This window comes from Streptomyces sp. NPDC096205 (genome assembly GCF_044763135.1).
GTDB lineage: Bacteria > Actinomycetota > Actinomycetes > Streptomycetales > Streptomycetaceae > Streptomyces.
The window spans coordinates 111,907-225,055 of record NZ_JBIWFS010000001.1 but is presented as its reverse complement, the minus strand read 5'-3'; the positions used below and the strand labels follow the sequence as shown (position 1 = coordinate 225,055).

Genomic DNA, 113,149 nt, shown 5'->3' with positions numbered 1-113,149 from the left:
CGAGGTACCGCTGCCGCTCCAGCCGCGCGGAGAGCAGCTCCAGCCGCCGGAACACCGCCGCGCAGGCGGACTCGTACTCCTCCTGCCCGGTGGCGAAACCGGCCCGGTACACACCGTTGTTGACGTCCTCGTAGACGTCCGCCATCACGCTGTCGATCTCGTCCCGCAGCCGCTCGGGGTAGAGCTCCGGCGCCCCCTCCCGGTGCAGGGCCGTCCACTCGGTCGCGAGGTCCAGGGTGAGCTGCTGGTAGTCGTTGGTGGCCAGCTTCCCGCTGGGCACGTCCACGACCGCGGGCACGCTCACCCCGCCCGGGTAGTCCGTCTCCCGGCGGTCGTAGGCCTCGCTGAGGAAACGGATGCCGAGCACCGGGTCGCGTCCGTCCGGGTCCAGCGTGAAGCGCCAGCTGCGGTCGTCCTGGATCGGGTCGGCGATCGCCATCGACAGGGCGTCCTCGAGGCCCAGCAGCCGGCGGACGATCACCGCCCGGCTCGCCCACGGACAGGCGCGGCTCACCACCAGCCGGTAACGGCCCGGCTCCACCGGCCAGCCGTCCCGGCCGTCGGCGGTGATCCGGTCGGTGAAGTGGCTCTTGGACCGCTTGAAGTCCCTCCTGCCGTACGCGCTGTTGCCCTCGCCGGTGTCGCTCATCACGGCCTTCCTCCCCACCACACGGCTTCTGTCGGCCCGGGTACCCCGTTTCGCCGACCGGAACGGTGTGATCCGCACGGGGCGGGGCAGTCGCCGGGGGTGAGCGATACGTCCAGGACCACGCCTACGACCACGAGCACGCCCACAACCCCGAGCCCGCCCACAACCCCGAGCCCGCCCACAACCCCGAGCACGCCCACGGCTCCGACCCCGCCCCCGACCCGGAAAGCCGACCGCCGGACCCGTGTCACCGTGCTGGTGGCCCTCGCCGCGAACCTGGTGATCGCGGCCGCCAAGGTGGTCGGCGGCCTCGCCGCCGCCTCACCGGCGCTGCTGTCCGAGGCCGCCCACTCCGTCGCGGACAGCCTGAACGAGGTCTTCCTGCTCACCGCGCTGCGCCGCAGCCGCCGCCCGGCCGACCGCCGCCACCCCTTCGGCTACGGCAAGGAACGCTTCTTCTGGGCCCTGCTCGCGGCCGTCGGGATCTTCGTGACCGGCGGCTGCTTCTCGTTCTTCCAGGGCATCGAGGCCCTGCGCGGCGGCGCCCAGCAGGACTTCACGGGCTACGCCGCCGGCCTGATCGTCCTTGCCGTGGCGTTCGTCGCCGAGGGCGCCTCCCTGGTGCGGGCCCTGTACCAGCTGCGCGTCCACGGCATGGCCGACGGCCTGCGCGACCCCGCCCTGCGCACGGTCGTCGCCGAGGACGGTACGGCGGTGATCGGCGTGGCCCTGGCCTTCGCCGGGATGGCCCTGCACCGCGCCACCGGTCAGGCAGTCTGGGAGGGCGCGGCCTCGCTCGCCATCGGCGCGCTGCTCGTCCTCGTCGCCGTCCGGCTCGGCCGCGACGCCCGCGACCGGCTGATCGGACAGGCCGCCGACCCGGAGGCGAGCGCCCGTATCCGGGCCCTGCTGGCGGCACAGCCGGAGATCGACAGCGTGGAGGCGCTGTTCACCATGCAGACCGGTCTCGAATCGACGCTGGTCGCCGCGCGGATCGACCTCATGCCGGGTATCGACAGCGAGCGCGTGGAAGAGGTCGCCGTACGCATCAAGCGCTCGATCGCGCGGGCCGTGCCGGAGGCCGACCAGATCTTCCTCGACGTGACCGACCGGCCCGCCCGGGAGGCACAGGAGAGCCCCGCCGCGACGGGGGAACGCGGCGGGGCCTGACATCCGGATGCCCGGCACGGCGGCGATCATGCGCCCCCCGCGCCGAAAATCCTGGTTCCGGCGTGATCAGCGCTGTCCGCCGACCGGATCCGACGTGATCAGTGCTCGATCAGCGCGTGATCAGTGCTGTCCGTCGACCGGTTCCAGCACGAAGACGGGAATCGTCCGGTCGGTGTGCTGCTGGTACTCGGCGTACTGGGGGAAGGCCGCGACGGCCCGCTCCCACCACTCGTCCCGCTCCCGGCCGCTGACCTCGCGTGCCTTCATGTCCTGCTTGACCGTGCCGTCCTGCAGCTCCACGCGCGGGTCGGCCTTGAGGTTGGCGTACCAGACCGGGTTCTTCGGCGCGCCGCCCACCGAGCCGACGGCGGCGTAGCTGCCCTCGTACTCGACCCGCATCAGCGGCGTCTTGCGGAGCTTGCCGCTCTTCGCGCCGATGCTGGTCAGGACGACGACCGGCAGCCCGGTGTCGAACAGGGTCGTTCCCTCGGTGCCGCCGGAGCCCTCGTACAGCTCCACCTGCTCGCGGACCCACTGGGTCGGGCTCGGTTCGTACTCGCCCTCAAGAGGCATGGAAACTCCGTCCGATGGTTTGCGTACACATCACTGGCGCCGTGCGGGAACAACCGCGGGCGCCGGAATCATCCCTACCGCGAACATCTTCGGCCGCGGCCGCTTTCGGCCACCGCTGCAGGCCGGAGCGCGTGCGGGGTGCGGCGTGATTGCCACCGGCGTGATCGCGCCGGGCGTGCCGGTCGGGCACAGTCGTGATCCCCGCGTGCGACACCGGCCGAAGGAGAGCGAACCCCCATGACCGCGACCCCCGAACCGACCACCCGCTCCGTCGTCGAGGAACTGCTGCGTCGCATCGGCCAGGGCGACCCCGACCGTATCGCCGAGCTGTACGCCGAGCGCGTGGACTGGCGGCTGGACTGGCCGGAGGCCGAGCACGGGCGGGCGGCCACGCCATGGATCAGGCACCGCTCCACCCGCGCGGACGCGGCCGCGCACTACCGGGAGCTGGCCGAGCACCATGTCGCCGAGCGGGCCGCGACGCGGGTCGAGCGGATCCTCGTGGACGGGGCCGACGCGGTGGTGCTCGGCGAGATCCGGCAGACCTCCAAGGCGACCGGGCGTGCGTATCGCGCCAGATTCGCGCTGCATCTGAGCGTGGAGAATGGCCTGGTCGTGCGGCATCACGTGTACGAGGACTCGCTGGCCGTGGCCCGCGCGTTCGAGTGAGGTTCGCCCCGTCGTCCGCCTGGTTGCTCGTGACGTGCGGCTGCGGGTCGGTTGTGGTGGGGCGCGCAGTTCCCCGCGCCCCTAGGGTGCCGCCAGGAGCGCCCTCGCGGCGTTCCTGGCTTCGCTCGCCGGTACCGGCGAGCCGGTGATACCCGCCGTCACCATCGCGCCCTCCGCGAGGAGGAAGAGCTGCCCGGCCAGCTCTTCCGGTCGGCCGGCACCCCTCGCCAAGGCCTCGAGGTAGGCGCGGAACGCCCGCTTGTGGGCGCGCACCTGGTCCGCCACCGCGGGGGAGGTCGCGCCCAGTTCGCCGTACGCGTTGATCCAGGCGCAGCCGCGGAAGCCGGGCTCGGCGAACCACAGCTCGAGCCAGTCGAAGACGGCGAGGAGGCGGCGCTCGGGGTCGGGGTGCCGGGCGACGTGATCGGCGAGGCGGCTGCGCCAGCGGGTGTCGCGGCGCTCCAGATAGGCCACGACCAGCTGTTCCTTGGCAGGGAAGAGCTGGTAGAGGCGCTTCAGCGAGACCCCCGAGGCGGCGCGGACGTCGTCCATGCCGACCGACTGCACGCCGCGCCCGTAGAAGAGGGCCTCCGCGGCGTCCAGGGCCTTCTCCCGTGCGGTCGCGCTGTCCATGGGGTCACTCCTTGACGTGAGAACGAGCGTTCTCCTACGGTAGCAGCCAGCGGGAGAACGCTCGTTCTCCCCGACTCGTACCGGAGGACGCCATGACCGCCGCCCGACCGCCCCTGCCGCCCTTCACCCGGGAGACCGCCGCACAGAAGGTGCAGGCCGCCGAGGACGCCTGGAACACCCGCGACCCGCACAAGGTCGCCCTCGCCTACTCCGAGGACTCCGTGTGGCGCAACCGCGACACTTTCCTCACCGGCCGCGCCGAGATCGCCCGGTTCCTCACCGACAAGTGGGCGCGCGAGCGGCAGTACGCGCTGCGCAAGGACCTGTGGGCCTTCGACGGCAACCGCATCGCCGTCCGCTTCCAGTACGAGTCCCAGGACGCCGAGGGCCGCTGGTGGCGGTCGTACGGCAATGAGCTGTGGGAGTTCGACGCGCAGGGCCTGATGAGCCGTCGGGAGGCGTCCATCGACGATGTGCCGATCGAGGAGAGCGAGCGCCGCATCCTCGGGCCGCGCCCGGAGACCGAACGCGGGCTGTCCTTCCCGCTCCAGTAGGGTTTTCGGGTGATCGAACAGGCCGCGAGACCCTTCCTCTACGTCGTCGTGTGCGCCGCCGGCATCGCCTCGGGCGTCGGTGAACTCATCGGTGCGGCCCAGCGGAAGGGCTGGGAGGTCGGTGTGCTCGCCACCCCCACCGCGATGAACGGCTTCTTCGACACGGCCGCCGTCGAGACGCTCACCGGCCGCCCCATCCGCTCGGCCTGGCGCGCACCCGGCGACCCGCGGCCCTTCCCGCCGCCGGACGCCGTGGTGGTGGCGCCCGCCACCTTCAACACCGTCAACAAGTGGGCGGCCGGCATCGCCGACACCCTCGCTCTGGGCACTCTCAACGAGGCCTGCGGCCTGGGCGTCCCCATCGCGGTCCTGCCCTGCGTGGCCGACGCGCTGGCCGCCCACCCCGCCTATGGGGACAGCCTGATACGCCTGCGCGCCATGGGCGTGCGCTTCGGGGAGCCCTACTCCGGCGAACCCGGACCCGACGGCCGCCGCCCCGAGTTCCCCTGGCGAAGGGCGCTGGACCTGCTCGGGCACTGACGACGTAGTCTCCCCTGGGACCTCCACCACCGACGACGGGAGCAGCAACGATGCAGTACGTGAAGCTCGGTTCGACGGGTCTGGACGTGTCGCGGATCTGTCTGGGCTGCATGACCTACGGCGCACCCGACCGGGGCGTGCACGAGTGGACGCTCGACGAGGAGGCGTCCCGGCCGCTGATCCGGCAGGCGCTGGACGCCGGGATCACCTTCTTCGACACCGCGAACGTCTACTCCGACGGCTCCAGCGAGGAGATCGTCGGCAAGGCGCTGCGCGACTTCGTCCGCCGCGACGAGATCGTGCTGGCCACCAAGGTGAACGGGCGGATGCGGCCCGGCCCCAACGGCGCCGGGCTGTCCCGCAAGGCCATCCTCACCGAGATCGACCACAGCCTTGCGCGCCTCGGCACCGACTACGTCGACCTGTACCAGATCCACCGCTTCGACCCGCACACCCCGGTCGAGGAGACCATGGAGGCCCTGCACGACCTGGTGAAGGCGGGCAAGGTGCGCTACATCGGGGCGAGTTCGATGTACGCCTGGCAGTTCGCCAAGATGCAGCACGCCGCGGAGCGGCACGGCTGGACGAGGTTCGTCTCCATGCAGAACCACTACAACCTCCTCTACCGCGAGGAGGAACGCGAGATGCTGCCCCTGTGCGCCGACCAGGGCGTCGGCGTCCTGCCCTGGAGCCCTCTCGCCCGCGGCCGTCTCACCCGCGACTGGGGCACCGTCACCGACCGCAGCAGCACCGACGACTTCGGCAGCACCCTCTACCAGGAGGGCGACCGCGCCATCGTGGAAGCCGTCACCCGCATCGCCGAGTCCCGGGGCGTACCCCGTGCCCAGGTGGCCCTCGCCTGGCTCCTGCACAAGTCCCCGGTCACGTCCCCGATCGTCGGCGCGTCCAAGCCCCACCACATCGAGGACGCCGTCGCGGCGGCCGAACTCCACCTCACCGAGAAGGAGTTGGAGGAGCTGGAGGCCCCGTACACGCCCCATCCGATCGCCGGCCACTAAAGGCGCGGGGAACTGCCGCCCAGCGACCGACGGCCTACGGCGAACCGCGCAGCACAGTCACCGACACGGTCGACTCGTTCCCGCCCACCGGTACGGCACCCGAAGTCCAGTGCACGACAAGCGACTTCCGCTCATCGGGCGGCGTCACCAGCAGCGAGTGGGGCACAGCGGTCCGCGCCCCGCTGATGGCCGGGTTGGCATACGACAACCCGGCCCGCGCGCTGTCACCCGGCGCGAGAGTCACCCGCACCGGCGCCCCGCCCTCCCGCGAGGGGTCCGGGCCCAGCTGCCTGCCGTCCGCGTCGACGAAGGCCGCGCCCGGATAGCCGTACACCGTGCAGGTACGGCCGGACACATTGGTCAGTACGACGGGGAAGTTCCACTGCCCCGCCCCGGGTTCGTTGCGTCCGACGGACGCGGCCAACTCGGCGGTGTGGCACCGGCCTTCGGCGAGGCCCTCCGCGGAGCCGGGCAGAACGACGGCGCATCCGAGGACCGCCGCGCCGACGACGAACGGGATCGTCCTGGTCATGAACCTCAACCTCCCGTGAGTTCAGGGGCGAAGTACCCCCGCTCGCCCGACTCATCCCCCCGGGGGGCCTATCCAGGCTCCTCGAACAGCCCCAGCTCGGCCCAGATCGTCTTGCCGTCGGCCGTGTGCCGGCTGCCCCAGCGCTGCGTCAGCTGGGCCACCAGCAGCAGCCCGCGCCCGCCCTCGTCCCAGGTCTTGGCCCGCCGCAGATGAGGAGCGGTGTGGTTGGTGTCGGACACCTCGCAGATCAGCGTGTCCGTGTCGTGGATGAGGCGCAGCCGGATGGGCCGGGCGCCGTAGCGGATCGCGTTGGTGACGAGCTCGCTCACCACCAGCTCGGCCGTGAAGGACGCCTCGTCGAGGCGCCAGGTGGCCAGTTGCTCGACGACCTGCTTGCGGATCGGCGAGACCAGCGCGGGATCGGCCGGGATGTCCCAGGTGGCCACCCGGTCCGCGGGCAGCCCCCGGGTGGCGGCCAGCAGCAGGGCCACGTCGTCGGCGATGCCGCTCGGCGGCAGCAGCGCGGCCAGGACCCGGTCGCAGGTCTCGTCCAGCGACTGCGCGTGCTGGGCCAGCGCCGCCCGCAGGGTCGTACGCGCGGCCTCCTCGTCCCGGTCCTGGGACCAGATCAGCCCGTCGGTGTAGAAGGCGAGCACGGTGCCCTCGGACAGATACAGCTCGCTGCACTCGAACGGCAGCCCGCCCAGACCGAGCGGCGGCCCCGCGGGCACCTCCATCTCCCGCGGCGGCCCGTCCGGCGGCAGCATCACCGGCGCCGGATGCCCGGCCCGCGCCACCGTGCAGCGCCGGGACACCGGGTCGTACACCGCGTACACGCACGTCGCGCCCAGCTCGCCGGGCCGGCCGGCCTCGCTGCCGTTCTCCTGCGCGAGCCGTACGACGAGATCGTCGAGGTGGGTGAGCAGCTCGTCCGGGGCCAGGTCGATGTCGGCGAGGGTGCGCACCGCCGTGCGCAGCCGGCCCATCGTCGCCGAGGCCTGCACCCCGTGGCCGACGACATCGCCGACCACCATGGCGACCCGCATGCCCGACAGCGGGATCACATCGAACCAGTCGCCGCCCACCCCGGCCCGCGCCGCCGGGAGATACCGGGAGGCCGCCGCCACCGCGGCCGTCCGCGGCAGCCGGCGGGGCAGCAGGCTGCGCTGCAGCGCGAGCGCCGTCTCCCGCTCCCGGGAGAACCGGCGGGCGTTGTCGATGCACACCGCGGCCCGCGCCGTGATCTCCTCGGCCAGCAGGACGTCGTCGTCGGTGAACGGCTCGGGCCGCCGGAAGCGGCTGAACACCACCACGCCGAGCGTGGTGCCACGCGCCCGGATGGGCACCGACATCGTGGAGTGGATGCCGTACTCGCGCACCCGCTCACGGCGCTCCCGGGAGCGGGCCAGCCACTGCTCCAGGTCACCGCCGGACACCGAGACGACGGTGGTGCGGCCCGCGACGAGCGAGTCGGCCTGCGGCGAGGTGGCCGGGTAGAAGTCGAACTCGCCCGGCTTGACCACCGCCTCGGGGCTGCCCGGGTTCACCGACTGGTGGGCGATCCTGCGCAGTCCGACCGGTACGGCGATCCGGGCGGGCGGGTCGCCGCTCTGCTCGTCGGCGTCCAGCAGGTCGACGCTGACGAAGTCGGCCAGCGCGGGCACGCACACCTCGGCCAGCTCCTGGGCCGTGCGGGTGACGTCGAGGGTGCTGCCGATGCGTACGCTCGCCTGGTTGACCAACTGCAGCCGCTCACGCGCGAGATGGCTGTCGCTGATGTCATGGGCGGCCATGCACACGCCCCGCACCTGCCCGGCGGAGTCGGTGACCGCGGTCATCCGGGCGAGCCAGGCGTGGGCGTGTTCCTCGCCGCCGGCGCGCAGATACGTCTGGACATCGCGGGGCCGGCCGCTGGTGAGCACCTGGAGGAGGTTCTCCTCCAGCTCCTCGCTCTGCGGCTTCCCGCCGATCTCGGACAGCCGCAGCCCCTGGATGTGCTCCTGCGGCAGCCCGAGCGTACGGGCCATCGCGTCGTTGACGAAGTGCAGCCGCAGCCGCTCGTCGTAGACGGCCACCGCGCACGGGGCCTGCGCCAGCGCGGACTCCTCCAGCGGGTCGCCGGGCGGGCGTCTGCCGGGGGAGTCCAGCGGGGTGACGACGAGCCAGTGCCCGGCGCCGCCCTCGGGCGGCCACTGGTGGTGGGCGAGCAGCCACACGGAGACCGTACGGCCGTCTTGGTGGCGCAGCGTCAGAGTGCCGTCCCAGCGCGTGCCCCGCAGCTCGGGCGCCGTGCCCTCGACCAGCTCGGCCGCCGGGCGGCCCAGCACGTCCTCCGCGCTCCAGCCCAGCAGCCGGTGGGCGCCCTCGTTCCACGAGGTCAGTGTGCCGTCCTCGGCGATGACAGCCCGGGCCGTCGCGGCCTCGTCGAACGGGTAGCCCAGGCTCATCGTCGCCACTCCATCGCGCACACTCACAGTCAACGGGTGCGTCTGCTGCGTTCCAGCCTAGTGGTTCCGACCGTACCGGCGAACGGGAGGCCGGTCATGTCCGCGCGACCACCGGGGCCCGCCTTCCGGGATCATGCCGACGCCGCGGGGGCCTGCCCCGGCCGAGAGTCCTTTCAGGCCGACCCGACGCCCAGGCCGGTGAGCAGGAGGTGCGGACCGCCTGGCGAAGGGAGGCCCGTCATCTCCGCGCGGCTGCCATGCCCAGGCCGGTCAGCGCGGCCTCGCCTATGGCGGTGTGGGCGCCGCCGGCGAGGAGCAGGGCGCGGGCGGCTGGTGGGGGCTGCCGGCTGCACGGAACGCCGCTGCGGCGACCGTCGGCCGGGACTTGTCACCGTCGGCCCGGCCGACAGGGCCCGTCCTCCGGATCATGCCGCGTCGCGGGGCCCGGCGCGCGCAGTCCTTCAGGCCGACCCGACCCGGAAGCCGTACCCCATGCCCAGGCCGGTCAGCGCGGCCTCGCCCGTGGCGGTGTGGGCGCCGCCGGCGAGGAGCAGGGTCCGGGCCGCCTGGTAGGGGCTGCCGGCCGCCTCGAGCGCTGCTGCGGCGGCCGGGAGCCGGGACGCGTCACCGTCGAGGAGGGCCTCGGCCCGGTCGACCTGGGCGGTGGCGACCGGGTTCCCGGCGACCAGGGCCCGGGCGGCGGCGATACGGTGCCGGGCTGCGGGATGCCCGGCGAGGGCGGCCGTCTCCGCGCGCAGTGCCACGTACCAGTGCAGCCAGACCCAGGACACCCACTTCCACACCTCCTCCGGCTCCGGCTCGACCCGGTCCAGTGCCGCGTCCACGTCTCCCTGGTGGAGCAGGACCAGGGCGTCGAAGACGGCGCCGTAGCCGTGCCGGTGCTCGGGCGCGTTGCCCGCCCGGCCGACGATCGCGAGCCAGTCCGCCCGGGCCTCCCGGTCGCCGCGCAGCCCGTGCACCAGGGCGACGGCCGCGGCGGCGGGACCCAGGGAGAACGACCGCTGCCGCCCGCTGTGCTCCCAGGCGTCACGGAACCGCACACTGCCCGCGAGGACCTCGTCGGCGTGCCCGGCGAACGCGTCGGCGACCAGCAGCCAGGACGTCGCGTGGTGCCCCACCTCGGCCAGCAGCGGGTGCTCAGCGAGCCGCCGCCCCCAGCGCCGCGCCTCCGGCAGGCGGCCCGCCCCGACGGCGGTCCCCGCGGCCATGGCGAGGGCGTCCATCAGCTCGTGCGCCGCGGCCGGGCCCGGCGGCGCCGAGGCCAGGACGTCGACCCGCCGCCGGGCGGCGTCCGCCGCGCCGAACGGGTCCCCGTCCCAGCTGCGGGCCCCGGACAACGCGTCCAGCGCGGCCGACTCGGCCACCGGGTCGCCCGTCGGCCGGGCCAGCCGTACGGCCCGCTCGGCGCTCGCCACGGTCTCCCGCACACTGTTGTCGACGTCGCCCTGCACCGCGCCGAACGCGTCCGTGACCACCGCCGCCTCCGCCAGCGCGACCGCCGCCCGCGCGGCCGGGTCGCTCCCCGACAACTCCCGCGCCCGCGCCAGCAGGCCGGTCACCTCGTCGCGGGGCGGCACCTGCGCGAACGTGCTCGAGAAGCGGTACGCGATGGTCGCGGCCCCGGCGAGGTCCCGGCCCGCGCCCGCGCTGTCCCCGGCTCGCAGGGCGGCCGCGGAGGCGGCGCGGTGCAGGCGCAGCATGTCGTCGCCGAGCCGGCGGCAGCCGGCCACCGCGGCGGCCTGCCGCAACGCCGAGGCCGCCACGTGCGCGTCGGCGAGCCCGGCCGCCTGCTCGTAGCGCTGCTGGGACTCGCCGAGCAGGGTGCGGGTGAAGGCGGCACCCGCCAGGGCCAGGGCGAGCCCGCGGGCCTGCTCGCGCCGCTCAGGGCGTCGGGCGGACCAGGAGAGCGCGGCCCGTACGTCGTCCGCGACGGCGTCGAAGCGGGCCCGCCAGTCGGGCCCTTCGGTGTCCTCCAGGCCGCTCGCGGCGGCCAGGCACCAGTTCGCGTGCCGGGCCAGGACCTCGTCCGCCTCACCGGCGTCGGCGAGGCGCGCCCCGCCGTACTGCCGGATGGTCTCCAGCGCCCGATAACGGGTCCCCGACGCGGTCGGGGTCACCACGAGCAGGCTCTGCTCGGCGAGCCGGCCCAGACCGTCGGCGACCGCGGCCCGGTCCAGCGGGGCGAAACCGGTCACCTCGGCGGCCGCGTCCGCGGTGAACGGCGCCACGAACACCGACACCCTGCGCAACAACGCCTGGTCCTGCGGCCGGAGCAGGTCGTGGCTCCAGTCCAGCACCGCCCGCACCGACCGGTGCCGGTCGTCCGCGCGGGGCCCGCCCGCGAGGATGCGCAACTGGTCGGAGAGGCCGGCCGTGAGGCCGTCGAGGCCGAGGGTGGGCAGCCGGGCCGCCGCGAGCTCGATCGCGAGGGCCATGCCGTCCAGCCGTTCGCACAGGGCCGCCACCCGGTCCCGTACGGCCGGACCGGGGGCGAGGCCGACCGCGGCGGCCCGGTCCAGGAACAGGGCCACCGCCTCCGACTCGGCGCCCCCGTCCCGCGACAGCGGCGGCACCGGGAACACCCGCTCGAACGGCACCATCAGCCGGGCCCGGCTCGTCACCAGCACCCGCACGCCGGGGCAGGCTGCGAGCAGCCGCTCCAGGAACGGCGCCACGCCGTCCCGCACCTGCTCGCAGTTGTCCAGCACCAGCAGCGCCTCGCGGTCCGCCAGCGCGGCCACCACGGCGTCGTCGAGGCCGGCACCGGGCTGCTCGCCCACGCCCACGGCAGCCGCGACCGCTGCCCCGACCCGCCTCGGATCGGTGACCGGCACCAGGTCCACGAACCACACCCCGTCGGCGAAGTCACCCGCCGCCTCGGCCGCGACCGCCAGCGCCAGCCGCGTCTTGCCGACCCCGCCCGGGCCCACCGCCGTCACCTGCCGGTGCGTCTTCACCGCCTCGGCCAACTCCCCGCGCTCCCGCACCCGTCCGACGAACGCCGTCAGCGGAGCGGGTAGGGCGGGCGCTGCCGACCGTGCCCGCTCGGCCGCCCGCCGGGACAGTGCCCGCCGGTCCGGCAGCTCCAACTTCCGCAGCAGCGAGGAGACATGAGACTCGACGGTTCGTACGGAGATGAACAGGCGTGCCGCGATCTCCGCGTTGCTCAGATGCTCCCCGAGCAGGGCGAGAACTTCGGCTTCCCGGGCGGAGATCACTGGAGTGGACACCGGGTCATTATCCGTACCGCGTCCGTACCGCTTTTCCGTGGCCGGCACGGAGGCGGCCGCGGTGCCTCGAGGGAGAACCTGAGCGCACCGAGTACGAGATCTCCGGAGGACCCATGACGCCCCGCACCCCCGCCCAGCGCCGCCGCGACACCGAGCACCGCCTTGCCCACGACGTGGACGTCTGGGTGGCCAGCGCCTCAGCGGACGGCGTGCCGTACCTGGTCCCGCTGTCCTTCGACTGGGACGGCGAGGCCCTGTTGCTCGCCACCCCGGCCGACAGCCCGACCGGCCGCAACCTCGCCTCCGGCCGGGGCGTCCGGGTGAGCCTCGGCCACACCCGGGACGTGACGATGATCGAGGGCGAGGTCGACGTCCTGGAGATGGACGCCCTGCCGAGGGAGCGGGGCGACCGGTTCGCCGCCCGCACCGGCTTCGACCCGCGCACCCTCACCACCCCCTACCGCTGGTTCCGCGTCACCCCGCGGCGGGTGCAGGCCTGGCGGGAAGTGGACGAGATGACGGGCCGCGACCTGATGCGGGACGGCCGTTGGACGGTGTGACCGACGGGACGTGAATCCATGCGCGACGGCCGTCGGACGGTGTGACCGACGGGACGGTGTGTGTCACGACGGTTGACGGGGTGTCTTGCCTGCCACAAGCATGTGCCCCGACCGTAGTTTTGGGAGCGCTCCCACGAGCGCGCTCCCGAGCGCCCTCCCGAGGAGCCGACACGTGTACAGACGCAGAACCGCCCTGCTATCGCTCAGCACGCTTCTGGCGGCCGCCCTGACCGCCCTGCCCACGCCGTCCGCCACGGCCGACGAGGTCGAGCAGCTCAGGAACGGCACCTTCGACACCGGCACCGACCCCTGGTGGGCCTCGAGCAACGTCACGGCCGGCCTCGACACCGGCCGCATGTGCGCGGACGTGCCCGGCGGCACGGCCAACCGCTGGGACGCCTCCGTCGGCCAGAACGACGTCACGCTGGTCAAGGGGGAGTCGTACCGCTTCTCCTTCAGCGCCACCGGCACGCCCGAGGGACATGTCGTCCGCGCGATCGTCGGGCTCTCGACGGCGCCGTACGACACCTGGTTCGAGGTGTCGCCGCAGCTCAGCGTGTCCGGCAACTCCTACACCTACACCTTCACCTCGCCCGTCGACACCAGCCAGGCGCAGGTCGCCTTCCAGGTCGGCGGCGCCGCGGACGCCTGGCGCTTCTGCATGGACGACGTCTCGCTGCTGGGCGGCGTACCGCCCGAGTCGTACGAGCCGGACACCGGGCCGCGGGTGCGGGTCAACCAGGTCGGCTATCTGCCCGCGGGACCCAAGAACGCCACGCTCGTCACCGACGCGACCGCGCGGCTGCCCTGGCAGCTGAAGAACCCCGCCGGAGCCGTGGTCGCACGCGGCTGGACCGTGCCGCGCGGGACGGACGCCTCCTCCGGGCAGAACGTCCACTCGATCGACTTCGGCGCCTACCGCACGGCCGGCGAGGGTTTCACCCTGGTCGCCGACGGCGAGACCAGCCGCCCCTTCGACCTGGGCACGGCCGGCTACGAGCAACTGCGCCTGGACGCGCTGAAGTACTACTACACGCAGCGCAGCGGCACCCCCATCCGTGACGACCTGCGCCCCGGCTACGGCCGCCCCGCCGGCCACGTCGGCACCGCGCCCAACCAGGGCGACACGGCCGTGCCCTGCCAGCCGGGCGTGTGCGACTACACCCTGGACGTCAGCGGGGGCTGGTACGACGCCGGTGACCACGGCAAGTACGTCGTCAACGGCGGCATCTCCACCTGGGAGGTGCTCAGCACCTACGAGCGCGCCAGGATCGCCCGCACCGGCGAGCAGGGCCGGCTGCGCGACGGCACCCTCGCCATCCCTGAGAGCGGCAACAAGGTGCCGGACATCCTCGACGAGGCCCGCTGGGAGCTGGACTTCCTGCTGAAGATGCAGGTGCCCGACGGGCAGCCGCTGGCCGGCATGGCCCACCACAAGATCCACGACGAGCAGTGGACCGGGCTGCCGCTGATGCCGCACGACGACCCGCAGAAGCGCGAGCTGCACCCGCCGACCACCGCGGCCACCCTCAACCTGGCGGCGACCGCGGCCCAGGCCGCGCGGCTGTACGCCCCCTACGACCGGCAGTTCGCGGCGAAGGCCCTGACGGCCGCCCGCAAGGCCTGGTCGGCGGCGCTCGCCCACCCCGAGGTGTACGCCTCCGACAGCGACGGCATAGGCGGCGGCACCTACGCCGACGGCGACGTCGCCGACGAGTTCTACTGGGCGGCGGCCGAGCTGTATCTCACCACCCACGAGAAGCAGTTCGCCGACCGCGTGCTCAACTCCCCGGTGCACACCGCCGACATCTTCGGCCCCGTCGGCTTCGACTGGGCGCGCACCGCCGCGGCGGGCCGCCTGGACCTGGCGCTGGTGCCGAGCGCGCTGCCCGGCCGGGACAAGGTCCGCCAGTCCGTCGTCAAGGGCGCCGACCGCTACCTGGCCACCCTCAAGGCACACCCGTACGGTGTGCCGTACGCCCCGGACGAGAACAAGTACGACTGGGGCTCCAACCACCAGATCCTCAACAACGCGGTCGTCCTGGCCACGGCGTACGACCTCACCGGCGCGGCCAAGTACCGCGACGGCGCGCTCCAGGCCATGGACTACCTGCTCGGCCGCAACGCGCTGAACATCTCCTACGTCACCGGCTACGGCGAGGTCAGCGCCCACAACCAGCACGCCCGCTGGTACGCCCACCAGCTCGACCCGAACCAGCCGAACCCGCCGCGCGGCACCCTGGCCGGCGGAGCGAACTCCGGCATCCAGGACCCGTTCGCGCAGAGCAAGCTCCAGGGCTGTGTCGGGCAGTTCTGCTACATCGACGACATCCAGTCCTGGTCGACCAACGAGCACACGATCAACTGGAACGCGGCTCTGGCCCGGATGGCGTCCTTCGTCGCCGACCAGGGCTGACCGGGCTGACCGGATGACGGCCGGTACCGCCTCGGGACGCTTGTGACCTGGGAGTATTTACGGGTAAGTACCCGAGCGGTACCGTGTCGTCATGCCAGCCCTGAATGTGGAGTTCAGTGAGCGCGAGCTCGAGGACCTCCGGCAGATCGCCAAGGAGCGCGGTACGTCGATGAAGGCTCTCGTGCGGGAGGCGGCCGCCGCCGACATCGCCCGGCACCGCGCGCTCAAGGAAGGCGCCGAGGCCTTCCGCAGGTTCTTCTCGGCCCACGCCGACGAATTCGCCGCGGCGTTCCCCGACGACGAGGCGCCCGCCAAGGGCGCGGGGCGGGTCGCCTGACCGATGACACCCGTCATCCACATCGACGTGCCCTGGCTGCTCCAGCGCCACGAGGAAGTGCTGCCTGAGCAGCCCACGATCAACGACTTCTCCGCGCTGGTCGCCGCCGTCGCCCGGCATCGCGTGGACCCGCCCCGGCTGGGCGTCGACTCCGACCCGGCCTGGCGCGCCGCCGCCCTGCTGCACACCTTGGCGCTGCTCAAGCCGCTGCCGTCGGCCAACGCCCGCTTCGCCTGCGCCACGGCGGTGGCCTACATGTTCGTCAGCGGCGTCGGCATCGACCCGCCGTACGGGGCGCTGGTGGACCTCGCCCGGGATCTCATCGACGGCAGCACGGACGTCTACGGCGCCGCCGACCGGCTGCGCTCCTGGCAGATATAGCCCCTGCCTGGCAGATATGGCTACTGCCCGGCAGATATGGCCCCGCCGGGCAGATGTGGCCCCCGCCGGGCAGTCACAGCCCGGCGCCGGTGGGGCCGCCGGCCCCGCGGAGACCGCTTCCCGCCCCCCGGCCGGACGCTCGGGGCCGCCGGCCGAGGGCGGGAGGAACAGGGCCGGCGGCCGTTTCGCGCAGGAGAGCCTCCCCCAAACTCTCGCCTTCGCTCGAGTCCGGGGGCCCCCACCCCGCGCGCGGCCTGCCGAGTAGGCCGCTGCCCAGTCCACTACGCGCCCCCGTAGGCCGGGAGCGTGCGCGGCGGACCGGTGCGGGCGCGCCTTTCACACGGGGCGCATGGAATGGCGAAAAGCAGTGCGATTCGGCAGGCCGGATCCCTTCCTGACTTTCTTTCAGTGATACGCATGTTTCCCAAGTGCCTTGTTGGCCTTGTGTGCGCTGTGCCAGGGTGAACCGCCCGGAGTCCGGGCTCTTTTCTCAGTCGGCCGAACTCCTGTGTGTCGCACATACGCGTGGGAAGGAATCCGTTCAGTGCCACCCACCCCCCACCCTCCTCGTCCGCCCTACCCGCCGCCCGGCGCGTTTCCCGGAGAATCCGACGAGTCGCTCGCCGGCCGGCTCCGGGGTAACACGGACGCGGAGGTCTCCCGTTCCACCGCCCTGTTGATCGCGCGGCATTGGCGGCCCGCGCACGAGTACGCGGTCATCTGCCTCGCGGACGCGGGGCCCACCGCCGCGATGGTGACCGCCGCCGCCGTCCACCAGCTCCTCGACCGTCTCACCCTCGGCGAAGGTGCTGTCGCCCTGCGCCCACGGCTGCTGACCGCCGTACGGGACACGGTGCGGTTGTGGGCCGCCGAGGAGCGGATATCCGCCGTACTGCCGGACCTGACCAGACCGGCCGGAGGGCGCGGTATGCGGGTCGCGCCCGCGCGAACGCCGGAAAACCGCAGACTCACCGAGCGGGCATTCAAGGAGCTGCGGCGCGTCGATCAGTGCCTGCTGTGGCACACCGAGGTCGAGGCGGAAGCGGTTGCCGTTCCGGCGGAGCTGCTCGGCATGGACGTCGAAGTCGCCACGACGACCGTCGAACAGGCGCGTGAAAAACTCCGGGAAGGCTGCGTCCGCGCCCATCGGGAACTGGCGCCGACAAAAGAATGCCGTTTCTACAACCGCCTTCTCGACGTGCCCATCCGGCGCGGCGGTGGCCTCCTTCCGGAGGTGCGCCGGCATGTCGCCGAGTGCCGTTACTGCCGGGCCGCCGCCGAACAACTGAGTTATTTCGAGAGCGGATTGGGGGAACTCCTCGCCGAGGCGGTACTCGGCTGGGGCGCCCGCAGGTATGTCGAGTCCCGCCCGGGACGCGCCCGCGCGACACCCGGCCCGCGCGCGGGGGCACGCCACCGGCTGCCGTCCCGCACCCCGGCCCCCCGGCGCTCACCGAGGGCCCTGCTCACCGGAGTCGGCCTGGCCTCGGCCGGGATTCTCGCGATCGTCCTCGCGGCGGGGCTGTGGGGCACCGACGACGGGGCCGAGCCGATGGCCTCGACGGGCGCGAGCGGCCGCGACCCGTCACCCGAGCCGGGCCTCCTGAACGCGGGCGCGGGCCTGTGCCTCGACATCGACGGACAGCCACGCCCCGGCGCGGGCACCCGCCTCGCCACCTGCACATCGGCCCGCACCCAACTGTGGTCCTACGCGTCCGACGGCCTGCTCCGCAGCGGTGCCGAGCCGAGCCTGTGCCTGGACTCGCACATGGACGCCGGCGTGGTGATCCTCGCGAGGTGCGCGGCACGCGACGACCCACGAGCCGACGACGTCCGCTACGAGTTCACGGACAAGGGCGAGCTCCTGCCCCGCTGGGACGACAGCCTGGCCCTGGCGGCCACCACCGCCGACACGAGCGCTGACATCGTCGTCAAGGTGAGAGACGGCTCGGAGTCCCAACGCTGGCGTCGAGCCGTGGGGAACTGATCACACCGGCCCGGCCGGAGACGGGGGAGGCGGATCTCCTCCATCACCGGCCGGGACGAAAGTGACCTTGAAGAGGTGGGGCCAGAGCTTGCCGGTGATCAGGAACTGGTCGGTGCCCGGTACGGCGGCGATGCCGTTGAGGACTTCGGCTCTGCCGCGTTCGGACGGCGTCAGCAAGCCGGCGGCGTCGATACGAGCGGTGACGGTACCGGTGTGCGGATCGATGCGCACGATCGTGTCCGTGAGGTAGACGTTGGCGTAGACGGAGCCGTCGGGTGCGCATTCCAACTCGTTGAGCAGCGTCACGGGGCGGCCGTCCTGGCGCACGTCGACACCGCCCGTCGCCTTGAAGGTGACCGGGTCGCGGAAGGTGAGCCGGTCGCTGCCGTCGCTCATCACGAGCTGTTCCCGTCCGGCGACGCGGTGGTGGCACAGGCCCCATCCCTCGCCCCGATAGGTGACCCTGCGGCGTTCCGCGAGGGTCTCGGGATCGCGTTCGACGGCGATGCCGTCGCGCCAGGTGAGTTGCCACAGGCTGGAACCGGACAAAGTGATGCCTTCGCCGAACAGGGGCGTCGGAAGTCCGGCGAACACGGTGGGCGGCTCACCCGGCGGTCCGGAACGCACCGACGACCGGCCCACCAGGCCGGTGCTTTCGTAGAGGGTGCCGCCTTGCAACTCCAGTCCCTGCGTGAAGGCTTGGGGATCGTGGGGAAGGACGTCCTGCACCTCGACCCGCCACCGCTGGGCGCGGGCGGCACCGGGTCCCTCGGGCAGAGCTGTCGTGCGTGCCGCGCTGTGGGTGGAGCCGGGGGAGCAGGCTCCGAGGGCGGCGCCGGAAACCAGCACGCCCAGCACGAAGCGCGCCATCCCCTGTCTCAATCGATGAATGCTCATCACTTCGTTCGTTTCCGGAGAACTCGGCGGTTCGGGTGTCAGACGCTAATGGAACCCCCATGCGTCCATGACGGGACCGAGATCGCTTTCACCCAATTGCTCCGCCGGGCCTTGCTCCGTCGCAGCGAACGGGTGAAACGGCAATGGCTCCCATAAGTCGGATCACGTCGCAAAGCGCCTTGTATGCAAGTCTCATGCCTGCTCGCACTCCCCCCTCCGTAGCGACCGCAATTCCGCGGTCGACGACAGTTCACAGGAGATTCCCGTATGAGCAGATTCGGGTTGAGGTGGCGGATCGCCGCCTTCGCCGTGGTGATGGGGCTGACCTCCGCCTTCCCGTTCACCGTCGGCGCCACGCCCGCAGCCGCCCAGCCGCCGTCGTCGGGCAGCATCGACATCGAGAAGACCCACACCGGAACCTTCGCGCGGGGCGGCCAGGGCACGTACACCATCACTTTGGATGTCGTCGGGGAACAGCCGTCCCTCACGGTGTACGACGAGCTTCCCACAGGTCTCACCATCGACAGTTTCACCCAGAGTTCGGCCGTCTTCGACTGCAACAACAACGCAACGACGGTCGACTGTTTCGGGACCGGTGTGCTCGAGGGGACCTACACGTTCCAGGTCGTGGTCGATGTCGCCGCGAACACCCCCTGTACGGTCACCAACACCGCGCAGGCAATCGGCAGCGGCCTCTCGGACATGGACAGCGACCCCACCACCATCACGGGCGGCGACTGTGACGGCGATGGTGACGGCGACGGCGATGGAGATGGAGATGGAGATGGAGACGGGGACGGCAACGGGTCCCTCCTGCCGATCAACCTCAGCGGACTCCTCTCCTTCTTCAACAACATCTCCACCAACAACAACATCAACAGCCCTGGTGGCACCAACACGAGCGACCAGCGGTTCCGGCTGACCTCCTGAGCCGAGAGAAAGCCCTCTGCCGATGTCTCTCATTCGGCAGAGGGCTCTCGGCGGTGGGGACCTCGGCGATCGCGGGCCGAGGCGGCGGCCGGGCGTCAGTCGGCCTCCGGACCCCGGTCCCGGACCTCGTGCACGTGTTCCAGTGACTCCTGAAGCTCGGTCAGCCAGTCGTCGGTGTGCCGCCGCACCAGCCGCACGCACCAGGCGAGGGCGTCGCTGCGGCTGCGGGCCACGCCCGAGGCGACGAGGGTGTCCAGGACCTGCCGCTCGCTCTGTCGCAGCCGGGTCATCACCGGAGCGGCGACATGTGTGAACAGAGCGCGTTCCGTCCCGCACTCCACGCCCCAGGACACCTTCCTGCGGAAGCGGTGCTCGGCCTCGCGGGCGACCGCCATGCGGTCCTCGCGGGTGCGTTCGCGGAACTCCTCGATCCGGCCCCGTACGGCAGCGTCGCGTTCGGCGGGCGGGGCCTCCTCCGCGAGCCGGGGCTCGGGGATGCGGCCGATGACGGTGATCTCCTCGCGGTCGACCGAGACCTCGGTCAGCTCCTCGAAGAGGCCGTCGGGCAGACGGCCGGCGAACCAGCCGCGTAGTTCCTCCTGCTGCTGCTTCGTAATCATGTAATGACGATTACTCGCGTGCCTCATGAACGCAAGGGGTCGCGCAGGGGCTCTTCGGGGGCTGTCCGGGGGCCGATCCGGAATGTTTCCAGCCGATTACGCAGCGTGAGAAAAGCGGCCATTCGGCCACTGCAGATGATCATGGAGCGGACTAATCGGTGCTTGGAACGCTCGATTCCGTGACTTCACGCCACTGATTCAATACGCAAGGTTACTGAAACCTATGGGTTCGATGTGAATTCCGGCGGCGTTCTCGGCAGACTCGCGGTCGCCGGTCGGGGACCACACCCGGCCCCCGTGCCGGCACCCCCCGAATCGAGCGGAAGGATGCACACAATGCGGAACACCGCGCGCTGGGCAGCGACCCTCGGCCTCACGGCCGGCGCCCTCTGCGGACCCCTGACCGGGGCCGCCCTCGCCGCCCCCGGCAGCGCACCGGCGTCTCTCTACGCCCCGTCCGCCCTGGTGCTCACCACGGGCCACGGTGAGACCGCGGCCGGCGTCACCCCCGAGCGTGCTGTCACGCTCGACTGCTCCACGGTGCCCACGGGCACCCATCCGGCGCCCGCCGCGGCCTGCGCCGAACTGCGCGCGGCCGGAGGCGACTTCGACGCGCTGAACAGCCGGCAGGGCGTGCTGTGCACCCGGGAGTGGGACCCCGTGGTCGTCACCGTCACCGGCGTCTGGCGGGGTCAGCGCGTCTCCTATGAGCGCACCTTCGCCAACGAGTGCGTGAAGAGCTCCGTCGAATCGAGCCTCTTCTCGTTCTAAAGGACCGGGACCGTACGGAACGCGTTGGACAGAGCCGGACCCGTGACTGGGGAGTGCGGGCACGGTCGCTGAGTTCCTGCGGTTTCCCGCGCCGGGGACCGGCCGGGCGGAGTGGGGCCGCCCGGCCGGACCCCGGCATTTTCATGCCCCGCATCATGCGGCACGTCATGCTTCACGTCATGTTCTACGGTCCCGCTGCGGGGGCTGTTCCCGGGTGCGGTGACTGGTGTCGCACCACGGGAAGCGGCGGCTGCGCGCGCAGGTGCACAGCGCCACCCGGAACCGGTCGGACCGCACCACCGACCCGTCCTCCAGCTCCACCTCCACCGGGCCCTCCATCAGCAGGGGGCCCTGCCGCCGGGCGACGACCCGGCGGGGGGTCTCGGTCTCGGGGTCCTTGCGGACCGGCTCAGGGCAGTTCGGCACGGACGACCACCAGCTCCTCCGTCTCGTCGGCGGCGGACAGCAGCCCCCGCTCGCGCAGCCAGTCCCGCCGGGAGCGCAGCACCCGCCCGAAGGGAATGCGGTGGCGCCGCACGACGGCCGCCTTCATCCCCACGTCCCGCAGGCGCAGGACCGTGCTCTCGGGTCCGCTCAGCGCCGAGTGCACCACCAGCAGCACCCCGCCCGGCCGCAGCAGCGCCGGGGCCTCCCGGCAGATCCGGTCCAGGACGAGCCTGCCGTCCGGGCCCGCGTTCCAGGCGCGGGCCGCCCCGCGCGGGCGCCCCGAGTCGGAGGGCGCGGGGACGTACGGGGGGTTGGCGAGGATGAGGTCGAACGACTGGCCGCGCACGGGGGCGAAGAGGTTGCCGCGCCGCACGCGGATCGGCAGGCCGGCCAGCCGGGCGTTGACCCGGGCCGCCCACGCCGCCCGCCAGGACACGTCCACCGCCGTCACCCGTGAGCCCTGCCGCGCCGCGTCCAGCGCCAGCGCGCCGGTCCCCGTGCCGACGTCCAGGACGGATGCTCCGGGCGGCAGCGGCTCCTCGGACAGCGCGTCGGCCAGCAGGGCGGTGTCCTCCTGCGGTGGGTACACACCGGGTGGGGTGAAGGGGATCATGGACCCCAGGTACCCGAGAATGTCATGAAATACCGGAAACAGTCTTCTGGTTTCCGGGGAGCGGTGCGTGCAGCGACGACCTCCCCGCCCGCCAGGCCCCGAGCAGATGCCCGGCGAGGCGGTCCTCCAGCCACTCGGTCGCGTCGATGCCGAAGGCGACGTCGGCGGCGAGATTCGGCTCGGCCTCCAGCAGGCCGCCGACCACCTCGTGCCGTACGACCTGCTCGTGCACCGCGTCGGCCTCGACATGCTCGTCGTAGAAGAACTCGGCGGCCGGGCCCGCGCCCGTGCGGCGCATCGCCTTGGCCAGGCGCCGGGAGGCGGGGGAGGAGGTGACCTCGACGGACGCGAAGTGCCCGACGAGTGCGCCCCGCAGGGAGCGGTGCAGGCCGAGCAGCGACATGAGGTTCACCGTGGCCAGGGCGGGGGCGCAGGCCGCGTCCACGTAGCGGCCGTACGCCGTGTCCAGTCCCAGGTCGTCCATCAGCCGGGCGAACAGGTCGGCGTGCACCCGGTCGGCGCGGCCGCCGCCGAACTCGTCGAACTCCACCGCCGCCATCGCCGCCTTGGCCCGGCCGTACAGCCGGGGCAGCACCCAGGCGTGCGGGTCGGCCTCCTTCAGGTGGTAGACCGAGCGCTGGGCGGCGTACTCGCGCACCTGCCACAACTCGCCCCGGTCGGCCAGGAAGTGGCTGACGCCCTCGGCGTCGGCGGGCTCGACGAGCAGCCGTTCGAGAGCCCCGGCCGCGTCGTCGTGGGCCGGGACGTCCGCGCGCAGCGCGGTGAGGAAGCGGTGCTCCAGCGCGGCCCGGGTGTGCAGCAGCTCAGGGTCCCACTCACGCTCCGCGGGCACCCCGGCCAGACCCCGGTAGTGCAGCTCGTAGCACAGATGCAGGGCCAGCTGGAGGTCGTCACCGTAGGGCTCCGCGGCCGCGACCTCCTCGGGGGGCGGCAACGGCCCCGTGCCGAGCAGATACTCCCGTACGGCAGCGGAGACCGGCCCCCGCGGCGACGGCGGACACGGTTCCGTACGCTCTTGATCCATGCGCCCCGGGTACCCACCCGGCGCCGGTGGTGTCACTCGCCCTGCGACTCCTCCTGGGCCTCGGTGTTCGGGGTGATCGCCTCGCCGGCCTCGCCTCGGTGGCGGCGTTCCTCCTCGTCGTCCTCGCCGACCCGGCGCTCGGCGTCGAGGATCTCGCGGAGCACCTCCTCGCGGGCGGTCTCGGGCTGTTCCTCGGGACGGGTGTCCTCGTCCGACATGGCGGCTCCTTCGTACGTCCGTTGAGCGAGCGGTCAGCGGTGGGCGCCTGCGAGGCGCAGCGGGACCGGCTCGGTGGCCGGGGTGTCGTCGGCGGGCTCGGCGATACGGGCCCACCAGGCGGGGCCGTCCTCGATGTGGCGCAGCAGGACACCCTCGCGGATCGCCCAGGGGCAGATCTCGACCTCGGGGATGCCGGTGAGCTTCATTGCGGTATGGGCCACGACGGCGCCGGCGAGGCTCTGTGCGGCCCGCGGCGCCGAGATGCCGGGCAGCAGGGCGCGCTCGGCGACGGACAGACCGGCCAGCCGGTCCGCGGCGGCGCGCAGGTCGGAGCGGCGCATCAGCCGCTGGGTGAACGGGCCCTGTCTCCCCGGCGGGGCGCCGCACAGCCGGCCGAGCTGCTGGAAGGTGCGGGAGGTGGCCACCGCGCTGCGCGGTCCCTCCCAGCGGATGCGTGCCGCCACGTCCCGCATCTGGTGCCGCACCGCCCGGCGCAGCTCCCTCACCCGGGCCGGGCCCGGCGGGTCCTCGCCCGCGAAGAACTCGCGGGTGAGCCGGCCCGCGCCCAGCGGCAGCGAGGCCACGAAGTCCGGCAGCCGGCCCCGCCCGAAGGCCACCTCCAGCGAGCCGCCGCCGATGTCCAGCACCGCCAGCGGACCGGCCCGCCAGCCCGCCCAGCGCCGGGCCGCCAGGAACGTCAGTTCGGCCTCCAGTTCACCCGGCAGGGTGCACAGGGCGACGCCGGTGCGGGAGGTGACCGCGTCGAGCACCTCGCGCCGGTTCGGCGCGGCTCGGACCACGGCGGTCGCGAAGGCGAGCGGCGGCTCCGCGCCCCACCGGGCCGCGGTCCGTTTCGCCTCGGCCACCGCCCCGACGAGCCGCTCGACGGCCTCCTCGGGCAGGCGTCCGCCCGGCTCCACGCAATCCGTCAGCCGCAGCCGCCACTTGGCGGTGTGCACCGGCAGCGGCACCCCGCTCCCCGCGTCCGCCACGACCAGCCGCACCGTGTGCGATCCGACATCCACCACACTGATCCGCATGGGCAGGCGAGTACCCATCCGGTGGGGTGCGAGAACGGACGTCTTCCGGCCACCCGGGGTGTACGTATGCCGTCGTTGCGGGAGGAATGGGGCATCGCACGGCTCCCGAAGGAGTGATCCACCATGCCCGCCGACCTCACCGGCACCTTTCTCGCCCTGGACGACGGCCGCCCCGCCGTCGTCGTCGGCCGCGTCTACGCCCGCCCCGTCGAGTGGGTCTGGTCCATGCTGACCGAACCCGGGTGGTTCCCCGCCCGGACCGAGTTCGAGCTGCGCCCCGGCGGCACGGTCCGCTTCAGCGGCGACCCGAACCAGCCCGGCTCCACCGGCCTGGTCCTCGCCGTCGACGAGCCCCGCCACCTGGCCTTCGAGTGGGGCGGCGACGAGATCCGCCTCGACGTGGCGCCGGAGCAGCCCGACCGGACCCGGCTGACCCTCACCAACGTCCTCGCCGACGCGGAGGCCGCGGCCCGCAACGCGGCCGGCTGGGAGGTGTGCCTGACCGCCCTTGACGCCATGGCCGACGGCCGCACCCCGACGGGACCTGGTGCCCTGTGGCAGGAGGCCTACGACGGCTACGTCCAGGCCGGATTCCCCTCGGGCGCCCCTGTCCCCGGCCTGGAGTGACTCAGGCCAGCTGCCGCCGCACCAGCTCGTGCAGGCGCCCACCGGTGTCGGCGAGCAGGTGCGCCGGGGGGCCCTGCTGGACGACCCGGCCGTTCTCCATCACGATCACCCGGTCGGCGTCCAGCACCGTGGACAGCCGGTGCGCGATCACGATCCGGGTCGCGTCGAGCGCCTTGGTCGACTCGATCACCCGGCGCTGCGTCTCGTTGTCCAGCGCGCTGGTCGCCTCGTCGAAGAACAGGATGCGCGGGCGCCGGATCAGCGCCTGGGCGATCATCAGCCGCTGCCGCTGCCCACCGGAGACCGCGCCGCCGCCGGAGACGATGGTGTGCAGGCCCATCGGCATGCGCCGGATGTCGTCGGCGAGCCCCGCCAGCTCGGCCGCCGCCATCGCCTCCTCCGGCGTGTACGGCTCGGTGCCGCAGATGACGTCCAGGATCGAACCGGTGAACGGCTGCGCGTGCTGAAGCACGACCCCGCACTGCCGCCGCACCGCCGACTGGTCGAGCGCCGCCAGGTCCTGCCCGTCGTACAGCACGCTCCCGGAGACCGGCCGGTCGAAGCCGATCAGCAGCCGCAGCAGCGTCGACTTGCCGCATCCGCTCGGGCCGACCACCGCCACGAACTCGCCCGGCCGCACCTCGAAGGACACGTCGTCGAGCACCAGCGGTCCGTCGTCGGAGTAGCGGAACGACAGCCGCCGCGCCTCGAGCGCCCCCGACAGCGGACCCGGCCGGGTGCTCGCCGACCGCACCTCGGGCGCCGCCGCCAGCACCGGCTTGATCTCCTCGTACAGCGGCAGCGCCGCCACCATCGACACAAAGGCGCCGGTCAGCTGGGTCACCGAGGTGAGCAGCATGGTGACCGCGGTGTGGAAGGCCAGGAAGTCCGCGGCCGACATCGCGCCCCGCGCGGGGCCCGCCAGCAGCATGAACATCAGCAGCGAGCACACCGGCAGATACACCGTGCCCAGCACCGCCGACAGGTTCTTGATCCGGCCGACCCGCTGCTGCAGCTCCCGGCTGCGCGCGAACTCGCCCGCCCACGCCGCGTACGCGTAGTTCTCCGCCGCCGCGACCCTGAGCTTGGGCAGGCCCCGCAGCGTCTGGAACGCCTGGTTGTTCAGCCGGTTCGACAGCTTCACCAGCCGCCGCTGCCAGCGCACCTGCCACAGCCCCAGGCCCAGGAACACCGCGGCGACCAGCACCAGCATCCCGACCGCGGCCAGCGCCATCGGCACGCTGTACCAGAGCAGCAGCGCCAGGTTCATCGCGCCGACGGTCACCGACTGCGCGACCGTCGGGCCCACCCCCGCGAGCAGCCGCCGGATCGCGCTCACCCCCATCGCCGCGCTCGCCAGCTCGCCGGTGGACCGCCCGGCGAAGAAGCTCGTCGGCAGTCGCAGCAGCCGGTCCCACACGGCCGGCTGGAGCGTCGCCTCGATCCGGCCCTCCAGGCGCAGGATCGTCAGGTTCTGCAGCAGCATGAACGCCGCCGACACCAGCGCACTGACCATCACCGCCAGACACACCTGGCCGATCAGCCCGGCCTGCGCCTTCGGCACGTACTCGCCGAGCACCTTGCCGGTCGCCACCGGCACCAGCGCGCCGATCGCCACCGTCACCAGGCCCGCGCCCAGCAGCGCCGCCACATCGCCGCGGGTGCCGCGCAGCACGAACCGGGCGAGCCCGAGCGGGCCGAGCCGGCGTTCGGGCAGCGGCCGGTAGAGCATCACCGCGCGCGGCTCGAACTCGCCCGCGTTCGCCTTCTCCACCGGCGTCTCCCGCCCGGTGGCCGGCTGCACCGCCACATAGCCGCCGCGCCGCCACAGCAGCGCCACCGGCGCCCCCGACAGGGCCCGCCGGCCCACCAGCGGGCCCACGTCGTCGCGCCACCAGCGTCCGTCGAGCCGTACCGCCCGGGTCCGTACCCGCGAGGCCAGCGCGATCCGCTCGACCGGGTCGAGGCGCTCGCTCTCGGTGCCGCCGTGCGCGGGCTCCGCCAGCGTGATCCCGGCCGCCTCGGCGACCAGCTTGCACGCCGCGTACGTGGCATCGGCGTCCGCCGCCGTCTGGCGCCGTGACGAGGTCTTGCCGATGGACGCCAGCAGCGTCCGGTCGGCCTGCGCGCGCACCGCCTCACCGGCCCGTATGCCCGCCGCCGCACGGGTCTCGTGATGCTGCTCCAACTCCTCGATCCAGCGGTCCAGCGTCGTCAGCAGCCGGTACTGCTGCTCGACCAGGCTCTGCCACAGCGCCGGGTCCATCAGCAGGTCGGGGGCCGCCTCCGCGCCGTACAGGGAGCCGTACTGCACGCTGCCGGGCGGCACCTGCATCCAGAACACGTCGTCGTCGGCCATCGCCGCCGTCGGGTCGGCGGCCATCGGCGCCTCGAACAGCACCGACAGACCGCGGCCCACACCGAGGGCGAGCGCGTGCTCCAGCGGGCTCGGCTGCGGGGGCAGGTACTGCGGATTGCCCCACTCGTCGTACGTCACGGTCTGCGGCTGCTGGTACAGCTCCCGCAGTGCGATCCGGTGCACCACACAGTCCCGCAACGGCCGTGCCACCAGCGTGTGCTGAGGCCCCGTCACGGGACCGAGCAGCAGCGCGCCCGCCTCCAGGCGGCCCACATGATGCCACTGGCCCTGCTGTACGGCGTCCACCGCGAACAGGTCCAGCGCCCCGGCCGCCACCAGCCACAGCACCTGCGGGCCCTCCAGCTCCAGCCGGCTGAAGCCCGTGCAGTCGATCCGGCTGCCCATCGCGCCGAGCGCGGTCCGCACCGCGTCGCCCTCGTACACGTCCCTTACGGCCGTCATCTCACCGCTCCCTGACCAGCGCCGCGTACGTCCCGCCGCGCGCCACCAGCTCCTCGTGCCGGCCACGCTCGACGACCGTGCCGTGCTGCAGCACGACGATCTCGTCGCTGTCGCGTACGGTGCTCAGCCGGTGCGCGATCACCACACAGGCACACCCGCGCCGGCGCAGGTTGTCCATCACCACCTGCTCGGTCTCCGCGTCCAGCGCGCTGGTCACCTCGTCCAGGACGAGGATGCTCGGCCGGCGCACCAACGCCCGTGCGATCTCCAGGCGTTGCCGCTGACCGCCGGAGAAGTTGCGCCCGTCCTGCTCGACCGGGCTGTGGATGCCGCCGGGCCTGCGCATCACCACGTCGTACAGCGCCGCGTCCTTCAGCGCCTCCACCACCGCGTCGTCCGGGATCGACGGGTCCCACAGCGCCACGTTGTCCCGCACGCTGCCCTCGAACAGGAACACCTCCTGGTCGACGAAGGACACCGAGGCCGCCAGCGCGCCGCGCGGGATGTCCTCGAGCCGTCTGCCGTCGATGCGGATCACGCCCTCCCAGGGCGTGTACAGGCCCGAGATCAGCCTGGACACCGTCGACTTGCCACTGCCCGAGCCGCCGACCAGCGCCACCTGCCGCCCGGGTCCGACCGTCAGGTCGAAACCGCTGAGCAGGGGCTTGTCCAGCGGGCTGTAGCCGAAGGTGATGTTCTCCAGCTCCACATGGCCCTGGAGCCGCCGCGTCGACTCGCCCTTACGTGTGTACAGCGGGTCGGCGCGGAAGTTCTCCACGTCCTTCAGCCGGGCCACGTCCGCCGCGAAGTCCTGGATGCGGCCCACCACGCCGTTGAGCCGGGTCAGCGGCGCGGTGAACCGGGTCACCAGCGCCTGGAAGGCGACCAGCAGGCCCACCGACACATGCCCCTCGACGGCCCGCAGCCCGCCGATCCACAGGATCAGCGCGCTGTTCAGCGTCGCCAGCGCCGGCGCGACCACCCCCAGCCACGCCCCGGGCACCCCGAGCCGCTGCTGCTCCTCCAGCGTGGTCGCGTGCTGCCCCGCCCACTTGCGGAAGTAGCCGTCCTCCCCGCCGGTCGCCTTCATCGTCTCGATCAACTGCAGCCCGGTGTACGCCGTGTTCGTCAGCCGCGCGCTGTCCGCCCGCAGCTTCGCCGTACGTGTCGCCCGCAGCCGTACGACGATCCGCAGCGCGACGACGTTCAGCAGGGCCACGCCGATGCCGACGCCCGTCAGCTGAGGGTCGTAGGTGTACAGCAGGACCGCGTACAGCACGACCACCACCGCGTCCACGCCGGCCGCCGCCAGATCGCGGGCCAGCGTCTCGGCGACGGCGTCGTTGGACTGCAGGCGCTGCACCAGGTCGGCCGGGCTGCGCTGGGCGAAGAACGTCACCGGCAGGCGCAGCAGATGGCGCAGGAAGCGCGCGCTCGACAGCGTCGAGGAGATGATCCGGCCGTGATGGAGGTTGGCCTGCTGCAACCAGGTCAGCACCACTGTGAGCAGCACACACGCGCCCATCGCGGTGAACAGCACGCCCAGCAGCGAGGTCTGGCCGCCGATCAGGAACGTGTCGATGTAGGTGCGGCTCAGCGCGGGCACCGCCGCGCCGACCAGCACCAGCAGCAGACTGGCCAGCACCGCCGCGGGCAGCGTGCCCGCCGTGCCGCGCAGCCGGGCCGGCATCGCGCCCCACACGCCGGTGCGCCGCCCGCCCCGGGTGAAGCCCTCGCCCGGCTCCATCACCAGCACCACGCCGGTGAAGCTGCCGTCGAACTCCTCGATGGGCACGAAACGGCGGCCCTTGCCGGGGTCGTTGACGAACACGCCGCGGCGGCCGAAGCGGCGGCCCATGCCGTCGTAGACGACGTAGTGGTTGAAGTTCCAGAACAGGATCGCCGGACCCTGCACCCCGGCGAGCGCCGCCAGGTCCATCTGCATGCCCTTGGCCGTCAGGCCGTAACTGCGGGCGGCCTTCAGCAGGTTGGAGGCGCGCGAGCCGTCGCGGGAGACGCCGCAGGCGATGCGCAGCTCCTCCAGCGGGACGTGCCGGCCGTAGTGGGCCAGCACCATCGCCAGCGAGGCGGCGCCGCACTCGACGGCCTCCATCTGGAGCACGGTCGGGGTGCGCACGGTCTTCGTGCGCGGCTTGGGCGGGGGAGCGGCGGCACGCCGCCTGGTCGCGGTCACGGCAGCAGCCAGTCGACGGGACGCTGGTCGGCCAGATGGATCGAGCCGTCGGCCAGGGTCATGGAGGTCAGGGCATGCGGCGGCCCGTCGGAGGTGGACCAGCGATAGCCGCTCTTGGTGCCCGTCGCGCGCTCCAGCTGCACCAGCACCGCCACCGGGCGGCCGTCACGGCTCAACTGCTCGCCCAGCTGGGCGTCCCCGAGGAACACAGCGATCTGCCGGGCCGACTGCGGGGCGGGGTCCACGGACTTCACCCGGCCGCGCAGCACTCCGTAACTCTGCGCCGGGACCGTCTGCACGGTCAGGTCCACGGCCGCGCCCACGGGGATCGAGGCCGCGCTCTTCGCGGGCACGTACACCGTCGCGTACAGCGGGGCGTCGGCGCGGGTCACCTTCTCCACGGCGGCGAGGTCGGCGCCGGTGGAGACGATCTGTCCGACGGAGGCGGCGAGCGCGGTGACCCGGCCCGCGGCGACCGCCCGGACCACGGTCTCGCCCTCGGCGGTCCGTACCTTCAACACCGGGGCGTTCGCGGCGAGTTGTCCGCCGGGCTCGGCCAGCACGTCGGTGACCTGGCCCGCGACCGGGCTCTGCAGGATGTAGCTGCCCCGGCCATGGGTGAGGACGGCGGGAGCGCTCACGGTGGAGGACACCGAGCCCGTCACCGCCCACACGGACGCGGCCACCATCGCGACCAGTGTCACGGACAGCACGAGCCAGCCCTGCGGGCGGGCCAGCCGCACGGGAAGGTCGAGCTCTTCCGGCGACTGGAGTTTGGCGAGGGCCTGTTGGCGGAACTGCACGGATCTTCCTCACCCGGTGATGCGCGTCGGGACGAAACGAGTCCCGGGGCCCGTCAGGCAGGCCCCGGGACTCAAGAGCACGTCAGGGTGTGCTCGGCTGGGTTCAGAGACCCGCGACGGCGCCCTGGACCGGGGCGACGTTCACGCCGGCCACGCCCTGGACCAGGCCGGTGGCGGTGTTGACCAGGCCGAAGGCGCCCGGGGCCACGTCCTGGACCAGGCCGAGGGTGCTGTCGAGGGCGTTCAGCTGCAGGCCGCCGGAGACGTTGTCGAGGTCGGCGTCGGCGATCTCGGCGGTCTCGACCTGGGGGGTGGAGTTCATGATGGAACTTCCCTTCATTGGATATTCACAAGGGGGAAAGCGGCCCCCTCTGCGGGGACAGAAGAACGGCCGCGGTGCGATGGATAAAAGCACGCGGCCGCCTCGCCCTTCCAATCAACCAGCCCCCTCACCTGGGCGTTTGGGCTCCCCGCGCAACGCATTGGTGCAGGCGCGCGCACGGCTTGGTGGCGACTTCTTCACAACCTGGGCGACAAGGGGGTGAGGGGCCCGCGAGGCGGGTGCGGCGAATTCCGGCACTCCCGCCCCAAAGGCATGACCGGCCACCGGTGCTTGTGCAGATCCGTCGACTGCCGTGCGCCGGTTGGGTATTCGGTGTGCAGATTCCCTGAAGCGGGGATTCCGTTCGGGGTTCGCAACCGACCGCTTCTGTCCGGTCGCTGTGTGTGGGCGATCGCCGATTCTCAGCCGAGCGATCGCTCTTGTCGCAGCCGAGGGGTCGCCGATGTCGCAGCCGAGGGGTCGCCGTCGTCGCGGCCGAGCGGTTGCCGTCGTCGCGGCCGAGCGATCGCCGTCGTCTCAGCCGAGCAGCGCGTACACCGTGCTCGCCTTCGCGGCCAGCTCCCCGCTCGTCGCGTCCGTCATCGCGATCTCGGCGAACGCCATCCGGCGGCCCAGCTTGGTCAGCACCGCCTCGATCAGCACGTCCGACCCGGTCACCGCCCGCTGGAACGACGTCGACTGCTGAACGGTCGTCATGGGCACGAAGCCGCCCCGCGCCCCCGACACCGCGATCACCGTCGCCGTGTCCGCCGCGGCCATCAGCGCCTGCCCCGACAGCGCCCCGCCCTCCCGGGCCAGCGCCGCCGACCAGGGCAGCCGCAGCACGGCCCGCTGCTCGCCCAACGCCTCGACGACCAGGCCGAGGTCGAGCACCCAGGGGGCGAAGTTAGCGGAAAGGATCTTGTCGGCCTCGGCCGTCGTCATCGTCATAAGGGGGATTGTTCCCCCGGCCCGCCCCGCATTGAACGCCCCGCTCGCCCCCTGCGTACCTCTGGCCATCCAGGCGCCCGACAGCCGCCGCCGGCGGTGCGACACCCCGTCAAGACCAGGAGGTCGAGAAGTTTGAGTCACAAGCGAATGCCGAAGCGCAGGGCCGCGATCGCGGCGGGCGGCGTGGCGGCGCTCGGAGCGGCGGCCCTGCTGCTGCCCCACGCCAACGCCTCCCAGGACGGCGCGGCGGACGCGACGGCGCCCCGGACCCTCAAGTCGGCCGACGCCTCCTCGCTCGCCGACCAGCTCGCCGCCGCTCTCGGCGACGCCTACGCCGGTTCCTACTACGACGCCGGCAGGCAACAGCTCGTCGTCAACGTCGTCGGCGACAACAACCAGCTCGTCGTGCAGGCCCAGCGGGCCGGCGCGGCCGTCCGCCAGGTCGACAACAGCACGGCCGAACTGAAGGCCGCCGCGCGGACCCTGAAGACCGAGGCGACCATCCCCGGCACCGCCTGGGCCGTCGACCCGCGCAGCAACAAGATCCTCGTCACCGCCGACCGGACCGTCACCGGCGACAACTGGGACACGCTGGAGTCGACCGTCGAACGCCTCGGCTCCGGCATGGCGACCCTGCGCAAGTCCTCCGGCACCTTCAAGCCGTTCGTCTCCGGCGGCGACGCCATCTTCGGCGGCGGTGCGCGCTGCTCCCTGGGCTTCAACGTCGTCGCGGGCGACGGCAGCCCGGCCTTCCTGACGGCCGGTCACTGCGGGGTCGCGGCCGAGCAGTGGTCCGACTCCCAGAACGGCGCCCCGATCGCCACCGTCGACCAGGCCGTGTTCCCCGGCGCGGGCGACTTCGCCCTCGTCAAGTACGACGACCCGGCGACCCAGGCCCCGAGCGACGTCAACATCGGCAACGGGCAGACGGTGGCCATCGGCCAAGCCGCCGACGCGGCCGTCGGGCTCCAGGTGTTGCGCATGGGCAGCACGACCGGCCTGCACGACGGCCAGGTCACCGGCCTCGACGCCACGGTGAACTACCCCGAGGGCACCGTCACCGGCCTCATCCAGACGAACGTCTGCGCCGAACCCGGCGACAGCGGCGGCTCCCTCTTCACCCAGGACGGCAGCGCCATCGGCCTCACCTCCGGCGGCAGCGGCGACTGCACCTCCGGTGGCGAGACCTTCTTCCAGCCGGTGACCACGGCGCTGGAGGCGGTCGGCGCGACGCTGGGCGCCGACGGCGCGGGTGGCGCCGGTGGCGCGGGCGACGAGGGCGGTGCCGGTGCCGGTGAGGAGGCCGGTGGTGACGCGATCGGCGGAGGCGACGAGGGCGGTGTCGGCGCAGGCGAGGAAGCCGGTGGTGACGCAGGCGAGGAAGCCGGTGGTGACGCGGGCGCAGGCGAAGAGGCAGGTGCCGGTGAGGAAGCCGGTGCGGGGGCCGGCGATGAGTCAGGGGCAGGCGAAGAAGCGGGAGCCGGAGAAGAGGCAGGCGCCGGAGCCGACGACCCCGGCCTGTCGGAGACCCACTGACCCCCTGACCCACTGACCCCCTGACCCCCTGACCCACTGACCCCCTGACCCACTGACCCCCTGACCCACTGACCCCCTGACCCACTGACCCCCTGACCCCCTGACCCCCTGACCCCCTGACCCATGGTCCGGTCCTTCGGCGGGAGGACCGGACCTCACTGCTCGGCACGCAGCAACAACAAGGCCACGTCGTCCAACCGCTCCTCCGCCGCCGCCAGATGACCCACCAGCACATCGGCCAGCCGGTCCAGCGGCAGCTCCCCGGCCTCCGCGAGCCGCTGTCCCAGACCGGCGAGGGCCTCCTCGATGTCGATGCCGGGGGATTCGATGAGGCCGTCGGTGTACAGCACGAGCACCGAGCCGGGAGTCAGGGCGACCTCGGTCGTCGGATAGACGGCCGAGCCGTCGATGCCCAGCAGCGGACCGCCCGCCAGGTCCAGCACCCGGACCCGCCCGTCGGGCCGTAGCAGCAGAGGCGGCGGATGCCCGGCCCGCGCCATCACGGCCCGACCATGGGCGGGATCCAGCCGTAGATACAGGCAGCTGGCGAACAGCTCGGCGCCGAGGTCGATCAGCAGCCGGTTGGTGCTGGCCATCACCTGCTCGGGCGCCTGCCCGACCGTCGTGTACGCCCGTACGGCCGTGCGCAACTGCCCCATCAGCCCGGCCGCGGTCACGTTGTGCCCCTGCACGTCCCCGATGACCGCGGCCGCTCCGCCCGCCGTCGGCACCAGGTCGTAGAAGTCGCCGCCGATGTCCATGCCGCGGGTGGCCGGCAGATAACGCGCTGCCGCCGCCACACCGGGCAGCGGCGGCAGCGAGTGCGGCAGCAGGGCGGCCTGGAGACCGTGCGCGAGCTGGTGTTTGACGTCGTAGAGCAGCGCCCGCTCCAGGGCCAGCGCGATCAGCCCGCCCACGCTGGTGAGCACGGCCCGTTCCTCGGTGGGGAAGGCGTGCGGCTCGGCGTAGGCGAGGACGCAGGTGCCGACCGGGCGGCCGGAGGCGATCAGCGGAAGGTAGGCCCAGGCGGCGAAGCCGTCCGGCGTCGCATGGCGAGCCGGATACAGATGTTCGAGCTGTGCCCGCGAGTCGAAGAACGCGGGCACCCCGCTGTTCAGGGCGTGCACCCCGGGGGTCTGCTCGGTCAGCGGGATGCCGTCGAAGCGCTCGACGACATGCGGGTCGGGATAACCCCGGTGCCCCAGCACGTGAAGCCGCCCGGCCCGGGTCGCGAGCACCACGACCGCCTGCGCGCCGACGGCCGGGGCGATCTCGTCGGCCACCAGCTGCACCACGTCCTGCACGCCCACCGCCTCGGTCAGCGCCCCCGCGAGGCTCAGCACCTGCGAGATCGTCACCAGCCGGGACGGCGTGTCGCCCGCCGCGACCGGGCGCGGCCCGGCCGTCGCCATCTGCGCCACCGCACGCGCCCGGGTGATCCGCACACTGAGCCCGGTCGTGCTCGGGTACAGCCGGAACGACAGCCAGTCGCCCGGCGGGCGCAGTGCCACGAAGGACGCGACCTGCTGGCTCATCAGGGCCGCGCGGTAGCGGTCCTCGTACACCGGGTCGTTCAGCCAGGGCACCGCCGCCCACAGCTGGTGGCCGAGCAGCCGGCTCACCGGCTCGCCGATCAGCTCGGCCGCCGCCGCGTTCGCGAACGCCACCCGGCCGTGCAGGTCCAGCGAGCACAGGCCGTACGGCAGCCGGGCCACCATCCTTGTCGCCTCGACCGTGCCGAGCGTGCCCGCGGCGCCGCCCACCGGCGGGTTGCCGAGCAGATCCGGCTCGGGGGCCAGCGGCAGGCTCGTGTCGGCGGCGCGTTCCAGGCGTACGGCGAGCCGGCGGCAGGCCGCCGTCAGATGGTCGCGCTCGTGGTCGGACAGCTCCGGCGGATGCGAGCCGGGCCAGGTGACGAACACCGCGCCGAAGACGGTGGTGTCCGTGGCCACCGGCAGCGCGGCCAGCGCGAACGGATACGGCAGGACGACGGCGAGCCGCGGATACCGCCGGGCCATCTCCTCCTCGCCGCTCACCCACACCAGCCGCCGTTCGCGGGCCGCGTCGGCGACCGGGATCGCGGCGCTCAGCCCCACCCGCTCCCAGGGCGCGGCGAACGCCCGCGGCAGCCCGGCCATCACCGCCATCTCCAGCACCGGCTGGTCGGGCCAGAGCAGATAGACCGCGCCGGAGTGCGCGCGCACCTCGTCCATCATCGCCGCGAGCGCCAGGGACAGCAGCGGCCGGCCGACCGGCGCCCTGGAAGCCGCCGGCGCCTGCCCGTCGGACACGCCGACCACCTCCTCGCCCGGGCCGCCGCGGAACGGCGTTTTGACCAATCTCCCCCCACCGGCGCGGCGGCGCACGGCGAGAGCGGACGCACGCACCGAGGACTCACCCGCCGAGGCCGCCGGACACCCGATCCGGAGACCCGTGCGGCCGCCGCACACGCATCCCGGGAGACCCACGAGGCCGCCCGACCCGTATCCCGAGAAACCCGTGAGGCTGCTGTGAACTCGCCCGCGTACCCCTTCCGGCGAGGCCCATGCCGCCCCAGTAGTTGCACGCGCCGGAGCGCGAACGCCCCGCGCGCGCCCCCGCGCATCTCGATGGCCGGTTCTTCGCGCTCACGGATGGCTGCGGACGCGAACAATGGGCACGCACTTCAAGAGCGCGACAGGGGACGGCAGCAAGCTGAAGGGACGGCAGTGATCCGGGTACTTCTGGTGCACGACGTGGGTCTGGTCCGATCGGTCCTCGCCGAGTGGCTGGGGCGGTCCCCCGACCTACGGGTGGACGAGACGGCATGGCGCTCGGCGCCCGCCCGGGTGCGTACGCTGCGGCCGGACGTGTGCGCGGCGGACCTCGACTGCGACAGCATGTCCGGCGTCCCGCCGCTCGGCGACCTGCGCCCGCACGGGGCGGGGCAGGGGACCCCCCGATTACTGGTGCTCGCCGGCGCCAACAGACCGGGGCTGCTGCGCCGGGCCCTGGAGGCCGGGGCTACGGGCTATGTCGACAGGGCGGGCTCGCCGCAGCGTCTGGTGGACGGCATACGGCGGGTCGCCGCCGGGGAACGCTTCGTCGACGACTCCCTCGGCTTCGGCTTCCTCAAGGCCGCCGAGATGCCGCTGACCCGGCGGGAGCTGAGCGTGTTATCCCTGGCGGCGGAGGGTGCCTCCGTCGCCGAGATCGCCGGGAGTCTGCATCTGTCCCACGGGACCGTGCGCAACTACATGGCGTCCATCACCCGCAAGACCGGGGCCCGCAACCGCATCGACGCCATCCGCATCTCGCAGGGCGAGGGCTGGCTGTGACGCCGCCGCCCAGCCGCCGACCAGGTCGCGATACTGCGCCGAGCCGCTCAGCAGCCGCTCGTGCGTGCCGTACGCGGTGCGCGGTCCGTCCATCACCAGCACACGGTCGGCCCTGCGGGCGGAGCTGAGCCGGTGCGCGACCACGACCAGCGTGCCGCCGGGCCGCGCGGCGAAGGCCCGTTCGGCGCGTTCCTCCGCCGCCGGGTCGAGATGGCAGGTGGCCTCGTCGAGCAGCGCGAGCGGGGCGTACGACAGGTAGGCCCGGGTCAGCGCGACGAGCTGGCGCTCACCCGCGGACAGCGCCGCCGGATCGAGGACCGCGTCCGGCCCGCCGAGCGCCTCCAGCACCGGCGTCAGCCCGACCGCCTCGGCCGCGGCGAGCAGCTCCGCCTCGGGCACCGGGTCCGGCCGCAGCAGCCCCAGGTTCTCGGCGAGCGTGCCCGTGAACACGTACGCCTCCTGTGGTACGAGCACCCGCCGCCGGGCAGCTTCGGGTCCCGGCACGGGGTGGCCGCACACGCGGACGTCCCCGCTCCCGGGCCGGAGCAGCCCGGCGACGAGCGCGGTGAGCGTCGACTTCCCGACCCCGCTCGGCCCGACGACGGCGAGGTGCCCGCCCTGCGGTACGACCAGGTCGAGCCGGTCGAGGACGGACGTGGCGGCGGCGCCGTAGGCGAAGGTGACGGAGCGCAGCGCAAGCGCGGGGGCGGGCTCGGTGATGGGGGTCGTTCCGGTGGGGGCTCCGGCCGGAGGCTCGGGCGCCGTCGCGGGAGCCAGCCGTCGCAGGACCACCGCCAGCCGGGAGCCGCTGGTGCCCAGGCCGTGGACGAGGTCGCGGAGGGCGGGGAGGAGGGACTGGGTGACGTAGGAGAGGGCGCCGAGGAGGGCGCCCGGGGTGACGTCGTGGGACAGCAGCCAGGGGGCGGTGAGCAGGAGCAGCACCAGCGGGAGCTGTCCGCCGACGGCGAGGGCCGCGACGCGCGGGACGGACCAGCGGGCGAGGGAGCGTGCGGCGTCCCGTTCCCGGTCGACCAGTTCGCCGGTGTCGGCGGCGACCTGGTGTTCCGCCCCGGCCGCCGTGATGTCCCGCAGCCCCGGGCAGACGGTGCCGAGCCGCTCGGCGAGGGCCTCGTCGGCGCGCAGGAACGCCTCCTGGCGGCGGGCGAGCGGCCGCAGCGACGCCGCGAACAGCAGGACCCCGGCGGCCAGCGGCGGCCCGACCACCAGCAGCAGGACCGGGGCGAGCGAGCACAGCCCGGCGAGGGCGCCCGCGGCCGTGAACACGAACGACCGCGACACCAGCACCAGCCCGGCGAAGGTGTCCCGCGCGATCTCCACCTGCTGGGTGAGCCCGGACAGCGCCCCGCGGTCCGCCTCGCGCACCCCGCGTTCCACCACCCGCTCGACGAGCCGGTCCCGCAGCGGCTCCACCAGCTCCGCGACCGCACGGTAGACCCGCCCGGTGCCGTACGCGCCGACCACCACCCCCACCGCGGCCACACCGAGCCACGCCAGCCCGAGGGGCGTGCGCCCGGCCAGGAACCCGTCGTCCAGCGCGCGGGCGGGCGCGTACCCGACGAGGAAGGCCTGCCCGGTCTCCAGTACGGACCACCCGCACAGGCGTCCGACGACCCGCCACCGCGCCCGCAGGAACGCGAGCCCCCGCCGCCGCAGTGCCTGCCCGCTCATGCCGTGGCCTCTCCGTCGCCGAAGACCGCCCGGTACTCCGCGTCCGCCCACAGCTCGGCATGCGGCCCGCTGGCCCGGATCCGCCCGGCGTCCAGCCAGGCGACCGCGTCCGCGCGGGCCGCCGTGGCGGTGCGGTGGGCGATGACGAGGCGGGTGGTGCCGGGCGTGCTGCCGAGGAGGGCTTCGGTGACGCGGGCCTCGGTGACCGTGTCCAGGCTGGACAGGGCGTCGTCGAGGATCAGCAGGCGCCCGCCGTGGGCGAAGGCCCGGGCGAGACCGAGCCGTTGGGCCTCTCCGCCGGACAGCGGCGCGTCGGCGAGGGCGGTGGTGTAGCCGTGCGGGAGGCGCCGCACGAACGCGTCGGCGTGGGCCGTCCGGGCCGCCTCCCTGACCCGGGCGGGGGAGCGGGGCACGGGCCCTAGAGCGATGGTGTCCTCGACGGTCGCCCCGAGCAGCGCGGGCCGGTCGAAGGCGTGCGCGACCGCGTGGCGCAGCTCGTCGTGGGTGAGGTCGCGCAGCGGCACCCCGTCGAGGAGGACGTCCCCGGCGTCCGGGTCGGCCAGCCGCCCGGCGAGCTCGGCGAGCAGCGACTTGCCCGAACCGGAACGGCCCACGACGGCGAGCGTGGTCCCGCCGGGCACGACCAGGTCGACGCCGTCGAGGACGACCCGCTCACCGCGCCGGGCGGTGACCCCGCGCAGCTCCAGCCGGCCGGGCCCGGGCGGCAGCCGGCGCGGCCCGTGGGCGGGGGCGGCCTGAGCCAGCACCTCATCGAGCCGCCCGGCGGAGGCCCGTGCCCGGGCCAGGCCCGACAATTGCCCGACCAGCATGCCGACGCCGGTCGCCAGGACGGCGTACCGCGCGGCGGCGAGCACCTCGCCCACGGACAGCCGGTGGCGGGCGAGCAGTACCCCGGCGGTCGCCACGACCCCGAGGTGCAGCAGCGGCGCCACCGTGACCGCCTGCGCGGAGGCCCGCCCCTGCACCCGCCACATCCGGTGCCCGGCGCGCGACAGCTCCGGCAGCGGACGCAGGACCCGTGCCGTCTCGGCCCGCTCCACGCCCGCCGCGCGGATGGTGCGATGCCCGTCCACCGCCTCGGCGAGCGCGGTCGCGATGCGTCCCTGCACCCGCTGGTAGTCCGTCACACAAGCGGAGGTGTCCCGGGCCAGCACCCGTAGCAGCAGCACCAGCACAGGCACCCCGGCCAGGAAGACGGCCGCGAGCCGCAGGTCCAGCAGGGCGAGCGCCACGACCCCTCCCACGGGCACGGCGAGAGCGGCCGGCAGCGCGGCCCGTGCCGCGGGCGCGGTCCCGGCCTGCGCGGCGTTGCCCACCAGCCGCGCCACGAGATCGCCCGACCCGAACCGGGCCGCCGCGCGGGGGCCGAGGCTGAGCACATGCCCGAGCACCCGGTGCCGCAGCGACGCCGCCGTCCGTGCGTCGACGGTCCCGGTCAGCACACTCTGCCCGGCGTCCAGCACCGCCAGCAGCACGACCAGCCCCGCACAGGCCACGACCCACCTGGTGGCGGGCTCCCGCACGAGCAACGCGTCCAGCGCCCGGCCCAACGCCATGGGCAGCAACAGCCCGGCCCCGGCGGCGAGAAGCCCGAGCGCCCCCAGCAGGAGAGCCCGGCCGCCTCCGTCCGCCCGCGCTGGTGCCGTTCGCCCCTTCATGCGCGTCCGCCTCGCATCCTCGCGGTCGGCACAGGACCCCGGGCGGCCCCTCCCTGAAGGGAGGAGACCGCCCGGAGCCGTGTGTGCGGCGTCGGTCAGAGACAGAGCAGAACGCTCGCCGCGCTGACGCACGACAGCAGGCTGACCGTGCTCGCGCCGCCGCCGCCGGTGAGCTCGTCGGACTCCATCGTCTGCAGGTCGAGAAGTGCCATATCGGGTCCTACCTTCCTTGTCGTGTCCCGTGTGGTGCCCGTGGGGACGGGGGGGGGTTGTGTCACGACTCCGTCGAGCGGAGCCGCGTCTCAGGGGGTCCGCCGCAGCGGGGGGAGGAACGGCAGGTGGGCGTCGGGCGAACCGCCGAGGGCCGCGCCGAGTGCCAGCAGGCACCCTGCCGTTCCGGTGGCCAGGTCCATGGACAGGCGCATCATCTGGTGTCCGGGGAAGGCGAGTTGGCCCTGGTAGGACATCGCCGACCAGCCGAGCCCGGCGACCTGTTCGGCCAGCCGCGCCCCGGTCGCCTCCGGCGCGGTCGTACGGGCCAGGTGCAGGATCATCCCGGCACGGCCCTGGAACAGGCCGGGCTGGGCGTAGAAGCGGCAGGAGGCGGCGGCGACGACACCGGCACGGGCCGCGCCCAACTGCTCGACGGCGTCGGGGACATGGGTGAGGTAGTCGTCGAGGACCAGGCCCACGCCCACGCTGCCGTCACCGAGGTACGGCATGGTCCGCCAGCCCTCGTCGACCTCCAGGGCGCCGCCCTCGCGGACCGTGCAGCACTCCAGGTCCCGGCCGAGCGCGAGCCCGGCGGCCTTCAGCAGCGCCCTCTCGCCCGTCGCCTCGTACCGCCGCAGCAGGAACAGCCCGGGCCCGCTCGACCCGCGCATCAGCCCGGCACGCGGGCGGGGCGAGGCCGGCCGTGGCTCTTCGAGCCGTCGTACGAGGATGTCGGCGGCCTCGTCGGCCCGCTCGGCCAGCTCCCGCTCGCCCGTCGCCTCGGCCAGCCTGCCGAGGACCAGGCCGAGTCCGGCGAGGCCGCCGTGCAGGTCGGAGGCCAGCCGCTGCCAGCGCTCGCGCAGGATGCCCTCGACCAGGTCCAGTGCCCGCTGCCGGTGCCCGAGGCCGTCGAGGAGCAGGGCGACGCCCGCGAGCCCGTCGTACAGGCCGAGCGGTGTGCCCACCGGTGGGGGTGACGTGCGCTCCAGCAGCCAGCGCTCGCCCTCCTCGTATCGCTCGGCGCCGATCCGGTCCAGGGCGTACAGCACTCCGGCCGCGCCGTGCGCGAGGCCGAGGCCGCCGCCGTCGGAGAACTGGGCGACGTCGCCGGGGAAGAGCCGGTCGTCGCGCTCGGGCGTGGCCGAGGCGAGCAGGGCCTTCACCATCGAGTCCCGGCTGTGCGGCCAGTCGGCCGGGTCGACCAGCGGCGCGGGCGTGCGCGCGGCGCCGACCGGCCGCGCCGGGGCCCCGCCGGTGTCGCGGGTGATCTCCGCGACCGCCGCGTCCAGGAACTCCCGCGGCACGTCCGGGAACTGATCCGCGATCACCCCCGCCAGATGGGACGCCTTGCCGCGGTCGATCACGAACAGCGTGGTGACCGGTAAGAACAGCGCCAGCCGCAGACACGCCAGCGCGTACCGGTCGATGTCGGCGCCCCGCCGGTCCGGCGGCGCGAAGAAGCCGGGGTGGGCGACGACCTGCCGCCCGTGCTCGGCCACCGGCGCGGCCGCCTCGAAGTCGACCAGACACACCGACCGCTCGTCGGGAGCCACCAGGATGTTGAACACATGCAGGTCGTTGAAGACGATCCCGCGCGCGTGCACCTTCTCGACCGCGGCCTCCACCAGCGCGTGGATCCGCAGCGCCCACTCGGTGTACGCGGCGACCGCCTTCGGGTCCGGGTCGGCGGTGAGCAGCGGATGCCGCTCGGCGAAGAACGAGTTCAGCGGGCGCCCCTCGACGAAGTCCATGACGAGGAAGCGGTGCTCACCCAGCGCGAAGAAGTCCCGCACCTCAGGCGCCGCGCCGGTGCCCGCCACCCGCTCCAGTGCCGCACGCTCCCGCTCCAGCCGCGCGACCGCGTCCGCCCCGTCCGAGGCGAGCCCCGCGTACGGCCGGGCCTCCTTCAGCACCACCCGCCGTCCGTCGCGCGTGTCGGTGCCCGAGTACACCCCGCCGCCGTTGGAGAAGTGCAGCGCCTTCTCGATGCGGTACGGCAGGTCGCCCACGGTCGTGGTGTTGCGGGCTTCGAGATGCGGCTGGAGGAACTCGGGCAGCGTCACCCACTCCGGCACCCGGAACGACGGGGCCCGCTCGTCCGGCACCAGCCGGCCCGAGCCGTCCCGCACCGCCGGCACCAGCGTCCCGCGCTCGTCCACGGTGAAGCTGCGCGCGAACGCGCCGTAGCGGACGTACAGCGGACCGTCGTGCCAGCGCAGATCCGTCAGGACGTACGGCCCCTCGAAGCCGTCCAGGAGCGCGCCCAGCTCGCGCAGCACGGTGTGCAGCTGCTCCTCGTCCGCCGGGTAGAGGGTGACGAACTTGCCGCTGCCGTCGCGGGGCGCGTACTTGGCGTTGCGCAGGTGCAGCAGGTGCGGGCCCGGGACGAACTTGAACGGGATGCGCCGCGGCACGCAGTAGTCCCACACGATCGCCGCGATCCGCTCGGCGTTCTCCCGGGTGGCCGAGGCATGGATCTTCCAGCCCTGTGCGGGCCCGGTGGCCGGCCGTCCGTCCGCGTCGAGCGGCGTCAGCGTCAGCCAGTCGCCGATCCGCGCGGCCTCCCAGCCGTCCGGCACCTGCCGGCGCGCCGTCTCGTACAGCGGCGCGGGCCCGTCCGCCGACAGCCGGTCGGGCGTGTCGTAGAAGTGGCTGTCCGCCAGCGCGTACACCTCGTACCGCTTGTCCATGCGCCCCCCTCTGGTCGCCGCCGGAACGACCTTCGCAGCCCCGCCACGGCCCCGGACAGTCCCAGCTGTCACCAGACGACCGTGCGGAACGCACGCGTAAAGACTTGTTCGAGCCCTTTCGAGCGCGCCCTTCCCGGCGGCTCCACGGAACGTCCGCAGGGGCTGCGCAGGCGCGTGATCCGCGCTGTAATACCCACGTGGTCAGTGAGGGCGGCGAGGGACGGGGCAGCAGGGCTTCGCGCGCCGAGATCGCCCTGAAGGCGCTCACCACCGACATCGAGGCACCCGAACGACTGCGCCGCGTCCTGGAAGCGGCCCTCGTCTTCGCCGGCGCCACCTTCGCCGCCGTCTACACCCGCTCGGCCGAACACGACCTGCTGCGGCTCGTGGAGTCCGTGGGCGTCCCGCGCACCCTGTACGGCCTGCGCGACGGCTACCCGCTCACCGGCCGCTCCCCGGCGGCCGACGTCCACCGCAGCGGGCGGCCGCTGTGGCTGGGCCCCGCCGACCTGGCCGACGCCCCCGAGGCCCGCCGCACCCCCGCGGGCGGCTTCTGGCTGGCGGCGCTGCCCACCGACCGCGACCGCGACGGCGGCTGCCTCGTCGCGGTCACCGAACACCCCGGCGGCTTCGACACCGAGGACCGCGCCTGTCTGGAGCTGGTCGCCGACGCCGTCTCCTGCCCCGCCCCCGGCGAACAGGCCGAGAGCGGCGAGCTGCGCCCCGGCGGGTTCGTCCTCGCCATGGACAGCGGCCGCGTCGAGGTCGGCGACCAGCTCCTGGAGCTGTTCGGGCTCGACCGGGACGAGTTCGACGGCCGCGTCGAGACCCTGCTCGGCCTGACCGTCCCCGAGGACCTGCCCGCGCTGATGAGCGTCACCGAGGCCGACCACATGACCATCGGCGAGCGCGAGCTGGAGTTCCGGGTGCTCCAGCCCACCGGCCGGCCCCGCTGGCTGCGGCTGCGCGGCCGCCTGCTGCCCGGCGGCGACGGACAGCCGGCCCGGCTCGTCGGCACCGTCGCCGACGCCTCCACCCTGCGCTCGGACGTCACCGACGTCGCCCGCGTGCAGCGGCTCGCCGCGGCCCTCGCCACCGCGGGCACCGTCCGTGACGTCGGCCAGGCCGTCGTCGCCGCGCTGCGCGCCCCGCTGCGCGCCGACCGCATCGCGCTGGCCGAACTGGAGGGCGATCGGCTCGTCGTCACCGTCCTCGACCCGCCCGAGCCCGAGTCCTGGCCCGAGCTGTGGCGCCTGGAGTGGCGCACCGAGTGGCCCGACGCGCCGGTGCGCGCCATGCCCACCCTCGCCGCCGCCCTCGACGAGGGCCGCGCCCGCATCTGGCCCGCCGGGACCGCCCTGGAGCCCGCCCTCGCCGAGGTCGGCCCCGGCGGACTCGCCGTGCTGCCGCTGCCCGCCGGCAACCGCATGGCCGGGGCCTGCCTGATCGGCTGGGACAGCCCGCACGACTTCGGCGCCGACGAACGCGCCCTGCTCACCGCCTCCGCGGGCCTCACCGGACAGGCCCTCATGCGCGCCCGCGCCTTCGACGCCGAGCACGAACTCGTCGGCATGCTCCAGCGCCAGCTGCTGCCGCGCCGCCTGCCCAAACTCCCCGGCGCCGAGGCCGTCGCCCGCTATCTGCCCACCACCGCGGGGCTGGAGGTCGGCGGCGACTGGTACGACGTCATCCCGCTGCCCGACAACCATGTCGCCCTCGTCATCGGCGACGTCCAGGGCCACAGCGCGGCCGCCGCCACCCTGATGGGCCAGATGCGCACCGCGCTGCGCGCCTACGCCGCCGAGGGCCATCCGCCCGACGTGGTCGTCGCCCACGCCAACCGGCTCCTCGTCGACCTGGAGACCGACCTCTTCGTCACCTGCTGCTACGTCGACGTCGACCTGGAGGAAGGTTCGGCCTGGAGCGTGCGTGCCGGACACCTGCCCCCGGTGCTGCGTCACCCGGACGGCCGAACCGAGATCGCCGAGGCGGAGGGCGGACTGCCGCTGGGCGTGGAACGGCAGGCCGACTTCCCGATGAGCCCGCTGCGGCTCCAGCCCGGCACCGTCATCGCCCTGACCACCGACGGCCTGGTGGAGTCCACCGAGGCCGACATCGACGCCGGCATGGCCCGGTTCGCGGCCGACCTCACCGCCACCGACCCCGCCCACCTCGGCCTCGTCGCCGACGCCCTGCTCGGCAACGCCCACCGCAGCGACGACGTCGCCCTGCTCCTGATGCGCTACGACGGGATGGCCGTACGACCGCTGCGCGAGAGCTGGACGGTCTGGCGCGTCCCCGAGGCCGTGCGGCACGCCCGCCGCTTCACCCGGCGCACCCTGCGCGCCTGGGGCGTCGCCGACCAGGCCGACGCCGTCCTGCTGATCGTCTCCGAACTCGTCACCAACGCCCTCGTGCACACCGAAGGACAGGTCCGCCTCGACCTCACCCTGATCAACAGCCGGCTGCGTATCGCCGTCGCCGACGCCTCACCGCGTACGCCCGTCAAGCCGACCAGCATCGGCTGGGAGGCCACCGGCGGACGCGGGCTGCTCCTCGTGGAGGCCATGTCGGCGGTCTGGGGCACCCTGCCGGTCAGCGGGGGCAAGCAGGTGTGGTGCGAGGTCGCCCTCGACCGGTGACCACCCTCCCGCGGTTGCCTTCCCTTCGGTGAAACTCCAGGTCACACAGGGTTTCCCGAGCCGTGCCCGGTCGGGCGACGGGCAACCCGTCGACCCCGCCCGGCCGGCGGGACAGGCTGATGGCGACCGACAAGCACGGCCTGCGAACACGCAGGAGACCCGCAAGGGGGAAACATGCGCAACAAGATCCGCGGCGCCGCCGCACTCGTCACCGCCACGGCCGCCGTCCTCGCCCTCGGCTCCGCCGCCGAGGCCCGGCCCGCCGACTGGGACCGCTGCCCGGACGGCGCGGTCTGCATCTACCCCGAGGGCCAGGACCCGGAGACCGACCCCGGCGTCAACCCCACCGACGTCTTCTGGAGCTACGGCGCCCACAACCTCAGCAACCAGGTCGGCCACCACTGGGTCTACAACAACCAGACCGGCGGGGCCACCGCCAACCTGTGCACCCAGTACAACGGCGGCGGCTGCGGCGACGCCATCGCCGCGGGCGTGGCCGTCTACGCCGACCTCACCCCGATCAACTCGGTACGGCTGAACCGGCCGTGACCGGGCCCTGACGTTCCGCCATGGGGGAGCGGGGCGTCCGCAGCCGGCGTACGGCGGCTGCGGACGCCCTCCCGCTTTTCGCCACTTGGAGTGAATGGCGTGCCGGTCCGTCAGTCCCCCGCAGTAGCCTGGGCGTCCGCTGTCTCACGACGTGGACGCACCATGCCATGGGGGACGTTTTGGGGGACCAGCAGCAGGACCCGGCGGGCGGGGACCAGGGCACACCGGAGGCCCCCGCACAGACCACCGCCTCCTTCCCCGCCCAGCTCAGACGACTACGACAGCAGCGCGGCCTGTCCCTCGCCGACCTGGCCCGCCGCACCCACTACAGCAAGGGCTACCTCAGCAAGATCGAGACCGGGGCCAAGCGCGCCACGGTCGACGTGGCCCGCAGCTGCGACCGGATCCTCGGCGCCGAGGGGGAGTTGCTGCGCCTGGTGGAACAGCCGCGCGCGGACGCCGGCCCCGACGAGCCGGCCTGCCCCTACCGGGGGCTGTCGGCGTTCACCCCGCAGGACGCGGCCCGGTTCTTCGGCCGGGAGCGGGCCACGGCCGCGCTGGTCGAACGGGCCTTCCAGCGCGTCGGCAAGGGCCCGCTGCTGCTGGTCGCCCCCTCGGGGGCGGGCAAGTCCTCCCTGCTCAACGCCGGTTTCGTGCCCGCCCTCGGCCGGGCCGGGGGCTTCCCGATGCCGGGCGCCGACCGCTGGCCGGTGGTCACCCTCACCCCCACCGCCCGCCCCGTCGAGGAACTACTCGAACGCACCGCCAAGACCCTCGGCGTCCCGGAGCTGACGCCCGACCCGGCCGCGCTGCTGGCCGCCGTCCGCGCCGCCGCCGTCCCCGCACCCCGGGCCGAGCGCCGACCGCCGCCCGTCCGACCCGTCCTGATCGTCGATCAGTTCGAGGAGCTGTTCACCCTCTGCGCCGACGACACCGAACGACGCTCCTTCGTCCGCCTCCTCACCGACCTCGCGACGCCCCCGGACGACGGTGCGCTCGTGGTGCTCGGCGTACGGGCGGACTTCGCCGGCCGGTGCCTGGAACTGCCCGAACTGGCGGACGTGTTCACCGACGGTCTGTTCGTCCTGCCGCCGATGACCCCCGACGAACTGCGCGAGTCGATCAGCCGCCCCGCGGAACTGGCCGGCATCCCCCTGGAACCGGGCCTCGTCCCCCTCCTGCTGCGTGACGCCGACACCAGCGCCGCCCTGCCCCTGGTCTCCCACGCGTTGCTCTCCACCTGGCAGCAGCGCGAGGGCGCCGCCCTCACCGTCGCCGCGTACGAGCGCACCGGCGGCATCCAGGGCGCCGTCGCCCGCACCGCCGAGAGCGTCTTCGCCGGGCTCCACCCGGCCGAACAGCGCACCGTGCGCCGGCTGCTGTCCCGTCTGGTGCAGGTCTCCGACGAGGCAGGGCCGACCCGCCGCCGGGCCCGGCGCGCCGACCTCACGGCCCTGCCGGCCGACGCGGAGGGCGCCGAGCGGGCCCTGGACGCGTTCGTGCGGGCCCGCCTGATCACCGTCGACCACGACACCGTGGAGATCGCCCACGAGGCCCTGCTGCACGCCTGGCCCCGGCTGCGCGACTGGATCCACGCCGACCGCGCCGGGCTGCTGGTCCACCAGCAGCTCGCCCACGCGGCGGCCGAGTGGGAGCGCGAGGGCCACGACCCGTCGGCCCTCTACCGGGGCAGCCGCCTGGAGACGGCCCGCGCCTGGGCCGACGAGGCCGACGGACTCAGCCCGCTGCAGGAGGCGTTCCTGGCGGCGGCGCTCGCCGAGGAGGACACCAGAAGGAGGCAGGCACACCGCCAGACGCGACTGCGGCAGACCCTGCTCGCCACCCTCGCGGTGCTCCTCGGTCTCGCGGTGACCGCCGGCGCCCTGGCCCACCAGCAGCGCACGGCCGCCCTCGCCCATGAACGCGCCGCCCGCTCCCAGGCCCTCGCCGTACGCTCCATCTCCCTGGCCGGCGGCCGCCCCGAGGCGTCGATGCTGCTGGCCGAGGAGGCCTACCGCGCCGACCAGGGCGCCGAGGCCCGCGGCGCCCTGCTCAGCACCCAGGCCCAGCTGTTCTCCGCGCGCCTCACCGGCCATCGCGGCCCCGTCAACACGGTCGCCTTCACCCCGGACGGGCGCCTCCTCGCCGACGGCAGCTCCGACGGCACCGTCCGACTGCTGCGCGTGTCCGACCGCCATGTCGTCACCACCCTGCGGGTGCCCGGACGCATCCGCGCGGTGGCCTTCGACCGGGACGGCGGGCTGCTGGCGGCGACCTCCACGACCGGGCCCGTCCGACTGTTCGACCCGGCCTCGCCCGCACCGCCGCGGCTCCTGCCCGCCACCACCGGCGCCCGCGCCCTCGCCTTCGACCCCCGCGGCGCCCGGCTCGCCGTGGCCGCCGCCGACGGGACGGTCCAGCTCTGGCGCACCGGCCGCGACCCGCGCCGCGAGGCGGTCCTCGGCGGGCACGCGGGAGACGTCAACGCCCTTGCCTACACCCCCGACGGGCACCGGCTCCTGTCCGCCGGCGCCGACGGCACCGTACGCCTGTGGGACCCGGACCTGGCCCGGTCGCTCGCCGCGCTGCGCGGGCACACCGGCGAGGTCCTCGGGCTCGCGGTCGCGCCCGGCGGGCACGCCCTCGCCACGGGCGGCACCGACCGCACCGTACGACTGTGGGACCTCGCCACCCGCAGGACCACCGCGACCCTGTCCGGGCACGGAGACGACGTCAACGCGGTGGCCTACACCCCCGACGGCACCACGGTCGTCAGCGCGGGCGGCGACGGCACGACCCGGCTGTGGGACGTCCGCGCCGCCCGCCCCGTCGCCACCCTCGCCGGACACACCGACTACGTCCTGTCCGTGGCCGTCGACCCCGCCGGACGCGGGCTGGCCACCGCCGGGTTCGACCAGTCGGTGGTGCTGTGGGACCTGCGCGGCCGGGCGCTGACCGCACGCCCGTTCACCGAGCTGTCCCGCGCCGACCACAGCCCCGACGGCCGGCTGCTCGCCGCCGCCGGGACCGACCACACCGTACGGCTGTGGGACGTGGCGACCCGGCGCCCGGTCGCGACCCTGCGGGGCCACCGGCAGAGCGTGTTCGCCGTCGCCTTCGCCCCGGACGGCCGCACTCTCGCCTCGGCCGGCTCCGACGGCGACATCCGCCTGTGGGACGTGGCGGCCCGGCGCCCGGTGGCGACCCTGCGCGGGCACCGGCAGAGCGTGTTCGCCGTCGCCTACGCCCCCGACGGCCACACCCTCGCCTCGGCCTCGGCCGACCGCACCGTCCGCCTCTGGGACCTCACCGGACACCGCCCGCCCGAGGTCCTCCACGGCCACACCGACTTCGTGAACGACGTCGCCTTCAGCCCCGACGGCCGCACCCTCGCCAGCGCGAGCGACGATCTGACCGTACGACTGTGGGACGTGGCCTCACACCGGCCGCGCGCCGTCCTCACCGGCCACACCGGCGCCGTGCGCGGCCTCGCCTTCGGCCCCGACGGGCGCGTCCTCGCCAGCGGCGGCAACGACGGGACCGTACGCCTGTGGGACCTGCGCCGACACCGCCGTACGGCCGCGCTCACCGGCCACGCGGGCTCCGTGCGCGGCCTCGCCTTCTCGCCCGACGGCCACCGGCTCGCCAGCAGCGGCGGCGACGGCACGGTCCGGCTGTGGGACGTGGCCGCCCGGCGGCCCTGGGCCACCCTCACCGGACACACGGGCGCGGTGTGGGGCGTCGACTTCGCGCCCGACGGGCGGACGGTGGCCAGCGCCGGCAACGACGGCACCGTACGGCTGTGGAACCTCGACCCCGGGGCCCGGCTCCGGGACATCCACCGGCTGCGGGGGCGCCTGACGGATCATCAACCCCCCTGAGGGGTGAGGGTTTCCCGGGCGTTGCCCGTTGCCTCTTTCGAGTGGACCACGCGCCGGGCGGGAACGAGCGGGCGCCGGTCGGCAGTCTGACAGTCGACCGGCTTCTCGCCACGTTCGGAACGTCTCGCCACGTTCGGAACGTCTCGCCACGTTCGGAACGTCTCGCCACGTTCGGAACGTCTCGCCACGTTCGGAACGTCTCGCCACCTTCGAGAACGGGGACTCCGCATGATCCGCCGCATCCGCCGCACCCTCGTCGGCAGCGTGCTCGGCGCGCTGCTCGCCCTTCTCCTCGGCGCACCCGCCACCACGGCGGCCGCCGCCGACGACTGCCGCCCCCTCGCCTCAGGCGCTTCCCCGGCGGCCGAACAGGCCATCGCCGCCGCCTGCGAAGAGGTCGCCGCGGGCACCTGGTACTCCTGGGGCGGCGGCCACGGCCCCCAGCCCGGCCCCACGTACGGCCAGGTCGACCCCGAGGACCCGGCCAGCGAGCACGACCCCGAGCGGCGCGGCTTCGACTGCTCCGGCCTGGTGCGCTACGCCTACGCCCGCGCCACCGGCGAGGACCTCCTGAACGGCGTGGCGAGCGCCCAGTACTACACCCACCGCGCCGCCGCGCGCTTCACCCCCGACCAGGGCCTCGCCCCGCTGCTGCCCGGCGACCTGCTCGCCTGGGGCACCTCCGACCACCTCAAGCACATCGCGATCTACCTCGGCGCGGGCCGGATGGTCGAGGCCCGGCAGTCCGGCACGAAGCTGATGGTCAGTGACGTACGCCTGAACAGCGCCTACTTCGGGGCCGTCCGCGTCGACACCGGCCCGGTCACCGGGCCCGTCTTCGCCACCTGGGGCAACGGCGTGTGGACCAAGGCCGAACCGGCCGTGGCAGCCAGGCGCGTGTACGCCTTCCCCGGTCCGACCACGATCCGGGTCCGCTGCCAGAAGCACGCCGAGCGCGTCACCGCCGAGGGCTACACCAACGACGTGTGGTCCTATCTGCCCGACTACCGCGCCTGGGTCACCAACATCTACATCCAGGGACCCGCGTGGCTGGACGGCGTCCCCGACTGCCCCTGACCCGACGGGCGAACACAAGGGTGGAGGCGGGCGTACACGAGAAGTACCGCAGGCGACCACTCACCTCCTTGATCCCCGCTATGGTGAAGCAGATGAAGGCACTCGTGCTGTCCGGAGGCGCCGGAACACGGTTGAGGCCGATCACCCACACCTCGGCCAAGCAACTCGTTCCTGTGGCGAACAAAGCCGTGCTGTTCTACGGCCTGGAGTCGATCGCCGACGCGGGGATCACCGAGGTGGGACTCGTCGTCGGCGACACCGCGGAGGAGATCCAGGAGGCGGTCGGCGACGGATCGAAGTTCGGCCTGGAGATCACCTACATCCCGCAGGAACGCCCCCTCGGACTCGCCCACGCGGTGCTGATCGCCCGGGACTTCCTCGGGGACGACGACTTCGTGATGTACCTCGGCGACAACTTCATCGTCGGCGGCATCACCGGCCTGGTGGAGGAGTTCCGCACCAGCCGCCCCGACGCCCAGATCCTGCTCACCCACGTCGCCGACCCGCGCGCCTTCGGCGTCGCCGAACTCGGCCCCGCCGGGCAGGTGATCGGCCTGGAGGAGAAGCCGGAGCGCCCCAAGAGCGACCTCGCGCTGGTCGGCGTGTACCTGTTCACGCCGGCCGTCCACGAGGCCGTGCGCGCCATCGCCCCGTCCTGGCGCGGCGAGTTGGAGATCACCCACGCCATCCAGCATCTGCTCGACTCCGGCGCCGAGGTCCGCTCCACCGTGATCCACGGCTACTGGAAGGACACCGGCAACGTCGTCGACATGCTGGAGGTCAACCGCACCGTCCTGGAGACCATGGAGCGGCGCATCGACGGCGAGGTCGACGAGGCGTCGGAGACCGTCGGCCGCGTCGTCATCGAGCGGGGCGCGCGCGTGATCGGCTCCCGGATCGTCGGCCCCGTGGTGATCGGCTCCGGCACGGTCGTCACCGACTCCTACGTCGGCCCGTTCACGTCCGTCGCGGAGAACTGCCGCATCAAGGACAGCGAACTGGAGTTCTCGATCGTGCTGCGCGACTCCTCCATCGACGGGGTGGGCCGGATCGAGAACTCCCTCATCGGCCGCCATGTCGAGGTGACCCCGGCACCCAGCGTGCCCAGCGCCCACCGCCTCGTCCTCGGCGACCACAGCACGGTCCAGATCCATACCTGAGCAACACGCACAGCCCGCTCCGAGCAAGGTGCAGATCCCCACATGAACCTCCTCGTCACCGGCGCCGCCGGGTTCATCGGCTCGACGTACGTCCGCATGCTGCTGGCGGACGACGGGCCGGACGCCCCGCACATCACGGTGCTGGACAAGCTCACCTACGCCGGCACGCTCGACAACCTGCCGCCCGAACACCCACGGCTGCGGTTCGTGCAGGGCGACATCTGCGACGCCCCGCTCGTGGACAAGCTGGTCTCCGAGAGCGACCAGATCGTGCACTTCGCGGCCGAGTCGCACGTCGACCGCTCCATCGACGGCGCCGCCGATTTCGTCCGCACCAATGTGCTCGGCACCCAGACCCTGCTGGACGCGGCCCTGCGCCACGGCGTCGGCCCGATCGTGCACATCTCCACCGACGAGGTGTACGGCTCCATCGAGTCCGGCTCCTGGCCCGAGACCCACCCGCTGAGCCCCAACTCCCCGTACTCCGCCTCCAAGGCCTCCTCCGACCTGCTCGCCCTGGCCTACCACCGCACCCACGGCCTCGACGTGCGCGTCACCCGCTGCTCCAACAACTACGGCCCGCACCAGTTCCCCGAGAAGGTCGTCCCGCTGTTCGTCACCAATCTCCTCGACGGCAGAAAGGTCCCTCTGTACGGCGAGGGCCTCAACGTCCGCGACTGGCTGCACGTCGAGGACCACTGCCACGGCGTGGAACTCGTGCGCACCGAGGGCCGCCCCGGCGAGGTCTACAACATCGGCGGCGGCACCGAGCTGACCAACAAGGAGCTCACCGGCCTGCTCCTGGAGGCCTGCGGGGCCGGCTGGGAGATGGTCGAGCATGTCACCGACCGCAAGGGCCACGACCTGCGCTACTCCGTCGACTGGACCAAGGCGCGCACCGAACTCGGCTACCGGCCCCGCCACGACTTCACCGAGGGCCTGGCCGCGACCGTCGACTGGTACCGCGCCAACCGCGCCTGGTGGGAGCCGCTGAAGGAGCGCCGATGAGGTGGCTCGTCACCGGCGCGGGCGGCATGCTCGGCCAGGACACCGTCGCCGCCCTCACCCGGCGCGGCGAGGACGTGACGGGCCTCGGCCACGCCGCCCTGGACATCACCCGGCCGGAGTCGGTGGACGAGGCGCTCGCCGCCCACCGCCCCGACATCGTGGTCAACTGCGCCGCCTACACCGCCGTCGACGACGCCGAGACCGACGAGAAGACGGCCCTGCTGATCAACGGCGAAGGCCCCCGCCGGCTCGCCCGTGCCTGCGCCACGACCGGTGCCCGGCTGCTGCACCTGTCCACCGACTACGTCTTCTCCGGCGAGGCCCGCACCACCCCCTACCCGGAGGACCACCCCCCGGACCCGCGCACCGCCTACGGCCGCACCAAACTCGCCGGCGAACAGGCCGTCCTCGCCGAACTCCCCGAGACCTCCGCGATCGTCCGCACGGCCTGGCTGTACGGCGCCACGGGCCGCAACTTCGTCCGTACGATGCTCGATCTTCAGGCCCGCCGCGACACGCTCGACGTCGTCGACGACCAGCGCGGCCAGCCCACCTGGAGCGTCGACGTCGCCGAACTCCTCGCCGACCTCGGGCCACTGATCGGGCCCGGCCTGAGCGGCGTGTTCCACGCCACCAGTTCCGGCGAGACCACCTGGTACGGCCTGGCCCGCGAGGTGTTCCGGCACGCGGGCGCCGATCCGGAGCGGGTACGGCCCGTGGACAGCTCCGCCTTCCCCAGGCCCGCCCCGCGCCCCACGTACAGCGCGCTCGGCCACGACCGCCTGCGGCAGGCGGGCCTCACCCCCATCCGCGACTGGCGGGAAGCGCTGGCAGCCGCGTTCCCGTCCTTCGGCGTCACCACCACAGAGGGAGAATCCGCAGCATGTCGATCAAGTCGGTCGTGAGGAAGACCGTCAAGCCCGTCGTCGGCGAGCGCGGCTGGCAGGCACTGCGCCGCGTCAGGCAGCGGACGTTCGGCACCCCGCCAGCGCCCCCGAAGAAGCCCACGGGTGTCGCCGCGATCTCCGACGACCTGTGCAAGCTCGCCACCCACTTCAAGACCGACAAGTGGGGCGGCCACAAGTACGCCCAGCACTACCAGCGCTATCTCCAGCACCTCAAGAACGCGGAGTTCAACCTGCTGGAGATCGGCATCGGCGGCTACAACCGGCCCGGCGAGGGCGGCGCCTCGCTGCGGATGTGGAAGCACTTCTTCCCGAACGCGCAGATCCACGGCATGGACATCCAGGACAAGTCCTTCGTGGACGAGGACCGGATCACCACCTACATCGGCGACCAGTCCGACCCCGACTCGCTGCTGTCCATCGCCGAGAAGATCGGCAAGATCGATGTGATCATCGACGACGGCAGCCACCGCAGCCCGCACGTCATCACCACGTTCCGCACCCTCTTCCCGCTGCTCAGCGACGGCGGGATCTACGCGGTCGAGGACACCCAGAGCTCGTACTGGCCGGAGTGGATGGGCAGCGAGGACCTGGACGCCAAGGACACCAGCATGGGCGTCCTCAAGCAGCTCGTGGACGGCCTGAACTACGAGGAGTTCGTGGACGAGGATTACGAGCCCTCCTACTTCGACCGCAACATCCGGGCGGTCCACTTCTTCCACAACCTCGTGATCATCGAGAAGGGCGTCAACGCCGAGGGCACCAACAAGAAGCGGGTCCTCAAGGCCCGCTACGGCACCCCCAGCGCCAAGACCTCGTAAGAAGAGCCGGGCGGCCCCGTCAGCCGGTGGGGCCGCCCGCGCGAAGCCGCTCGTAGTGGGCGCGGCAGGTCTCGTACTCCGGCAGAAGCCCGGCCTCCAGCGCCTGCGCGAGGGACGGCGCCTCGGCGTCCTTCGGCGACAGCACCGGCTCGATGCCCCGGGGCCACTCGATGCCCAGGTCCGCGTCCAGCGGATGCACCCCGTGCTCACGCTCCGGGGCGTACCCGGTGGAGCACAGATAGACGACCGTCGCGTCGTCGGTCAGCGCCATGAAGGCGTGGCCGAGGCCCTCCGCGAGGAACACCGCGTGCCGGGTGTCGTCGTCGAGCCGGACCGCGTCCCACTGCCGGAACGTGGGCGAGCCGACCCGCAGGTCGATCGCCACGTCCAGGACGGCGCCGCGCACACAGGTGACGTACTTCGCTTGCCCGGGCGGCACATCGGAGAAGTGCACCCCGCGCACCACACCCCGGCGGGAGACCGAGCAGTTCGCCTGCGCCAGCGACAGGTCGTAGCCGGTGGCCTCGCGGAACTCCCGGCCGCGGTACCACTCGTGGAAACTGCCCCGCTCGTCCGGGAAGACCTTGGGCTCCAGCACCCAGGCACCCTCGATCCCCAGCGGTCGCAACGCTCTACCTCCTGTGCTTGGTGACTCGGTTCGCCGCGCCGCGCAGCACCCGGCCGAGCCTGCTGCGGACGCGGCGGAGCAGCGGCCGGCTGTCGCGCGGTGTCGTGGCAGGCACCGCACGCACCGTGCCGTCGTCGGCGGCTTCCAGGGCGAGCGGCAGCGCCAGGAAGCGCTCCGGGACCGGACCCAGCGCCACCCGCCAGGTGCCCGCCCGCAGCTCCGCCAGCGGCAGTTCGGCCTCCAGCACCGCCCTGCGGCCGTCGGCGGCGGGGGAGAGGCGCCCGGGCACCTCCACGCTCCGGTCGGCGGTCAGCCGCAGCCGCACCTCCGACTCGCCGGGCACGTACAGCGGAACCGGCGCGCGCAGACCGCTCCCGGACACGGTGACCATCGTGTGCGTGACCTCGGACAGACCGAGCCGCTTGGACGCGCGGTCCACGTCGAAGGCGAGGTTGCCGTGCGGATGGGTCCAGTACGGCAGGACCACCCGGCCGCCCGCGACGCCCGCGCTGGGCGTGGGCCGGTCCTGGGCCGGGGCCGGGCCCAGTCGGCACTCCTTGGTCCAGGCGCCCAGCCGGACCCGGACGAACGCGTCCCACAGACCGGCGGCCGGCGCCACCCCGTCCGCCGCGGTCGCCGGGTCGACCGTGGCGGACGCCCGCAGCACCAGCCGCACCCGCTCGCCCTCGCCCTCCGGCACGGTCTCCCGGGTGACCCGCACCGACTGGAAGTGCTGGGCGGCGCTCTCGCGCTCCCGCAGCAGCAGGTCGGCCGTGGCCGTGTCGAACCGCGCCACGGAGTCGGCACACACCCAGTCGACGGCTTCGGCGGCGTCCAGCGGCGGCTCGCCCGTCGCGGGCACCCCTTCGGCCGGGAACGGCATCGGCTCGCCGCCCGAGGTGAACTCGGCGCGCAGGGCCACCCGCACCGCGCCCTCGTGCCACTCGACGCCCTCCGGCACGGCCCGTACGGCGATGCCGCTCTCCCACTCGGCGAAGGCGACGACGTCGTCGTACCGGTCCGCGGCGATCATCGCGGCGACGACCCGCTGGGCCGGCGGAAGCCCGGCCGCGACGCCGGCGCCGAAGCGCTCGACGGCGGTCGCGTGGATCTCGGCGAACAAGGAGCGGCGGTAGTCCTCGGGCATCGCGAGCAGGCGCTTGCCGCGCATCCGCTCGACCATCTCGTTGCGCAGCCAGCGGCGCAGCAGCCGGTCCCGCAGCTCGCCCGGCTCGGTGTACGCCTCGACGACGTCCAGGGCCTCGCGGAGGTTCTTGAAGTACCCGGCCGGGTCGAGCTGCTGGAAACCGGCGTTGGAGGCGTCGTCGCGGCGGACGTGGTAGTAGCAGACGTAGTCGCTGAGCACCGAGACGTTGCCCGCGCGCAGATACGCCTCGGTGACGAAGACGTGGTCCTCCAGGCGCCGCCGCCCCTCCGGGAAGCGCAGCCCGATGCGGTCCAGGAACTCCCGGCGGAACATCTTGTGCGGGGTGAGGCTGTCGATGAGCGGCGCGTTCGCCACGGACGCCTTCGGGTGGTTGCGCCGGAACAGCTCGACCGGCACGGGGCGCCCCTTGCCGGCCATCTTCCCGACGACGACGTCCGCGTCATTGGCGATGGCGTAGTCGTACATCCGCTCCAGCGCCTCGTCGGCGAGATAGTCGTCGTTGTCGACGAACATCACGAACTCGCCCTTGGAGGCCTCGATGCCGACGTTGCGGGGCTTGCCCGACCAGCCGGAGTTCTCCTGGTGGATGACGTGCACATGGGGGTGCTCGGCGGCGACGGCGTCGAGCCGGGCCGGAGTGTCGTCGGTGGAGCCGTCGTCGACGAAGATCACTTCATAGGCGTCGTCGGGCAGCGACTGACGCAGCAGGGAATCGACGCAGTCGTCGATGTAGCGCCCGGGGTTGTACACCGGAACGATGACGCTGACCTTCACCGACATGGCCTCCTGGCCCCTGGGGTCGTCTGCCGTTCGTGTTGAGGATTGTCGTGCGTTGCCCGATCTTATCCGGCTGTCGCGCCGCCGATCGCCGTCCACGCGCGCGGACTTACGCTGGTCGCATGCGTCTGCTGCTGATCTCCGACACCCACCTGCCGCGCCGGGCGCGGGAGTTGCCCGCCGAGGTGCTGACCGAGGTGGAGGCGGCCGATGTCGTGGTGCACGCCGGGGACTGGGTCGACACGGCCACGCTCGATCTGCTGGAGGAGCGTAGCCGCCGGCTGATCGGGGTGTACGGCAACAACGACGGCCCCGATCTGCGGGCCCGGCTGCCCGAGATCGCTCACGCCGAGCTGGGCGGCCTGCGCTTCGGCATGGTGCACGAGACGGGCCCGGCCCAGGGCCGCGAGGCCCGCTGCGCGGCGCGTTTCCCGGAGCTGGACGTCCTCGTCTTCGGGCACAGCCACATCCCCTGGGACAGCACCGCTGCGACAGGGCTCCGCCTGCTCAACCCGGGCTCGCCGACCGACCGTCGCAGGGAGCCGTACTGCACCTATATGACCGCGTCCGTCACGGACGGTGACCTCACCGATGTGGTCCTGCACCGGCTGCCCCCGCGCTGAGCGCCTTCACCCGAAGTGCTGAACCGGCCCCCGCATGAAAAGGCGGGCCGCTCCGGCCTACCGGCAACGGCCCGCGCACTGCGAATCTGGGCTGTCTGTCACGGACCTCCTTCCGACCTACTGCAGGGGCGGACTATTTCGTCCCTTTGAGCCGCGAATACCCGATTCGCCCCACCTCACACACGGACAGCGGATTTTTTTCGAGGAGCCTCACCGTGCCGCCCCGTGGATCGCCCCCGCCGTCGACGTCAGCGGCGCCCCGCTGCCGCCCCACCGCAGCGCGACGATCTCCGCGGCCACCGACACCGCCACCTCCTCGGGCGTACGGGCCCCCAGATCCAGCCCGACCGGCGAGCGCAGCCGGGCCAGCTCGGCCCCGGTCAGCCCCGCCGCCACCAGCCGCTCCCGGCGCTCGGCGTGCGTACGGCGGCTGCCCATCGCCCCGATGTACGCGGCCGGCCGGCGCAGTGCCTCCTGGAGCAGCGGGACGTCGAACTTGGGGTCGTGGGTGAGCACGCAGATCACCGTCCGCTCGTCGGTGCCGGTGCCCGCCAGGTACCGGTGCGGCCAGTCCACCACCACCTCCACGCCCGGCGGGAAGCGGCGGGGCGTGGCGAAGACGGGGCGGGCGTCGCACACGGTCACCCGGTAGCCGAGGAAGTCCCCGATCCGGGCGACCGCGGCCGCGTAGTCGATCGCCCCGAACACCAGCATCCGCGGCGGCGGCGCGAACGACTGCATGAACACGGAGACGGCGTCCTCCCGACGCTCCCCACCGGGCCTGTAGTGCCGCACGCCTGTGGCACCCACGGCGAGCTCACCCCAGGCGTCGGCGGCGACGGCGGCGTCGAGCCCGGCATTTCCCAGACTGCCCAGCGTCTCGGGGGCGTCACCCGGTCCCGGCTCGTCCGGCGGCCCCACCGCGAGCGTGGCCCCGCGTGGTGCCGGGCCGTCGACGACGGTGGCCAGGGTCACCGGGCGGCCCGCTGCCACCGAGTCGGCTACCGGGCCGAGGGTGGGGTCCAGGTCGGGGGTCACGGGGCGGACGAGGACGGTGAGCTCGCCGCCGCAGGTCAGGCCGACCGCGAAGGCGTCCTCGTCGCTGTAGCCGAAGGTCTCCAGGCGGGCCCGGCCGTCGGCCAGGGCCTCCTGGGCCAGTTCCAGGACCGCGCCCTCCACGCAGCCTCCGGACACACTGCCGACGACCTCGTCGTCCGGGCCGACGGCCATCGCCGCGCCCGGACCGCGGGGCGCGCTGCGGCTCACCGCCACCACGGTGGCCAGCCCGAACGGAACAGATGCGGACCACCAGCCGCCCAGCACCGGGAGAATCTCACGCACCGCGGGGCTCCTTAATCGCGTTGCCGTCGCCCCCGTCGTCTGCTGCACTGCTCGGGTTCCAGCTTCGAGCCGAGGAGGGCCGCAATGCGCGCACCGTTCATGTCCACCCAGGAAGGAAACAGCCCACTCTCCCGAGGACATGACGCTACGTGCACATGCTCAATCTTGGCATTCTCGCCCACGTCGACGCAGGAAAGACCAGCCTGACCGAACGGCTGCTGCACACCGCCGGGGTCATCGACGAGATCGGCAGCGTCGACGACGGCAGCACCCGGACGGACACCCTCGCGCTGGAGCGCAGGCGCGGCATCACCATCAAGTCCGCGGTCGTGTCGTTCCCCGTCGACGACGTGACCGTCAACCTCATCGACACCCCGGGGCACCCGGACTTCATCGCCGAGGTGGAACGCGTCCTCGGTGTGCTCGACGGCGCCGTGCTCGTCGTCTCCGCCGTCGAGGGCGTCCAGGCCCAGACGCGGGTTCTGATGCGCACCCTGCGCCGCCTGGGCATCCCGACCCTGGTCTTCGTCAACAAGATCGACCGGCGCGGGGCACGCGGCGCGGAGCTGGTGCGGTCGGTCGCCGAGCGGCTGAAGGTGCCCGTGGTGCCGATGGGGACCGCCGAGCGGCTCGGCACCCCGGACGCCCGGTTCGTGCCCGGCCTCGGCCCCGCCGCGCTCGACGTCCTCGCCGACCACGACGACGACCTGCTGGCCGCGTATGTCGAGGGCGCCGTCCGGCCCGAGCGGGTGCGCGCGGCCCTCGCCGAGCAGACCCGGCAGGGCCTGGTGCACCCCGTCTATTTCGGCTCCGCCGTCACCGGCGCGGGGATGGACCCGCTGATCACCGGCATCCGGGAGCTCCTCCCGGCCGCCGGCGGCGATCCGGCCGGGCCGCTGTCGGGCACCGTGTTCAAGGTCGAGCGGGGCCCGGCGGGCGAGAAGATCGCCTACGCGCGCGTCTTCACCGGCACCCTGCGCGTCCGCGACCGCGTCCCCTTCGGTGACCCGCCCCAGGAGGGCAAGGTCACCGCGGTCGGCGTCTTCGACCACGGCACGGACGTCCCCGCGGACGCGGTGCCGGCGGGCCGGATCGCCCGGGTGTGGGGCCTCGCGGACATCAGGATCGGCGACTTCCTCGGTGTGCCCCGTAAGCCGTACGGGCACTTCTTCGCCCCGCCGACGCTGGAGACGGTCGTCGTGCCCGGCCCCGGCACGGACCCGGGCGCGCTGCACCTGGCCCTGACCCAGCTCGCCGAGCAGGACCCGCTGATCGGGCTGCGCCACGACGAGGTGCGGCGGGAGACCGGCGTGTCGCTGTACGGGGAGGTGCAGAAGGAGGTCGTCCAGGCCACGCTCGCCGAGGAGTACGGCCTGGAGGTCGGCTTCCGGGAGACGACCCCGCTGTGCGTGGAGCGGCCGATCGGGTCGGGCACGGCCGCGGAGTTCGTCAAGAAGGGCGACAACCCGTTCCTGGCCACGATCGGGCTGCGCGTCGACGCGGCCCCGCCCGGCTCGGGCGTCACGTTCGGCCTGGAGGTGGAGCTGGGCGCGATGCCGTACGCCTTCTTCAAGGCCGTCGAGGACACCGTGCGCGAGAGCCTCGAACAGGGCCTGCACGGCTGGCGGGTCACCGACTGCAGGGTCACGATGACCCACTCGGGCTACTGCCCCCGCCAGAGCCATGCCCACCAGGGCTTCGACAAGAGCATGTCCAGCACCGGATACGACTTCCGGGGCCTGACCCCGCTGGTCCTGGTGGAGGCGCTGCGGCGGGCGGGGACGCGGGTGCACGAGCCCCTGCACCGCTTCCGCCTGGAGGCGCCCGCGGACACGCTCGGCGCGCTGCTGCCGGTGCTGGCCGCGCTGCGGGCGGTGCCGCGCACCACCGAGACGCAGGGTGCCGTCTGCGTCCTGGAGGGCGACATCCCGGCGGCCCGGGTGCACGCCCTGGAGCAGCGGTTGCCGGGGCTCACCCGGGGCGAGGGCGAGCTGGAGTGCGCCTTCGACCACTACGCGCCCGTCACGCAGGGGCCCGTGCCCGAGCGGCCGCGCACCGACCACAACCCGCTGAACCGGAAGGAGTATCTGCTGAAAGTCACCCGCCGAACGGGTAGTTGACGGAGTGTCAGAAAAGCTCGACCTTTAGGGACATGTCCAAGAAGCGCGCACATGTGCTCGTCGCTCTGGTCGTCCTGTGTGGATTCCTGTGCGGTTCCCCGGCGGCGGGTGCCCCTCCCGCCGCCGCGGCCGACTCCCTGTGGTTCGACGGCTCCCCGCTGACCGTGGTGGACGGCCGCTTCGTCGACGCCCACGGCCGCGAGGTCGTGCTGCGCGGCTACAACGTCTCCGGCGAGACCAAGCTGGAGGAGCATGGCGGCCTGCCCTTCGCGTCCGTCGCCGACGCGCGCAGGTCCGCTGTCGCGCTGCGTGCCCTCGGCGGCGGCAACGCGGTGCGCTTCCTGCTGTCCTGGGCGCACGCCGAGCCGCAGCGCGGCCGGGTCGACACCGCCTACCTGGCCGCCGTCACCGATCAGATGCGCGCCTTCCTGGACACCGGCATCCGGGTCTACCCCGACTTCCACCAGGACCTGTACTCGCGCCACCTCTTCGACCCGGACAGCTGGTACACCGGCGACGGCGCCCCCAAGTGGGCCGTGGACGCGGGCGATTACCCCGACGAGTTCTGCGGGATCTGCCTCTTCTGGGGCCAGAACATCACCCAGAACGAGGCGGTGAAGCGGGCGACGTACGACTTCTGGCACAACGCGCACGGCATCCAGGACGCCTTCCTCGCCACGACCGAGCAGACGATGAAGTACGTCGAACAGCACCTCACCGACGAGCAGTTCGCGGGGATCGTCGGCTTCGACCCCTACAACGAGCCGCACGCCGGCACCTACGACCCCGGCCAGGGCAGCCGCGCCTGGGAGCGGGACGTGCTGTGGCCGTTCTACGAGCGCTTCCGGTCCCGGATGGACGCGGCGGGCTGGCAGGACAAGCCCGCCTTCGTCGAGCCGAACCTCTTCTGGAACGCGAACCTCGACTTCCAGCGCCAGGAGGGCGGCCTGCTGGACGCAGGGAAGCTGGGCCCGCGCTATGTCTTCAACACCCACTTCTACGACCAGAAGGCCATCTCGGGCGTCTTCATGTGGGGCAAGGCGAAGGACGGCCAGTACACCGGGGACTTCGGGACCGTCCGGGACCGGGCCGCCGCGACCGGTACGGCGGCGGTGGTCAGCGAGTTCGGCCACCCGCTCAGCGGCACGGTCTCCGACAAGGCGCCGACCGTCCTCAAGGCGATGTACCAGGCCCTCGACTCCCGCCTGCCCGGCTCCGCCTGGTGGACCCGCCCCACCGCGAGCGGCCCCGTGCTGTCGGCCACCCAATGGCAGTGGGACCTCTACAACGGCCGCCACCGCGAGGCGATGAACGGCAACCCCGACAAGATCCTCATCGCCGGTGACGCCTGGAACGACGAGGACCTGTCCGCCGTACGCCTCGACGACACCGGCAAGGTGACGCTCCGTCAGGACGCCCGCCTGCTGGATCGCCTCTACCCGGCCGCCACCGCCGGAACCACGCTCGGCTTCACCTACGAGGACCGCTCCCGTGACGGGTCCACGACGCTGACCTGGAACCCGGTACCGGCCTCGCTGCCGAACGTGGCCCGGCTGGTGGGCTCCGGACAGTACGGCGTCCTGCTGTGGCGCTCCGACGGCGGCCCGGCGCCGACCGAGCTGCACCTCCCGGGGTCCTTCCCGCCCGCCACGACCACCGTGGTCTCCGACCTGGGCACCCTCCACGGCCTGCCCGCCTACACCGCCTCCACCCCGGTTGCCGCCGCCCCCGAACCGGGCGCCACGGGAAGCCGCCGCCTGCTGCTCACCGCACGCGACACGGGCGTTCTGCACTACGTGCTGGTGACCAACGGGGCGACGGCTCCGGCGGCTTCACTGCTTCAGGCGGCCCGCGCCGAACTGGACGCCTGGGCCGCGCTCAGCTAGCCGACGGGCCCGACCAGTCGGCGGGCACCCGGGCCAGGCGCACGCGCTGCGGGTGGTCGCCGACGGGGACCGACACCGTCTTGCGGCCCGTCGCGAAGTCGATGGCGGTGACCTGGTCGGCGCCGCTCTCGGAGATCACGCAGGACTTGCCGTCGCCGCTGACCGTGGCCCAGTAGGGCTTGGCGGCGGTGACGAGCGGGCCCTCCTGGAGGGTGGCGCGGTCGACGACGGTGGCGTAGTCGTCCATCGTGCCCGCCACGCACAGCTTCCTGCCGTCGGGGCTCATCGAGAGGCCGTGGTGGCGCGAGTCGTTGACCCAGGTCGTGCGGTCCTCGCTGGTGGCCGGGTTCTTCGGCAGCACCTTGGTCCGGGTGATCTTGTCGCTCGCCACGTCGTACTCGAAGAAGCCGTTGAAGAACGACACCTGGAAGTAGAGCTTGGACTCGTCGGGGCTGAACGCGGCCGGGCGCACCGCGTCCGAGTACTGGCCGAGCCCGGCCGCGTCCAGGCGCTGCCGCATGTCGATGACCTTCACCTGCCGGAAGGTCGCCGCGTCGACGACGGTGATGCGCCGGTCGCCCTTCGTCCAGTCCAGCCACGGCTCGTCCAGGGCGGTGTTCACGTCGCCGATGGACATGTTCCAGATGTAGCGGCCGTCGCCGGTGAAGACGTTCTCGTGCGGCTTGTCGCCGGTGCCGAAGGAGCCGAGCTGCCGGCCGGTGACGATGTCCAGCACATGCACGGTGTTGGAGGTGGACGCCGAGACCGCGACCTTGGTGCCGTCGGGGGAGACGGCCATGTGGTCGGCGCGGTGACCCGACACGGCGAAGCGCCAGTTGACCGAGCCGGTGGCCAGGTCGAGGGAGACCACATCGGCGAAGCTGGGCCGGGAGACCACCATCGAGCGGCCGTCCGGGGTGGCGTACATGTCGTCGACGAACTGGTCGTGGCCCTCGCCGACACTGTTGCGGATCGCCATGAAGTAGACCCACTTGACCGGGTCGGCGTTGATCTCCGCCATGCGCTGGTCCTTGTCCGGGACGACGTCCACCCGGCCGATCCTCGCGAAGTCGCCCGAGGAGGCGATGACTTCGGCGGTGCCGTCCCAGTTGTTGCCGACGAACAGCACCTCGCGCAGCGCCGCGGGGGAGTCGGCGGACGCGCCGGTCGCGGGGACCGTGGCGGTCAGGGCGAGGGCGGCGGCGACGGTGCACAGGTGCCGGGGGCGGAAGGCAGGCATGGCTGCACTCTCCTCGGGGTGGGGGGCAGTCTGAATACAACGTCGTTCAGAGTTCGACTTACTGGAAAGTAAGGAAGGGTGGCCCTTCTCCACAAGACTGCGTACACGACAAAATTGGCCGTCGGCGGGCCGAGCGGGAGCCCGGCGACGACGGGAGGCACAGTGGCGGGCAGGCTCAAGGGGCCGACCGGCCGCTACGGCGGCAGGTCCGCGCAGGAACGGCAGGCCGAGCGGCGCCGGCGCTTCCTGGACGCGGCGCTTCAGCTCTTCGGCGACACCCCGGGCTACCGCGCCACCACTGTCGCCGCGCTCAGCGAGGCAGCCGGACTGTCGACCCGTCAGTTCTACGAGGAGTTCCGCACCCTGGAGGACGTCCTCGCCGAACTGCACCTTCAGGTCAACGGCTGGGCCGAAGAGGCCGTGCTGGCGGCGGCCGCCGGGGTGGAGGGCAGGCCGCTGGCGGAACGGGCCTCCGCGATCTTCCGGGCGTACGCCGGGAACGTCACCGGCGACCCACGCCGCATCCGCATCACCTTCGTCGAGATCATCGGGGTCAGCCCGCGGCTGGAGGAGCAGCGGCTGGCCCGGCGGGCCCGCTGGGTCGACTTCATCTGCGGCGAGGCGGCCGCCGCCGTGGCCCAGGGGGAGGCCGCACCGAACGACCACCGGCTCGCCGCCACGGCGTTCATCGGCAGCGTCAACGGCCTGCTCCACGACTGGAGCGCGGGCTGGGTGGACGCCACGCTCGACGAGGTGGTCGACGAGCTGGTGCGCCAACTCCTGGCGATCCTGCGGCCGCCCTGAGGCGCCGCGATCAGCCGGCCGCCACGACGGCCCAGGCAGCGGCTCCGCGAACAGCGGGCCGCCACGACGGGCCCACGCAGCGGCGCCGTCACGCCGACCGGTCGTTGGCGGCCCCCAAGTGGCTCACCCGGCCAGCCGGTTCACCGCCTCCAGCACCGGAGCCACCCCGTCCTCCGCGCGGACGCGTACGCCGAGGGCCTGCGCCCGGGCCCGGTGGGCCGGGTCGCCGACGGCTCGGGTCAGGGCCGCGGCGAGGAAGTCGGCCGTCACCCGCCGCAGCGGCAGCGCGCAGGGCGCCACGCCCAGCGTGACCAGGCGGGACGCCCAGAAGGTCTCGTCGAACTGGACGGGCAGCGGCACCGCGGGCACCCCGGCGCGCAGCCCGGCCGCGGTCGTGCCGGCACCCGCGTGATGGACCACCGCGGCCATGTGCGGGAACAGCGCCGAGTGGGCCACCTCACCGATGGTCAGCATGTCGTCCGCGTCCGCCGCGAGTCCGCCCCAGCCGCGCTGGATCACCCCGCGCAGCCCGGCCCGCCGCAGCGCCGCGACGACCAGCGCGCTCATCCGTCCGGCGTCGGGCACGGTCGCGCTGCCCAGCCCGACGAACACCGGCGGCGGCCCGGCGTCGAGGAACGCCCGCACCTCCGCGGGAAGCCCGGCGTCGGCGTCGTACGGCCACCAGTACCCGGCGATGTCGAGGCCCGGCCGCCAGTCCCGCGGCCGGGGCACCACCAGCGGGCTGAACCCGTGCTGCACCGGCCAGCCCCGCCGCTCCCGGTCGCGGCGCAGGGTGCCCGGGCGTGCGGCGGGCAGCCCCAGCCGGGCCCGTACCGCGGGGACGGCCGCCGCGAAGACCTGCTCCACGGCGAGGTTCACCCCGTGCCCGGCGAGCCGGTTGCCGGGCCCGCCGAAGGACCGGTCGCCCAGCAGCGGCGGCCCGAACTCCCGCGTGGGTGCGATCGGTTGGAGGTAGACGCCGAGGCTCGGCAGCCTCAGCCCCTCCGCGACGGCCACCCCCAGCGGGGCGATCGCCCCGGCGAGCAGCAGCAGATCGCTCGCGCGGGCGGCCGTCACCAGGTCCTCCGTCATCCGCCCGACCAGCGCCCGCGCCATCGACACCACCCGCAGCAGCTTCCCCGCGCCGGTCGCGCTGCGGTGCAGGGCGCGTCCGCGCGGGGAGTGCAGTTCGGCCTGCGGATCGACCGGCAGCGGGTGGAACCGGAGCCCCGCCCGGGAGGTGAGCTGCTCGAAGCGGGCATGTGTCACCAGGGTGACGTCGTGGCCTGCGTCCAGCAGACCGTGTCCGAGACCGGTGAAGGGGGCCACGTCGCCCCGGGAGCCCGCCGTCATGATCGCGATGCGCACATGCATCAGTATGGGGGTGGCTTGTGCTCGTCGGCGGCTGCCCGTCGTGCGTGGTTGCCCGCGCCGTTCCCCGCGCCGCTAGGGAGTCAGGCCCCGAGCTGGCTGATCGCCGCGTCCACCGTCTGCTCCAGCAGCGTGGCGATCGTCATCGGGCCGACGCCGCCCGGCACCGGGGTGATCAGCGAGGCACGCTCCACGGCCGACTCGAAGTCGACGTCACCCACGTTGCCCGGGTTGTAGCCGGCGTCGATCACGACCGCGCCGGGCTTGATGTCCTGGCCCTTGATCAGCCGCGGCCGGCCGACGGCGGCGACCACGATGTCCGCCTCGCGCACGGCCGCCGACAGGTCCGCGGTGCGCGAGTGGCAGTACGTCACCGTCGCGTCGCGGGCGAGCAGCAGCATGCCGGCCGGCTTGCCCAGAATGGCGCTGCGGCCGACCACCACCGCGCGCTTGCCGGACGGGTCGACGCCGTACGCGTCGAGCAGCCGCATGATGCCGCCGGGCGTGCAGGACACGAAGCCCGGCAGGCCGAAGCTCATCGTGGCGAACGAGGCGAAGGTGACGCCGTCGACGTCCTTCTCCGGCGCGATCGCCTCGAACGCGGCCCGCTCGTCGATGTGTTCGCCCATCGGGTGCTGGAGCAGGATGCCGTGCACGGTGGGGTCGGCGGACAGCGCCCGCAGCGTGCCGACCAGCTCCTCGGTGGTGGTCGCGGCGGGCAGCTCCACGTGCCGGGAGCCGATGCCGGCCTTGCGGCAGCGGTTCTGCTTCATCCGGACGTACGTCACGGAGGCGGGGTCCTCGCCGACCAGCACGGTCGCGAGACAGGGGGCGGTGCCGGTGCGCTCGGTGAGGTCCGCCGCGCGCTTGGCGGTCTCCTCGACGATCCCGCGGGCGAGCGAGGTGCCGTCCATGAGCCGTGCCTGAGTCATGATCCACTCCTGAGCTGATCGGTCTCGTCGCCCAGGCGCACGGCATTCACTGGTGTCGGCCCGCTCCCCGGTGGTGCTCCACCTCAGCGCCAGTCACGGGCCCACGGACACCTTAACCGAGACGTGCGGCGGCCCGGCCGGGGCCCCTCGCCACAGGGTCCCGGCCAGGTGACGGGGGCGACTCCTACTCGTCCCAGGCCTGGATCATGATCTGTTCGGCGATCTTCCCGTCGCGCAGGGTGATCATCGACTCGGACAGGACACGGACCCCGTCCGCGTACTCGCAGGACTCGCTGTAGGCGGCGCGGTCGCCCTGGACGACGCACCCCTCCAGCTTGTGGGTCATGTCGCGGCCGTAGACGTCCTCGAGCATCGCGCCGATCTCGGAGCGGCCGTGCATGACCTTCGGGTGGCTGGGCTGGGTGTTGCGGTCGACGATCCGTAGCTCCGCGTCATTGGCGTAGAGCTCCAGAAGGTCCTGCGACGACTGTCCTTCCAGGCCCCGGCGCAGGGTGTCGGCGCTGAAGGCGGGGCTCGTGCTGGTGCCCATGATGAACCTCCTCCGAAGCGGGCGACCCGGCGGGCTGCGGGCCACCGAAGCCTCCTCTACGAGCGTCCTCCGGCCCATGGGGCACGGCAAGCGCGGGGGCAGGCGGCTTCCGGGGAGGGCGGCGCGGTGACGCGCTCCTCCTGACGGGTGAGCGCGGCGCGGCGGCCGTGTCCGGAGCCGGGGCGGCCGCGTTGCTGAGGGCATGATCTCAACTCGCCGTATCCTCGCCGCCGCATGTCTCGCCGCCGGGGTCACCGCACTCGCCGCCCCCTCGGCGGGCGCGGCCGAGACGGACGCCAAGGCAGGCAGCAGCCTGAGCCCGATCGCCCTGCTGGACGCGCTCGCCACCAGCGACATCCCCGAGTCGCACCGGGGCGCGCTCCCGCGGCCCTCCCAGCAGCTCGCGCAGCTCAACCGTGTGCCGAGCGACCTCGACCAGCTGCACCAGATCACCGACCTGGCCGCGCCGGTCACCGGCCTGCTGCCCGGCCTCCAGACCTGACCCCGCCCGCTTCGGCCCGCCCGGCCGCGTCCGTGCCCCGGACGCGGCCGGGCGCGTTGTGTGCCGGTGTCCGCTCCCCGCCCGGTGATCGCGCGTAGGGTCGGAGCAGGGAGACAACGCCCGCCGACGGAAGGGACCCAGCAGCCATGGCGCAGGAAGTACGCGGCGTGATCGCACCCGGCAAGGACGAGCCGGTCCGCCTGGAGACGATCGTCGTGCCGGACCCCGGACCGGGCGAGGCCGTGGTGCGGATCCAGGCCTGCGGTGTCTGCCACACCGATCTGCACTACAAACAGGGCGGCATCAGCGACGACTTCCCCTTCCTGCTCGGCCACGAGGCCGCGGGAGTCGTCGAGTCGGTCGGCGACGGCGTGAGCGACGTGGCGCCGGGTGACTTCGTGATCCTCAACTGGCGTGCGGTGTGCGGGCGTTGCCGGGCCTGTCTGCGCGGCCGCCCCTGGTACTGCTTCGACACCCACAACGCGAAGCAGCGCATGACCCTCGCCTCGACCGGCCAGGAGCTCATCCCCGCCCTCGGCATCGGCGCGTTCGCCGAGAAGACCCTGGTCGCCGCGGGCCAGTGCACCAAGGTCGACCCCGAGGTGTCCCCGGCCGTCGCCGGACTGCTGGGCTGCGGGGTGATGGCCGGGATCGGCGCCGCGATCAACACGGGCAACGTCGGCCGGGGCGACTCCGTCGCGGTCATCGGCTGCGGCGGGGTCGGTGACGCGGCGATCGCCGGGTCGCACCTGGCCGGGGCGGCGACGATCATCGCCGTCGACATCGACGACCGCAAGCTGGACAAGGCCCGCACGATGGGCGCCACCCACACCGTCAACTCCCGCGACACCGACCCCGTCGAGGCGATCCGCGAGCTGACCGGCGGCTTCGGCGCCGACGTGGTCATCGAGGCGGTCGGCCGCCCCGAGACGTACCGGCAGGCCTTCTACGCCCGTGACCTGGCCGGCACGGTCGTCCTGGTCGGCGTACCGACACCGGAGATGAAGCTCGAACTGCCCCTGCTGGACGTCTTCGGACGGGGCGGCGCCCTGAAGTCCTCCTGGTACGGCGACTGTCTGCCCTCCCGCGACTTCCCCATGCTGATCGACCTCCACCGCCAAGGCCGCCTGGACCTCGGCGCGTTCGTGACGGAGACCATCCAACTCGACGAGGTGGAGAAGGCGTTCGAGCGGATGCACCACGGCGACGTCCTGCGCTCGGTGGTGGTGCTGTGATGGCCCCGCGCATCGAACGCCTGGTCACCTCGGGGCAGTTCACCCTCGACGGCGGAAGCTGGGACGTCGACAACAACGTCTGGCTGGTCGGCGACGACCACGAGGTCGTCGTCATCGACGCCGCGCACGACGCCGACGCCATCGCCGAGGCGGTCGGCGACCGGCGGCTGACCGCCATCGTCTGCACCCACGCCCACAACGACCACATCGACGCCGCCCCCGCCCTCGCCGAGCGCACCGGCGCCGTGATCTGGCTGCACCGCGACGACCTGCCCCTGTGGAAGCAGACCCACCCCGAGCGGGAGCCGGACGCCTGGCTGCGCGACGGGCAGGTCATCGAGGCCGCGGGTGCCGACCTCAGGGTCCTGCACACACCCGGCCACGCGCCCGGCGCGGTCTGCCTGTACGACCCCGGCCTGGGGGCGGTCTTCACCGGTGACACGCTGTTCCAGGGCGGGCCGGGTGCCACGGGCCGGTCCTGGTCCCACTTCCCCACGATCATCGACTCGATCCGCAACCGGCTGCTCGGCCTCCCGCCCGAGACGAAGGTGCTCACGGGACACGGCGACCCCACCACCATCGGGGCGGAGGCACCGCACCTTCAGGAGTGGATCGACCGCGGCCACTGAATCGACCGCGGCCACTGACATGATCGCCTGTATGACGACGAACACGCTCGAGACCCTGCACGGCGTCCGCGTGCTGCGCTGCGCCCCCGAAGGACCCCTTCTGGACGGCGAGAGCGCGGCGCTGGACCTGATCGGCGACGCCTTCGGCCAGGACGCCACGCTGGTCGCCGTCCCCGTCGAGCGGGTGCCGCAGGAGTTCTTCCGGCTGCGCACGGGCGTCGCGGGCGCTGTGATGCAGAAGTTCGTCACCTACCGGGTGCGGCTCGCCGTCGTCGGGGACGTGTCCCGGCAGGCCGCCGAGAGCGGCGCGCTGCGCGACTTCCTGCGCGAGACGAACGAGGGCGGTCACATCTGGTTCGTGCCCGACTACGACGAACTGGGGGAGAAGCTGCGCGCGGCCGGGTGAACCCGCGGCAAAAGGCGACAGAAGATGTCCGGTTTCCCCGGCACTCTCGCATCGACACGTAGGAAACACGAGGTCGGGAGCCGGACATGGACAAGCCGTTGCAGGGCAAGGTGGCGCTCGTCGCCGGGGCGACCCGTGGCGCGGGCCGCGGGATCGCCGTCGAACTGGGGGCGGCGGGAGCCACCGTGTACGTCACCGGGCGCACCACCCGCTCACGCCGTTCCGAGTACGACCGGCCCGAGACCGTCGAGGGCACCGCCGACCTGGTCACCGAGGCGGGCGGCGAGGGTGTCGCCGTACCCACCGACCACCTCGAACCCGGCCAGGTACGGGCCCTGGTGGAGCGCATCGACGCCGAGCAGGGGCACCTGGACGTGCTGGTGAACGACATCTGGGGCGGCGAGCATCTCTTCGCGTGGGAGACGCCCGTCTGGGAGCACGACCTCGACAAGGGCCTCAGGCTGCTCCGGCTCGCCGTCGAGACGCACGCGATCACCAGCCATCACGCGCTGCCCCTGCTGCTGCGCCGGCCCGGCGGGCTGGTCGTGGAGATGACCGACGGCACCGCCGAGTACAACGGCGCCACCTACCGCAACTCCTTCTTCTACGACCTCGCCAAGGCGTCCGTCCTGCGCATGGGCTTCTCCCTCGGCCATGAACTCGGCCCGCGCGGGGCGACCGCGGTCGCGCTCACGCCGGGCTGGCTGCGCTCGGAGATGATGCTGGACGCCTTCGGGGTGCGCGAGGACAACTGGCGCGACGCGCTGGACAAGCAGCCGCACTTCGCCATCTCGGAGACCCCGCGCTATGTCGGCCGGGCCGTCGCCGCGCTCGCCGCCGACCCGGAGGTCGCCCGCTTCAACGGCAAGTCCCTGTCCAGCGGTGGTCTCGCCCAGGTCTACGGCTTCACCGACCTCGACGGCAGCCGCCCCGACGCCTGGCGGTACCTGGTCGAGGTCGCGGACAAGGGCAGGCCCGCCGACACGACCGGCTACCGCTGATCCCCGGCCGCCGGCACCGACCAGCGGGCCGGATGCCCGGGCGGCAGCGCCAGATCCTCGCGTACGGCGCCGTAGTAGGCCTGCCGGGCGGACCGCTGCCGCTCCATCAGCGCCTGCCAGGCCTCCGGGTCCCGGGTCCCGGCCCGCAGGAACGCCTCCATCTCCAGCACGACGACGACCCACTCGCGCGCCAGCTCCACGACCTCGGCGCTGCCGAGCATGAGCAGCGCCTCGCCGACCGGGTCCCGGCCGGCCGTGGCCTCCGCCAGCAGCGGCTCGGCCTCCTGCGGGGACAGCGGGTGCGGATGCGGGTCGTTGCCCAGGTGCGCGGCCACCCGGTAGGTGAGGGTGACGGTCCGCTTCACCGCCCGCGCGTAGTCCGAGTACACCGCGAGTCGCCGCTCCTCCCACCGCGCGGCCCGCTCCCGCCGGAAGCGGGCGCCGTCGCTGCGGACGACCGCCAGATAGGAACCGAGGGCGCCGATCACGACACCGAGGAGCGTGGGCAGTTGCTGAAGAAACGTGGATGCGGCCGACATGGACGCACCGTACCAACTCGGAAGCGTTGCTTAAGGGTTGGTGGGCATTCTTTTCACTTGTCCTGCGAGGTGCGGTCGGGCAGCGTGCTGGTGTGCACAACGACGAACGAGCTTCCTCGCCCTGGCGCATCCGTGACTTCCGTACGCTCTTCACCGCCACTATGCTCAGCCAACTCGGCACGAACGTCGGCTATGTGGCCGTCCCGCTGGTCGCCGTCGCCGCGCTCGACGCGAGCCCCGGACAGGTGGGCGCGCTGGCCGCGCTCAGCACGCTGGCGTTCCTGCTCATCGGGCTGCCCGCCGGTGCCTGGGTCGACCGGATGCGCCACCGCCGGGTGCTGATCGGCGCCGACCTGGCCCGCGCCGCCCTCAACGCCTCCGTGTCGATCGCCTGGTGGCTCGACGCGCTCACCCTCGGCCACCTCTACGCGGTCGTGCTGCTGACCGGCTGCGCGACGGTGTTCTTCGACGTCGGCTCGCAGAGCACGCTGCCCCAACTGGTCGGCCGGGAGGCGCTGGTGGGCGCCAACGCCGCCGTGGTCAGCCTGCAGGCGGTGAGCAACATCGCCGGACGCGGCGCGGGCGGCGGACTCGTGCAGTTCCTGACCGCGCCCGTCGCCGTGCTGTTCACGGCCGTCGCCCATCTAGCCTCGGCGCTGCGGCTCACCGCCGTCGGCGCACGGCGCCAGCCGCCCGCGCAGCCCCGCGAGACGCGCCTGCGGGCGCAGATCGCCGAGGGCCTGCGGCATGTCCTCGGCAACGCCGAGCTGCGCGCCCTCGCGCTCACCGCTGCCCTCACCAACCTCGGCGTGCAGATCGTCAACACCATGCTGCCGCTCCTCTTCGTCCGTGAACTCGGCCTCTCCGCGAGCGCTCTCGGCCTGTTCTGGGCCGTCGGCGGCCTGGGCGTGCTGCTCGGCGCCCGCTGCGCCCGCCCGCTGGCAGCCCGCCTCGGCCACGGCCGCACCCAGGTGGTCACCGGGCTGCTCCTGGCCCCCGCCGCGCTGCTGGTGCCGCTCATCGGGCGCGGGCCGGGGCTGTGGCTGGCGGGTGCCGGCTGGGTGCTGTCGATGGCCAAGATCGGCACGGCGAACGTGCTCGGGGTGAGCCTGCGCCAGCGGATGACGCCGGACGCCCTGCTCGGCCGTATGAACGCCACCTTCCGGTTCATGCTCACCGGCGCGCTCGCCGTCGGGGCCGCCCTGTCCGGGCTGCTGGGCGAGCTGGTGGGGGTGAGCGCGACGCTGTGGGTGGGCGCCGCGGTGCTGGCGGCCTCTTTCCTGCCGCTGCTGCTCTCGCCGGTGCGTTCCCGTCGCGAGCTTCCGCAGCGGCAGCCCGAGGGATCGACGGTCACCGAGACGGCGCGGACTTGAGGGCGTGCGCATCGGGGTCGTAATGTCACCGTTTCGTCGCGAAGCGGGCGAGGGGGCAACCACGGCCTGCCGATGCCGGTCTAGTGGTCAGAGTCGCGCGGTGTGCGTGCAGTGCAGGGGACTACGGGAGGGCGAGTGCTCATGGGGGACATACGCAGACGAGGGGCGGCCGTCGTCGGGACCGGCGCGCTGGTGGTGCCGCTGGCGATCGGCCTGGGGGCCGCGCCCGCGCAGGCCGCGAGCTGCACCACATCGACCGGCCCCTACCAGAAGCAGGTCGAGAAGTTCCTCGGCCTGCCCGTCGACGGCAGGCAGTCGCCGACCGACTGCCAGAAGATCAAGGCCTTCCAGGACAAGCACGGCATCAAGCCGAACATCGGCTACGCCGGCCCCGTCACCTGGGGTGTGATGGACCTCATGCTCAAGCAGAAGGCCGTCGGCACCAACCCCAACCGCGACGGCAGGTGCCCCACCAACAAGGGGCGGATCGCCTGTGTGAACCTCACGCTCCAGCTCAGCTGGGTCCAGGACGGCAGCCGCCTGGTGTACGGCCCCGTCCCGGTGCGCACCGGCCGTGACGGCTACGAGACCCGCACCGGCCTGAAGAAGATCTACTGGCGTGACATCGACCACGTGTCGAGCATCTACAACGTGCCCATGCCCTACAGCCAGTTCTTCGACGGCGGCCAGGCCTTCCACTCGGTCAACCTCAGCATGTGGAACCCGCCCGGCTCGCACGGCTGCGTCAACATGACCACCACCACGGCGAAGAAGTACTGGTCGCTGCTGAGGAACGGCGACGACGTGTACGTGTACGGCCGCAAGCCGGGCACCTGACGCGCCAGTTGGACGTGATCAGCAACACGGTCCGTTATGTCCGGTTTGTACGTCATTACTCACACGGTCTTCACCTTCGGAGCCGTATGCTTCACAGCATGTCCACCACTGTTGAACCCGTCTCCGAGAGATCGGCCGCGGAGGTCAACGAGGAGATCCGGGCGCTGTGGCGCCGGTCGGGCGGGACACTGACCGTCGAGCAGCGCGAGGAGTACCAGCGGCTCGTGATGGAGTGGGCCGCCGTGGCCACGCAGCAGGAGCGGGTGGCCTGAGAGCCGCTCAGCCCCAGGTCGCCGAGTAATGACTGCGATAGGCCTTGCGGTCCTGTTCCGCGCGGATGTACCGCGTGGCCACCAGGGCCACAAGGCTCCCCGCGACGATCAGCAGCCCCGGGCCCGTGTTCCGCGGGTCCGTCAGCCTCGACAGCAATGTCGAGGCCTGTTCCCCGCCCACCGGAGCCGACGACCCCGGTGAGGCGTCCTCGGGAGCGACGGCGCTCTGCGGGGCCGAGGCAGACGGCGCCGGTACGGCAGCACCGGCCGGCGCCACCAGCCGCACACCGAGCTCCTCGAGCGCCTTCGTCACCGGCTGGAAGAACGTCGTACCGCCCACCCGGCAGTCTCCGCTGCCGCCCGAGGTGACGCCGAGCGCGATCCCCTCGGAGAACAACGGGCCCCCGCTGTCGCCGGGTTCGGCGCACACATCCGTCTCGATCAGCCCGCTCACGCTGCCCTCGGGGTAGTTGACCGTCACATCGAGTGCGCGGACGACACCGTCGTGCAGCCCGCTGGTGCTGCCACTGCGGAACACCCGCTGCCCTACGGCGGGATCGGCCGCGGCGGTGATCCGTACGCCCCGCCCGCCGCCGAGGTCCACCACGTCGGCGCCGTCGCCGGCCCGGCCGCCCGTGTAGCTCACCAGCGAGAAGTCGGCCCCCGGGAAGCTGCCCCGCACGGTCCGGCCCACCTCGCGGCCGGCTCGGGAGTCGGCGAACCACACCGAGCCGGCCGGCCCGCAGTGGCCTGCGGTCAGGATGAAGTCCGAGCGGCCGTCGGTGACGTTGAAGCCCGCCGAACAGCGGCCCCCGGTCGAGAGGATCGGCCGCGCCCCGTTCAGACGCGTGGCGAAGGTGCCCTGCGTGCGCTCCATGCGCACCGGGGCGTCCAGATCGTGCGCAAGACCGGCGAGCCGGGCCCAGTCCGTCGCGGAGACCGTGCGGTCGGCCCGGAGCACCACCTCGTTGGACCGGTAGTCCACGGCCCAGGCTGTGCCCGGCACCCGCGGCGCCGCGCGCAGGGCCGTGGTGGCGGACCGCAGCTCGCCCAGGCTGTGCGGGACCACCTTGGGAGTGGCCCCCGCGCGGCGCACCTCGGCGGCCGCCCCCGGGTCGGTGACCGCGACGACCGGCCGCCCGTCGGCGCCGATCCAGCTGCCGGCCGTACGTGTCTCGCCCAGCCGGGCCACCAGGGCCGCGCCGGGCGACACGGCCGCCGACGCGCTCCCGCGCGGCGCGGTCGGCGGGCCGGACGGCTCGTCCGCCACCGCGCGGCCGACCATGGTGCCTCCCAGGAGGAGACCGCCGACGGCCGCGAGCCGTGTCACCCGGCGGACGATCCGTCGTCGTGCGTGCCCCATGCATGGCTCCCGAACTCAAGGACGCGGCACCGTGACCGCGGGGCGCTCCCGCAGTCGAGCGCCCACCGTCCATACGCACCGGGCCGCCGGGGCGTTCAGTCACGCCTTGCGGGCCACCCCGCCGAACATCGCGACCTCCTCCGGCTCCGCGCCGTTGGTGTGCTCGGGGCGCCAGCGCGAGCAGGACACCACGCCCGGCTCCAGCAGGTCGAGGCCGTCGAAGAAGCGGGCCACGGCCTCGGGGGTGCGCTGGGTGAGCTTCGGGGTGCCGTGCTCGTTCCAGAACTTCACGGCCTCGTCCACGTCCGGCATCGCCGGGTGGGTGACGGTGTGCGACAGCACCAGGTGGCTGCCCGCGGGCAGCGCGTCCATCAGCCGGCGCACCAGGGCGTACGGGTCCTCGTCGTCGCCGATGAAGATGACCACGCCGAGCAGGATCAGCGCGACCGGACGGCTGAAGTCCAGTGTCTTCGCCGCGTGTTCGAGGATCGCGTCCACATTGCGCAGGTCCTCGTCGAGGTAGTCGGTGCGGCCTTCCTCGGTGCTGGTGAGCAGGGCGCGGGCATGGGCCAGGACCAGCGGGTCGTTGTCGACGTAGACGATCCGCGCGTCCGGGGCGTGCCGCTGGGCCACCTCGTGGGTGTTGTCCGCGGTGGGCAGGCCGGTGCCGATGTCCAGGAACTGGCGTATGCCCACCTCGCCGACCAGATGCCGCACGGCCCGGCCCAGGAACAGCCGGTCGGCACGGGCGTACTCGCCGATGCCCGGGTGCAGTTGGCGGATCTGGTCACCGGCGGCGCGGTCGACCTCGTAGTTGTCCTTGCCGCCCAGCCAGTAGTTCCAGATGCGGGCGGTGTGCGGCTGGGTGGTGACGATACGGGCGCGCAGCGCCTCCGCGGTCGGTTCGGCGGCCGGCGGGTTCTCGGTCACGGGATCAGCTCCTGGTTGCCGGGTCGTTCGGGGTGGCAACGAGCAATCTAGACCGCCGAGTTGATCTCCGCCGCCCGAGCGGCGATTTCCACGGCCCTTCGCTCGCGGCGACACCCCTAGACTGCGGGTCATGGACACCACCGCACTGGACCGGCTCGCCGAGGGCAAGTACCTGTTGATCACCAGTTATCGCAGGAACGGTACGCCGGTCGCCACGCCGGTGTGGGTCGTGCGGGACGCGGACGCGCTGGGGGTCTGGACGGCCGCCGACTCCTACAAGGTCAAGCGCATCCGCCACCGCGCCGATGTGCTGGTCGGCCCCTGTGACCTGCGGGGCAACCCCACGGGGGAGCAGGTGCCCGGGAAGGCGGAGATCTGCGACGAGGCGACCAGCGCCCGCTACCGTGCGCTCGTCGCGCGCAAGTACGGCGTTCTCGGCCGGCTCACTCTCCTCGGCAGCAGGCTGCGGCGCGGCACCCGGGGAACCGTCGGGATCCGGGTGGCGCTCACCTCCGGCTGAGGGTCCCGCGGCTCAGGTCCAGGCGCGGTACGGCTCGTCGACCAGCTGGAAGACGGGCTCGCCGCGGACCGGGTCCTTGGCCGTGGACAGCCGTACCCGGTCGCCGCTGTGGATGCCGATCGGCGGGCCCATCACACGGCCGCGGATCACAAAGCCCTCCGCCATCTCGATCAGCGACACATTGCGCGCGGCAGGGGTGTTGCGGTGCACCACCGTGGAGTGGCGGACCGTGCCCACGCCCTCGCTGCGCTCGGTGCGCAGGTCGCTGCCCTGGCAGACCGGACACAGCAGCCGGTGGTACATCGCCGTGCCGCACCACGTGCAGCGCTGGAAAAGGATGGTCTCGGGCGAGGCCTCCGCGACACGGCCGACGGGCCGATGGTCGAGGACGCCCGTCGCGGAGCCGGTTGCCTGCTGAGCGACGCTTCCTGAGTGGTGGTACACGCTGCAACTCCCTGCGCTCGGCCGGAATCCCGCGCGCGGCAGGCCGCGCACGTCCGTGCGCGGCGGGCCGTGCCACCGTGCACACCGTCAGCGTATGGCACTCAGTGCCACCCGTAAAGGCACTGCGTACCCCCAATTTTCGGCCGACCGCCGCGTCGGCCCCGCCCGGCCGGGTGGTCAGTCGCGGGCCAGCGTCGTCTCGATCTCTTGCACCACCCGCCACAGCGGAGCCCCGCGCCGCGACACGACCACCACCACGTCGTCCTCGGGCCGGTCCGCGACCGGCGGGACCGACCCCGTGCCGAACGCGGACTGCACCAGCCCGAGGGCGTGGTCGACGGCGGCCTCGGCATCGCCCTCCCCGGCCGAACGCAGCCAGAACCGCAGCGCGTTGTTGTGCGCCGCGACCACCGCGGCCGCGACGACATCGGCCCGCAGCGTCCCGTCCCGCCGGTCCCGCAGCCGCCGCCGCAGATAGTCGGCGAGGGCCCGCTCGTAGCGCCACACCACCGACAGCTCGTACGCCCGCAGGCCCGGCACCTGCTTGGTGAGCCGGTAGCGCTGCACGGAGAAGTCCGGGTTCTCGGCGTACATCCGCAGCACCAGCCGGGCCGCGTCGCACACCCGGCGCACCGGCTCCTCGGTGTCGTCACCCGAGGCCAGGAAGGCCGTCATGTCGGTCAGACACCGCTCGTGGTCGGGGAAGACCACGTCCTCCTTGGAGGGGAAGTAGCGGAAGAAGGACCGCCGGCCCACCCCGGCGAGCGCCACGATGTCGTCCACGGTCGTCTGCTCGTAGCCGCGCTCCAGGAAGAGCCGGAAGGCCGCCGCGACCAGGGCGTCCCGCATGGGCGGCTTCACTGCCGTGTCGGACTTCTCGTCGCGCCGGGGCGCCGTACCGCTGGAGCTCATGGACGAAGGGTATGGCACTCAGTGCGCTCGGAACAGGGAACTGAGTGCCCTCCACTCCGGCCACCTGCGTGAACACCGACAGGGCCGCCCGCGTAGCCTGACCGGGCCCGGTGACCGGCCCGGGCGCGCATCACCGAGGAGACCTCCATGCCCGAGGCACGGCCCCGCCTGCTGTACGTCACCGACCTGGCCTACGAGGCGCGCGGGCGGCGCTACTGCGACGAGGACATCCGGCTCACCTCCCGGCTGCGCGAGGACTTCGACCTGGCGCTGTGCCATCCGCGTGACGCGGCCGCCCTGATGGGCCGCTTCGACGCGGTCGTCGTCCGCAACAGCGGCCCGGTCCTGGAGTACCGGGCCGCCTACGACGACTTCCGCGAGCGCGCCCTGCGCGACGGGGTGCGGGTCTACAACCCCCTCACCGGGAAGGCCGACATGGCGGGCAAGCAGTACCTGCTGGACCTCACCGCGGCCGGGCACCCGGTGATCCCCACCGTCGACCGCGCGGCGGACCTCGACCGGCTGCCGCCCGCGGAGCGGTACGTGGTCAAGCCCAGGCTCGGCGCCGACTCCATAGGCCTGCGGATCGTGTCCGCCGGCGAACTGGGCGGCCTCGACCTGTCCTGCGGCAGCGTCCTGGTGCAGCCGCACATCGACTTCGCCTACGAGGTGTCCTTCTACTTCGTCGACCACGACTTCCAGTACGCCCTGCACGCTCCCGACCCCGACCGGCGCTGGGAGCTGAAGCCGTACGAGCCCACCGCCGAGGACCTGGAGTTCGCGCGCGGTTTCATCGCCTGGAACGGCCTGGAGCACGGCATCCAGCGGGTGGACGCCTGCCGGGCGCCCGGCGGTGAGCTGCTGCTGGTGGAGCTGGAGGACCTCAACCCCTATCTCTCCCTGGAGGCCCTCCCGCGAGAGCGCCAGGACGCGTTCGTGACGGCGATGTCCGCGTCCCTGCGCCGCTTCCTGGGCGCCTGAGAGTCCGTCACTCCACCCCGCGTAGAGCGGTCACGCGCCGGACTCACCCCGCGTCGAGCGGTCACGCCCCGGACTCCACGCGGGCCACCGCCGCGGCGACCTCCTGCTGCACGGCCTCGGGCGGGGGCTCGCCCTGGACGGCCTCCACCAGGTGCTCGGCGAGCCGGTGCAGCTTGGTGTTGGTGTTCTGCGAGCTGTGCACCAGCACCTCCCAGGCCTGGTCCGGGCTCAGTCCGAAGGTCGCCATCAGGACCCCGCGGGCCAGGTCGATGGTCGGCCGGGTACGCATCGCCCGGCGCAACTGCACCACCTCGACGCCCAGGTCGGGCCCGCCGTCGTGCTCGGCGTCGGACGCGAACAGCGGTTGGGTCCCGGTCAGTTCGAACAGCCGCTCCACCACGGGCCCGGCCGCCCGGACGGTGATGGTCTTGCCGTCGGCCAGGGCCTGCCTGCGCACCCGTAGCAGGGCGTTGAGACCGGAGCAGTCGCAGAAGCCCACGCCGCTCAGGTCCAGATCCAGGCCCGACACCGAGTGCTCCAGGGCCTGGTACAGACGGTCCTTGAATTCGTGGTCGACTTCCAGGCACAACTCGCCGCGTACCTCGACCACCACACGGTCACCGTCGGCACGACTGTCGACGGTGAGCTGTTCAGGCCGGTGTTCGGGGGGCGAGTCCTCCGCTCCTGCCCCGGCCTCGACCATGTCGCCGGCTGAGGACGCCGAATACGCGGGCTCCGGCATTGCGGCCTCTCCCTCGGGCTCGTACTCCGCTGCGGACTCCTGCCTTCCTCTACCCTTCAAGGCTGGACCGGACAGGGGGATACGTCAAGGGATACATGAAATCTATTTCGCGCTTTGGTTTGCGGGAATGATTGGTCGTATGCTGTCGGCATGGGTGGAGTGCCTGAGCCGCATACAGGATGGACGTTTCTCACCAATCACGCCCGCGTGCTGGCCGCCATTGCCGATGATCACAACGCCAGAATCCGTGACATCGCGGCCTACTGCCGGCTCACCGAGCGCGCCGTGCAGAAGATCATCGCGGACCTGGAAGAGGCCGGGTATCTCTCGCACCGGCGGGAAGGGCGGGGCAACACCTATCGGATCGAGCCGGGGATGGTGCTGCGCCATCCGGCCGAGGCCGGTCTGACGGTGGCGGCGCTGCTCTCGCTGCTCGTGCAGGACGAGGCCGACCGCTCGGGACGCCCCGTGGATCCGGGCATGGCTCCGGCCGACTTCTGAGCGGGGCGTGAGCCGGCCGAGTGTGCCGGCGTGTGCGTGAGGCCTGTCGCCAGGCCTGAGGTGTACCGGACCGTCAGCGTGTCGCCGTGCGGTCCGCGAGTGCCTCGCTGACGGCGCGGACGCTGCGCGCGATGTGCTGCAGCTGCATGACCTCGGCGGCGTACATCTTGATGGTGTGTTCGATGACCGACTCCGGCATGCCCAGGCGCGGCAGGTCGGCGCGGGCCGTCTGCAGGGCGGTGCGGGCGACCCGGATCTCCTGCTGGACCTGGATCTGCGCGTGGCGGGCCAGCAGCACGGGGTGACGCATCAGCGCCGGGTAGCTGGCGTACCGCGCCGGTACCAGTTCGCGCAGCCACTTCGCGGCCGAGCGCTCCCAGTCGTAGCTGCCGGGCGTCTTGACCTGGCAGGGCCAGTCCGGGCTTGTGCGCATGGTCGTCAGGGGCATGATCATCGCTTCCGGGTCGTGCGGCGTCGTGGGGACCTCGACGGGTTCGTGGGCGGCCCCGGCCTAGGGGATGACCGGGGCCGCCCACGGGGGCTCGCGCAGGCGATGCCCGACCGAACAGCCCGGGGGTCGTCGCGGGTAGGGAGACGACGGCCCGGGCGTCCGCTGCAGTATTTATATATACCGCCGGGTATGCAATACGCATGAAAAAATTCATGCCGGGTTTGGGTGTGAACAGCCCTCAAAGCGCCAAGAGTGACCCTCAGTCCTTGAGGAAGAATTGATGTTGCTCGGAGATCTGCTCGTACTCCTCCAGCCGCGCGTGCGTCCGCTCCGGGTCCGCGTCCGTCATGGCCTGGAGCAGCGCGGCGGCCATCAGGCCGGGGGCCGCGTAGGAGTCGAACACCAGCCGTGAGCCGGTCCCGGTGGCGAAGGTGACGTCCGCCTCGTCGGCCAGCGGTCCCAGCGCCAGGTCCGTGATCAGCGCCACCCGCAGCCCCGCCTGGCGGGCCACCCGGATCGCCGACAGCGTCTCCTGCGCGTGCCGCGGCAGGGAGAACGCCAGCACCCAGGTGCCGCCCGCCTCACGCGACTGCAGCAGCGCGTCGTAGGCGACACTGCCGCCGAGCGTGACCAGCCGTACGTCGGGGTGGATGCGGCGCGCGGCGTAGGCGAAGTACTCGGCGAGCGAGGCGGAGATGCGCAGGCCGAGGACCGTCAGCGGGGTCGACTCCGAGAGCTTGCGGCCGGTGTCGATGACCTGCGCGGGGTCGGCGAAGTCGCGGCGGAGGTTCTCCAGGTTCTCGATCTCGGCGTCGACCGCGGACTGCAGTTCGTTGCCGCTCTCCTCCGAGACGCCGGTCCCGCCGATGGTGCCCAGGGCGATCGTCTGCAGCCGCTCGCGCAGTGCCGGGTAGCCGCTGAAGCCGACCGCGGCGGCGAACCGCGTGACCGAGGGCTGGCTGACCCCCACCCGGTCGGCGAGGTCGGTGATCGACAGGAACGCGGCCTCGGTGAGGTGGTCGATCAGGTACTGGGCGATACGGCGCTGGCCGGGCGACAGCCGTGGTCGGTCGAAGAGCGTCCTGAGCTGAGAGGCGGGTGCGGCCTCGACCTCCACGACCGCCTTCGGCGAGGTGATCGCGGACGCCTGCGCACGTGCCTGCTGCGGCGATGGCACCGGTGTGCCTCCTTTTTTGCCCACGAACGTTCAACATAGCTCACCGACCGTGCTGACCAGGGCGGCCGCGGTGATCTTCAACGCCTGTAGACCCCGGCGAACCCTGTCCTCAACGCCGGTACACCGTGATCGAATGACCCACGTCCTCCACCGGCCGGCTGCTCGCCAGCAGCTCGGCCAGCCTGCCGCGGGCCTTGGCCGCCGCCGAGTCGGACACCACCAGCAGACCGTGCACCCGGCTCGCGGGCACCCGGCGTGGATCGGCCGCCTCGATGCCGTACGAGGCGGGCACCCCGCTGCCCTTGTACACCAGCCACACCCGCTGCCCCGGCCAGCGCGTCCGCAGCCGTTCCGCCAGCCGCCCCAGGTCCTGGCCCCAGTCGACGTTGGAGTCGTGCAGCCGGTAGCGGGTGTACGCCGGTCCGCCGAACGCCTCGTTGGAGTACGGCAGATAGAAGGGGTACGCCCGCACCGAGCTGACCGCCACGCACAGCGCGAGCCCCGCCGCCGCGGCGGGCGCCCACCGCCACCGGGCCGCGAGCAGCCCGGCCGCGGCCACCGCCAGGAACATCGGCAGGAACACCGCGTACCGCGTGCCGAAGTCCCGCGAGCCCTGCATCGCCGCCAGCAGCAGCACGGCGGCCGGCAGCAGCACGTACGGTGCGGCCGGCCGCAACCGCCGTACCGCCACACACGCCACCGCGCCCGCCGCCCACAGCGCGAGCATGCCCAGCGGCGTCTTCACCAGCAGCGCGGCCGGCAGGTAGTACCACTTCGAGCCGGTGTAGAGGTGCCCGAACAAGAAGCCCTGCCAGGGCCGGTTCTCCAGCGCGAACTGCAGCCGCATCCCGTCGCGGAACGGCTCCGGCAGCGGCAGCAGCCCGACCAGCACCTCGCGCAGCCCCCGCACCTCGGGCACCTGCTCCGGCGCCCACCGCAGCCGCGGGTCCACCGCGAGATACGCCGCCCATACGACGGCCAGTGCGGCCAGCGCCACAACTCCCGCGCCCACGGCCGCACTTGCGGGCGAACCCGGCCGACGACGCCGTACGGACACCACGGCCAGCGCCAGCAGGACCGGCACCGCCGCCAGCGTGTTCATCCGCGTGGCCACCGCCGCCCCGAGCGCCGCGCCTGCGAGCGGCAGATACAGCCCCGGCCGGCGGCGCGCCCGCCAGGCGAGCCAGGCGGAGGCCAGCAGGAACGCGGCCGCGGGCACGTCCAGCGTGGCCAGCGAGCCGTGCGCGATGACATCGGGGGAGAAGGCGTACAGCGTGAGCGCCGTCAACCCGCCCGCCGCGCCGGTGAGTTCACGGGCGAAGGCGAACACCACCAGACCGCACAGCAGCGCCAGCGCGATCACCGGCAGCCGGGCCCACAGCATCACCCGCCACGGGTCGTTGCCCGACTCGTACAGCAGCCGGCGCCCCAGCAGACCCTGGTCGGCGGGCAGCGGCGGTTCCAGACGGGGCTGCGCGAAGGCCACCCCGGCGCCGATCAGCAGCTTGCCCAGCGGCGGGTGTTCGGGGTTCCAGCGCAGGGTGTGCTCACGCCACTGGACCACGGCCGTGCCCACGTAGACCGGTTCGTCGATGGTCGGGGTCTGCCGCAGGGCCGTGGTCACCATCGCCACCGCCATCTGCGCCAGCAGCAGCACCACGGCGAGCACCACCGCCCACCGCCCGAGAACCGTCCGCCGTGCCATGCCCCCACCTTCGCACCGGTCGCCGTACGCGGACCGCAAGCGCCGTACGCGGGTACGGTCCGTGGCGGTGGGCCGTTCAGCTACGGCACCGGCATCGCCGACGCCGGCACCACCAGGTCGGCGCGGTGCCGGGTCCCCGCGACGAGGTCGGCGTTGCGCTGGTCGGTGCCCAGCACCCAGGCGACCGCCTCCTCATGGGCCTTGCCGAACTCCTCGTGCCGGGCGACCAGCCGGGCGATCCGCTCGCTCTCCGCCGGCCCGCAGAACCACACCTCGTCCAGCTCGGCCCGCACCCGCGCCCAGGCGCCCGTCCCCAGCAGCAGGTAGTTGCCCTCCGTCACCACCAGCCGCGCCGACGGCTCCACCGGCACCGCGCCCGCCAGCGGCTGCTCCAGCACCCGCTCGAAACCCGGCGCGTACACCGTGTCCGGGCCGTCCGCCTCCGCCCGCAGCCGGTGCAGCAGGGCCGCGTACCCGGCCGCGTCGAAGGTGTCAGGGGCGCCCTTGCGGTCGCGTCGGCCCAGCCGGTCCAGCTCCACGTCGGCCAGATGGAAGCCGTCCATCGGCACATGCGCCACCCACGGCGCGCCGTCCGCGTTCAGCGCCCGCACCAGATGCCCGGCCAGGGTCGTCTTGCCCGCGCCGGGCGCGCCCGCGATGCCGAGCAGGGCGCGGCGCCGGCCGTCGGTGAGGGCGCGGGCCCGGGCGAGCAGGTCGTCGAAGGTCACAGCCACAGGCAGGAGTGTCTCAGCCCGTCACACGCTGGAGTGTCTCGGTCCGGCCGCTGACATCCGGAAGTACATCCGCTGTGACGCAGGTCGTTCACTTGACGTGGCCGTTCCGGGGAACCATGACTCCCATGACGGATCTCGGTCTGCCCGAAGGCATCCAGGCCTGCCTGTTCGACCTCGACGGCGTCGTCACCAAGACGGCCGCCGTGCACGCGGCCGCCTGGAAGGAGATGTTCGACGCCTTCCTGCGCGAACGCGAGGGCCCGGCCTTCCGGCCGTTCGACGCCGTCGAGGAGTACGACGAGTACGTCGACGGACGCCCCCGCGCCGACGGCGTCCGCACCTTCCTCGCCGCACGCGGCATCGAACTGCCCGAGGGCACACCCGACGATCCACCGGACGCCGTCACCGTGCACGGCCTCGGCAACCGCAAGAACGTGCTGCTGCTGGAGAAGATCCGCACCGGCGGCGTCGAGGCCTACGACGGCACCCTGCGCTACATCGAGGCGGCCCGCGCCGCGGGCCTGCGCACCGCGATCGTGTCCTCCAGCGCCAACTGCCGTGACGTGCTGCGCGCGATCGGCGCCGAGCACCTGTTCGACGTCCGGGTCGACGGGGTCGTGGCCGCCGAACGCGGGCTGCCCGGCAAGCCCCACCCCGACACCTTCCTCGCCGCCGCCCGCGACCTGGGCCTGGAGGCGAAGCAGGCGGCGGTGTTCGAGGACGCGCTGGCCGGCATGGACGCCGGCCGCTCCGGCGACTTCGGCTATGTCGTCGGCATCGACCGCGTCGGCCAGACCGACGCCCTGTACAAGCACGGCGCGGACGTCGTCGTGCAGGACCTCGCCGAACTGGGAGGCAAGGCGTGATCACCCAACGCTCGTACGCCGTCGAGCCCTGGACCGTCCGCGAGACGTCCCTCGGCCTCGACGTCCTCGCACAGAGCGAGTCCGTGTTCGCGCTGTCCAACGGCCATGTCGGCTGGCGCGGCAACCTCGACGAGGGCGAGCCCCACGGACTGCCCGGCTCCTACCTCAACGGCGTCCACGAGGTGCACCCGCTGCCCTACGCCGAGGCGGGCTACGGCTACCCCGAGTCCGGGCAGACCGTCATCAACGTCACCAACGGCAAGGTCCTGCGGCTCCTCGTCGACGACGAGCCCTTCGACCTGCGCTACGGCCGCCTGGTCGCCCACGAGCGCACCCTGGACCTGCGCCGGGGCATCCTCACCCGGGTCTGCGAGTGGACCTCCCCGGCCGGCTCCACCATCCGGGTGCGCTCCACCCGCCTGGTCTCCCTCACCCAGCGCGCCATCGCCGCCATCTCCTACGAGGTGGAGCCCGTCGACTCCCGCGCCCGGGTGGTGATCCAGTCCGAGCTCGTCGCCAACGAGTCGCTGCCCGGCTCCAACGGCGACCCGCGCGCCGCGATGACCCTGAAGTCGCCGCTGGAGCCGGAGGAGGACTTCGCGTCCGGCACCCGGCTGCGGCTGGTGCACCGCACCCGCAACAGCGGCCTCAGGGTCGCCGTCGCCGCCGACCACATCGTGGCCGGACCCGAGGGCACCACCACCGCCCGGGAGAGCGACGAGGACGTGGCCCGGCTGACCGTCACCTCCGTCCTGGAGCCCGGACAGAGCCTGCGCGTGCAGAAGTTCGTCGCCCACGGCTGGTCCGGCACCCGCTCCCGCCCGGCGATGAGCGACCAGGTCGACGCCGCGCTCGCCGCCGCCCGGCACAGCGGCTGGGAGGGCCTGCTGCAGGAACAGCAGGCGTACCTGGACGACTTCTGGGCCCGCGCCGACGTCGAGGTCGACGGCGACGAGGAGATCCAGCAGGCCGTCCGCTTCGCCCTCTTCCACGTCCTTCAGGCAGGCGCCCGCGCCGAGCAGCGCGCCATCCCCGCCAAGGGCCTGACCGGCTCCGGCTACGACGGGCACGCCTTCTGGGACACCGAGACGTTCGTGCTGCCGCTGCTCACCTACACCTCGCCCGACGCGGTCGCCGAGGCGCTGCGGTGGCGGCAGAACACGCTGCCGGCCGCCCGGGAGCGCGCCGCCCAGCTCGGCCTGCGCGGCGCCGCCTTCCCCTGGCGGACCATCGCCGGCTCGGAGGGCTCGGCCTACTGGCCCGCCGGCACGGCCGCCTTCCATGTCAACGCCGACATCGCCGACGCCGTGGTCCGCTACGTGGACGCCACCGGCGACACCGACTTCGAGCGCGAGACCGGCGTGGAGCTGCTGGTGGAGACGGCCCGGCTGTGGCGCTCGCTCGGCCATCACGACCCGCACGGCGTCTTCCACATCGACGGCGTCACCGGCCCGGACGAGTACAGCGCGGTCGCCGACGACAACACGTACACCAACCTCATGGCCCGCGCGAACCTGCTCGCCGCCGCCGACCTCGTCGCACGCCACCCGAAGCAGGCCGCGCAGCTCGGCGTGGACGACGAGGAGAGCGCCTCCTGGCGGGAGGCCGCCGCGGCCGTGCACATCCCGTACAACCGCGACCTCGGCGTCCACGAGCAGCACGCGGGCTTCACTCGCTACCAGCGCTGGGACTTCGAGAACACCAGCCCCGAGCAGTACCCGCTGCTGCTGAACTTCCCCTACTTCGACCTCTACCGCAAACAGGTCGTCAAGCAGGCCGACCTGGTCCTGGCGATGTACACCTGCCCCGACCACTTCGACGAGGAGCACATCGCCCGCAACTTCGCCTACTACGAGCCGCTCACCGTCCGCGACTCCTCCCTGTCGGCCTGCTGCCAGGCCGTCATCGCCGCCCAGGCGGGCCATCTCAAGCTCGCCTACGACTACACCACCGAAGCGGCGCTGATGGACCTCCAGGACCTGGAGCACAACACCCGCGACGGGCTGCACATCGCCTCCCTCGCCGGCACCTGGATGGCGCTGGTCGCCGGGTTCGGCGGCATGCGCCGGGACGCCGACGGGATGCGGTTCGCGCCCCGCCTGCCGGAGACGCTCAGCCGTCTGGCCTTCTCCCTCCAGCTCCTCGGTCGCCGGCTGCGCGTGGAGATCACCCAGGAAAAGGCGACCTACACCCTGCTGTCCGGGGAGCCGCTGCGCATCCGCCACCACGGCGAGGTCCTCACCGTCGGCAGCGACGGACCCGCGGTGCGCGCGGTCCCCGCACCCGTCGACCTCCCCGCCCCGGAGCAGCCCCGGCACCGCCGCCCCGACCATCACTGACCGCCCCTCAAAAGGCCCCGCGGACCCGCCCCACCGGGATCGCGGGGCCTTCGCATGGCTGGATTCCATCGGTCAGTTGGCCGTACGGCATTCTGCAGGGGCTCGGACGGTGGGTTACTTTTTGCTTGTTTTCCCACATCAGTCCGAACAGCGATGAGCCGTGTGCACCATCGGGGAGGGGCCGACCGATGGCCGACACCGCGAGCGCGACCCGCGCGACCCGCACCGAAACCCTGCGTCTGGCGAGACCGAGCGCGACCGCACTGGTCGCGGGCGTCTTCGTCCTGGTCCAACTCCTGCTCGTCCCACCCCGTATGGGCCTCGGCTGGGACGAGATCGTCTACGTCAGCCAGGTCGGCGACCACGCGCCCGCGGCCTTCTTCAGCGCACCCCGCGCCCGCGGTGTGACCCTGCTGGCCGCGCCCGTCGCGTCCTGGACGTCGTCCACCACCCTGCTGCGGATCTACTTCACGCTCCTCGCCGCACTCGGGCTGTATCTGGCCCTGCGCGCCTGGCGGGGCCTGTTCCCCGAGCGTGTCCTGGCCGCCGCGGGCGCCCTGTTCGCCTCCCTGTGGGTGACCGTCTTCTACGGCCCGCAGGCCATGCCCAACTACTGGGTCGCGATCGGCGCCCTGGTCTGCGCCGGCTGCGTGCTGCGGGTCCGCGCCGGTCAGGGCGACCGCGCCGCGCTGTGGGGTGTCGCGGGAAGTGCCGCCCTGATGGCACTGATGCGGCCCACGGACGCCGTCTGGGTGACCCTGCCACTCCTCGTTCTCGTCCTGGCGGTACGTCACCGGCGGCTGCTCGCCGCGCTCCTCGGCGGCCTCGCGGCCGGCGCCGCCGAGTGGGTGATCGAGGCGTACGTCAGCTACGGCGGACTCACCGAGCGCCTCGACGAGGCGTCCCGCATCCAGGGCGGCCTCGGCTGGAACATCGCCATCGGCGACCAGCTGCGCAGCCTCACCGGGCGCGCCCTGTGCCGGCCCTGCACCGGCGACCTCCCCAACCCGGTCATCGTCCTGTGGTGGTTCACGCTGCCCGTGCTGGCCGGGCTCGGCCTGTGGCTCGCCGTCCGCGCCCGCCGCACCGAACGCACCCTCGTGCCGGTGGCCTGCGCCCTCACCGCGGGCATCCCGTACCTGTTCCTGATCGGCTACGCGGCACCCCGCTTCCTGCTGCCCTTCTACGCCCTGCTGGCGATCCCCGTCGCCGACGCGCTGTGGCATCTGGTGCGCCGGCCCGGCGGCGCCTGGCGGCCGGTCGCCGCGACGCTGGTCGCCGCCGCGCTCGCCGGACACCTGGCCGTGCAGGGCGCCGTGCTCCACAGCGTGGTCGGGCGTACCGTCGACGCCCGCGGGGACTGGGCCCGCACCGCGGACGAACTGCACCGGCTCGGCGTCCAGCCACCGTGTCTGATCACCGGCTTCGAGTCCATTCCGCTCGGCTACTACACCGGCTGCGCCTCGGGCAACACCATCGGCCACAACGCCAACACCACCAAGGCGGCCATCCTCGAGGAGAGCCGCCGTCATCCCGTCGCCACGATCGCCCGGACCGGCAGCACCCCGCCCCGCTACGCCCGCTCCTGGCCCCGTCACGGCTTCGCCGGGTTCGACCTGTACGTGGCTCCGACGGCCCAGGAGGGAGGAGACGGTTGAGCGGGAAAACCGTATGAGAGGACGGACATACGCAGTCGGCGCCTCGGTGGACCGGAAAGGTTGAGCCGTATGACGACGCAGGAGTGCACCACCGCCACGACCGACAGCGTCACCGCGGCGGCCCCCGTCCGCAGACGCGCCTACTGGCACACCGCCGGTTCCCTCGCCGTCGTCCTGACCGCCGGCTTCCTCGCCCACCACCACTGGCCCGTCCTGCGCAGCGGCGCGGCACGGCTGGCCGTCGCCGACCAGGGCTGGCTGCTGGTGGGCGCGGCGGCGACCCTGCTGACCTGGGCGTGCTCGGCTCTCGCCCAGCAGGGCGCGGTCGCCGAGGCGCTGCCCGCCGGACGGCTGGTGGCCGTGCAGATCGCCGCGTCGGCCGCCAACCATGTGCTGCCCGCCGGTGTCGGGGCCGGCGCCGTCAACATGCGCTTCCTGATGCGCCGCGGCGTCCCGGCCGCACGCGCGGCGACCGCGCTCGGGGTGAAGGCCGCCGCGAGCGCGCTGGTGCGGGGCGCCCTGATCGCCGTACTGGCCCTCGCCTGTCCGGGCGTGCTCCAGATGCCGCGCATCCCGCCGGTGGGCCTGACGGTGCCGCTCGCGGTGGCCGTCGTGGTGGCGCTGCTGCTGCGCACGCCGCTCGGGCCGCGCTGCCGTGGGGCGCTCGCCGCGGTGCGCGCCGATATCCGCCGGGTGCACACCCGGCCCGCCCGGGCCGCGGCCCTGTGGGGCGGCTCGCTGGCCTTCGCGCTGCTGCACGCGGTGGTGCTGATCGCGGTCACCCAGGCCATCGCCCTGCCGCTGCCGCCGGCCCGGGTCGCGCTGCTGTATCTCGCCGCGAGCAGCGCGGCCGCCCTGCTGCCCACGCCCGGCGGGCTCGGCTCCCTGGACGCCGTGCTCGCCATCGCCCTCACCGCGGCCGGGGCACCGACCGCCGCGGCCGCCTCCGCCGTGCTGGGCTACCGGCTGCTGACGGTCTGGCTGCCGCTGGTCCCGGGCCTGCTGGTGCTGGGGGTGCTGCTGCGGCGCCGGGCACTGTGAGCCGTGACGGAGTTTCCCGCGCGCCCGCGCCAGGTAGGACTGGGATGGCGGGACCGAGGCCGAGGGGGAGAAGCATGGCGGCACACAGCGACACCGACGGCCGGCTGGGGGACGAGTTCTTCACCCCGGGCACGTCGTCGTTCACCGAGTTCCTGGGCGCCCACCGGCCCGAACTGCTCCCCACCCGGCGGCCGTTCCCGGACGGAGTGCGCGCCGCGGCCGACAGCCTCCCGCACGGCACGACCGTGCTCGCCCTCACCTACCGCGACGGCGTCCTAGTCGCCGGGGACCGGCGCGCCACCATGGGCAACCTCATCGCCCAGCGCGACCTGGAGAAGGTGCACCCGGCCGACGACCACACCGCGGTCGCCTTCGCCGGCACGGTCGGCCTCGCGGTGGACATGGTGAAGCTGTTCCAGGTCGAGCTGACGCACTTCGAGAAGATGGAGGGCGCGCCGATGACGCTGAACGCCAAGGCGTCCCGGCTCTCCGGCATGCTGCGGCAGAACCTCGGCCAGGCCATGCAGGGCCTCGCCGTCGTCCCGCTGCTCGCGGGCTACGACGTCACCCGCGACGAGGGCCGGCGCGGGCGCATCTTCTCCTTCGATGTCGTCGGCGGCACCTACGAGAAGGCCGAGTTCCACGCCGAGGGCTCCGGATCGCCGTACGCCCGGGGCGCGTTGAAGAAGCTGTACCGGCCGGGGATGTCCCGCCGCGAGGCGGCGCTCGCCGCGCTCCAGGCGCTGTGGGACGCCGCCGACGACGACTCCGCGACCGGCGGCCCCGACCTGAACCGGCGGATCTTCCCGATCCTGTCCGTGATCACCGAGGACGGCTTCGAGCGGCTCTCCGAGCAGGAGACGGAGCAGCTCACCCGCGAGATGGTCGAGCAGCGCCACAGCCGCCCCGACGGGCCGAACGCCACCCCGTGACAGGGGCGGCGCCCGGCCGGTCCGGCCCGGTCAGGGCGTGTACACCGCCGCGTGGTTGGTGGTGAACGCGTCGAGCTGTGAACTGCGGGCGCTGTAGAGCACCTTGGTCGCGGTGGTCGAGGCGTCCAGGACGACCTTGACGCCGAGGTCGGCGACGATGTTGTTGGTGGCCAGGTAGTTGGCGTTGCCACCCTTGACCAGGATGATCGTCGGCGAGGCCCCCGAGGGCCGGATGTTCGCTGCGTCGACCTGGAAGGAGAACTGGTTGCCGATCACGGCGTTGTCGCTGCCGTCGATGTGCACCAGCCCGAACAGGTCGTCGTAGCGGGTACTGGAGCCGTCGCCGTACACGCGCCGGAAGTGGTTGGAGCCGATCAGGCTGCCCGAACTGCCGTCGGTCAGCGCGATCATGGAGGGGAAGTTGCTCAGCAGCTTGTTGGAAGTGATCGTTGCGCGATGGCAGCCCGCGAGGGTGATGTTGCACGCCCACAGCACGCTGTTGCCGCTGATGAGCAGGCCCTCGGCGTTCTCCGCGAACACCGAGTAGCCGGCCCAGGCGCTGATCAGGAAGTTGTTGGTGATCTTCGCGACCTGGGAGGCGCCGGTCAGTTCGATGCAACTGCCGCACTCGGCGACGAAGTTGTTGGTGAAGGACGGGGCGTCCGCGCCCTTCACGATCATCGCGTGCTCCAGGTAGACGAAGCCCATCCCCTCGAAGCGCAGCGAGTCGTTGTCCGACTGCACCGATATGCCGATCTTGGAGTTGCCCGGCGTGTACGGCTTCGACGAGGACACGCCGTCGATGCAGAAGTCCTGGAACACGACGGAGTTCAGCCGCCCGACGGTCCCCGGCGCCCCGGTGCGCTGCACCAGGAACGCCTCCCGGTGCCCGTCGGTGTTCTTCACCCGGACATGACTGGCCCCGGGCTGCACCTCCACCCATGACCCGGTGGCGGACTCGTCGCGGATCGCCTCGGACAGGAAGCCGTGCCCGGAGCCCTTGATCTGGAGGAAGCTGATGTCGATCACGACCCGGGTGAGCAGGTCGTAGTGGCCCGGCGGGATGTAGATGACCGCGCCCGGTCTGCTGTTCTGGGTGGTCTGCTTGGCCTTGATGTCGGCGATGATCTCGTTGATCACCTTGCCGATGTCGGTGTACGGGGAGACGGACGCTCCCGGCCAGGTGGTGACGTCGTAGACGGTGTCTGCCATGGGGTTCCTTCCGATGCGGGCGGCGGGTCAGAGCAGGCCGACGATGGCCTCGTACGCGGGATGGCGCGGGGGCGCCGTGGGCCGGCCCGGCGGGAGCGGGCGCTCGGCGGCCTGGGCCTGGGCCTGCGCCGGGCGGCCGAGCACCGGACCGGCGAGCGCGGCCAGCGCGGCCGCACGCAGCACGGACCTGCGGGCGAGGGGTTTCTCAGCGGGCATGGCTGCTCCTGAGGAGAAGGGCGGGGTTCAGCGGACGGCGCCGGCGGTCATGCCGGCGATGACCTGCTTCTGGAAGGCCGCGTACAGGGCCAGTTGGGGCAGCAGGACGAGGGTGGCGGACGCCATCATGGCGCCGTGGTCGACGCTGTAGATGCCCTGGAACTGGGACACCCCCAGGGAGACCGTGGTCAGCGTCGGGTCGTTGACGAGCGTCACCGCGAAGGGGAACTCGTTCCAGACGTAGACGACATTGAGGATCGCCAGCGTGGCGACGACCGGCCGCATCAGCGGGAACACCACCCGCCAGGCCATCCGCCACAGCCCCACCCCGTCCATCACGGCGGCCTGTTCGACCTCTTCGGGGAAGTCCCGCAGGAAGCCGGTCAGCAGCAGGATGTTGAACGGGATCGTGACCGCGATGTACGGCAGGATCAGCGCCAGGTGCGTGCCGAACAGGCCGAGCGCGATGTCGATCCGGTACACCGGGAACAGCAGCACATAGACGGGGACGGCGAGCCCGGCCAGGAAGTAGTAGCGCAGGGTGGACTGCACGCGCCTGCGGCGCAGGACCATCCGGGTCAGGGCGAACGCCGCGAGGTAGGACACGAACAGCCCGGCCGTGACGGAGACGACCGCCAGGATCAGCGTGTTCTTGTACATCACCAGCAGGTTCAGCGTCTCCAGCGCCCGCTCGTAGTTGCCCAGGGTGAGATCGCCGAGGGAGAACGAGCGGCCCAGGATGCGGTCGTTGCTCTGGAAGGACAGCAGCACGATCCACAGCAGCGGGAAAAGGATCACGAAGGTGATCAGATAGGCGGCCGCCGAGGCCACGAGCCGGCCGCGCCGGGGGCGGCGTGGGGGCAGCGGCCGCCCCGAGGCGGACGCCGGCCGCGTGGCGGCCCTCGGGCGCGTCTTGACGATGCTCAACGTCCGCTCCTCTCCTCGCGGTTGCCGAGGAACGTGGCCGCCGAGGCGAGCGCGCCGACGGCGAAGACCACCACGGCCAGCGCCATGCCGTAGCCGTACTGCTGGGTGGTGAAGGTGACGTGGTACATGTAGCTGACCAGCACCTCGGACAGATGGACCGGGCCGCCGCCGGTCAGCGCGTAGACCAGCTCGAACACCTTGAACACACCGGTGACGACCAGCGCGGTCACGATGCCGAACGTCTCGCGCAGCATGGGTATCTGAATGTGCCTCAGCTGCTGCCACCGGGTGGCGCCGTCGAGGCTGGACGCCTCCAGCACATCGCGGGGCAGCATGCGCAGACCGGCGTAGAAGATGGTGAGGACGAAGCCGATCTGCTGCCAGAGATAGACGAAGCCGATCGAGTACGGACTGAGGGTCGGGCCGCCGATCCACTGCGGGTGGGCCGGGACGCCGATCGCCAGCAGGAAGGCGTTGAGCAGACCGATCTGCGGATCGAGGATGAAGATCCACACCAGGCCGACCAGGATCGGCGCCACGATCGCCGGCGCGAACACCAGCGCCCGCAGCGCCCCGCTGCCCCGCACCCCGCCGCTGAGCAGCACCGCGAGCAGGAAGCCCAGCGGGACCAGCAGGAACAGGGCGATGCCGAGGACGATCCCGGTGTTGCGCAGCGAGGTCCAGAAGGCCGGGTCGTCGGCCATGTGGCGGTAGTTGTCCAGGCCCGTGAAGGCGGTGGCGCTCACGCCGTCGTAGTCGGTGACGCTGTAGAAGAGGGAGTACAGGATCGGGAAGATCATGTACAGGCTGTAGAGGAGCAGGGCCGGCGCGACCAGGAGCGCGAAGTGCCGGCGTGTGGTGAGCCAGTTCATTGCGCCGCGGCCCTCACTTGAGGGACTTCTGCACGCTGCGCGCGGCCTCTTGCGGGCTGAGGCTGCCGCTCATCACGCCGTAGAAGCTGTCGTACATCGCGCTGGCGGTGGCCGCCGACACCACCAGGTCGGGCTGGGCGGCGGGGCTCTTCCAGCCCGGCTTGGCCGCCTCGTCGAGGACGGCGGTGAAGACCGGGTGCTTCCTCGGATCGACCTGGGGCCGGTACGTGGTCACCGGCGGCTGGGCGTTGTCGACGAGGATCTGCTGGCCCTCGTCGCTGTAGTAGAACTGGATGAACGCCTTCACGGCCGCGTACTTCTTCTTGTCCTCCTTCACCTTCGCGCTCACCACGAAGGGCGCGGACGGCACGTTCATCACCAGCTTCTGCTCGCCGACCCCGTCGGCGAAGGTGGGGCCGGCCCAGAAGCCGGTGCTCCTGCCGACCCCGCTCTTCTCGATCTTGGCGGCCTCCCAGACACCGGCGTCCAGGAAGGCGGCCTTGCCGGCCGTGTAGGAGGCGACCGCCTGGGCGTACGTCTGCGTCGTCATGTTCTCCGGGAAGGCGCCGGCCTCGGCCAGCTCACGCACATGCCCGTACAGGCGCAGGAAGTCGGGGTTGTCGTAGCGGGCGTTGCCCGCGAGGATCGCCGGGTACTTCTGCTCGTAGCCGAAGCGGTCGAGCATCGTCAGGAACGCCCACACGCTGAACGCCGAGCTGTTGGCGCCCTGGGCTATCGGCACGACGCCTTCCGCCTTCAACTTCTTCACGGCGGCGAGCAGTTCGTCGAAGGTCTCCGGCAGGGCGATGCCGTGCTCGTCCAGGAGCGCCTTGTTGTAGTAGAAGCCGGTGACCAGGGCCTGGTAGGGGACGCCGTACTGGATGCCGTCCCCGCTGCGGAAGGCGGCCAGCATGCTCAGGGAGAACTTCGCCTCCAGGTTCTTCTCCTGGAGGATCGGTGTCAGGTCGAGCAGGTCGCCGTCCTTGACCATCGTCTTCGCCAGCGAGTCGTAGACCCAGAAGATCTCCGGCAGGGTGTCGCTCTGCGCGGCGATCGTCATGCGCTGCTCGTGCTGTTCGACCGGCTGGCCCTCCAGCCGGATCTTCAGGTCGGGGTGACGGGAGTTGAACTCCTCGACCAGCTGCCAGGTCGCCGGGTCCTGCGTCCTGCTGTCGGGGTTGTGCATGGACAGCGTGATCACGCCGTCGGAGGCGGCGCCGCCGGTGTTCGTCGCCGAGCCGCAGGCTGTCGCCAGCAGGGAGGTCGCCGTGGCCATGATCAGGAGCCGGCCGCGGGGTTTTCTGGCACGGGGAGTCGCCATGGTGCTGAGCCTTCCGGTCGAGATGCCGTACTGCTGCAGTGCTGCGCGCAAACGTTTCGATGAAAAGTACTCAGGAGGCGAGGTGTGTCAAGAGTGTGTGTCGCGGTTGTTTCCCGGGGAGTTGGCGCAACACGCCGCTGATCTGGCCGTCCTCGGCATTGACGAGGTCCGTCGGCCGTGCGATCGTCAGCGCAAACGTTTCGACGTAGTTGGAGGAGGCCACTCACCCGTGGCGACGATCAACGACGTGGCGCGCATGGCGGGCGTGTCCACGTCCACCGTGTCCCATGTCATCAACGGCACCCGGCCCGTCCGCGAGGAGACCCGGCTCCGGGTCGAGGAGGCCGTACGGGCGACCGGATACCGGCGGGACGGGCTGGCGCGTGCGCTGCGCCGCAACCGTACCGACTCCATCGGGCTGATCGTCTCCGACGTGTCCGAACCGGCCTTCGCCGCGATGGCCCGGGGCGTCGAACGGGAGGCCACGGCTGCCGGCTACACCGTCCTGCTCGCCAACTCCGGCGAGGACCCCGACCTGGAGGCCCGCATCCTCCAGGTGCTCACCGAGCGCCGGGTCGACGGACTGGTCGTGGCCCCGGTGGCCCGCTCGCGCAGCGAGGAGATCGCCGCCGTGCTGGAGCAGGGCACACCCGTGGTGGTGATGGACCGTCTCGGCGGGGTGCGCGCCGACCAGGTGGGCGTGGAGAACACCGCGCCCATGCGGGAACTGGTGCTGCACCTGGTGGCGCACGGCCACCGCAGGATCGCGCTCGCCGCCGGGGACACCGATGTGCCGACCATCGCCGAGCGCCGGCGCGGCTACCGGGAGGCGCTCGCCGAGGCGGGCATCGAGTCCGACGCCGGCCTGGTCGTCGAGGGGAGCGGACTGGCGGACGAGACACGGGAGCGGGTACGGGGCGTGCTGCGCAGCGCGGACGCTCCGACGGCCGTGGTCGCCGCCAGTACCGAGACGGCCGTCGGAGTGCTGGAGGCGGCCAAGGAACTGGGGCTCGCCGTCCCCGACGATCTCGCCTTCGCCACGTTCGACGGCTTCCCGCACGCCGACCTGTTCCGCCCCGGCATCACCACCGTCGCCCAGCCCGCCCAGGACATCGGGGCCACGGCGATGCAGCTGCTGCTCAGCCGCATCGACGGCTCGCTCACCGCCACCGCCCGGCACCGGTCGATCCGGCTGGAGCCGGAGACGACGTACCGCGAGTCCTGCGGCTGCTGAGACTTCTGCGAAGCGGCTGCTGAGATTTCTGCGAGGCGGCTGCCGAGACTTTTCGAAGGGGCGGCGGGAGAGGTCCAGTCTCCCGCCGCCCGAGTTCAGCGACGAACCATCACTGAAGGGACCACTCTCTCATGCTGCTCGACCACCTCTCCCGGCCGGTGAGAGCCCGTACCGCCCGTGTCTCCAGCTGGGACCAGCGGGGTCGCAACCAGGACTACTGGACGACCCCGGCGAAGTCCTCCCGGGTGCTGGCCGACCTGGAGGGACCCGGCCGTATCACCCACATCTGGATGACCCAGTTCTGCCGCCGCACCCTCGGCCCCGGCCTGATCGACCCGCTGGAGGCCGACACCGTCGCCCCGGTCATGGAGATCCACAACGCGCTCGGCGTCAACTGGGAGGAGCCGGACCCCGACTACTACCGCAAGGTCCTCATCCGTATCACCTGGGACGACGAGGAGGAGCCGGCCGTCCTCGTCCCGCTGGGCGACTTCTTCGGCATCGGCCACTGTCTGCCCAACAGCTACCAGTCGGCCCTGTTCACCGTCTCCGCCAAGCCCGAGGAGTCCCTGATCTTCGGTGGCAGCGCGGCCCTGAACTGCTGGGCGCCGATGCCGTTCAACAAGCGGGCCCGTATCGAGCTGGTCAACGACAACGACCTGCCGATCCAGCAGTACTTCTACATCGACTACGAGCTGCTGCCTGAGGAACTCCCCGAGGACACCCTCTACTTCCACGCCCGCTTCCACCGCAGCAACCCCTGCAACGGCTGGGCACCCGACATCCAGACCAACAGCCCCGAGGTCAATATCGCCGACCTCACCGGCGAGGACAACTACGTCATCCTCGACACCGAGGGCAGGGGCCACTACGTCGGCTGCAACCTCTCCGTCCACCACCGGCAGGGCAGTTGGTGGGGCGAGGGCAACGACATGATCTGGATCGACGACGACTTCCTGCCCGACGGCTCCACCAGCTGGCCGCCCTCCCTGCACGGCACCGGCACCGAGGACTACTTCAACCACGCCTGGGGGATGCAGAAGAACGCCTACCTCTATCACGGCGCGATCGTCCACGAGGCCGATGTCCCCGGATACTCCGTCAACTACCGTTTCCACGTGGCCGATCCGGTCCGTTTCGAGGAGCGCATCAAGGTCTCGATCGAGCACGGCCACGGCAACCACCTCGCCGACGACTGGGCGTCCACGGCGTACTGGTACCAGACCCTGCCCTCCCCGAAGGCCACGATCCCGCCGCTGGAGCAGCGGCTTCCCGTCCGGCCCGCGGGACAGCCGATGCCGGCCGCCGCGCCGCGCTCGGGCGCGGTCGCCGAGGAGATCGCGGTGATGCGCGAGAGATACCGGGCGCGCTTCGAGCGCCATATGGAGCACCTCGCCGAACGCACCCGGCAGCGCGGCGAGCGCTCGCTGCAGGAGTCCGAGGCCAACATCAAGCAGGCCGCCGCGGTCCGCCGCCGCTACGACGAGCGCGCCGATGACTGAGACGCCCGTGCGGCCGGCGGTGACGCTCGACCCGCACTTTCCCGCCGTACACCTGCGGCCGCCCGCGAACTGGCTCAACGACCCCAACGGGCTGGTCTTCCACGACGGTCACTACCACGTCTACTTCCAGTACAACCCGCACAGCGCCCGCCACGCCGACATGCACTGGGGCCACTTCCGCAGCCGCGACCTGCTCCACTGGGAGGCCCTCCCGGTCGCCCTCGCCCCCACACCCGGCGGCGACGACGAGGGCGGCGTCTGGTCCGGCAACGCCGTGTCCCACGAGGGGCGGCTGACCGCCTTCTACTCCGCACGTCACCCGGAGCGGTGGCACCAGCCGGTGACCTCTGCGGAATCGACCGACGGCGGTACGACCTTCACCAAGCGCGGCCGGCTGCTGATCCCCGAACCGCCCGACGGCACGGTCATGTTCCGCGACCCCTATGTCTGGCGCGACGGCGACCGCTGGCGGATGCTCGTCGGCGCCGGACTCGCCGACGGCCGGGGCGCCGCCCTGGAGTACGACTCCGACGACCTGGAGGACTGGCGGTACCGGGGCGTCTTCCTGGCCCGCGCGCCACAGCCACTGGGCGACGGCCGGAACACCGAGGAGGGCTGGGAGTGCGCCCAGTACGCCTCCTTCCCCGACGGCAGCGGGGCCGTCCTGGTCAGCGCCTGGGATCCGGAGGAGGGCGCGAGCTGCACGGCGTACTTCCCGGGCCGGGAGAGCGACGGCACCTTCCGGGCGGGCGAGGCCCGACTCCTCGACCACGGCCCCGACTTCTACGCCCCCGCTCTGCTGCGCGCACCCGACGGGCGGCTGCTGATGTGGGCGTGGCTCTGGGAGGCCCGGGACGCGGAGCGGGTCGGCGCGCCGAGCGGCTGGACCGACGAGGCGGGCTGGGCCGGGATGCTGTCGCTGCCCCGCGAACTGACCACCGCCGAGGACGGCACCCTGCGCCAGCGGCCCGCCCTCGAATTGACCGCCCTGCGCCGGGACCGCCGGATCGACGCGGCCGGAGAGGTGACACCGGGCGACGCGGTGGAGCTGGGCTCCGTCTCCCGCGCCGCCGATGTGACGGCCCGGCTGGGCCGCGGCGGCCGGCTGCGGCTGCTCACCTCCGCCGACGGCGCCGAGTACCTGGACCTCGTGCACGACCCCGGCACCGGCGAGCTGATCGTCGACCGCGACCACGCCTCGCTCGACCCGCGCGCCCGGCGGGGCCGGTGGCGGCTGCCGCCGGAGGGCGCGACGGCCGAGGTGCGGCTGCTGATCGACCACTCCGCCGTGGAGGTCTTCACCGCCGAGGGCCGCACCCTCACCCTGCGCTTCTACCCGGTGGGGAAGGGCCCCTGGCGGCTGCGGGCGGACACCGTGGGGGAGCGGCGGGTCGCGTACGAGGTGCGCGCCTGGGACCTGTGACGGGGGACCTGTGACGTGAGGGGCGTAGGAGGACCTGCGATGCGAGAGGCGTACGAGGACCTGTGACGTGAGGGGCGTACGAGCCCTGTCGAGGTTTCGGACCCTGTCACGGGAAACGCGGAAGGGGACGCCGGGAACAGGCCCGGCGTCCCCGGCCCAGCTGTGAGGGAGGTAGCAGCCATGGCGAGCGAACAGGGTGAGCCCGAACCGATGGCCGACGACGCCTACCAGCCGACAGGCGACAACGAGGAACAGCAGGACGCGGCCCCGCTCGACCCGGAGGACACCCTGGACGAACCCACCTACGACGAGACGCTCGACCGCGGCTACTCCCCGCCCGAACGGCCGCTCGGCGTCACCAAGCACGGCACCACGGCCGCCGAGCAGCGCGAAGGGGAGAGCCTCGACGAGCGACTGGCACAGGAGAGGCCGGAGCAGGACGTCTGACCGGCGGGAGTTCTCCGACCTGAGGCGTCGAATATCGCGTGCGGTGCGGCCGGCCGGCGATGCAGACTCGCTGCATGGCGGACATAGAGGCGTTCCGGGACGCGGTCACCGTATGGGCGGGCGGCGGTTCCGGCGAGGCGGCGGCGGAATTGGCCGGGCAGTTGGGCGTGCGGAGCGCGGTGCTGCTGGAGGGGCTCAGCGATCTCGCGGCCGTCGAGGCGCTGGCGGCGGGGCGCGGCCGGGACCTCGCCGACGAGGGGGTGTGCGCCCTGTCGATGGGCGGCGCGATGAACGTCGGCCGCTACACCGAGCTGCTGGGACCTCCCGGGCTCGGGTTGCGCCTGGCCGGCCTGTGCGACGAGCGCGAGCAGCCCTTCTACGACCGGGCCCTGACGCGCGTCGGCGCACCGCACGAAGGCTTCTTCGTGTGCGTGCGCGACCTGGAGGACGAGCTGATCCGCGCGCTGGGCACGGAGAAGGTCGAGGAGATCGTGCGCGAGGAGGGCGATCTGCGGGCCTGGCAGACCTTCCTGCACCAGCCCGCGCAGCACGGCAGGCCCCGGCATCTCCAGCTCCAGCGCTTCCTCGGCACCAAGAAGGGCCGCAAGATCCGCTACGGCCGTCTGCTGGTCGAGGCACTCGGACCCGGGCAGGTGCCGGCCCCGCTGGACGACCTGCTCGCGAGCCTGTGACCGACGCCGTCGCGTGCGGTCACAGGCTCACGTACTGCCTGCGTGCTGCCTCAGGGGAGCAGCTTGTCGAGGGCTGCGGGACCCTCTTGCGCCAGCTTCCGCTTCGCCCACTCCAGGTTTCGCGGAGTGAGGTCCTTGCCCGAGGCGAGGACGATGTCTTCCGCCGACACATCGACGCCGGTGCGGGTGTGGAGGAGGTTGTCCGGAGTGGCGCGGTCCGGACGCCAGGACGCCTCGGGCTGAGAACCTTCGGGCTGTGAAGTAGACATGATCGGTGCTCCTCCGGTCAGGGAGTGTGCTGCGGCCCCGCAGAGTCTTCGGGTCCACTAACACCATTCAACGCCTCGGCCCGAAATGCATCCGGAGAACCGTACGGAGACCTCTCCGGAAGAACACTCAGCGCACTCGCGCCGCGATCGTCCGCGCGCTCTCCACCGACTCCGTGTGCGCGGTGTCGATCTCGAGGTCGTACGTCACGCCGCGGTGGACCAGTTCGGCCTGCTGCGCGGCCATGCCGACGGCGCGGTCGCCGCGCGCCAGTTCACGGCCCGCGGCGACCTCGGGGGCGCAGCGCACGCCGACCCACAGCACGTCCAGGTCGCTCAGTGCCTTCTGCCAGCGGCGCTGGGAGTCGGCGCCGCCGAGGAACACGTCGTCGAGGATCACCCGGGCCCCGGCGCGGACCATGGCGGCCACGCCCTCCAGCCAGGCCGCCTCCAGCGCCATGAAGTCGGCGCCGACGCTGACCGTGCCGTCCGGGCCGATGTCGAGGCCGGTGTCGGAGTTCTGCAGGGCGGCGGGCAGCGCGTCGACGAAGGTGTCGACACTGAGCGCCAGCCACGGATCCGGCAGCACGGCCTGCAGACAGCGCACGATGCCGGTCTTGCCGGAGCTGGAACCGCCGTTGAGGAAGATCACCTGAGTCGCCACCGCGCCACCATAGAGGCGCACGGCGTCCGCTCCCACCGTATTTCGCTCAGCCCTCGTCGGTGTTCAGCAGCCCTTCCGCCTCGGCGAGGATCTCCGTGACCCGCAGTCCGAACGCGGCGTCGCACGGATGCGGGCGGCCCGTGCGGGCGGCGGCCAGCAGCGCGTCGGCGGCCCGGGACAGCGCGGGCACCGGACCGTCGCCGCCGCTGGGCAGCCGGGCGACCCCGGCCGAGCCGCGCAGTTCCACCTCGGCGCCGGCCGCCGCGGGCGGGGCGGTGAGGCTGAGGGTGACCGAGCTGAAGGCGCCGCCGTCGTGCTCGACGACGAGGTGAGCGGTGTCCCCGGGGCCGTACGCGGCGGCCGCCACCCGCACCGCGTCGCCGAGCACCGGCAGCAGCACGGACAGGGCGTGCGGGCCCACGTCCCACAGGGCGCCCTTCTCGCGCCGCCAGGGGGAGTGGGCGAACGGACTGTCGCCGCCGCTGAAGACCGAGCCGAGCCATTGGGCCCGCGCGGTGAACCAGCCCTCCTCGGCGGCCTGTTCGGTGATCCAGGTGGCGGCCGCCGGCTGGAAGCGGGTCGTGAAGAAGACGACCGACGCCACCTGCGCCTCCCGTGCGGCCTCGGCCACGGCCCGCGCCTCGCGGACCGTCGCCGCCAGCGGCTTGTCGAGCAGCAGATGACGTCCCGCCCGGGCCGCCCGCACCGCGAGGTCGGCCTGCACACCCGGCGGCAGCGCCACCGCGACGGCGTCCACGTCGGCGAGGAGCGCGTCGACATCGTCGTACGCACGCGCCCCGTGCAGTCCGGCCAGCTCCTTGGCGGCGTCCGGGCGGCGCCCCCACACGCCCGTGAGGTCCAGCTGAGGGTGTGCCGCCAGGGCGGGTGCGTGGGCCATCTGCGCCCAGGGGCCGGTGCCGAGCAGTCCGATGCGCATACCGCCGCCTCTCCACGGTGCCGAGGGGGACCGGCGGCCGGGCCACCGGTTCGCAGGTGAGCGTGCCACACGCCCCGGCCGCAGGCCCAGCCCCTCGGCGTGGGCGCCCGGGGGGCGCAACGACGCACGACCGGTGATTTCGCCGGTGGCGCCGGACGCGGAGGCACGGACAGTGGCAGTCGTCGACCGACGCGTACATGCCACCCGGTCGGTTCGACAGGCACATCTCCCCAAGATCCACGACCGAGAGGACGACTCGTCGTGCAGCATCCCCACACCCCCACCCACCGCAGGACCCGTCGCCTGGCCGGGACGGTCGCCGCCCTCGCGGCCGTCATCGGGCTCGGCACCCTGTCCGGACCCGGCGCCCACGCCGCCGACAACCCCTACGAGCGCGGCCCCGCCCCGACCACCTCGAGCATCGAGGCCCTGCGCGGCCCCTACGCGGTCTCCGAGACGACGGTGTCCTCGCTGCTGGTGACCGACTTCGGCGGCGGCACCGTCTACTACCCGACCAGCACCGCCGACGGCACCTTCGGCGCGATCGCGATCTCGCCCGGCTACACCGGCACCCAGTCCTCCATCTCCTGGCTGGGCCCCCGGCTGGCCTCCCAGGGCTTCGTGGTGTTCACCATCGACACCCTCACCACCCTCGACCAGCCCGACTCACGCGGGCGCCAGCTGCTCGCCGCGCTGGACTACCTCACCCAGCGCAGCTCCGTGCGCTCCCGCATCGACACCAGCCGGCTCGGCGTGATGGGCCACTCCATGGGCGGCGGCGGCAGCCTGGAGGCCGCCAAGGACCGGCCGTCCCTCCAGGCGGCGATCCCGCTGACCCCGTGGAACCTCGACAAGACCTGGCCCGAGGTCAGCACGCCGACCCTGATCTTCGGCGCCGACGGCGACACGATCGCGCCGGTCGCCGGCCACGCCGAGCCCTTCTACAGCAGCCTGCCCTCCGGTACGGACCGGGCGTACCTGGAGCTCAACAACGCCACGCACTTCTCGCCGAACACGTCGAACACGACGATCGCGAAGTACAGCATTTCCTGGCTGAAGCGGTTCATCGACAACGACACCCGCTACGAGCAGTTCCTGTGCCCGCTGCCCCGGCCGAGCCTGACGATCGAGGAGTACCGCGGCAACTGTCCGCACGCCTCCTGACCGCTTCGGCGGCTGTGCCGGTGCACGGGCGCGGGGCACTCGCGCTGGGCGCCGGCACAGAGCGTGGACGCGCGCCCGCCCGAAACGGCAGGTGGGGCGCGTGAGCGGGGCCGGCCGGTACGGACGTACGGCTTCCGGCCGCGGTTACCCGTACGTAACCTCGCGGGAGTGACCGGACGGACGACGAGCGTGACGACGGCCCCGCGCATCCACGGGCGTGGGCCCCATCTGCGTGCCGTGGCCGCGCTGTCGGACGCCCTTCCGCAGCGTCCCGGCGCGCTCCTGCTCACCGGAGAGCCCGGGATCGGCCGCACCACCCTGCTCGACCACGCGGCCCGCTCCTTCACCGCAGGCCAGGCACTCCTCCTGCGAGCGGCCCCGGAACAGGGGCTGCGGCCGTACGACGGACTGCGCGCGTTGGCCGGGGCGCTCGGGGCCGTGCCGGGCCGGGTGGCGGAGCCCGAGGCGCGGGTCGAGCCGCTGCTCTCGGCGCTGCGGCGGGCGGCCGACGGCCGTCCGCTCCTGCTGTGCCTGGACGACGTCCACCTCTGGGACGCCCCGTCCCGCACCCTGCTGGGCCGTGCCGCACGGCGACTGCCGGAGGCCGGCCCGGTGGGACTCCTGCTCTCCGCCGCCGGGTACGCCCCGCCCGAGCCGGCCGGGCTGCCCGTGCTGCACCTCGGTCCGCTGCCGGCCCCGGACGCCGGCGCCCTGCTGGACGACCTGACCGACCCGGCCCTCGACCCGGCCGTACGGGACGAGCTGCTGGAGCACGCCGACGGGAACCCGGCGTTGCTGCTCGCCCTGGCGGGCCGCCTCTCACCCGCCCAACTGGACGGCCGGCAGCCCCTGCCCCACGCCCTCACCGACACCCTCACGGCGCTCGCGGCCCCGTGCCTGCACGGCCTTTCGCCGCAGGAGGCCGACCTGCTGCTGCTCACGGCGACGGCCCTGCGGGACACGGAGGGGGAAGACGCCGACGCGAGGGTGGTCGGGGCCGCGCTGGAGTGCCTGAGGGACGGGTCGGTCGCAGGTCGTGCGCCCCGCGGCGATGCGCCCTTCCCCGTCCCCCGCCGCGCGGGCCGGTTGGGCGAGCGCGGAGTCGGCGCCGGACATCTCCTCGCCGCCCGGGCCGAGCCGGTCGAGGAACTGGCCGCCGCGGTGGCCCGCCTGGTGCGGCTCGTTGACGGGCAGCTCCGCTTCGCCGGGCCGGTTCTGCGCAGGGCCGTGTACGCCGGGGCGAGTCCGGACCGGCGTCGCGCGGCGCACGGGGCCCTCGCCCGGGTCCTGGAGCGCGACGGCGACCGGCTGCGCGCCCTGCTGCACCGGGCCCGGGCCGGCACGGGCCCCGCCCCGTCGCTCGCGGCGGAGCTGACGGCCGCCGCGACCGACCCCCGCTCACCGGCCCCGCCCCGGCTGCGCTCGCTGGCCTACGCCGGCGCCGCCGAGCTGATGGCCGACGAGGCGGCTCGCGCGCAGTGCCGTACCGCCGCCGCCGAGCAGGCGCTGCGCGCCGGGCTGCCGCGCCGCGCGCTGGCCCTGCTGGACACCGTCACCAACGCGCCCGTCCCCGACGCCGTACGCGGCCGGGCCGAGCTGCTCCGCGGCAGCGCCCAGTTGCTCGACGGCCCCACCGCCACCGCCCGCGCGTCCCTGCTGACGGCCGCGGCCCTCCTCACCACCGACGCCCTCGCCCTCGCGGCCACCGCGACGACCGGCGCCGCGGACGCGGCCTGGGCGGCGGGCGACCTCCCCGGCGCTCTGGAGTCGCTCGCCGAGGCCCAGCCCCACCTGGACGACTACCGCCGAGGACTGCGGGCCGTGCTGGAGGGGCGACGAGAGGAGGGCGCGCAGGTGCTGAGGCGGGTGGTCGCGGGCGAGGCCGACGGTGAGGGCTCGCTGCGGGCCGCCGCGGCCGCGCTCGTCGTGGGGGACATGCCCGCGGCCTCCCGGGTGGCGGCAAGGGCGGCGGCGGTCGGCAGGGCCGACGGGAACCGGGGAGTCGTCCCGCGGGCGCTGGAGTACCTGGCCTACGCCGAACTGCGCAGCGGACGGCACGCACAGGCGCGGGCCCATGCCGAGGAGGGGCTGCGAGAGGCCGAGCGGGCCGGACAGCGCAACACGGCGGCCGGTCATCACGCCGTACTGGCGCTGGCTGCGTCGATCGAGGGCGAGCCGGCCGCGGTCGCCGGGCACGCGGCGGCCGCGCTGGCCACGGCCCGGCGGCACGGGCTGGCGCAGACGGCCACCCTGGCCCAGTGGGCACTGGCCCGCGCGGACCTCGGGCGCGGGCGCCCCCTGGAGGCCGCCGACCGGCTCGGCCCGCTCGTGCGGCCCGGCCCCCGGCGCGGCCACTTCGCCGTGTGGATGCTCGCCGTGCCCTGTTTCGTGGAGGCCGCCGCCCTCGCCGGCCGTCCGGCGGACGCCCGGCGCGCGGTCGCGGACCTCGCGGCCTGGGCCGCCTTCGGCGCCGACCCGCAGGCCCCCGCCCAGCTGCTGCGCTGCCGCGCCCTGCTCGCCCCGCCGGAACACGCCGACAGGCTGTACACGCGGGCCCTGGACCTGCACGAACGGACCACCGGCGACTTCGAGCGGGCCCGTACGGAGCTGCTGTACGGCAAGTGGCTGCGGCGCCGCCGCAGGCTGCGCGAGGCCCGCGACCGGCTCGGCGCGGCCCTGGTCGGCTTCGAGAGCTGCGGCGCCCGGGTATGGGCCGAGCAGGCGCGCGGCGAGCTGCGGGCGCACGGCACCGCACCGGGCGCCGTCCACGCGGAGGGGCTGGACCGGCTCACACCCCAGCAGTGCCGGATCGCCCGGTATGTCGCCGACGGGGCCACCAACCGCGAGGTCGCCCGCATCCTCTCGGTCAGCACCCGCACCGTCGACTACCACCTGCGCAACGTCTTCGCGGCCCTCGGCGTCCGCTCCCGAGTCGAGCTCGCCCGCCTGGTCGAGCAGGCCGAGCAGCCCCAGGCGCGCCCATGACCCCCGGGGAGCCCGCCGCCCCGCGCAAGATCGGCCAGGGGAAATCGCTCCCGGAGCCTAGGGACCGACCGGACGGTATGTCATCCTTCCGGCAGGATGAATCAGGTCGCACACCCTGGGGGAGGACCGTGATGCACCGCGCCGTACGGCACCGCACGCCGAACCGGCCCGTACCAGCCGTCGCACCGCAGCCGCGGACGAGGCCGGTCCGGTCGCTGATCGACGCCGACGCCATCGCCGTCCTGCACCGCGCGGCCCGCGTGCTGCAGGCGGACCTGGCCGAACTCACCGACCGCCTGATGGCCGTCGTACAGGACCAGGAGCCGGCCTACCGGGCCGCCGTCACGAGCGACCCCGCCGGCATCTGGCAGGAGATGCACCGCTCGCTGCGGCACAGCGTCGCCTCACTGCTCGACCCGCGCGGCTCCCGCGACGCCGCCCGCCGCTGCTCCTGGAAGATCGGCGCGACCCGCGCGGAACAGGGCGTACCGCTGGACGCGCTGCTGCACGCCTTCCGCCTCGGCGGCTCCCTGGTGTGGCAGCGGCTGGTGGAGGAGACCTCGCGCACCGCACCCGAGGACGTCCGCCTGCTCGTCCACGTCGCCTCCGACATCTGGAACTTCGTCGACGAGCACTGCACCCTCGTCGCCGACGCCTACCGCCAGGTCGAACGGCAGCTGGCCTGGCAGCGGGAGAACCGGGTGCGGGTGCTGGTCGCCGCGCTGCTCGACGGGTCCAGCCGGATCGCGGACCTGCCCGAGACGGCACAGGTCCTGGATCTGCCGGAACAGGGGCGGTATGTCGTCCTCGCGGTGGCCGGGGGGCGGGGCGGTGATCTGCTGCCGGGTGTGCGGGTGCACTGGCACACGGGCGTCGAGGTGGACTACGGCATCGTCCGCGGGGACCTGCCGGAGCGAATCGAGGCGGGGTCCGGGGTGCGGATCGGGGTGAGCGGCGGCGTCGCGGGGCTGGCGGCGGTGGGGGACGCCCGGGCGCAGGCCGATCTCGCGTTGAGGCTGTGTCCGGAGGCAGGGGGTGTCGTGCGGCTCGCCGAGCGACTGCCGGCCGCGCTTGTCGTCTCCAGCCCGGATCTCGGAGGCGCCCTCGCCGAGCAGGTCCTCGGGGCGTTGGCCGGGCTCGATCCGGCCGATCGGGAGGTGCTGCTGGACACGGTGGGGGTGTGGCTGGCGTGCGACGGCTCCGCGCAGCGGGCCGGGGAGCGGTTGTACTGCCATCGGAACACCGTGCTGAATCGGTTGCGGCGGTTCGAGCAGCTCAGTGGGAGGTCGCTTGCTCGGCCTGCGGACCTGGTCGAGGTGAGTCTTGCCCTGACCGCGCGTCGGGTGCTGCCTGGGTGATGTGCGCCTGCTGATCTGCCTCGTCTCGTCGTCGGCGGGTGCGGGTTGTCTGTGGTTTCTCGCGCCCACGCGGCGGAGCCGCATATCGGCACAGCCCCGCGCCCCTGAAGTACCCCCTCTGGGCGTCGGCACAATGAGCGGCCGCACACCCTGGTCACCCGCAGCCCTCCCGCTGATCTCTCTGTACCGGTCCGCCACCCCCGTGCTGTCGTGAGCTCCCCTTTCCCCGAGGAGCCGCGATGCCCGAAGCACCACCGGACGACGAGGCCATGCTGCATGTCGAGGATCTCGACGTGGCCTACGGCCGGGCCCTGTCCGCACTGCGTTCCGTGTCCCTGAACGTGCCGCCCGGCGCCGTCGTGGCGCTGCTGGGCGCCAACGGCGCCGGGAAGACCACCCTGCTGCGGGCGGTCTCCGGCACGCTGCGGCTGCACCGCGGCGCGGTGACAGCCGGACGCATACGGTACGGCGACACCCCGCTGGACGGGCGGGACCCCGTCGCCGCGGTGCGCGCCGGAGTCGTCCAAGTACCCGAGGGCCGACGGGTCTTCGCCGGCCTCACGGTCGACGAGAACCTGCGCACCGGCGGCCTCGGCCTCGGCCGCAGGGCTCCGGGCCAGGTGCGGGAGGCCCGCGACCGGGTGTTCGCTCTGTTCCCGAGGCTCGCCGAGCGGACCCGGCAGGCCGCGGGGCTGCTGTCCGGCGGCGAGCAGCAGATGCTGGCCATCGGGCGGGCCCTGATGGCGGCGCCCCGGCTGCTCCTGCTGGACGAGCCCTCGCTCGGGCTCGCCCCGCTCATGGTGCAGCGGATCGCCGAGGTGGTCCGCGAGATCAACGCCCAGGGCACCGGAGTGCTGCTGGTCGAGCAGAACGCCGGGATGGCCCTGTCGCTCGCCTCCCACGCGTACGTCCTGGACGTCGGCGAGGTCCGGCTGTCCGGCCCCGCCGACGAACTGGCCGGCACGGACGCGGTGCGCCGCCTCTACCTGGGCGACACCGACCGGGACGAGGAGGGCGCCGCGTGAACGAGCGCACACCCCCGGTCCTTCAGGTACAGGACGTCACCGTCCGGTTCGCCGGACTCACCGCCCTCGACGGGGTCTCCTTCACCGTCGCCCCGGGCACCGTGCACGCCCTCATCGGGCCCAACGGCGCGGGCAAGTCGACCTGTTTCAACGTGCTGTCGGGCCTGTACCGGCCCGCCTCCGGCACGGTCCGCCTCGGGGACACCGAGCTGACCCGGCTGGCCCCCCACCGCATCGCCGCGCTCGGTGTGGCCCGCACCTTCCAGAACATCGTCACCACCGAGGGCACCGTCGCCGACAACCTGATGCTCGGCCGGCACGCCCTGACCCGCGCCGGGTTCGCCGCCAGCGCCCTGCGCCTGCCCGGCGCCCGCCGCGAACAGCGCGAGCACCGGGCCAGAGTCCGCGAGATCGCCGAACTCGTCGGTCTCGGCGCCCACTTCGACACCCCGGTCACGGGGCTGTCCTACGGAGACCGTAAGCGCGTGGAGTTCGCCCGCGCCCTGTGCCTGGAGCCGCGTGTGCTGTTGCTCGACGAACCCGTGGCCGGCATGAACGCCACCGAACGCGCCCGCGCCGTCGAGGTCGTACGCGATGTGCGCGAACAGCTCGGGCTGTCCGTCGTCCTCGTGGAGCACGACATGGGCCTTGTCATGCGGCTGGCCGACGAGGTCACCGTCCTGGACTTCGGCCGGGCCATCGCCCACGGCACACCCGACGAGGTCCGGCGCGACCCCGAAGTGCTGCGGGCCTACCTCGGCGAGCCGGGGGAGGAGGCGGCATGAGCGGCTTTCTCGACCACGTCCTGAACGGCCTCGCCCTGGGCTCGGTGTACGCACTCGTCGCCCTCGGCTTCGTCGTCATCTTCAAGGCGTCCGGGGTGCTCAACTTCGCCCACGGCTCGCTGCTGCTGCTCGGCGGCTACCTCACCGCCGTGCTCCACGACGACCTCGGCTTCGCCGGTGCCCTCGCGCTGGCCGTGCTGGTGACCGCGGCCGTGGCGGGCGCGCTGGACCGGCTGCTGCTGCGCGCCGGAGGGCAGGACCCGCAGGCCGCCCATGTGCAGACGATCGTCACCATCGGCATCGACATCGTGCTGCTCACCGACCTGACCCGGCGCATCGGCGGTGACCTGCTCACCCTCGGCGACCCCTGGGGCGACTCCGTCACCCGGATCTGGTCGTTGACGGTCGCCGACAGCCGGCTCGCCGCGATCGCCGTGTCCGCGGTCGTCATCGCGGGCGTGTTCGCCCTGTTCCGGTTCACGTCCTGGGGCCTGTCCCTGCGGGCCTCGGCCGAGGACGTGGAGGCCGCGGCCCTGATGGGCGTACGGCTGACGCGGGTGCGCACCCTCGCCTGGTGCCTGGCCGGGGCGCTGGCCGCGCTGGCCGCGGTGTTCCTCGCCGCGTTCCCCGCGCCCGGCCTGGAGCGGACCACCGGGCAGATCGCCCTGAAGGCCTTCCCGGCCGCGATCCTCGGTGGCATGGCCTCCCCGCCCGGTGCCCTCGCGGGCAGCCTGATCATCGGCCTGACCGAGTCGCTGGTCGCGGGCTACCAGTCCGAACTGACCGTCCTCGGCGAGGGGTTCGGCGATGTCGCCCCCTACGCCGTGATGGTGCTGGTGCTTCTGGTGCGGCCCACCGGGCTGTTCGGCGCGAAGGGAGCGGCACGTGTCTGAACTCCTCCGCAAGGCGCGGTTCCTGCTGCCCGCGCTCGTGCTGTGCGTGCTGCCGTTCTACGTGGAGGCCTTCTGGCTGCGCGTCGGCCTGTTCGCCATGGCCGCCGCCATCGGCGCGGTGGGCCTCGGCCTGCTCGCCGGCACCGCGGGTCAGCTCTCCCTCGGCCACGCCTTCTTCCTCGCCGTCGGCGCCTACGGCTACGCCTGGCTCGCCGGCGACCCGGGCCCCGGCCTGCCGCCCCTGCTCGCGCTCGTCCTCGCCGTGCTGCTGGCCGGGGTCGCGGGCGGGCTGTTCAGCCCCGTCGCGGGCCGGGTGCGCGGGATCTACCTGGGCGTGGCCACCCTGGCGCTGGTGTTCCTCGGCCATCACGTCCTGCTCACGGCGGACTCCGTCACCGGCGGCTTCAACGGCCGCTCGGTGCCGCCGCTGACGATCGGCGGGTTCGGCTTCTCCGACACCGACCCCGAACTGACCGTCCTCGGCGTGCCGTTCGGCGCCGAGGAGCGCCTG

At 73.0% G+C, this 113,149-nt stretch carries 100 protein-coding genes, 3 pseudogenes and 1 riboswitch (2 of these 104 running past the window's edge); of the genes and pseudogenes, 55 read left to right on the top strand and 48 right to left on the bottom strand.

The window, feature by feature from the left end:
- Positions 1-649, bottom strand: the 5' portion of a protein-coding gene (locus ACIQ6Y_RS01000; protein ID WP_404030999.1) for a glutathione S-transferase family protein. It extends 371 nt beyond the left edge of the window; only the first 649 of its 1,020 coding nucleotides appear in the window; the start codon lies at positions 647-649; its stop codon lies off the left edge, out of view.
- A gap of 252 nt (positions 650-901) precedes the next feature.
- On the opposite strand from ACIQ6Y_RS01000, the gene ACIQ6Y_RS00995 reads away from it, so the two are divergent.
- Complete coding sequence (locus tag ACIQ6Y_RS00995) at positions 902-1,819, top strand: cation diffusion facilitator family transporter (RefSeq protein WP_404030997.1); 918 nt, start codon at positions 902-904, stop codon at positions 1,817-1,819.
- 120 nt (positions 1,820-1,939) lie between these two features.
- Here the strand turns inward: ACIQ6Y_RS00995 and ACIQ6Y_RS00990 are convergent, their stop codons facing one another.
- A complete protein-coding gene (locus ACIQ6Y_RS00990; RefSeq protein WP_404030994.1) occupies positions 1,940-2,392 on the bottom strand; it encodes a nitroreductase family deazaflavin-dependent oxidoreductase in 453 nt (150 codons plus the stop codon).
- A 237-nt stretch (positions 2,393-2,629) separates the two neighbouring features.
- Here ACIQ6Y_RS00990 and ACIQ6Y_RS00985 point away from each other — a divergent pair, with 237 nt between their 5' ends.
- A complete protein-coding gene (locus ACIQ6Y_RS00985) occupies positions 2,630-3,061 on the top strand; it encodes a nuclear transport factor 2 family protein (RefSeq protein ID WP_404030991.1) in 432 nt (143 codons plus the stop codon).
- An 81-nt stretch (positions 3,062-3,142) separates the two neighbouring features.
- Here ACIQ6Y_RS00985 and ACIQ6Y_RS00980 read toward each other — a convergent pair whose 3' ends face one another.
- A complete protein-coding gene (locus ACIQ6Y_RS00980; protein WP_404030988.1) occupies positions 3,143-3,694 on the bottom strand; it encodes a TetR/AcrR family transcriptional regulator in 552 nt (183 codons plus the stop codon).
- Positions 3,695-3,786: 92 nt separating this feature from the next.
- Between ACIQ6Y_RS00980 and ACIQ6Y_RS00975 the strand changes: the two genes are divergently transcribed.
- From ACIQ6Y_RS00975 to ACIQ6Y_RS00965, 3 genes are read left to right on the top strand one after another with little or no spacing between them, the layout of a single operon-like run.
- Complete coding sequence (locus ACIQ6Y_RS00975; RefSeq protein ID WP_404030985.1) at positions 3,787-4,248, top strand: nuclear transport factor 2 family protein; 462 nt, start codon at positions 3,787-3,789, stop codon at positions 4,246-4,248.
- Positions 4,249-4,257: 9 nt separating this feature from the next.
- The gene (locus ACIQ6Y_RS00970; protein WP_404030982.1) at positions 4,258-4,788 is read left to right on the top strand and encodes a flavoprotein; all 531 of its coding nucleotides are present in this window, start codon (positions 4,258-4,260) and stop codon (positions 4,786-4,788) included.
- Between the two features lie 50 nt (positions 4,789-4,838).
- Complete coding sequence (locus tag ACIQ6Y_RS00965) at positions 4,839-5,807, top strand: aldo/keto reductase (protein ID WP_404030979.1); 969 nt, start codon at positions 4,839-4,841, stop codon at positions 5,805-5,807.
- Between the two features lie 34 nt (positions 5,808-5,841).
- Here the strand turns inward: ACIQ6Y_RS00965 and ACIQ6Y_RS00960 are convergent.
- The 3 genes and pseudogenes from ACIQ6Y_RS00960 to ACIQ6Y_RS00950 form a co-directional block, all read right to left on the bottom strand.
- Positions 5,842-6,255, bottom strand: a pseudogene (locus ACIQ6Y_RS00960) (DUF4232 domain-containing protein); the annotation flags it as partial.
- A 152-nt stretch (positions 6,256-6,407) separates the two neighbouring features.
- Positions 6,408-8,786 (bottom strand): SpoIIE family protein phosphatase, encoded by a 2,379-nt coding sequence (locus ACIQ6Y_RS00955; protein WP_404030977.1) that lies wholly within the window; start codon positions 8,784-8,786, stop codon positions 6,408-6,410.
- A gap of 461 nt (positions 8,787-9,247) precedes the next feature.
- Positions 9,248-12,037, bottom strand: coding sequence for an ATP-binding protein (locus ACIQ6Y_RS00950; RefSeq protein WP_404030974.1), 2,790 nt, complete (start codon positions 12,035-12,037; stop codon positions 9,248-9,250).
- A gap of 113 nt (positions 12,038-12,150) precedes the next feature.
- Here ACIQ6Y_RS00950 and ACIQ6Y_RS00945 point away from each other — a divergent pair, with 113 nt between their 5' ends.
- The 5 genes from ACIQ6Y_RS00945 (at position 12,151) to ACIQ6Y_RS00925 (ending at position 17,718) form a co-directional block, all read left to right on the top strand.
- The gene (locus ACIQ6Y_RS00945) at positions 12,151-12,597 is read left to right on the top strand and encodes a pyridoxamine 5'-phosphate oxidase family protein (protein ID WP_404030971.1); all 447 of its coding nucleotides are present in this window, start codon (positions 12,151-12,153) and stop codon (positions 12,595-12,597) included.
- Positions 12,598-12,769: 172 nt separating this feature from the next.
- Positions 12,770-15,013 (top strand): glycoside hydrolase family 9 protein, encoded by a 2,244-nt coding sequence (locus tag ACIQ6Y_RS00940; protein ID WP_404030969.1) that lies wholly within the window; start codon positions 12,770-12,772, stop codon positions 15,011-15,013.
- Between the two features lie 91 nt (positions 15,014-15,104).
- On the top strand, positions 15,105-15,350 hold the full coding sequence (locus ACIQ6Y_RS00935) for a hypothetical protein (RefSeq protein ID WP_404030967.1): 246 nt from the start codon (positions 15,105-15,107) through the stop codon (positions 15,348-15,350).
- A 3-nt stretch (positions 15,351-15,353) separates the two neighbouring features.
- Complete coding sequence (locus ACIQ6Y_RS00930) at positions 15,354-15,731, top strand: toxin Doc (RefSeq protein ID WP_404030964.1); 378 nt, start codon at positions 15,354-15,356, stop codon at positions 15,729-15,731.
- A gap of 544 nt (positions 15,732-16,275) precedes the next feature.
- Positions 16,276-17,718: an RICIN domain-containing protein gene (locus ACIQ6Y_RS00925; protein ID WP_404030962.1), complete on the top strand. Its 1,443-nt coding sequence runs from the start codon at positions 16,276-16,278 to the stop codon at positions 17,716-17,718.
- On the opposite strand, the gene ACIQ6Y_RS00920 is transcribed toward ACIQ6Y_RS00925, so the two are convergent.
- On the bottom strand, positions 17,719-18,588 hold the full coding sequence (locus ACIQ6Y_RS00920; protein WP_404030960.1) for a glutaminyl-peptide cyclotransferase: 870 nt from the start codon (positions 18,586-18,588) through the stop codon (positions 17,719-17,721).
- Between the two features lie 294 nt (positions 18,589-18,882).
- Here ACIQ6Y_RS00920 and ACIQ6Y_RS00915 point away from each other — a divergent pair, with 294 nt between their 5' ends.
- The gene (locus ACIQ6Y_RS00915) at positions 18,883-19,545 is read left to right on the top strand and encodes a hypothetical protein (protein ID WP_404030958.1); all 663 of its coding nucleotides are present in this window, start codon (positions 18,883-18,885) and stop codon (positions 19,543-19,545) included.
- Positions 19,546-19,640: 95 nt separating this feature from the next.
- Here the strand turns inward: ACIQ6Y_RS00915 and ACIQ6Y_RS00910 are convergent, their stop codons facing one another.
- Positions 19,641-20,165 (bottom strand): hypothetical protein, encoded by a 525-nt coding sequence (locus ACIQ6Y_RS00910; protein ID WP_404030956.1) that lies wholly within the window; start codon positions 20,163-20,165, stop codon positions 19,641-19,643.
- A 336-nt stretch (positions 20,166-20,501) separates the two neighbouring features.
- On the opposite strand from ACIQ6Y_RS00910, the gene ACIQ6Y_RS00905 reads away from it, so the two are divergent.
- Entirely contained in the window at positions 20,502-20,936 is a 435-nt protein-coding gene (locus ACIQ6Y_RS00905) for a protease inhibitor (RefSeq protein ID WP_404030953.1), read from the top strand.
- A 177-nt stretch (positions 20,937-21,113) separates the two neighbouring features.
- On the opposite strand, the gene ACIQ6Y_RS00900 is transcribed toward ACIQ6Y_RS00905, so the two are convergent.
- Genes ACIQ6Y_RS00900 through ACIQ6Y_RS00880 form a run of 5 tightly spaced genes read right to left on the bottom strand, consistent with a single transcriptional unit; the run spans position 21,114 to position 24,300 of the window.
- Complete coding sequence (locus ACIQ6Y_RS00900) at positions 21,114-21,362, bottom strand: CDGSH iron-sulfur domain-containing protein (protein WP_404030950.1); 249 nt, start codon at positions 21,360-21,362, stop codon at positions 21,114-21,116.
- Positions 21,346-21,996: a HemK2/MTQ2 family protein methyltransferase gene (locus tag ACIQ6Y_RS00895; protein WP_404030947.1), complete on the bottom strand. Its 651-nt coding sequence runs from the start codon at positions 21,994-21,996 to the stop codon at positions 21,346-21,348. Before ACIQ6Y_RS00895 ends, ACIQ6Y_RS00900 begins: the two co-directional genes overlap by 17 nt.
- 22 nt (positions 21,997-22,018) lie before the next feature.
- Positions 22,019-23,041 (bottom strand): iron-containing redox enzyme family protein, encoded by a 1,023-nt coding sequence (locus ACIQ6Y_RS00890; protein ID WP_404030944.1) that lies wholly within the window; start codon positions 23,039-23,041, stop codon positions 22,019-22,021.
- Between the two features lie 32 nt (positions 23,042-23,073).
- A complete protein-coding gene (locus tag ACIQ6Y_RS00885) occupies positions 23,074-23,259 on the bottom strand; it encodes a hypothetical protein (RefSeq protein WP_404030941.1) in 186 nt (61 codons plus the stop codon).
- A gap of 33 nt (positions 23,260-23,292) precedes the next feature.
- Positions 23,293-24,300 carry a Ppx/GppA family phosphatase gene (locus tag ACIQ6Y_RS00880; RefSeq protein ID WP_404030939.1) on the bottom strand — a complete coding sequence of 336 codons (1,008 nt, stop codon included), beginning with the start codon at positions 24,298-24,300 and terminating at the stop codon, positions 23,293-23,295.
- 123 nt (positions 24,301-24,423) lie between these two features.
- Here ACIQ6Y_RS00880 and ACIQ6Y_RS00875 point away from each other — a divergent pair, with 123 nt between their 5' ends.
- Positions 24,424-24,927 carry an SRPBCC domain-containing protein gene (locus ACIQ6Y_RS00875; protein WP_404030936.1) on the top strand — a complete coding sequence of 168 codons (504 nt, stop codon included), beginning with the start codon at positions 24,424-24,426 and terminating at the stop codon, positions 24,925-24,927.
- 1 nt (position 24,928) lies between these two features.
- On the opposite strand, the gene ACIQ6Y_RS00870 is transcribed toward ACIQ6Y_RS00875, so the two are convergent.
- From ACIQ6Y_RS00870 to ACIQ6Y_RS00850, 5 genes are all read right to left on the bottom strand, one after another.
- Positions 24,929-27,748 (bottom strand): NHLP bacteriocin export ABC transporter permease/ATPase subunit, encoded by a 2,820-nt coding sequence (locus ACIQ6Y_RS00870; protein ID WP_404030934.1) that lies wholly within the window; start codon positions 27,746-27,748, stop codon positions 24,929-24,931.
- A 1-nt stretch (position 27,749) separates the two neighbouring features.
- Positions 27,750-29,942: an NHLP family bacteriocin export ABC transporter peptidase/permease/ATPase subunit gene (locus ACIQ6Y_RS00865; RefSeq protein ID WP_404030931.1), complete on the bottom strand. Its 2,193-nt coding sequence runs from the start codon at positions 29,940-29,942 to the stop codon at positions 27,750-27,752.
- The gene (locus ACIQ6Y_RS00860) at positions 29,939-30,745 is read right to left on the bottom strand and encodes an HlyD family efflux transporter periplasmic adaptor subunit (RefSeq protein ID WP_404030928.1); all 807 of its coding nucleotides are present in this window, start codon (positions 30,743-30,745) and stop codon (positions 29,939-29,941) included. The genes ACIQ6Y_RS00865 and ACIQ6Y_RS00860 overlap by 4 nt, the downstream gene beginning before the upstream one ends.
- A 103-nt stretch (positions 30,746-30,848) precedes the next feature.
- On the bottom strand, positions 30,849-31,067 hold the full coding sequence (locus ACIQ6Y_RS00855; RefSeq protein WP_404030925.1) for a type A2 lantipeptide: 219 nt from the start codon (positions 31,065-31,067) through the stop codon (positions 30,849-30,851).
- A gap of 537 nt (positions 31,068-31,604) precedes the next feature.
- Positions 31,605-32,018 (bottom strand): PaaI family thioesterase, encoded by a 414-nt coding sequence (locus ACIQ6Y_RS00850; RefSeq protein ID WP_404030922.1) that lies wholly within the window; start codon positions 32,016-32,018, stop codon positions 31,605-31,607.
- A gap of 132 nt (positions 32,019-32,150) precedes the next feature.
- Here ACIQ6Y_RS00850 and ACIQ6Y_RS00845 point away from each other — a divergent pair, with 132 nt between their 5' ends.
- Positions 32,151-33,554 carry a S1 family peptidase gene (locus tag ACIQ6Y_RS00845; RefSeq protein WP_404030920.1) on the top strand — a complete coding sequence of 468 codons (1,404 nt, stop codon included), beginning with the start codon at positions 32,151-32,153 and terminating at the stop codon, positions 33,552-33,554.
- Between the two features lie 155 nt (positions 33,555-33,709).
- On the opposite strand, the gene ACIQ6Y_RS00840 is transcribed toward ACIQ6Y_RS00845, so the two are convergent.
- Positions 33,710-35,854, bottom strand: a complete 2,145-nt coding sequence (locus ACIQ6Y_RS00840) for a PP2C family protein-serine/threonine phosphatase (RefSeq protein ID WP_404033631.1) — start codon at positions 35,852-35,854, stop codon at positions 33,710-33,712.
- Between the two features lie 309 nt (positions 35,855-36,163).
- Between ACIQ6Y_RS00840 and ACIQ6Y_RS00835 the strand changes: the two are divergent.
- A pseudogene (locus ACIQ6Y_RS00835) lies at positions 36,164-36,787 on the top strand (LuxR C-terminal-related transcriptional regulator); the annotation flags it as partial.
- On the opposite strand, the gene ACIQ6Y_RS00830 reads toward ACIQ6Y_RS00835, so the two are convergent.
- The 4 genes from ACIQ6Y_RS00830 to lanKC form a co-directional block, all read right to left on the bottom strand.
- A complete protein-coding gene (locus tag ACIQ6Y_RS00830; RefSeq protein WP_404030918.1) occupies positions 36,710-38,560 on the bottom strand; it encodes an ATP-binding cassette domain-containing protein in 1,851 nt (616 codons plus the stop codon). The pseudogene ACIQ6Y_RS00835 and the gene ACIQ6Y_RS00830 sit on opposite strands and share 78 nt — an antisense overlap.
- On the bottom strand, positions 38,557-40,239 hold the full coding sequence (locus ACIQ6Y_RS00825) for an ATP-binding cassette domain-containing protein (RefSeq protein ID WP_404030915.1): 1,683 nt from the start codon (positions 40,237-40,239) through the stop codon (positions 38,557-38,559). The genes ACIQ6Y_RS00830 and ACIQ6Y_RS00825 overlap by 4 nt, the downstream gene beginning before the upstream one ends.
- A 95-nt stretch (positions 40,240-40,334) precedes the next feature.
- Complete coding sequence (locus tag ACIQ6Y_RS00820; RefSeq protein ID WP_404030913.1) at positions 40,335-40,451, bottom strand: SapB/AmfS family lanthipeptide; 117 nt, start codon at positions 40,449-40,451, stop codon at positions 40,335-40,337.
- Positions 40,452-40,541: 90 nt separating this feature from the next.
- Positions 40,542-43,142, bottom strand: coding sequence for a class III lanthionine synthetase LanKC (gene lanKC, locus ACIQ6Y_RS00815; protein WP_404030910.1), 2,601 nt, complete (start codon positions 43,140-43,142; stop codon positions 40,542-40,544).
- Positions 43,143-43,339: 197 nt separating this feature from the next.
- On the opposite strand from lanKC, the gene ACIQ6Y_RS00810 reads away from it, so the two are divergent.
- From ACIQ6Y_RS00810 to ACIQ6Y_RS00775, 8 genes are all read left to right on the top strand, one after another.
- On the top strand, positions 43,340-45,784 hold the full coding sequence (locus ACIQ6Y_RS00810; protein ID WP_404030908.1) for a SpoIIE family protein phosphatase: 2,445 nt from the start codon (positions 43,340-43,342) through the stop codon (positions 45,782-45,784).
- 174 nt (positions 45,785-45,958) lie between these two features.
- Complete coding sequence (locus ACIQ6Y_RS00805; protein WP_404030906.1) at positions 45,959-46,333, top strand: hypothetical protein; 375 nt, start codon at positions 45,959-45,961, stop codon at positions 46,331-46,333.
- Positions 46,334-46,500: 167 nt separating this feature from the next.
- Positions 46,501-50,214 carry a helix-turn-helix domain-containing protein gene (locus ACIQ6Y_RS00800; protein ID WP_404030904.1) on the top strand — a complete coding sequence of 1,238 codons (3,714 nt, stop codon included), beginning with the start codon at positions 46,501-46,503 and terminating at the stop codon, positions 50,212-50,214.
- A 228-nt stretch (positions 50,215-50,442) separates the two neighbouring features.
- Positions 50,443-51,291, top strand: a complete 849-nt coding sequence (locus tag ACIQ6Y_RS00795) for a C40 family peptidase (protein WP_404030901.1) — start codon at positions 50,443-50,445, stop codon at positions 51,289-51,291.
- 92 nt (positions 51,292-51,383) lie between these two features.
- The gene (locus ACIQ6Y_RS00790; protein ID WP_404030898.1) at positions 51,384-52,451 is read left to right on the top strand and encodes a glucose-1-phosphate thymidylyltransferase; all 1,068 of its coding nucleotides are present in this window, start codon (positions 51,384-51,386) and stop codon (positions 52,449-52,451) included.
- Between the two features lie 42 nt (positions 52,452-52,493).
- A complete protein-coding gene (gene rfbB / locus ACIQ6Y_RS00785) occupies positions 52,494-53,459 on the top strand; it encodes a dTDP-glucose 4,6-dehydratase (RefSeq protein ID WP_404030896.1) in 966 nt (321 codons plus the stop codon).
- The gene (gene rfbD / locus ACIQ6Y_RS00780) at positions 53,456-54,364 is read left to right on the top strand and encodes a dTDP-4-dehydrorhamnose reductase (protein WP_404030894.1); all 909 of its coding nucleotides are present in this window, start codon (positions 53,456-53,458) and stop codon (positions 54,362-54,364) included. The genes rfbB and rfbD overlap by 4 nt, the downstream gene beginning before the upstream one ends.
- Entirely contained in the window at positions 54,343-55,185 is an 843-nt protein-coding gene (locus ACIQ6Y_RS00775; RefSeq protein WP_404030891.1) for a hypothetical protein, read from the top strand. Before rfbD ends, ACIQ6Y_RS00775 begins: the two co-directional genes overlap by 22 nt.
- A gap of 19 nt (positions 55,186-55,204) precedes the next feature.
- On the opposite strand, the gene rfbC is transcribed toward ACIQ6Y_RS00775, so the two are convergent.
- Both rfbC and ACIQ6Y_RS00765 read right to left on the bottom strand, forming a co-directional pair.
- Positions 55,205-55,813, bottom strand: a complete 609-nt coding sequence (gene rfbC, locus ACIQ6Y_RS00770) for a dTDP-4-dehydrorhamnose 3,5-epimerase (protein ID WP_404030888.1) — start codon at positions 55,811-55,813, stop codon at positions 55,205-55,207.
- 4 nt (positions 55,814-55,817) lie between these two features.
- The gene (locus ACIQ6Y_RS00765) at positions 55,818-57,761 is read right to left on the bottom strand and encodes a glycosyltransferase family 2 protein (RefSeq protein ID WP_404030885.1); all 1,944 of its coding nucleotides are present in this window, start codon (positions 57,759-57,761) and stop codon (positions 55,818-55,820) included.
- A gap of 119 nt (positions 57,762-57,880) precedes the next feature.
- On the opposite strand from ACIQ6Y_RS00765, the gene ACIQ6Y_RS00760 reads away from it, so the two are divergent.
- Entirely contained in the window at positions 57,881-58,381 is a 501-nt protein-coding gene (locus ACIQ6Y_RS00760; RefSeq protein WP_404030883.1) for a metallophosphoesterase family protein, read from the top strand.
- 210 nt (positions 58,382-58,591) lie between these two features.
- Here the strand turns inward: ACIQ6Y_RS00760 and ACIQ6Y_RS00755 are convergent, their stop codons facing one another.
- The gene (locus ACIQ6Y_RS00755; RefSeq protein WP_404030880.1) at positions 58,592-59,722 is read right to left on the bottom strand and encodes an XdhC family protein; all 1,131 of its coding nucleotides are present in this window, start codon (positions 59,720-59,722) and stop codon (positions 58,592-58,594) included.
- Positions 59,723-59,871: 149 nt separating this feature from the next.
- On the opposite strand from ACIQ6Y_RS00755, the gene ACIQ6Y_RS00750 reads away from it, so the two are divergent.
- Positions 59,872-61,842: a GTP-binding protein gene (locus ACIQ6Y_RS00750; protein ID WP_404030878.1), complete on the top strand. Its 1,971-nt coding sequence runs from the start codon at positions 59,872-59,874 to the stop codon at positions 61,840-61,842.
- Between the two features lie 32 nt (positions 61,843-61,874).
- Positions 61,875-63,728: a cellulase family glycosylhydrolase gene (locus ACIQ6Y_RS00745; RefSeq protein WP_404030876.1), complete on the top strand. Its 1,854-nt coding sequence runs from the start codon at positions 61,875-61,877 to the stop codon at positions 63,726-63,728.
- Here ACIQ6Y_RS00745 and ACIQ6Y_RS00740 read toward each other — a convergent pair.
- On the bottom strand, positions 63,721-64,968 hold the full coding sequence (locus ACIQ6Y_RS00740; protein ID WP_404030874.1) for a YncE family protein: 1,248 nt from the start codon (positions 64,966-64,968) through the stop codon (positions 63,721-63,723). The genes ACIQ6Y_RS00745 and ACIQ6Y_RS00740 overlap by 8 nt on opposite strands.
- A 162-nt stretch (positions 64,969-65,130) precedes the next feature.
- Between ACIQ6Y_RS00740 and ACIQ6Y_RS00735 the strand changes: the two genes are divergently transcribed.
- Positions 65,131-65,772, top strand: coding sequence for a TetR/AcrR family transcriptional regulator (locus tag ACIQ6Y_RS00735; RefSeq protein WP_404030872.1), 642 nt, complete (start codon positions 65,131-65,133; stop codon positions 65,770-65,772).
- 123 nt (positions 65,773-65,895) lie between these two features.
- Here ACIQ6Y_RS00735 and ACIQ6Y_RS00730 read toward each other — a convergent pair whose 3' ends face one another.
- From ACIQ6Y_RS00730 to ACIQ6Y_RS00720, 3 genes are all read right to left on the bottom strand, one after another.
- Positions 65,896-67,125: a glycosyltransferase gene (locus tag ACIQ6Y_RS00730; protein WP_404033629.1), complete on the bottom strand. Its 1,230-nt coding sequence runs from the start codon at positions 67,123-67,125 to the stop codon at positions 65,896-65,898.
- A 101-nt stretch (positions 67,126-67,226) separates the two neighbouring features.
- Positions 67,227-68,075: a bifunctional 5,10-methylenetetrahydrofolate dehydrogenase/5,10-methenyltetrahydrofolate cyclohydrolase gene (locus tag ACIQ6Y_RS00725; protein WP_404030869.1), complete on the bottom strand. Its 849-nt coding sequence runs from the start codon at positions 68,073-68,075 to the stop codon at positions 67,227-67,229.
- Between the two features lie 22 nt (positions 68,076-68,097).
- Positions 68,098-68,182, bottom strand: a riboswitch (ZMP/ZTP riboswitch).
- A 77-nt stretch (positions 68,183-68,259) separates the two neighbouring features.
- Complete coding sequence (locus ACIQ6Y_RS00720; protein WP_404030867.1) at positions 68,260-68,625, bottom strand: nuclear transport factor 2 family protein; 366 nt, start codon at positions 68,623-68,625, stop codon at positions 68,260-68,262.
- 202 nt (positions 68,626-68,827) lie between these two features.
- Here ACIQ6Y_RS00720 and ACIQ6Y_RS00715 point away from each other — a divergent pair, with 202 nt between their 5' ends.
- The 5 genes from ACIQ6Y_RS00715 to ACIQ6Y_RS00695 all read left to right on the top strand — a co-directional run bounded on the left by ACIQ6Y_RS00715 (position 68,828) and on the right by ACIQ6Y_RS00695 (position 72,398).
- Entirely contained in the window at positions 68,828-69,127 is a 300-nt protein-coding gene (locus ACIQ6Y_RS00715; protein WP_404030864.1) for a hypothetical protein, read from the top strand.
- Positions 69,128-69,273: 146 nt separating this feature from the next.
- Positions 69,274-70,362, top strand: coding sequence for an S-(hydroxymethyl)mycothiol dehydrogenase (locus tag ACIQ6Y_RS00710; protein WP_404030861.1), 1,089 nt, complete (start codon positions 69,274-69,276; stop codon positions 70,360-70,362).
- Entirely contained in the window at positions 70,362-70,991 is a 630-nt protein-coding gene (locus ACIQ6Y_RS00705; protein WP_404030858.1) for an MBL fold metallo-hydrolase, read from the top strand. Before ACIQ6Y_RS00710 ends, ACIQ6Y_RS00705 begins: the two co-directional genes overlap by 1 nt.
- A gap of 31 nt (positions 70,992-71,022) precedes the next feature.
- Positions 71,023-71,397, top strand: a complete 375-nt coding sequence (locus ACIQ6Y_RS00700; RefSeq protein ID WP_404030855.1) for a DUF4180 domain-containing protein — start codon at positions 71,023-71,025, stop codon at positions 71,395-71,397.
- Between the two features lie 86 nt (positions 71,398-71,483).
- Positions 71,484-72,398, top strand: coding sequence for an SDR family oxidoreductase (locus ACIQ6Y_RS00695; RefSeq protein ID WP_404030853.1), 915 nt, complete (start codon positions 71,484-71,486; stop codon positions 72,396-72,398).
- On the opposite strand, the gene ACIQ6Y_RS00690 is transcribed toward ACIQ6Y_RS00695, so the two are convergent.
- A complete protein-coding gene (locus ACIQ6Y_RS00690) occupies positions 72,389-72,937 on the bottom strand; it encodes a hypothetical protein (RefSeq protein ID WP_404030849.1) in 549 nt (182 codons plus the stop codon). The two genes, ACIQ6Y_RS00695 and ACIQ6Y_RS00690, sit on opposite strands and share 10 nt — an antisense overlap.
- A 161-nt stretch (positions 72,938-73,098) precedes the next feature.
- Here ACIQ6Y_RS00690 and ACIQ6Y_RS00685 point away from each other — a divergent pair, with 161 nt between their 5' ends.
- The 3 genes from ACIQ6Y_RS00685 (at position 73,099) to ACIQ6Y_RS00675 (ending at position 75,419) form a co-directional block, all read left to right on the top strand.
- Positions 73,099-74,310, top strand: coding sequence for an MFS transporter (locus ACIQ6Y_RS00685; protein ID WP_404033627.1), 1,212 nt, complete (start codon positions 73,099-73,101; stop codon positions 74,308-74,310).
- A 141-nt stretch (positions 74,311-74,451) separates the two neighbouring features.
- Positions 74,452-75,147 carry a L,D-transpeptidase family protein gene (locus ACIQ6Y_RS00680; RefSeq protein ID WP_404030847.1) on the top strand — a complete coding sequence of 232 codons (696 nt, stop codon included), beginning with the start codon at positions 74,452-74,454 and terminating at the stop codon, positions 75,145-75,147.
- An 86-nt stretch (positions 75,148-75,233) separates the two neighbouring features.
- Positions 75,234-75,419: a hypothetical protein gene (locus tag ACIQ6Y_RS00675; RefSeq protein ID WP_404030844.1), complete on the top strand. Its 186-nt coding sequence runs from the start codon at positions 75,234-75,236 to the stop codon at positions 75,417-75,419.
- 7 nt (positions 75,420-75,426) lie between these two features.
- Here ACIQ6Y_RS00675 and ACIQ6Y_RS00670 read toward each other — a convergent pair whose 3' ends face one another.
- Entirely contained in the window at positions 75,427-76,782 is a 1,356-nt protein-coding gene (locus ACIQ6Y_RS00670; protein WP_404030842.1) for a S1 family peptidase, read from the bottom strand.
- 99 nt (positions 76,783-76,881) lie between these two features.
- Positions 76,882-77,712: an SAM-dependent methyltransferase gene (locus ACIQ6Y_RS00665; protein WP_404030839.1), complete on the bottom strand. Its 831-nt coding sequence runs from the start codon at positions 77,710-77,712 to the stop codon at positions 76,882-76,884.
- 130 nt (positions 77,713-77,842) lie between these two features.
- Between ACIQ6Y_RS00665 and ACIQ6Y_RS00660 the strand changes: the two genes are divergently transcribed.
- A complete protein-coding gene (locus ACIQ6Y_RS00660) occupies positions 77,843-78,232 on the top strand; it encodes a PPOX class F420-dependent oxidoreductase (protein ID WP_404030836.1) in 390 nt (129 codons plus the stop codon).
- Positions 78,233-78,244: 12 nt separating this feature from the next.
- On the opposite strand, the gene ACIQ6Y_RS00655 is transcribed toward ACIQ6Y_RS00660, so the two are convergent.
- Positions 78,245-78,676, bottom strand: a complete 432-nt coding sequence (locus ACIQ6Y_RS00655; protein ID WP_404030833.1) for a Zn-ribbon domain-containing OB-fold protein — start codon at positions 78,674-78,676, stop codon at positions 78,245-78,247.
- Between the two features lie 177 nt (positions 78,677-78,853).
- Positions 78,854-79,588 carry a TetR family transcriptional regulator gene (locus ACIQ6Y_RS00650; RefSeq protein ID WP_404030831.1) on the bottom strand — a complete coding sequence of 245 codons (735 nt, stop codon included), beginning with the start codon at positions 79,586-79,588 and terminating at the stop codon, positions 78,854-78,856.
- Positions 79,589-79,735: 147 nt separating this feature from the next.
- On the opposite strand from ACIQ6Y_RS00650, the gene ACIQ6Y_RS00645 reads away from it, so the two are divergent.
- Positions 79,736-80,569: a hypothetical protein gene (locus ACIQ6Y_RS00645; RefSeq protein ID WP_404030828.1), complete on the top strand. Its 834-nt coding sequence runs from the start codon at positions 79,736-79,738 to the stop codon at positions 80,567-80,569.
- A 61-nt stretch (positions 80,570-80,630) separates the two neighbouring features.
- On the opposite strand, the gene ACIQ6Y_RS00640 is transcribed toward ACIQ6Y_RS00645, so the two are convergent.
- A complete protein-coding gene (locus tag ACIQ6Y_RS00640; protein ID WP_404030825.1) occupies positions 80,631-81,311 on the bottom strand; it encodes an ANTAR domain-containing protein in 681 nt (226 codons plus the stop codon).
- 150 nt (positions 81,312-81,461) lie between these two features.
- On the opposite strand from ACIQ6Y_RS00640, the gene ACIQ6Y_RS00635 reads away from it, so the two are divergent.
- Complete coding sequence (locus ACIQ6Y_RS00635; protein WP_404030822.1) at positions 81,462-81,812, top strand: helix-turn-helix transcriptional regulator; 351 nt, start codon at positions 81,462-81,464, stop codon at positions 81,810-81,812.
- 73 nt (positions 81,813-81,885) lie between these two features.
- Here ACIQ6Y_RS00635 and ACIQ6Y_RS00630 read toward each other — a convergent pair whose 3' ends face one another.
- From ACIQ6Y_RS00630 to ACIQ6Y_RS00615, 4 genes are all read right to left on the bottom strand, one after another.
- Positions 81,886-82,266, bottom strand: coding sequence for a hypothetical protein (locus ACIQ6Y_RS00630; RefSeq protein WP_404030819.1), 381 nt, complete (start codon positions 82,264-82,266; stop codon positions 81,886-81,888).
- Between the two features lie 256 nt (positions 82,267-82,522).
- Positions 82,523-83,440: a MurR/RpiR family transcriptional regulator gene (locus tag ACIQ6Y_RS00625; RefSeq protein ID WP_404030816.1), complete on the bottom strand. Its 918-nt coding sequence runs from the start codon at positions 83,438-83,440 to the stop codon at positions 82,523-82,525.
- Between the two features lie 109 nt (positions 83,441-83,549).
- Positions 83,550-85,145 carry a glycosyltransferase family 39 protein gene (locus ACIQ6Y_RS00620; protein ID WP_404030814.1) on the bottom strand — a complete coding sequence of 532 codons (1,596 nt, stop codon included), beginning with the start codon at positions 85,143-85,145 and terminating at the stop codon, positions 83,550-83,552.
- Positions 85,146-85,225: 80 nt separating this feature from the next.
- Positions 85,226-85,879: a nucleoside/nucleotide kinase family protein gene (locus tag ACIQ6Y_RS00615; protein ID WP_404030811.1), complete on the bottom strand. Its 654-nt coding sequence runs from the start codon at positions 85,877-85,879 to the stop codon at positions 85,226-85,228.
- A gap of 125 nt (positions 85,880-86,004) precedes the next feature.
- On the opposite strand from ACIQ6Y_RS00615, the gene ACIQ6Y_RS00610 reads away from it, so the two are divergent.
- The 5 genes from ACIQ6Y_RS00610 (at position 86,005) to prcB (ending at position 92,715) form a co-directional block, all read left to right on the top strand.
- Positions 86,005-86,745, top strand: a complete 741-nt coding sequence (locus ACIQ6Y_RS00610; RefSeq protein ID WP_404030808.1) for a beta-phosphoglucomutase family hydrolase — start codon at positions 86,005-86,007, stop codon at positions 86,743-86,745.
- On the top strand, positions 86,742-89,084 hold the full coding sequence (locus ACIQ6Y_RS00605) for a glycoside hydrolase family 65 protein (RefSeq protein ID WP_404030805.1): 2,343 nt from the start codon (positions 86,742-86,744) through the stop codon (positions 89,082-89,084). Before ACIQ6Y_RS00610 ends, ACIQ6Y_RS00605 begins: the two co-directional genes overlap by 4 nt.
- Before the next feature lie 188 nt (positions 89,085-89,272).
- Positions 89,273-90,742, top strand: coding sequence for a hypothetical protein (locus ACIQ6Y_RS00600; protein WP_404030802.1), 1,470 nt, complete (start codon positions 89,273-89,275; stop codon positions 90,740-90,742).
- Positions 90,743-90,811: 69 nt separating this feature from the next.
- Positions 90,812-91,783 (top strand): YbhN family protein, encoded by a 972-nt coding sequence (locus tag ACIQ6Y_RS00595; protein ID WP_404030800.1) that lies wholly within the window; start codon positions 90,812-90,814, stop codon positions 91,781-91,783.
- Positions 91,784-91,857: 74 nt separating this feature from the next.
- Positions 91,858-92,715, top strand: coding sequence for a proteasome subunit beta (gene prcB, locus ACIQ6Y_RS00590; protein ID WP_404030797.1), 858 nt, complete (start codon positions 91,858-91,860; stop codon positions 92,713-92,715).
- Positions 92,716-92,745: 30 nt separating this feature from the next.
- On the opposite strand, the gene ACIQ6Y_RS00585 is transcribed toward prcB, so the two are convergent.
- From ACIQ6Y_RS00585 to ACIQ6Y_RS00565, 5 genes are read right to left on the bottom strand one after another with little or no spacing between them, the layout of a single operon-like run.
- Complete coding sequence (locus tag ACIQ6Y_RS00585; RefSeq protein ID WP_404030795.1) at positions 92,746-93,927, bottom strand: NosD domain-containing protein; 1,182 nt, start codon at positions 93,925-93,927, stop codon at positions 92,746-92,748.
- Between the two features lie 27 nt (positions 93,928-93,954).
- Positions 93,955-94,143, bottom strand: a complete 189-nt coding sequence (locus ACIQ6Y_RS00580; protein WP_404030792.1) for a hypothetical protein — start codon at positions 94,141-94,143, stop codon at positions 93,955-93,957.
- 27 nt (positions 94,144-94,170) lie between these two features.
- Positions 94,171-95,070 (bottom strand): carbohydrate ABC transporter permease, encoded by a 900-nt coding sequence (locus tag ACIQ6Y_RS00575; protein ID WP_404030789.1) that lies wholly within the window; start codon positions 95,068-95,070, stop codon positions 94,171-94,173.
- Positions 95,067-95,942 carry a carbohydrate ABC transporter permease gene (locus ACIQ6Y_RS00570; protein WP_404030787.1) on the bottom strand — a complete coding sequence of 292 codons (876 nt, stop codon included), beginning with the start codon at positions 95,940-95,942 and terminating at the stop codon, positions 95,067-95,069. Before ACIQ6Y_RS00570 ends, ACIQ6Y_RS00575 begins: the two co-directional genes overlap by 4 nt.
- 13 nt (positions 95,943-95,955) lie before the next feature.
- Positions 95,956-97,263, bottom strand: coding sequence for an ABC transporter substrate-binding protein (locus ACIQ6Y_RS00565; protein WP_404030784.1), 1,308 nt, complete (start codon positions 97,261-97,263; stop codon positions 95,956-95,958).
- A 229-nt stretch (positions 97,264-97,492) separates the two neighbouring features.
- Here ACIQ6Y_RS00565 and ACIQ6Y_RS00560 point away from each other — a divergent pair, with 229 nt between their 5' ends.
- From ACIQ6Y_RS00560 to ACIQ6Y_RS00540, 5 genes and pseudogenes are all read left to right on the top strand, one after another.
- On the top strand, positions 97,493-98,497 hold the full coding sequence (locus ACIQ6Y_RS00560; RefSeq protein WP_404030782.1) for a LacI family DNA-binding transcriptional regulator: 1,005 nt from the start codon (positions 97,493-97,495) through the stop codon (positions 98,495-98,497).
- Positions 98,498-98,628: 131 nt separating this feature from the next.
- On the top strand, positions 98,629-99,999 hold the full coding sequence (locus tag ACIQ6Y_RS00555; protein WP_404030779.1) for a glycoside hydrolase family 172 protein: 1,371 nt from the start codon (positions 98,629-98,631) through the stop codon (positions 99,997-99,999).
- The gene (locus ACIQ6Y_RS00550; protein ID WP_404030776.1) at positions 99,992-101,422 is read left to right on the top strand and encodes a glycoside hydrolase family 32 protein; all 1,431 of its coding nucleotides are present in this window, start codon (positions 99,992-99,994) and stop codon (positions 101,420-101,422) included. Before ACIQ6Y_RS00555 ends, ACIQ6Y_RS00550 begins: the two co-directional genes overlap by 8 nt.
- 180 nt (positions 101,423-101,602) lie before the next feature.
- Positions 101,603-101,857, top strand: a pseudogene (locus ACIQ6Y_RS00545) (hypothetical protein); the annotation flags it as partial.
- A gap of 86 nt (positions 101,858-101,943) precedes the next feature.
- On the top strand, positions 101,944-102,561 hold the full coding sequence (locus ACIQ6Y_RS00540; protein ID WP_404030773.1) for a TOPRIM nucleotidyl transferase/hydrolase domain-containing protein: 618 nt from the start codon (positions 101,944-101,946) through the stop codon (positions 102,559-102,561).
- A gap of 50 nt (positions 102,562-102,611) precedes the next feature.
- Here ACIQ6Y_RS00540 and ACIQ6Y_RS00535 read toward each other — a convergent pair whose 3' ends face one another.
- The 3 genes from ACIQ6Y_RS00535 to ACIQ6Y_RS00525 form a co-directional block, all read right to left on the bottom strand.
- Positions 102,612-102,830 (bottom strand): hypothetical protein, encoded by a 219-nt coding sequence (locus ACIQ6Y_RS00535; protein ID WP_404030770.1) that lies wholly within the window; start codon positions 102,828-102,830, stop codon positions 102,612-102,614.
- A gap of 127 nt (positions 102,831-102,957) precedes the next feature.
- The gene (cpt, locus tag ACIQ6Y_RS00530) at positions 102,958-103,491 is read right to left on the bottom strand and encodes a chloramphenicol phosphotransferase CPT (RefSeq protein WP_404030767.1); all 534 of its coding nucleotides are present in this window, start codon (positions 103,489-103,491) and stop codon (positions 102,958-102,960) included.
- 46 nt (positions 103,492-103,537) lie between these two features.
- Positions 103,538-104,428 carry a Gfo/Idh/MocA family protein gene (locus ACIQ6Y_RS00525; RefSeq protein ID WP_404030764.1) on the bottom strand — a complete coding sequence of 297 codons (891 nt, stop codon included), beginning with the start codon at positions 104,426-104,428 and terminating at the stop codon, positions 103,538-103,540.
- Between the two features lie 261 nt (positions 104,429-104,689).
- Between ACIQ6Y_RS00525 and ACIQ6Y_RS00520 the strand changes: the two genes are divergently transcribed.
- The 7 genes from ACIQ6Y_RS00520 to ACIQ6Y_RS00490 all read left to right on the top strand — a co-directional run.
- A complete protein-coding gene (locus tag ACIQ6Y_RS00520; protein WP_404030762.1) occupies positions 104,690-105,592 on the top strand; it encodes a dienelactone hydrolase family protein in 903 nt (300 codons plus the stop codon).
- 168 nt (positions 105,593-105,760) lie between these two features.
- Positions 105,761-108,577 (top strand): LuxR C-terminal-related transcriptional regulator, encoded by a 2,817-nt coding sequence (locus tag ACIQ6Y_RS00515; RefSeq protein ID WP_404030760.1) that lies wholly within the window; start codon positions 105,761-105,763, stop codon positions 108,575-108,577.
- Between the two features lie 131 nt (positions 108,578-108,708).
- Entirely contained in the window at positions 108,709-109,935 is a 1,227-nt protein-coding gene (locus ACIQ6Y_RS00510) for a PucR family transcriptional regulator (RefSeq protein WP_404030758.1), read from the top strand.
- Between the two features lie 239 nt (positions 109,936-110,174).
- A complete protein-coding gene (locus tag ACIQ6Y_RS00505; RefSeq protein WP_404030755.1) occupies positions 110,175-110,960 on the top strand; it encodes an ABC transporter ATP-binding protein in 786 nt (261 codons plus the stop codon).
- The gene (locus tag ACIQ6Y_RS00500) at positions 110,957-111,745 is read left to right on the top strand and encodes an ABC transporter ATP-binding protein (RefSeq protein WP_404030751.1); all 789 of its coding nucleotides are present in this window, start codon (positions 110,957-110,959) and stop codon (positions 111,743-111,745) included. Before ACIQ6Y_RS00505 ends, ACIQ6Y_RS00500 begins: the two co-directional genes overlap by 4 nt.
- Positions 111,742-112,638, top strand: coding sequence for a branched-chain amino acid ABC transporter permease (locus ACIQ6Y_RS00495; RefSeq protein ID WP_404030749.1), 897 nt, complete (start codon positions 111,742-111,744; stop codon positions 112,636-112,638). Before ACIQ6Y_RS00500 ends, ACIQ6Y_RS00495 begins: the two co-directional genes overlap by 4 nt.
- Positions 112,631-113,149 carry the start of a branched-chain amino acid ABC transporter permease gene (locus ACIQ6Y_RS00490; protein WP_404030746.1) on the top strand. 624 nt of this gene lie beyond the right edge of the window, so 519 of the gene's 1,143 nt are visible here — the first part of the coding sequence; its start codon is at positions 112,631-112,633; its stop codon lies beyond the right edge, outside the window. The genes ACIQ6Y_RS00495 and ACIQ6Y_RS00490 overlap by 8 nt, the downstream gene beginning before the upstream one ends.

Bases quoted from the DNA above. Each gene is read 5' to 3' on its own strand.
- ACIQ6Y_RS00990 (WP_404030994.1), bottom strand. From the start codon at position 2,392: ATGCCTCTTGAGGGCGAGTACGAACCGAGCCCGACCCAGTGGGTCCGC.
- ACIQ6Y_RS00985 (WP_404030991.1), top strand. From the start codon at position 2,630: ATGACCGCGACCCCCGAACCGACCACCCGCTCCGTCGTCGAGGAACTG.
- ACIQ6Y_RS00980 (WP_404030988.1), bottom strand. From the start codon at position 3,694: ATGGACAGCGCGACCGCACGGGAGAAGGCCCTGGACGCCGCGGAGGCC.
- ACIQ6Y_RS00975 (WP_404030985.1), top strand. From the start codon at position 3,787: ATGACCGCCGCCCGACCGCCCCTGCCGCCCTTCACCCGGGAGACCGCC.
- ACIQ6Y_RS00965 (WP_404030979.1), top strand. From the start codon at position 4,839: ATGCAGTACGTGAAGCTCGGTTCGACGGGTCTGGACGTGTCGCGGATC.
- ACIQ6Y_RS00955 (WP_404030977.1), bottom strand. From the start codon at position 8,786: ATGAGCCTGGGCTACCCGTTCGACGAGGCCGCGACGGCCCGGGCTGTC.
- ACIQ6Y_RS00945 (WP_404030971.1), top strand. From the start codon at position 12,151: ATGACGCCCCGCACCCCCGCCCAGCGCCGCCGCGACACCGAGCACCGC.
- ACIQ6Y_RS00935 (WP_404030967.1), top strand. From the start codon at position 15,105: ATGCCAGCCCTGAATGTGGAGTTCAGTGAGCGCGAGCTCGAGGACCTC.
- ACIQ6Y_RS00930 (WP_404030964.1), top strand. From the start codon at position 15,354: ATGACACCCGTCATCCACATCGACGTGCCCTGGCTGCTCCAGCGCCAC.
- ACIQ6Y_RS00920 (WP_404030960.1), bottom strand. From the start codon at position 18,588: ATGGCGCGCTTCGTGCTGGGCGTGCTGGTTTCCGGCGCCGCCCTCGGA.
- ACIQ6Y_RS00915 (WP_404030958.1), top strand. From the start codon at position 18,883: ATGAGCAGATTCGGGTTGAGGTGGCGGATCGCCGCCTTCGCCGTGGTG.
- ACIQ6Y_RS00910 (WP_404030956.1), bottom strand. From the start codon at position 20,165: ATGATTACGAAGCAGCAGCAGGAGGAACTACGCGGCTGGTTCGCCGGC.
- ACIQ6Y_RS00905 (WP_404030953.1), top strand. From the start codon at position 20,502: ATGCGGAACACCGCGCGCTGGGCAGCGACCCTCGGCCTCACGGCCGGC.
- ACIQ6Y_RS00895 (WP_404030947.1), bottom strand. From the start codon at position 21,996: ATGATCCCCTTCACCCCACCCGGTGTGTACCCACCGCAGGAGGACACC.
- ACIQ6Y_RS00890 (WP_404030944.1), bottom strand. From the start codon at position 23,041: ATGGATCAAGAGCGTACGGAACCGTGTCCGCCGTCGCCGCGGGGGCCG.
- ACIQ6Y_RS00885 (WP_404030941.1), bottom strand. From the start codon at position 23,259: ATGTCGGACGAGGACACCCGTCCCGAGGAACAGCCCGAGACCGCCCGC.
- ACIQ6Y_RS00880 (WP_404030939.1), bottom strand. From the start codon at position 24,300: ATGCGGATCAGTGTGGTGGATGTCGGATCGCACACGGTGCGGCTGGTC.
- ACIQ6Y_RS00875 (WP_404030936.1), top strand. From the start codon at position 24,424: ATGCCCGCCGACCTCACCGGCACCTTTCTCGCCCTGGACGACGGCCGC.
- ACIQ6Y_RS00870 (WP_404030934.1), bottom strand. From the start codon at position 27,748: ATGACGGCCGTAAGGGACGTGTACGAGGGCGACGCGGTGCGGACCGCG.
- ACIQ6Y_RS00855 (WP_404030925.1), bottom strand. From the start codon at position 31,067: ATGAACTCCACCCCCCAGGTCGAGACCGCCGAGATCGCCGACGCCGAC.
- ACIQ6Y_RS00850 (WP_404030922.1), bottom strand. From the start codon at position 32,018: ATGACGATGACGACGGCCGAGGCCGACAAGATCCTTTCCGCTAACTTC.
- ACIQ6Y_RS00830 (WP_404030918.1), bottom strand. From the start codon at position 38,560: ATGAGCGGGCAGGCACTGCGGCGGCGGGGGCTCGCGTTCCTGCGGGCG.
- ACIQ6Y_RS00825 (WP_404030915.1), bottom strand. From the start codon at position 40,239: ATGAAGGGGCGAACGGCACCAGCGCGGGCGGACGGAGGCGGCCGGGCT.
- ACIQ6Y_RS00820 (WP_404030913.1), bottom strand. From the start codon at position 40,451: ATGGCACTTCTCGACCTGCAGACGATGGAGTCCGACGAGCTCACCGGC.
- lanKC (WP_404030910.1), bottom strand. From the start codon at position 43,142: ATGGACAAGCGGTACGAGGTGTACGCGCTGGCGGACAGCCACTTCTAC.
- ACIQ6Y_RS00805 (WP_404030906.1), top strand. From the start codon at position 45,959: ATGCGCAACAAGATCCGCGGCGCCGCCGCACTCGTCACCGCCACGGCC.
- ACIQ6Y_RS00800 (WP_404030904.1), top strand. From the start codon at position 46,501: ATGGGGGACGTTTTGGGGGACCAGCAGCAGGACCCGGCGGGCGGGGAC.
- ACIQ6Y_RS00795 (WP_404030901.1), top strand. From the start codon at position 50,443: ATGATCCGCCGCATCCGCCGCACCCTCGTCGGCAGCGTGCTCGGCGCG.
- ACIQ6Y_RS00790 (WP_404030898.1), top strand. From the start codon at position 51,384: ATGAAGGCACTCGTGCTGTCCGGAGGCGCCGGAACACGGTTGAGGCCG.
- rfbB (WP_404030896.1), top strand. From the start codon at position 52,494: ATGAACCTCCTCGTCACCGGCGCCGCCGGGTTCATCGGCTCGACGTAC.
- rfbD (WP_404030894.1), top strand. From the start codon at position 53,456: ATGAGGTGGCTCGTCACCGGCGCGGGCGGCATGCTCGGCCAGGACACC.
- ACIQ6Y_RS00775 (WP_404030891.1), top strand. From the start codon at position 54,343: ATGTCGATCAAGTCGGTCGTGAGGAAGACCGTCAAGCCCGTCGTCGGC.
- ACIQ6Y_RS00765 (WP_404030885.1), bottom strand. From the start codon at position 57,761: ATGTCGGTGAAGGTCAGCGTCATCGTTCCGGTGTACAACCCCGGGCGC.
- ACIQ6Y_RS00760 (WP_404030883.1), top strand. From the start codon at position 57,881: ATGCGTCTGCTGCTGATCTCCGACACCCACCTGCCGCGCCGGGCGCGG.
- ACIQ6Y_RS00745 (WP_404030876.1), top strand. From the start codon at position 61,875: ATGTCCAAGAAGCGCGCACATGTGCTCGTCGCTCTGGTCGTCCTGTGT.
- ACIQ6Y_RS00740 (WP_404030874.1), bottom strand. From the start codon at position 64,968: ATGCCTGCCTTCCGCCCCCGGCACCTGTGCACCGTCGCCGCCGCCCTC.
- ACIQ6Y_RS00730 (WP_404033629.1), bottom strand. From the start codon at position 67,125: ATGACGGCGGGCTCCCGGGGCGACGTGGCCCCCTTCACCGGTCTCGGA.
- ACIQ6Y_RS00725 (WP_404030869.1), bottom strand. From the start codon at position 68,075: ATGACTCAGGCACGGCTCATGGACGGCACCTCGCTCGCCCGCGGGATC.
- ACIQ6Y_RS00720 (WP_404030867.1), bottom strand. From the start codon at position 68,625: ATGGGCACCAGCACGAGCCCCGCCTTCAGCGCCGACACCCTGCGCCGG.
- ACIQ6Y_RS00715 (WP_404030864.1), top strand. From the start codon at position 68,828: ATGATCTCAACTCGCCGTATCCTCGCCGCCGCATGTCTCGCCGCCGGG.
- ACIQ6Y_RS00710 (WP_404030861.1), top strand. From the start codon at position 69,274: ATGGCGCAGGAAGTACGCGGCGTGATCGCACCCGGCAAGGACGAGCCG.
- ACIQ6Y_RS00705 (WP_404030858.1), top strand. From the start codon at position 70,362: ATGGCCCCGCGCATCGAACGCCTGGTCACCTCGGGGCAGTTCACCCTC.
- ACIQ6Y_RS00700 (WP_404030855.1), top strand. From the start codon at position 71,023: ATGACGACGAACACGCTCGAGACCCTGCACGGCGTCCGCGTGCTGCGC.
- ACIQ6Y_RS00695 (WP_404030853.1), top strand. From the start codon at position 71,484: ATGGACAAGCCGTTGCAGGGCAAGGTGGCGCTCGTCGCCGGGGCGACC.
- ACIQ6Y_RS00690 (WP_404030849.1), bottom strand. From the start codon at position 72,937: ATGTCGGCCGCATCCACGTTTCTTCAGCAACTGCCCACGCTCCTCGGT.
- ACIQ6Y_RS00685 (WP_404033627.1), top strand. From the start codon at position 73,099: ATGCTCAGCCAACTCGGCACGAACGTCGGCTATGTGGCCGTCCCGCTG.
- ACIQ6Y_RS00680 (WP_404030847.1), top strand. From the start codon at position 74,452: ATGGGGGACATACGCAGACGAGGGGCGGCCGTCGTCGGGACCGGCGCG.
- ACIQ6Y_RS00675 (WP_404030844.1), top strand. From the start codon at position 75,234: ATGCTTCACAGCATGTCCACCACTGTTGAACCCGTCTCCGAGAGATCG.
- ACIQ6Y_RS00670 (WP_404030842.1), bottom strand. From the start codon at position 76,782: ATGGGGCACGCACGACGACGGATCGTCCGCCGGGTGACACGGCTCGCG.
- ACIQ6Y_RS00660 (WP_404030836.1), top strand. From the start codon at position 77,843: ATGGACACCACCGCACTGGACCGGCTCGCCGAGGGCAAGTACCTGTTG.
- ACIQ6Y_RS00650 (WP_404030831.1), bottom strand. From the start codon at position 79,588: ATGAGCTCCAGCGGTACGGCGCCCCGGCGCGACGAGAAGTCCGACACG.
- ACIQ6Y_RS00645 (WP_404030828.1), top strand. From the start codon at position 79,736: ATGCCCGAGGCACGGCCCCGCCTGCTGTACGTCACCGACCTGGCCTAC.
- ACIQ6Y_RS00640 (WP_404030825.1), bottom strand. From the start codon at position 81,311: ATGCCGGAGCCCGCGTATTCGGCGTCCTCAGCCGGCGACATGGTCGAG.
- ACIQ6Y_RS00635 (WP_404030822.1), top strand. From the start codon at position 81,462: ATGGGTGGAGTGCCTGAGCCGCATACAGGATGGACGTTTCTCACCAAT.
- ACIQ6Y_RS00630 (WP_404030819.1), bottom strand. From the start codon at position 82,266: ATGATCATGCCCCTGACGACCATGCGCACAAGCCCGGACTGGCCCTGC.
- ACIQ6Y_RS00620 (WP_404030814.1), bottom strand. From the start codon at position 85,145: ATGGCACGGCGGACGGTTCTCGGGCGGTGGGCGGTGGTGCTCGCCGTG.
- ACIQ6Y_RS00610 (WP_404030808.1), top strand. From the start codon at position 86,005: ATGACGGATCTCGGTCTGCCCGAAGGCATCCAGGCCTGCCTGTTCGAC.
- ACIQ6Y_RS00600 (WP_404030802.1), top strand. From the start codon at position 89,273: ATGGCCGACACCGCGAGCGCGACCCGCGCGACCCGCACCGAAACCCTG.
- ACIQ6Y_RS00595 (WP_404030800.1), top strand. From the start codon at position 90,812: ATGACGACGCAGGAGTGCACCACCGCCACGACCGACAGCGTCACCGCG.
- prcB (WP_404030797.1), top strand. From the start codon at position 91,858: ATGGCGGCACACAGCGACACCGACGGCCGGCTGGGGGACGAGTTCTTC.
- ACIQ6Y_RS00585 (WP_404030795.1), bottom strand. From the start codon at position 93,927: ATGGCAGACACCGTCTACGACGTCACCACCTGGCCGGGAGCGTCCGTC.
- ACIQ6Y_RS00580 (WP_404030792.1), bottom strand. From the start codon at position 94,143: ATGCCCGCTGAGAAACCCCTCGCCCGCAGGTCCGTGCTGCGTGCGGCC.
- ACIQ6Y_RS00570 (WP_404030787.1), bottom strand. From the start codon at position 95,942: ATGAACTGGCTCACCACACGCCGGCACTTCGCGCTCCTGGTCGCGCCG.
- ACIQ6Y_RS00565 (WP_404030784.1), bottom strand. From the start codon at position 97,263: ATGGCGACTCCCCGTGCCAGAAAACCCCGCGGCCGGCTCCTGATCATG.
- ACIQ6Y_RS00555 (WP_404030779.1), top strand. From the start codon at position 98,629: ATGCTGCTCGACCACCTCTCCCGGCCGGTGAGAGCCCGTACCGCCCGT.
- ACIQ6Y_RS00550 (WP_404030776.1), top strand. From the start codon at position 99,992: ATGACTGAGACGCCCGTGCGGCCGGCGGTGACGCTCGACCCGCACTTT.
- ACIQ6Y_RS00540 (WP_404030773.1), top strand. From the start codon at position 101,944: ATGGCGGACATAGAGGCGTTCCGGGACGCGGTCACCGTATGGGCGGGC.
- ACIQ6Y_RS00535 (WP_404030770.1), bottom strand. From the start codon at position 102,830: ATGTCTACTTCACAGCCCGAAGGTTCTCAGCCCGAGGCGTCCTGGCGT.
- ACIQ6Y_RS00525 (WP_404030764.1), bottom strand. From the start codon at position 104,428: ATGCGCATCGGACTGCTCGGCACCGGCCCCTGGGCGCAGATGGCCCAC.
- ACIQ6Y_RS00510 (WP_404030758.1), top strand. From the start codon at position 108,709: ATGCACCGCGCCGTACGGCACCGCACGCCGAACCGGCCCGTACCAGCC.
- ACIQ6Y_RS00505 (WP_404030755.1), top strand. From the start codon at position 110,175: ATGCCCGAAGCACCACCGGACGACGAGGCCATGCTGCATGTCGAGGAT.
- ACIQ6Y_RS00495 (WP_404030749.1), top strand. From the start codon at position 111,742: ATGAGCGGCTTTCTCGACCACGTCCTGAACGGCCTCGCCCTGGGCTCG.